We start from the raw sequence: 112200 nt of genomic DNA, 5'->3' as shown, positions 1-112200 counted from the left end.
GAGCAGCAACGCGACCGGCTGCGCGAGGAGATCGCGGAGGTGCTGGCCGCGGCGTACGTCGCGGGCAGCGGTGACTGGCAGGCGGACGACCTGGCGGTGGCGGCTGCCCTCGCCGATACGGTGGACACGACGGTCGTGGTCGCGGACGGCCACGGCCGCGAGGTCGCGCGGCTCGGGGGCGGCGACCACGGCGCGCAGCACACGACCCCGCCGGTCGCACCGCGCGAAACGCACGCGCGCACCAGGCTGCCCGCATCCGAGCCGCACGGCGACCACGACGAACCCGCCGGCAGCGGCGCCACCCGCGAGACGGCATGGGGTGTCGCGGCACCCGTGCCCGCCACTGACGCTCCGGTCGGGACCGCGTCGGAGACGATCCCGATCGTGGTAGACGGCAGGCGGGTGGGTACCGCACTGCTCACCCTTCCTGCCGACGAGCCGGTCGCGGTGGCGGCCGCACGTACCGCGCTGCTCGGGCAGGTGGGGCTCGGCGCGGTCGCGGCAGTTCTGGTCGCCGCGGTCGCGGCGTTCTTCGTCTCGCGGCGCCTGTCCCGGCCGCTGCTCGCGCTCGCCGACGCCACCCGGGCCTTCGCCGACGGTGACCAGAACGCCGGCGCGCGGCTGAGTCCCGCACCGGGAGAGCTCGGCGCGGTCGCCGAGGCGTTTACCGAGATGGCCACGACCGTCCGACGGCAGGACGAGTTGCGGCGCGCGGTGGTCGCCGACGTCGCCCACGAGCTGCGCACCCCCGTCACGATCCTGCGCGGGCAGACGGAGCAACTCCTCGACGGCGTCGCGGCACCCACCGAAGGGCACCTGGTCTCCCTGCACGACGAGGTGCTGCGACTGGAACGACTCACCGACGACCTCGTCACGCTTTCGTCAGCCGACGCGGTCGGCCTCGCGCTGCGGCTCGAGCCGGTGGACCTCGCCGCGCTCACCCGGCAGGCGGTCGAGGCGATACGCACCCGGTTCACCGACGCTGAGCTGTCCGTGGACGTCCGGGCGGACGAGGTGGTCGAGGTGGCAGGCGACGGGACCCGCCTCACGCAGATCATCACCAACCTGCTCACCAACGCGGCGAAGTTCACCCCGCCCGGCGGCCGGGTCACCGCCACGACCGCCCGGTCCGGAACCGACGCGGTGCTCACCGTGACCGACACGGGTCCCGGCATCGCGGAGGACGAGCTGCCGCACGTGTTCGACCGGTTCTGGCGCGGTCGCGCGGCACGCGGCCGCGGTGGCACGGGGATCGGGCTCGCGGTGGTGGCCGCACTCGTCCGGGCCCACCACGGAACTGTCACGGCGGGTAGCGCGGCCGGAGGCGGTGCGTGCTTCACCGTTCGGCTTCCCGGTCCGGAGCGGCACAAGGGGTGATGACCATGTTCACCGTGCTCGTCGTCGAGGACGAACGCAAGATACGCGACCTGCTGCGCGCCTACCTGGAACACGACGGCTTCTCCGTGCTGTCCACCTGGTCCGGCGGCGAGGCGATCACCCTCGCGGCGCGGGCGGCACCTGACCTCGTGGTGCTCGACCTGCGGTTGCCCGACGTGCCAGGCGAGGAGGTCGCTCGCGAGCTCCGCCGCACCTCCGAGGTCCCGATCCTCGTGCTCACCGCGAAGACCGCGACCGAGGACCGCATTCACTGCCTTGAGCTGGGGGCCGACGACTACCTCACCAAGCCCGTCAGCCCGCGTGAGGTCGTCCTGCGCGTGCGGGCCATCCTCCGCCGCCTCCACGGCGGCACGAGCGAGGAACAGCCCCGGTCCTACGGCAGTGGCGAGCTGCTGCTCGACCGGACTCGTCACACGGTCACCGTCCGGGGGCACGCGGTCGAACTGACCAACACCGAGTGGTTGTTGCTCACCAGCCTCGCGAACGTGCCGGGCCGGGTCTACTCCCGTTACGAGCTGATCAACCGCACCCGCGGCTACGACTTCGAAGGCTACGAGCGGGCCATCGACTCCCACGTCCGCAACCTGCGGCACAAGGTCGAGGCCGACCACCGCCACCCGCGGATCATCGAAACGGTCATCGGCGCCGGTTACCGGCTCGGGCTCCACGCCGACCGCAGCATCCCGACGGCGACGGAGCCCAGCCACACCACGAACACAGGGTAGACGACGAAGGTCACCCAGCCGCCCGGCGCGAGTGGGCCGCTGTCCGCGAGCACACCGATCCACGCGACCAGGTGCAGTGCGGCCGTCCCCATCGAGAACCAGCCGACCCAGGCCGGGAACACTCCTGACCGCAACGACAGGACGCCGACCCCGGCAACCATCACCACCACCGGGACGGCAGCGATCGTCGCCAGTGTCAGACCGATGTCGTTCACCACCACGGCCACCATCGGGTCGAGTCCGTCGGCCGCCGCTCGCGCCAACGCGATCTGGGGTGCCTGCACGGCGAGGTTCAGGACGATCCACGCGATTCCCGCGGCGTACACGATTGAGGACACCCGTTCGGTGTGGCCCTCGGCCCGTGCGAGACGACCGCGCAGCCCCACGAAGAACCACAGGAAGATCCCCGCACTGAGCACGAACAACAGGCTCTGCACCAGCAACGCGGACCGGTTCGCGACGTAGAACTCGACCACCTCCGCCGCCGACGGGTCCGGGTCGGGCGTACTGCGCTCGAACACCCCCGCGACGCCGGCGACCGCCAGCGCCACCAGACCGCTCACCGCGCTCAGCCGCTCCCACATCTGTCCACGCATGCGTCAAGGCTCGGCCTCGAAACCGTGCCGGACGAGAGCCCTTCGGTGCGCGCACCGAAGCACAAGGTCAGCCCGACGCGACGACAGCCATCGGACACATACCCCCGGGGGTACTCGACGCCACCTCGAGCCGAAGGTTATGGTGGAGCGGTAGATACCCCCAGGGGTATATGGACAATGAGAGGAATCCCGCAATGCCTATCGACGTCGAGGTCGTGGCGACCTCGTCATTGGGCGATCGCAGTTACCTCGCGCACGACGGGCGGGTGGCCGTGGTGGTCGATCCGCAGCGCGACATCGACCGGGTGCTGCTGCTCGCAGGCCGGCTCGGTGTGCGCGTCACCCACGTCGCGGAAACACACCTGCACAACGACTACGTCTCCGGTGGCCTGGCGCTGGCCAGGGTCACCGGCGCGGCCTACCTCGTCGCGGGCGGCGAGAAGGTCGGGTTCGACCGGGTCCCGGTCGCCGACGGCGACGAGATCGCGGTGTCCGACCGGATGCGCCTGCGCGTCCTCGCCACGGCAGGACACACGTTCAACCACGTGTCCTACGTGCTGGACGGCCAGGAGGGACCGGAAGGCGTGTTCACCGGCGGCTCCCTGCTGTTCGGCTCGACCGGCAGAACCGACCTGCTCGGGCGGGAACACGCACACGACCTCGCCCACCACCAGCACACCTCCGCGCGGAGGCTGGCGGACGTGTTGCCGGACGGCGCGCGGGTGTGGCCGACCCACGGCTTCGGCAGCTTCTGCTCGGCCACCCAGTCCGACGCCACCACGTCGACCATCGGCCGCGAAAAGGCCGCGAACCCCGTGCTGCGCCTGGAGGCCGACGACTTCGTCGAGACCACCCTTGCCGGGCTGGACGCCTACCCCGCGTACTACGCGCACATGGGCGTGCGCAACGCCGACGGCGCCGACCTGGTCGACCTGACACCGGTCCGCACCGCCGACCCGGCCGAGCTGCAGGCCCGGCTCCGGGCGGGTGAGTGGATCGTGGACCTCCGCTCCCGCACGGCGTTCGCGCGCCGCCACCTCACGGGCACGGTCAGCATCGGGCTCGACGGTGCCATGTCGACGTGGGTTGGCTGGCTCGTGCCGTGGGACGCGCCGATCACGTTGCTCGGCGACACCGCGGACCAGGTCGGCGAGGCCCAGCGCGAGCTGGCCAGGATCGGCATCGACCGCCCCGTCGCCGCGGCGACCGGGCAGCCGGACCGGTGGGCGGGCGGCGACGAGGCGCGGCTCGCCGACCTCACCACGGCGACCTTCGCCGACCTCGCCGCCGCAGGAGCGGGCCGCACGCCCGGCGAGCCGCCTCACCCGGACGTCGTCCTCGACGTGCGGCTCACCGGAGAATGGCGCGCGGGCCACCTCGACGGCGCGGTGCACATCCCGCTGCCGGAGCTGCCGGCGCGGATCGGCGACGTGCCGGACGGTGTCGTGTGGGTGCACTGCCAGTCCGGCTACCGCTCCTCGATCGCCGCGAGCCTCCTCCTCGCCGCGGGCAGGCGCGTCGTCTCGATCGACGACGACTTCGACGGCGCTGCGAAGGCGGGACTGGCGGTCGTGCGATGACGAGACCACCCACTGTGGATGTCCCGGCGCTGCGCGAGTCGATCGCCGCCGGGACGGCTCCCCGGCTGATCGACGTCCGGACTCCCGGCGAGTTCGCGGCCGCCCACATCGAGGGCTCCTACAACGTCCCGCTCGACCTGCTGCGCGAGCACCGCGCGGAACTGCGCGGCCATCTCGACGAGGACGTCGTGCTGATCTGCCGGTCCGGCAACCGCGCCGCGCAGGCGGAACAGGCTCTCGCCGCCGCCGGGTTGCCGAACCTGCGGCTGCTCGCGGGCGGCATCACCGCGTGGGAAGCGGCAGGAGCGCCCGTGCGCCGGGCACAGCCGAGGTGGGACCTCGAACGCCAGGTCCGCCTTGCGGCGGGCGGCCTCGTGCTCGCCGCGGTCCTCGCCGGCACCGTGTTCCCACCCGCGACGTGGGTCGCCGCCCTCGTGGGCGGCGGGCTCGTGGTCGCCGCCATCACCGACACGTGCCTGTTGGGCAAGCTGCTCACCGCACTGCCCTACAACCGCGGACCGCGCACCACCGTCGCCGCCGTCGTGGCCGCGCTCGCCGTGGAACGGGGCTGAGCACCGTGCTCGCGGCCACTCTCGCCGCCGCCGCACTCGTCGGGGTCGCTCTCGGCGTGCTCGGCGGCGGCGGGTCCATCCTCACCGTCCCCATCCTCGTCTACCTCGCCGGCCTGGACGCCAAGCAGGCGATCGCGATGTCGCTGTTCGTCGTCGGTGTCACCAGCGCTGTCGGCGCCATCCCGCATGCCAGGGCCGGAAGGGTGAGATGGCGCACCGGGCTCGTCTTCGGCGTCACCGCGATGGTCGGCGCCTATGGTGGCGGCCGGCTCGCCGCGTTCATCCCGGGCGCCTGGCTGCTCGCCGGGTTCGGCGTGATGATGGTGGCCACCGCGGCGGCGATGCTCCGCCGGACCCGCCCCGCACGCGAGCCTCACCTCGACCTGCCAGTCCTCCTCGTCGTCGCAGAGGGCATCGTGGTCGGCGCGGTCACCGGTCTCGTCGGCGCGGGTGGCGGTTTCCTCGTCGTGCCCGCGCTCGTTCTGCTCGGCGGCCTCCCCATGCCGGTCGCGGTCGGCACTTCCCTCGTGGTGATCGCCATGAAGTCGTTCGCCGCCCTCGCGGGCTACCTGTCGACCGTGCGGATCGACTGGGCACTCGCCATCGCCGTTACCGCCGCCGCTGTCGCAGGCGCCGTCCTGGGAGGCCGGCTCACCGGCCGCATCCCCGAACACGTCCTGCGCACGAGTTTCGGGTGGTTCGTCGTCGTGATGGGCACCTTCGTCCTCACCCAACAGGTGCCTGCCGCCTGGTGGCCGCTCGTCGTCGCCGTCGCCGCGGGCGTGCCGACGACCGTCGCCATCCACCGGCGAGCACGGCCCCGAGCTGACCCCAGTGGAACTGTACCCCCGGGGGTATCATCTGGTTAGAGGTGATCGCTGTGGTCCTCCCCGTTGTGCGGTACGCGCTCGCCGTCGTGGCACACCCCGATGACGAGTCGTTCGGACTTGGCGGTGTGCTTGCCCGGCTCGGCCGCGATGGGGCAGAGACCGCGGTGTTGTGCTTCACCCACGGCGAGGCGTCGACCTTGCACGGCGACCGGACCGACGACCTCGGGGAGGTCCGCGCCGGGGAGTTCGCAGCGGCCGCGGCGGTGCTCGGCGTGGACAACAGCCTCCTGCTGTCCTACCCGGACGGGGCGCTCGCTGGTGTCGGCCTCGGGGAACTGGTGGCGCACGTCGAGAATTTCGCGGCCCGGCTGCGTCCCTCACATCTGCTGGTGTTCGACGAGGGCGGCGTGACGGGACATCCCGATCACCGGCGCGCCACTCTCGCCGCCGTCGCGGCGGCTGCCCGGATGGACCTACCGGTGCTGGCGTGGACGCTCCCGGCCGCGGTCGCAGGTGCGCTCAACGAGGAGTTCGGCACCGCCTTCACCGGACGTCCGCCCGAAGAGATCGACTGGGCGGTGCCGGTGGACCGGCGCAGACAGTGGCGGGCGATCACCGCCCATGCGAGCCAGTCCTCCGACAACCCGGTGCTGCACCGGCGGCTCGCCCTGCTCGGCGACACCGACCACCTGGTGCGGCTGTCGCCGCTGCCGGAACGCGTCACGCAGACGTCCATGTTGGACCGTGTCCGGCAGGGCCTCATCGGTGACGGCGAGGTGCTCGACGGACCGTACGGGCCGCGGCGGATCGTCTACGCCGACTACACCGCGTCCGGCCGCTCACTGGACTTCGTCGAGGACGTCATCCGCCGCCGCGTGCTCCCCCGCTACGCCAACACCCACACCGAGAGCTCCGGGACCGGGCTGTGGACCACCCGTCTGCGTGAGCAGGCGCGGCGGCTGATCCGCGACAGCGTCGGCGGCACCGACGAGGACCTGGTGATCTTCACCGGCTCCGGCGCCACCGCGGCGGTGAACAAGCTCGTCGGCATCCTGCAGCTGCGAGACCACGCCGAACCGCTACCCGCTGCCGAGCGCCCGGTGGTGTTCGTGGGCCCGTACGAGCACCACTCCAACGAGTTGCCCTGGCGGGAGTCGATCGCGGACGTCGTGGCCATCGACGAGGACCCGGACGGTCACGTCGACGTCGAGCACCTGCGCCGCGAACTCGTCCGCCACGCGGACCGGCCGTTGCGGATCGGCAGCTTCTCGGCCGCATCCAACGTCACCGGCGTGCTCACCGACGCCGACCGGATCGCGGCGTTGCTGCACGAACACGGCGCGCTGTCCTTCTGGGACTACGCGGCCGCAGCACCCTATGTAGCGATCAGGATGCGACCGAGCGCACCAGGCAGGAACGACCACAAGGACGCGATCTTCCTGTCCCCGCACAAGTTCGTCGGCGGGCCGCAGACCCCTGGCGTACTCGTGGTGCGCCGCGAACTGGTGCGCAACCCGGTGCCCACCGTGCCGGGCGGCGGCACCGTCGCCTACGTCGACCCGCTCGGGCACCGCTACCTCGACGACCCGGTCGCCAGGGAGGAAGGCGGCACACCGGCCATCGTGGAGTCCGTCCGCGCCGGACTCGTGTTCGCCGTCAAGGACGCGGTCGGAACCGACGTGATCAAGGCGAGTGAACAACGCCTGTGGCGCACGGCTGTGTCCCGCTGGTCCCACCACCCGAGCATCCACGTGCTCGGCAACGCGCGGGCCGAACGACTGTCGATCATCTCGTTCCGCGTCCTCGCGGGCGAGAAGTTCCTACATCACAACTTCGTCGTCGCCGTGCTCAACGACCTGTTCGGCATCCAGTCCCGTGGCGGCTGCTCCTGCGCGGGCCCGTACGGCCACCGTCTGCTCGCCATCGACACCGCGCACTCCCACGCCTTCGAAGACGAGATCGAACGCGGTTGCGAAGGCATCAAACCCGGCTGGACACGGATCAACTTCAACTACTTCATCACCGACACCGTCCGCGACTACCTCATCGACGCCGTCGAACTCGTCGCCGAGCACGGCCACCGGCTGCTGCCCGACTACCGGTTCGACCCGCACACCGGGCTCTGGCACCACCACGCCACGGCGCCGGACCCCGCCGGCCTGCCCGATCTGCGACGTGAGATCACCGCCGCGGTCCCCGGTCCGCCCGGTGCGGCGGCTGGCGAGGACGTGCTGGCGACCCAGCTCGCCACGGCCAAGTCGGTGCTCGCCGCGCACCCCGACGACGTGCCGGACGGGCCGACCGGGCTCGACGCGCGGTTCGAGGCGCTCCGCTGGTTCGTCCTCCCGGCGGCGTGCATCGCCACCGAGACGGTCACGCCAGGCTGAGGAACAACTTCTCCAACTGCTCGCGGTCGGCCTTCGCCTGCTCCGAACCGTCGGACACGCACTTCTCGAGGCCGCTCGCGATCAGCTTGAAGCCCGCTCGGTCCAATGCCCGCGACACGGCTGCCAGCTGTGTGATCACGTCCCGGCAGTCCCGGCCGGACTCGATCATCTGGATCAGGCCACCGACCTGGCCTTGCGCCCTGCGCAGGCGCTTCACCACGTCCGACAGGACGTCCTCGCTCAACTCCACCATGCCTCCCTCATTACCCCCCAGGGTATCGCGTCCTGGCGCCAGGTGGCGTGAGCGCTGCCTTTGGCCCCGGCGAAAGGGGACCTTCGACTGCGGATGCGGATGCGCTCCGATGGTGAGCCTGTCTGTGGAGTACACGCGCGACATCACAGGAGGAATCATGAAAGCGCTCGTCTACGGCGGCCCTGGAAAGCGCGACTGGCGGGACGTGGCGACACCGACCCTGATGGATCCGACCGACGCGATCGTCCGGGTGGATGCCGTCACGATCTGCGGGACGGATCTGCACATCCTGAAGGGTGACGTCCCCGAGGTCACGCCGGGCCGGATCCTCGGTCACGAGGCGGTCGGCACGATCGAGGAGGTCGGCGCCGCGGTCACCACGGTCAAGGCGGGCGACCGGGTGCTGGTGTCCTGCATCAGCGCCTGCGGACGCTGCCGGTACTGCCGCGCCGGCGCCTACGGCCAGTGCCTCGGCGGTGGCGGCTGGGTCCTGGGCCACCTCATGGACGGCACCCAGGCCGAGTACGTCCGGGTGCCGTTCGCCGACACCTCCACCTACGTGCTGCCCGAGCAGGTCAGCGACGAATCCGCGGTGCTGCTCGCCGACATCCTGCCCACCTCGTACGAGGTGGGGGTCCGCAACGGCCGGGTGCAGCCCGGGGACACCGTGGTCGTCGTCGGGGCGGGGCCCATCGGGCTGGCCGCGATCACCACCGCCCAGTTCTACAGCCCGAGCCACATCGTCGCCGTCGACCTCGCGCAGTCGCGACTGGACGCGGCCAAGCAGTTCGGCGCGGACGTCGTCGCGAAGACGGGGCACGACGCCGCCGTCGCCGTCCGGGACCTCACCGGCGGGCTCGGCGCCGACGTCGTGATCGAGGCGGTCGGGGTGCCGGAGACGTTCGAACTCTGCACCACCCTGGTCCGGCCGGGCGGCCACGTCGCCAACGTCGGCGTGCACGGCAAGCCCGCCACGCTGCACCTGGAAGAGCTGTGGATCCGCAACGTGACGGTCACGACCGGTCTGGTCGACACGTCCAGCACCCCGATGCTGCTGCGCATGCTCGCGGCGGGGCGCATCGACCCCGGCCGTTTCATCACCCACCGCTTCGCGCTCGACGAGATGCCCGCCGCGTACGACGTGTTCTCCCGGCCGCAGGAGTCCGGCGCGCTGAAGGTGGTCCTCACCCGGTAGCGACGAGCAGACGTTCCCAGGGAGCACGCCATGGGCGCACAGAACGAGTTCATGCGAGCCAGTGACGCCTTCTCCTGGTACCAGGAGGCGGACCCGGCCATGCGGGCGACGATCGTGTCGATCGTGTGGCTGGACCGGTCACCGGACTGGGAACGGCTCGTCGAGCGGGTGGAGGCGGCGACCCGGCTGGTGCCCCGGCTGCGCCAGCGGGTCGCCGAACCCCCGCTGCGGATCGCGGTGCCCAGGTGGGAGACCGACGAGGACTTCGACCTGTCCTGGCACCTGCGCCGGACCAGCGCCGACACCCACGACGCGGTGCTCGAGGCGGCCAGGATCGAGGCCATGACCGGCTTCGACCGGGCCCGTCCTCTGTGGACCTTCACGCTGGTCGACGGTCTCCAGGACGGCGGCGCCGCGCTGATCATGAAGATGCACCACGCGCTCACCGACGGTGTCGGTGCGGTCCGCTTGGCGCCGACGTTGTTCGACACCGTGCCGGAGCCCGAGTTCGTGCCACACCCGGGAGAACCCGGCAGGGCGAACGGCGGCGCGCTCCTGCCGGCGGCCATCCTGCACACGGCCGGGCAGCTGACCGGTCTCGCGCGCGAGGTGGTCACCGCCGCGGGGCCGGCCGTGTGGCGACTACTGCGCGACCCCGTTGGCGGCGTGCGCACGGCATGGGACACCGTGCAGTCGATCGGCAGGACGGTCGCACCGGTGACCGACATCCGTTCCCCCGTCATGCGCGGTCGTGGGCTCGGCCGTCACCTCCACGTGGTCTCCGCCGGTCTGAACGACCTCAAGCACGCCGCCCGGACCACCGGTGTGACCGTCAACGACGCGTTCCTGGCCGCCGTCACCGGCGGCATGCGCCACTACCACCACAAACACGACGCCCCCGTGGACGAGTTGCGGGTGACGATGCCCGTGAGCATCCGCACGGCCACCGATGCCCTGGCCAGCAACAGGATCACGCTCATGCGGTTCCTCGTCCCCGTGGCGGAGGCCGATCCCGCGCGGCGGATGCGCTTGATCGACACCCGCGCGAGATCCGCCCGCACCGCCCGCTCCCTCGGCTTCACCGACGCCATCGCCGCCGGCCTCGACCTGCTGCCCACCGGTTTCGTCGGGGGCATGCTCAAACGCGTCGACTTCCTCGCCAGCGACGTGACCGGCGTGCCGGTGACGACCTACCTCGCCGGCGCGGAGGTGACGGCTCACGCGGCGTTCGGCCCGACCATGGGCTGCGCGGCCAACCTGACGCTCATGTCGTACGCCGGTACCTGCCACATCGGCGTCAACCTCGACACCGCCGCCGTGCCGGACCCGCCCGTCTTCATCGACTGTCTGCGCCGCGGCCTGGCCGAAGTGATCGCTGTAGGAGGTGTCACACCGTGACCAGTCCCCCCGAACCCGGACGTCCGCCGTCGTGGCGTCGCTGGCTGATGGCCGGTGTCGCCGCGGTGGCCGTCAGCGGCGTCGTCACCGCGGTCGTCCTGGTCGCGAACCACGACCAGGAGACAGGAACGCCCGGCGCGTCCCCGACGACGACCACGTCCGCCACCACGCCGCCGCCGAGCCAGAACACACCGTCGTCCACGACGACCTCGACGACGACCTCGACGGTGGCCCCGCCGCCCGGTCCGACCACGTCGAACCCGCCGACCGCGTCGACGAACCTCGCGCGCTTCTTCGCCGCCGCGGACAAGCTCGACCGGCAGCTGCGCACGGCGGCCGCTGCCATCAACGGTTCCGGCCCACCCTGGAAGGCGGTCAGCGAACCCGTGGCGAAAGCGGTGCGTACCGCCGACCTGGCGCCCGTCGCGACCGCGATCCCCGCCGGTCTGCCCCGTGCTCTCCTCCGCTCGGTCGTCCTCGTCTACAGCGACCTGGCGTCGCGGCGGTACGCCATGGCCGACTTCAGTGTCGCCACCACCATCGACCCCGGCACCTACCCCAACAGCGGCGACCTCCTCCGCGCACTCGGCAACGGGCACGCCGCGGCGGCCCGCTTCGCCGGGGATCTCGCCGCGACCCGCGCACTCGCCGGCAGAACACCGGCGGTGACCGCCCCGCCCGCGAGCTCACGGGCGGCCGCGGAGGTACTGCTGTACGCGCGGTACGTCGAAGGCGTCAACGGCGGGTGCGGCAGCCGGGGTGGCGAGGTCATGACCGAGCTCCCGGCCATCGTGTGGGACGGTCGGCCCGGCAACGGCACGATCGGCACCGCACCGTTCACCGCCGCGCTCGGCGCCAACGGCACCTGGCAGGTCCGCCTCAACGCCTGCTGATCCCGGCCGCACTCAGGGACTTCGGTCCTCCTCTCCGCCTACCGAGGTCTCTGTGACCGCGGGCGAAGGCGTTCGACGCTCGAGGTGACAGTCGAGTTCGAGGAGGTGTGAGCCATGACCGGCACACCGGCAGACGTTCGCACGGTCGCACGCAAGCGGCTCGAGGAGCGACGTGGGTTCTTCCCCCACCTGATCATGTATGTCGTCGTGAACGCGGGACTGGTCGTCATCTGGGCGGCGACCGCGCCGGACTCGTTCTTCTGGCCGGCCTTCCCGCTGCTGTTCTGGGGCGCCGGGCTGCTGATGCACGCGTGGAACGCGTTCTTCACCAAGCCGATCACCGAGACCGAAGTGGACAGTGAAGTGGCCCGCCTCGGCCGTCCGGTGACCGGGCACGACGAGGACTCGTGACGAGGAGGCGATGAGGCCATGACAGGGCGGGCCCGCAAATGGCTCGCGTGGGAGATCGGTGCGGCGCTGGCCGTGATCGCGGTCGTGGCGGCGATCGTGGTGGTGGTCGACCGGGGTGACGGGACGATGTCTCCTGCCGCTCCCCCGGCCACCTCACGGTCCACCACCACACCGGCGCCGGCGGCACCGCTGACCGCACCCGCGCTGGCTGTCAAGATCGACAATGTGCCGTCGGCACTGCCGCAGACCGGACTCGGCTCGGCCGACGTGGTGTACGTCGAACCGGTCGAGGGCGGGCTGACGCGGCTCGTGGCCGTGTACACCGGCACGCCGCCCGCGGTGATCGGCCCGGTCCGCAGCGCCCGGCGCACGGACATCGAACTGCTCGGCCAGTACGGCACGCCGGTGCTGGCCTACTCCGGTGCGGCGCCTGAGCTGCTGCCCGCACTGCACGGAGCCCGCCTGGTCAACGCGGCACCCGCACAGGCGGCGGCCGCGTACTACCGGGACTCCGATCGCCTGGCACCGCACAACCTCTACGTGCGACCGGCACGGCTGCCTGACGGGGCGCGGGGTCCCTCGGTCGCTCCGCTGCGCTTCGGCCCCGCGCCCGGCGCCGGCGAACCGACCGTGACCGAGGAGGTGCGGTACCGGGCGGCGAGCTTCGCGTTCACCTGGTCGGCGGCCGACCGGCGGTGGCTCGTGTCGATGAACGGGGCACCGCTGGTGTCCACGGACACCGGCCGCGTCACCGCGGCGGACGTCGTCCTGCAGCAGGTCGAGGTCACCACGAACGAGGGGATCGAGGACGCCCGCGGCACCGTCTCGCCGGTCGCGCGCACCGTCGGCAGCGGACCGGTGGTCGTGCTGCGTGACGGTCTGCGCTTCCCGGGCACCTGGACCAGGACTGCCGTGCGATCGCCCACCACCTTCCACACACCGGACGGCAGGGAGCTGCCGCTCGCGTACGGCCCGGTCTGGGTGCTGCTGATCCCCTCATGAACCTCTCTGAAGGAGCACGTCATGCCCTATGACATCGAGATCACCGAAACCGTGCCCGGCACGGTGCTCGAGCTGCGGCGCGTGGTGCGGCCAGAGCACATCGGCGAGGACATCGGCGCCGGGCTCGCCGAGCTGTACACGCAGGTGACCGCAGCCGGACTGCACCCGGTGGGCCCACCCGCGGTGACGTACCTCGACATGCTGGTCCCGGGCCAGCCGGTGGACATCGACCTCGGCGTCCCGATCGCACCCGGCGCGGGAAAGGCAGAGCCCGGCGGCGGCGCACGTGTCGTGGGCAGGCACTCCCGTCCCGCCGCGCGGACGGTCCACCACGGTGACTACACCGGGCTCGGCGCCGCGTACGAGGCACTCACGGAGTGGATCTTCAGCCACGGCTACCGGACCGTGGGACCGCCAACCGAGACCTACCTCGCCGGGCCGGACACCGTGCCCGACCCGGCCGGGTACCGCACCGAGATCTCGATCCCGGTCATCCAGTCGATCGGGCTGTCGGTCCGGATCCCCCACGACTTCGCCACCGCGGTCACGCGGACCCGCGATGCCCTGCGCGAGCAGGGTTTCGGGGTGCTGACGGAGATCGACCTCAGCGCCACGTTGCACGACCGGACCGGCGCCGAGCTGGAGGACTTCCTCCTGCTCGGGGTCTGCGACCCTCGACTCGCCGAACGCGCGCTGGCCGTCGACCGGCAGGCCGGGCTGCTGCTGCCGTGCACGGTCGCCGTCCGCGCCGACGGCGACGCGACCGTGGTGGAAGCGCTCGACCCCGCCATCCTGGTGCACGCCTCGGGGATCCCCGACCTCGAACCCGTGGCCACCGAGGCCCGCACCCGGCTCGCCTCGGCGCTCCGTGCGGTGGCCTCGGTGCCACAGGGATGAGCAGGGTCAGCGGATCGTGATGTCCCTGCGCTCGAACACCGGCAGCGCGGCCGCGACGAACACCACCGCGGCGGCGGGCATCCACAGGAACGCCCAGGTGAGCCCGCCGCCGAGGGGGCCGGCCGCCAGGGCCTGGTCGAACGGCGAGAAGCCCTGCCAGCCCTTGAGTTCGGTGACCAGCCCGCCCGCCGCGTACAACACGTAGGCGGCCACGGCCGCGGCCGACGCGACCGCGTTCGCCACCACGTGCCTGCCGGTGACCGCGCCGACCGCGAGGGCGAGCCAGCCGAACTCCAAGCCCAGCAACACCATCGCCACCGAGCCCGCGGCCGCCTGGCCCGGCGGAACGTCCAGGTCGAACAGTGGCGAGCACACCGCGACGGCGAGGAACAGCACCACGCCCAGGGCGACCACCCCGGTCGCGAGCGCGGCCGCGCGGTGCAGCACCAGGCTCGTCGGCGAGACCCTGGTCATCAGCAGGACCTCGAGCGTGCCCGCCTCCTCCTCGCCCGCGACCGACCGCGCTCCCCTGCCGATCCCGTACACCAGGAACAGGATCGGCAGCATGAGGCTGTACAGCTCGCCGTTGAGGAAGCCGGTGCCGGTGCCGAACTGGTCCAGCTTGAACAGCTCCTTCATCGGCTCCGGGTAGCCCGCGACGAACTCGGCGAGGTTGCCCATGTCGCGGACGGTGGGCCACAGCGCCGACTCGAGCAGCACCAGCACCACCAGGCCGACGCTCCAGCCGACGAGCGCACGCCGCTGGTCGCGCAGTGTCTTGGTGAAGACGTTCGTGAGCACCGCCCTCACGCCTTTCCGTAGTAGGTCAGGAAGATCTCCTCGAGATCCGGCTCGTGGCTGACCACGCCGGTGATCCGGTACGGCGCGGCGACGGCGAACAGCTCGGCCGTCGACCCCTCGACGACCAGCTGCACGCCCGATCCGTTCGCGTGGACCTCGGTCACACCGGGCACAGCGCGCAGCCGCTCGGCAGGCACCTCGCCCTCGAACGTGAGGTCCAGCCGCCGCAACGCCTTCGCCTTCAGCTCCGCCACCGACGCGACCTCGACGAGCCCGCCTTCGCGCAGGATGCCGACCACGTCGGCGACCGCCTCGACCTCGGAGAGCACGTGCGAGGACAGGAAGACCGTCTTGCCCGCCTGCCGTGCCTCACGCAGCATCCCCAGGAACTCCCTCTGCACCAACGGGTCGAGGCCCTGCGTCGGTTCGTCGAGGACCAGCAGCTCCGGATCGTGCTGGAAGGCCTGCGCGATGCCGACCTTCTGCCGGTTGCCGTGGGACATCGCACCGACGACCTGACCGAGGTCCAGGTCGAGCCGCTTCGCGAGCCGGGCCGTGCTCGACGGGTCCACCCCGCCCCGCAGGTTTCCCATGTACCGCAGGTAGTCCCCGGCGGTGAGGTCCGGGTAGGCGACGAAGTCGCCGGGCAGGTAGCCGATCCGGGACTGGACCGCCTCCCGGTCGCGCACCACGTCGGCGCCGAACACCGTGGCCCGCCCGCTCGTGGGGCGCAGGAGCCCGGCGAGGATCCGGATGGTGGTGGTCTTCCCTGCGCCGTTCGGGCCGAGGTAGCCGAAGAGCACACCGGCGGGCACGTCCAGGTCCAGTCCGGTCAGCGCCGGCCTGCGGCCGTACCGCTTGGTCAGCCGTTCCGTGTGGATGATCATCGTTCCTCCGTCGCCACGGGTCTGCGCGGGCGGGCGGACAGCGCGATGAGGAGCGCGCCACCGACGAGGAAGACGGCGCCGACGGACAGGGTGGTGACCGCGATCGGCGGCAGTGCCGGTGCGGTGGCGCCGACCGCGACGTCCGCGCGCACGTCCGGCCGCGCGTCGGCGTTCATGACCACGAGCGACCAGTCCCCCGGCCGCGGTGTCCAGTCGAGGGTGAGGGTGCCGGTGCCGGTCGCCTGCTCGGTCCAGATGCGCAGGCTCCCCGGCGTGTCCGGTGGTCGCATGCCACGCAGGTGCGCACCGGCCGCCATCGGCCGGTAGCCCCGGTGGTCCCGGTAGTCGTCGAACCTGCGGTGCGGCACTCCGCCGAGGTAGCGGTCGACGTCGGCGGTGCGGGCGATCCCCGCGAACAGCGGTCGGCCGTCCACATCGGACACATCGACGCGGATGTCACCGAGGATGTCCCGCGCCCACGGCCAGTCCTCGTCGGCAGGTGCCAGGTCGCGGGCGTCGAACCGCAGTGCGTAGCCGCCGTCGTCGAACCGCTCCACCGGTGTGGTCACGTAGCCGGCCGAGTCGCGCTGGGACTCCAGCCACAACAGCCCGCCACCGGCTCCCGCGCCGCCGAGCCCGACGAGCAGCAGCAGCGCGCCGACGATCACCCCCGCCGTACGTCCCGCCGATCCCGCGGGCTGCGCGACCTGCTTCTCCTGCTCCGGTTCCTCGGTCGCCGCCGGGTCCGCGCCGCCCAGGTCCAACCGGAAGGGCGGGTACTCGTCGGTCATCAGCGCCGCGTAGGCGGCGACCCGCAGCACCCACCGGTTCATCCCGACGACGAGGTCGAAGATGCCGCGCGGGTAGCGGCCGGTGAACAGCAGCGCCACCCCGGCGAACAGGGTCAGCAGCGCGACAAGCCCGCCGTCGAACCCGAGCCAGCCCTCGCCCCACTGCCACAGCACGTATCCGCCGCCACCGGCGAAGAAGGCGACGACCAGGTAGTGGGGTATCGCGAGCAGCCACCACTTCACCAGCGCCAGCCCACGCGAGAGCCGTTCCGGGTAGGCGACGTCCAGCGTCGCCGGGTAGTCCGGCTCCTGGCCGAGGCTGAACGGTGGGTACCGGTCGGTGGCCAGCGCGCCGTACCCGTAGCACCACACGCGCCACGTCCAGCGCATGACGCCGAGGTTGAAGTCGAACAACGCCCTCGGGTACCGCCCGGTGAACAGGATCGCGACCAGCGCGACGAGGGTGACCACCGGGAACGCCACCCACAAGAAGAACAACACGATCGCGTGCGGCACCAGCAGGAGCCACTTCACCAGCCACAGCCAGCGACTGGGTGCGTCGTCGAGCCTGGCGGCCAACCGCACCGGAGACGTCATGGTGATCACGGCCTTTCCTCGGACGGACCTGCCTCCACCGTCTGCGATGGCACCGCTGGCGCACAGAGTCCGTGGGACGCGCGCGGCGGGCCTTTGGTCACGGCGGGCCGGGAACTTGAGCACTGCCATCGACCGCCAGGAAGGGCGACTGTGACGACACGTGCTCGAGAAGCGAGGAGGCCGCACGATGAACGAGCGGACACCCGACACGCACACGGTGCTCGACGCGATCACACTGGCCAACCGCGCGCCGTCGGTGCACAACACCCAGCCGTGGCGGTGGCTGCTCGGTGACGAGACCATCCACCTGATGGCCGACCGGAGCCGAGGACTGCCCGCGACCGACCCCGATGGGCGGGACCTGCTGGTGTCCTGCGGCGCCGCGCTGCACCACCTGCGCCTGGCGCTGGGAGCGCTCGGCTGGCGCGCGATCGTGCACCGCCTCCCGAACCCCGCCGATCCCGACCACCTGGCGGCGGTCGAACTGGCACCGAAGACACCGTCCACCGAGGACATCACGCTCGTCGGCGCGATCTCACGCAGACGCACCGACCGCCGCCGCTTCTCGTCGTGGCCGGTGCCGGATGGACACCTCGACCTCATGGTCCGCAGGGCGGGAAAAGCGGGCGCACTGCTCGTCCCGGTCACCGGCCGCATCACCCGAAGGCAGCTCATCCGGGCGATCGACCAGGCGGCGGGCGCCCAGGACCACGACCCCGCGTACGCCGAGGAACTCGCCACGTGGACCGGGCGCAGCCGCCTGTCCCGCGACGGCGTGCTCACCACGAGCACCCTGCCGGAGCAGCACACCCACGGCGACACCGCCATGCGCGCGTTCCCCGTCGGCACGCTGCCCGACGCAGAGACCGGCAGAGGCGAGCGCGACGCGGGCGAACTGCTGGTGCTCGCCACCACCGACGACGACCTCGTGTCGGTGCTGCGGGCCGGTGAGGCGGCCAGCGCCGCGCTCCTCACCGCCACCCACCTCGGGCTGGCGACCTGCCCGCTCTCGCAAGCGCTCGAGGTCGAGGACACCAGGAGCCTGATCCGCGCCCAGATCCTCGACGACGTGGCGTTCCCGCACCTGATCCTGCGCGTCGGCTGGGCACCCATCGCGGCGCCGCCGCCACCGGAAAGCCACCGCAGGGCGACGAGCGACACCGTCGAGTACCTGCCCGGCACCCGACACACCCCTTGACCGCGCGTGCCGTCCCGCGCGGGATGCGGCTGCTCCGCGATTACCGGCGCGGCTGGCTACGACCGGACGTCCTCGCCGGTGTCACCGTAGCCGCCTACCTGATCCCGCAGGTGATGGCGTACGCGGACGTCGCGGGCCTGGCGCCCGAGGTCGGACTGTGGACCATCGTCAGCTCCCTGCTGGTCTACACGGTGTTCGGGTCGTCACGGCAGCTGTCGGTGGGACCGGAGTCGACGACCGCACTGATGACTGCGGTGACGATCGCCCCGCTGGCGGCAGGCGACCCTGCCCGGTACGCGGCGCTGGCCGCCGTGCTCGCGCTGCTCGTGGGGGTGCTGTGCCTGCTCGGCGCGGCCGCACGGCTCGGCTTCCTCGCGGACCTCCTGTCGCGGCCCGTCCTCGTCGGCTACATGGCCGGGGTGGCCGTCCTCATGATCGTTGGCCAGCTCGGCAAGGTCACCGGCCTGCCGCTCGACGGTGGCTCCGTCGTCGCCGACCTCCGCGCTTTCGCCGGGCAACTGGACCAGGTCCACCTCCCCACGGTGCTGCTCGCAGCCGGGGTGCTGACCTTCCTGGCCGTGGGTGGGGCACTGGCGCCGAAGCTGCCGGTCCCGCTGATCGCCGTGCTGCTCGCCGCGGTCGTGACCGCGCTGTTCTCCCTGCGGGACAGCGGTGTCCAGGTGATCGGCACGATCCCGGCCGGCGTCCCGGCTCCCGGGCTGCCCGCGGTGTCCGGTGCGGACGTCATGGAGTTGCTGCTGCCCGCCGTCGGGGTCGCGGTGGTCGGTTATTCGGACAACGTCCTCACCGCGCGGTCCTTCGCCATCCGGAACGACTACCGGATCGACGCGAACAGCGAACTGCTCGCGCTCGGCACCGCCAACATCGCGGCCGGAGTACTGCGGGGGTTCCCGGTGAGCAGCAGCGCGAGCCGCACCGCCATCGGCGACAGCCTCGGCAGCCGCTCGCAGGTCCACTCCCTCGTCGCGGCCGGCGTGGTCGTGCTCGTGCTGCTGTTCGGGCGCCCGCTGCTCGCCACGTTCCCCTCGGCGGCACTGGGCGCCCTCGTCATCTACGCCGCCACGCGGCTCGTCGAACTCGCGGAATTCCGCCGCATCGGCGCGTTCCGCCGCAGCGAACTGGCACTCGCCCTGGCCACGACCGCGGGCGTGCTGCTGCTGGATGTGCTGAACGGTGTGCTGTTCGCGATCGGACTGTCCATCCTGGACCTGCTGCGGCGGATCGCGCGCCCGCATGACGGCATCCTCGGTGAGGCGCCCGGCGTGGCCGGGATGCACGACATCGACGACTACCCGATGGCCACCCGCATCCCGGGACTGGTCGTGTACCGCTACGACGCCCCGCTGTGCTTCGCCAACGCCGACGACTTCCGGCGCCGTGCACTGGCCGCCGTCGAGGAGTCCCCCACCCCGGTCGCGTGGTTCCTGCTCAACGCGGAGGCCAACGTGGAGATCGACATCACCGCGGCCGACGCGATCGAGGATCTGCGTGCGGACCTCACGCGGCGCGGCATCGTCTTCGCGATGGCCAGGGTCAAGCAGGACCTCCGCGCCGAACTGTCGGCCGCCGGGCTGGTCGAGCGTATCGGGGAGGACCGGATCTTCCCGACCCTGCCGACCGCGATCGCGGCCTTCCGCGAGCACGTCAGGTGACGATCGCGCGACGTCGGCGATCCAGGGACGTAGGTCTCGGGTCCGGAGGGCCAACGCCTCCGGCGAGCCGCAGGAGAACGGAAGACAGTCACGGTATGGGCAAACATGTCGTGATCCTCGGTGCGGGCACCGGTGGCACGCTCGCGGCCAACCGGCTGCGGCGGGTGCTCGACGCCGACGTGCAGATCTCCGTCGTCGACCAGGACGACGACCACGTCTACCAACCCGGGCTGCTGTTCCTGCCGTTCGGCCTGGCCACTGTGGACGAACTCGTGCGGCCGAGGCCGCGTCAGCTCCGCGGGGCGATCGGATACCACCGCAGCGCCGTCGACCACGTCGACGTCGAACGGCACCGGGTGTTCCTCGACGACGGCACCCTGCTGCGCTACGACGTCCTCGTCGTGGCCACCGGCGCCCGGCTCGTCCCGGAGGAGACCGAGGGGTTGACCGGCCCCGGCTGGCGCCGGTCCGTCCACACCTTCTACGACCTGCCGGGCGCGGTCGCGCTGGCGGACGTGCTGCGCGCCTTCGACGGCGGCGAGCTGGTCGTGAACGTGGCCGACCTGCCGATCAAGTGCCCGGTGGCGCCGCTGGAGTTCTGCTTCCTCGCCGACTGGTACTTCCGGGAGCGCGGCATCCGGGACGACGTGCGGCTGGTGTACGCCACACCACTGGACGCCGCCTTCACCAAACCGGTCGCCGCGCACGCCCTCGCCGGGCTGCTCGAGGAGAAGGGCGTCGAGCTGGTCACCGAGTTCAACCTCGGCGCGGTCGACGCGGACGGCGAAGGTGGCCGACTGGTCTCGTACGACGAACGGGAGATCGAGTTCGACCTGGCCGTCGTCGTCCCGGCACACGGTGGTGCCTCCTATGTGGATCGCTCACCCGGGCTGGGTGACGCGCTCGGGTTCGTGCCCGCCGACCCGCACACCCTCGTCTCGACGGTGAGTCAGGACGTCTTCGTGATCGGCGACGCCGCCGCGGTGCCGACGTCGAAGGCGGGCTCGGTCACCCACTTCGAGGGCGAGGTCCTGACCCGCAACGTGGCGCGGCGCCTCGCAGGCGAACCACCAGACGCGGCGTTCGACGGGCACACCAACTGCTTCATCGAGAGCGGCTTCGGGAAAGCGCTGCTCATCGACTTCAACTACGACACCGAGCCGGTACCGGGCCACTTCCCCGGTCGCGTCGGGCTGCCGCTGCTGAAGCAGTCGCGGCTCAACCACCTGGGCAAGCTCATTTTCGCCTGGCTGTACTGGCACGTTCTGCTGCCCGGCCGGGAGGTTCCCGGTGTCCCCACCGCGATGCCGGTGACCGGCAAGCGGTTCCCCGTCGAGGAGGGGTCATGACGACGAAGGTCTACGCGGGTACCGAGGTAACGGTCGGCGACGACGGTTTCCTCACCCACCCAAGCCAGTGGCGCGAGGACATGGCACCCGAGATCGCCCGTGAGGCTGGCATCGACGAACTGACCGACCGGCACTGGCAGGTCATCAAGTTCATGCGGGACGAGTACGCGACGAAAGGCACCGGCCCGACGGTGCGGGTGCTCGGCAAGAGCTCGGGGGTCACCGTCAAGGAGCTGTACCGGCTGTTCCCGAAGGGCCCGGCCAAGCTCGCCGCGCGCATCGCGGGCATCCCCAAGCCCCGCGGCTGCATCTAGGAGAGGAGTGGACAGATGGCACTGGAGAAGGTCTCGATCATTGTGTCGAAGGGGTCCCTCGACGGGATCTACCCGGCACTGATCATGGCCAACGGCGCCCGAGCCGAGGGCATGGAGGCGAACCTGTTCTTCACGTTCTTCGGCCTCGACGCGATCCACAAGGGACGGCACGAGCACATCAAGCTCGCGACCGTCGGCAACCCCGGCCTGCACCTCGCCACCTGGGCGGGCGGACTGCCCGGCATGTCAGCGGTGATGACCCACTACCTGACGCGCAAGATGGACGCGCTCGACATCCCGACCATCCCGGAGTTCATCGAGATGATCGCCGACACCGGCGCCGGACTGTACGCGTGCAAGGCCTCGGTGGACCTGTTCGGCCTGGACAAGGACGACTTCGTCGACGAGGTCAAGGACATCATCACCGTCGGCGAGTTCTACGAGCTCGCCGACGGCGGCCAGATCATCTTCACCTGACGGTCTTCCTGCGCCCGTAACGCAGGTACGCGATCGGCCCCACGAAGTTCACCGCGATGGCCAGTGCCCACAACGGTTTGCGGCCGTTGACGGCCTCCTGGGGCCGGTGCGCCAGATCGTTCCAGGCGACCGCCGCCAGCCCGACCTCGACGGTGCTCATCGCCACGAAGGCCCACCGTTGCCCGGGTGTGAGGTCACGCCAGTGCTTGCGTGCCATGACTTCCTCCTGAAGTCCACGCGCTCGCGTTCCGCGAGCGCGAAGTAGTCCTGTTCCTCCTGCGCGAAGTGGAGCGTCAGCACGGCGTCGAGGCCGTACAGCGTCGCGCGCAAGTCGTCGACCTGGTCGGACGACAGCCGGCCGGTGAGGTGGCGGCCGAGCCGGGCGGTGAGCCGCTCGATCTCCGCGTGGCCGCGGCTCATGGGCGCGATGCCGTCCCGCCCGCCGACCATCGGCGCCACCGCCGGGTAGAGCTCGTGCTCCTCCGCGCGCTCGTGCGGCAGGATCCGGTCCACGAGCACCCGGTGCGCCGCCCGCACCCGCGCGTCCACCTCGGCGGTGACGCCCACCGACAGCGCGTCGGCGGCGCCGCGCACGACGGCGCGTGCGTCGGCGAGGTCGGCGTGCTCGGCGCGGAACCGGGTGATGAGCCCGCGTGCGATCACCGGCACGTCGGATCGGGCGTTGCCCCGCAGCGCGCGGAGCGCGTTCCCCACCGCGAGCACGTCGATCAGCTCCTGCACCAGAGCGCCGGCCGCGGGCGCGAGGAACCCGAACGCCGCGGCGACCATCGCGACGACCGAGAGGCCCACACCCAGCGCGGCGCTCTGCACGGCGATCCCGTGGGCCCGGCGAGCGGTCTCGACGACGTCAGCGAGGCGGTCGATGCCCTCGTCGGTCAGCACCGCGTCCGCGACCTGCGCGGTCGCCGTCGCCCCCCGGGCGGCGACCGCCACCCCGACGTCCGCCGCCGCCAGCGCGGGGGCGTCGTTGACGCCGTCTCCGACGGCCATGGTCGGAGCCCGGCGCTGTTCGATCCGCACCTGCTCGACCTTGGTCTCCGGCCGGGCGTCCGCCACCACCTCGTCGAGACCGAGCACGCCCGCCACGTCGTCGGCGACCTCACGACGGTCGCCGGTCACCAGCACGAGGCGGTCGACACCCGCGGCGCGCAGCCGTCTGAGCGTGCGCGCCGCCTCCGGGCGCAGTTCGTCCCGGACCAGCATGGCGGCGACCGGTTCCCCGTCGGCACACACCCAGACCACGCCCGCCGCGTCGAGCTGCGCGCGGCGCAGCGCCGAGCGTGCCCACCCGGGCGGGTCGGCCACGACGAGACGGCCGACGGTGACCGCCACGCCGTCGACCACTCCCCGGGCACCGGAACCCGGCACCTCCCGCACCGCGGTGGCGACCGTGACCGGCACCCGCGCACGCCGGGCCGCGGCCACCACCGCGGTCGCGAGGACGTGCGGGGACTCGTTCTCGACGGCGGCGGCCAGCGCGAGCGCCCGGTTCGCGTCCACACCCGGTGCGGTCAGCACCTCGGTGACCGCGGGCGCGCCGACGGTCACGGTGCCGGTCTTGTCGAGTATCGCCGTCCGGACCCTGCCGAGCCGCTCGAGCACCGCGCCGTCCTTGACCACCACACCGCGCCGGGACGTCGCGGACATGCCACCCGCGATCGCGACCGGCACCGCCAGCAGCAGCGGGCACGGGGTCGCCGTCACCAGCACGGCAACGGCGCGCACCGGGTCACCCGCCCACCACCAGGCAACACCCGCGACGGCGAGCGCGACCGGCACCAGGACCACCGCGAACCGGTCGGCGAGCCGCGCGACCGGCGCGACGCCCGCGAGAGCCTGTTCGGCCAGCCGCACCACACCCGCGTAGGCACTCTGGTCGGCTCGCCGTACCGCACGCACGGTCACCGCCGCACCCGCGTTGCACACCCCGCTGCGCACCACGGCGTCCACCGCGCGCGACACCGGAAGCGGCTCACCGGTCAGCGCTGACTCGTCGAACGTGCCCGCCTCGAGCAGCCTGCCGTCGACCGGCACGACCTCACCCGAGCGCACCACCACGACGTCCCCGACCACGACCTCGGCGACCGGCACCTCCACCACCGCGCCGGCACGGCGTACCCGGGCGGTACGAGGGGCGCGCGCGAGCAGCGCGTCGAGGTCGCGGTGGGCGCGACGCTGCGCGTAGCCCTCCAGCGCCTGCCCGGTCCCCAGCATCAACGCGATCAGCGCCCCGGCGAGGTGCTCCCCCACCACGAGGGTGCCGGTCAGGCTGAGAGTGGCCAGCACGTCGGTGCCGAACCGCCGCGCGCGCAGGTCGGTCACCACCATCGACATCGAGTAGGCGAGGCCTGCGAGCGTCGCCGCGAGCCAGAGCGCGGGGAAGGCCATCCCCGCCAGGGTCGCGACCGCCAGAACGCCGACGATCACCACCTGCGTGCGCCACGGCACTCGTGTGTCCACAACAGACCCTCCGGTCAGATCGGGTGATCCCGGCGCACGACGGCGACCGGGCACGGCGCCTGGTGCAGGAGGTACTGGCTCGTCGAGCGGAGGAGGGCGCCGCGATAGCCGATCCGCCTCCCGCTGCCGACGACCGCGAGCTGGGCCGACGCGGCCCGGTCGAGCAGCGCCCGGCCCGGCGTGTCCGCGACCACCTCCTGAACGACCTTCACCTCCGGGTACCGCGCACCGCGGTCGGCGAGCCGCTCGGCGATCGTCTCCGCCACGCGGTCGGGGGTGACGTTCCCCTCGACGGGTGCGATCAGACCGTGCACGGCGACGAGACCTGTACCGCGCAGCGAAGCCTCGCGCAAGGCGAAGTCGATGGCGGCGTCACTGTTCACGGTGCCGTCGACCCCGACGACCACCGGCCCGTCACCGCGTTCGTCGGGCCCGCCCATGACGACCATCGGACAGCCGCCACGAGCAGCGACGGTGACCGCGGTGGTGCCGATCAGCAGTCCCGAGAAGCCCCCACGTCCTCGGCTGCCGAGGACGACGAACGAGGCACCCGCGGACTCGCGCACCAGCAGCTCCGCCGAGGGGAGCTCACCGGTCACCACGCTGACGGGCAGACCGGCGGCGACCTCGTACACCACGTCCCGCGCTTCTCGCACCACCCGCGCCGCGCAAGCGGGCGAAGAGGCGGCGTGCACGAGCCGGAGATCGGCACCGCGTGGTCCGGCGTGCTCGGCCGCCCACCGGACCGCGCGCAAGGCGTCCGCTGTCCCGTCGACTCCGACCACGACCGGCCGCGACATGGTTCACTCCCGATCCGGCTCCGTGCGCACGACGGCGACCGGGCACGGCGCGTGCTGCAGGAGGTGCTGGCTCGTCGAACCGAGCACCAGACCACGAACTCCGCCACGACCCCGGGTGCCGACCACCACGAGCCGCGCGCCCTCGGCATAGCGCAGCAGCGCCTCGGACGGGTGGTCGCGCACGACCTCGCGGGTGACGTGCACGTCGGGGTACTTCTCCTGCCAGCCGGCCAACCGCTCGGCCAGCGTCTCGTACGCGCGCTGCTGCGCGCCGTCGAAGTCCGGGGGCGTGGGGTGGCCGAGCAGTACCGCGTCGGCGAGGGACTCGTGCCAGACGTGCACGGCGACGACGTCGGCGTCCTGTGCCGAGGCCTCGGCGAACGCGAACGCGACGGCGTCCTCCGAGTCGCGCAGGCCGTCGACGCCGACCACGACCGGGCCGTGCGCGGGCACCTCACCCCGGACGACGACCATCGGGCAGTGCGCCCGGCCGGCCAGCGCCACGGCGGTGGAGCCGATCAGCAACCCGGTGAACCCGCCGAATCCCCGGGAGCCGAGCACCAGCAGCGAGGCGTCGAGGGACTCCCTGACCAGCAGGAGCACCGCGGGTACCGGCGCCAGCACGATGCTCGTGCGCACACCGGCCTCGTCGGCCACGTCCCGCGCCTCGGCCAGCCAGCGCCGTCCCTGCTCACGCAACACGTCGAGCACCCCGGGATCGAGCACCCCCGCCACTCCCGCCGACAGCTGGTACGAGCTGACCAGCCGCAACGGCATCCGACGACGACCGGCCTCCATCGCGGCCCAGCGGACCGCGTCCAGTGCCGATGCCGAGCCGTCAACGCCGACCACGATCATGATCGGTCCTTCCCTCGAAGTCACTGGCCTTGTAGACGAAACTAGCGCCGTGCCGGACGGGGGACCGCCGCCGAAGGTCCTGCCCGCACGGGACGTTCGGTCCGCCGGTCTGACCACAATGGACACCGGGTCACACCAGGGGGACGAAAGTCCTCCGCACCGGCGGCCAACGACCGTGTGGCCGATCCACGCTCCGCGGGACGGTTGTGTCGGAGATTCCGGAAGGAGGGGTCGTCATGACCACCACCGAGGTGCGCACCGCCGCACTGTTCGCCGTGACAGACCGGTGTGATCGCTGCGCTGCCAGGGCCACCACGCGGGCGGTTCTGCGATGCGGTGGTGAACTGGTGTTCTGCGACCACCACCTCCGCCGGTACCGCCCCGCGCTCGCCCCGCTGACGGCGCGGTTCGAGCGACACGTCGAGTTGGACGAGGCACTGGCTTTCGCGCCGTCGTTCACAAGGAGGTGACCCCGATGACCGGCACCATCGTCGTCGGCGTTGACGGATCCCCGGCCAGCATCAACGCCCTGCACTGGGCGGTGACCCGCGCGAAGGCCGAGCACCGCACGCTGATCGCGGTCGAGGTGCGGTACCCCGCGCACCTGCTCCCCGGCACGTCGTACGCCCCGGCGCCGTACGGAACGGCGCCGCCGCGACGGAACGCCAGCACCCTGCACGACACCGTCACCGCGGTGCGCGAAGCGGAACCGACCGCCCCCAGGATCACGGAACTGCACCGTAGCGGTGAACCCGGTGTCGAGCTGGCGCGCGCCGCGCACGGCGCCGAGATGCTCGTGCTGGGCTACAACCCGCACGGCAGGACGACCGAGTTCCTGTTCGGCCGCGTCACCAACGAGTGCCTGCGCCACGCGGACGTGCCCGTCGTGCTCGTCCCCGCCAACGGACACCGAATCTGACACACGTGTGTGGGCCATGCCGCGAACGACGGCATGGCCCACACGTCTGTTCTCAGTCGTCCCAGCCGATGGCCGCGGGCATGCCCGCGGCGATGACGACGTCCTTGACGCCACCGACCGTGCGGACGAGCGCACCGACCAGCGAGCGCTCAGCCGTGTCGGCGAACTCTCCCGAGACCGTCACGTGCCCGTCAGCGACCCGGACCGTCCACTGCCTGCGGCTGCCCGCGTACTTGTCGAGCAGTCCCCGCACGTTCGCGGTGATCACGTCGTCGGTGCGGACCATGGTCCGCAGCAGGTCGCGGCGGGCGACGATGCCGACCAGCAACCCCTCCTCGACGACCGGCACCGACCGCAGGTGCTTGGCGAGCATGCGTTCCGCGATCTTCGCGACGTCGGCGTCCGGCGTGGTCACCTCGACCAGCGGGGTCATGACCTCGGTCACCGGAGCGTCCCGCCGGTGCTCGGCGCGAAGCCCGTCGGACTCGCTGAAGATCCCCACGACGCGGTCACCGTCGTCCACCACCGGCACGGCCGCGAAGCCGTGCTCGGTGAGGGCGGTGACCGCGTCCAGCACCGTGGCCGTGGTGTCGACGCTGACCACCGGCCTGCTCATGATGTCCCGTGCACGCATGGCCGTGCCTCCTCGCTACCCGGTCGTTTCCGTCCGCACCACGGCGACCGGGCAGGTGACGTGGTGCAGCAGGTGCTGGCTCGTCGAGCCGAGGACGAGGTCGCGGAAGCCCCCGTGGCCCCGCCGTCCGACGACCAGTAGCCGCGCGGTCTGTGCGCAGCGGCGCAGCGCCCTCGTCGGCCGGTCGTGTACGACGTCGCGTTCGACGCGCACCTGCGGGTACTTCTCCTGCCAGCCCGCGAGCCGCTCCGCGAGCGCGGTTTCGGCGGCCTCACGCTGGAGGGTCCAGTTCAGCCGCGCGTTGTTCGCCGCGAGTGCCTCCTCGAACACGGACTCGGCGTACGCGTGGAGCGCCACCAGCGTCGCGCCAGAGGACGACGCCTCGGCGAACGCGAACGCGAGCGCCGCCTCGCTCGCTTCCGTGCCGTCCACACCGACCACCACCGGGCCGGTGCGGGGCGACCCGTCGGCGCCGTTGCGGACCAGCACGACCGGGCAGTGCGCGTGGCCTGCGAGCGCGAGCGACGTCGATCCCACCAGCATGCCGGTGAACGCGCTGTGGCCCCGGTTGCCGAGCACGAGCACCGACGCGCTCTCCGACTCCCGCACCAGCCCCGCGGTCGGCGGCATCGCGGCGAGTTCGGTGTGCACGTCGAGACCGGGCTCGACCGCGGTCGCCACCTCACGGGCCTCGCTCAACCATTGCCTGCCCTGGTCGCGCAAGGCGTTCAGGATCGACTCCTCCTCTGTCACCCCGGAGGGGAACCCGATCGGGAGCTGGTAGGCGTGCAGGAGGCGCAACGGCAGCCCGTCCAGGCGCGCGCGTTCGGCCGCCCATCGGACCGCGAGCAGCGCGGTGGCCGATCCGTCGACGCCGACGACGACGGGCTTGCTTCGGGGTGCCATGGTTTCTCCTTACAGTGGAAGGGCTACAGCGGTCGGCTGCGTGCGGGCGATCACGACCGGACAGCCGCTGCGCCGGATCAGGTCGCGGCTCACGGAGCCGAACAGGCCGGACGCGAGGCGGCCGCGCCCACGGGAACCGAGGACCAGTACCGCCGCTCGCCGGGACACCGCCACGAGCGCGCGCCGAGGGTCGTCGGGCACGACGTCGACGGACACCACCACGTGCGGGTACAGCTCGCCGTAGGCGATGAGCAGGCGTGACTGTGCGAGGGCGGCGGCCTCGCCAAGGTGCCCGGCCGGGACGCACCGCAGGATCGTCAGCGGCCGCCCGCTCCTGGCCGCCGCAACGTACCCGTAGGCGAGCGCGGCCTGAGCGGTGGCGGACTCGTCGAGTGCGACGACCACCGGGGCGGTCGCGGGCAGTTCCGCCCACTCCCGTCGCGGCACCACGGCCAGCGGGCAGTGCGAGGTCGTCAGCAGGTCACCCGGCACCGACCCGCTGATGGCCTCGGCGAAGGGGGTCGCGTCGTCGGCACCGACGACCAGCAGGTCGGCGTGCTCGGTGGCGGCACGCAGGACCGCGGCCGGCGGGCCGGACACGACGTCCGTGGCCACGGCCAGGTCCGGCCGCTCGGCCAGCACTCCGTCCAGCAGCTCGGCGAGCATCCGCACCGCGGTGACGCGGTGTTCCTCGGCCACCTCGTTCGGGAGGTACCGGTCCGGGGCGGCCGGCATCGGCACCGCCGTCACCAACCGCAGCTCGGCGTGGCGGGCATGTGCTTCCGCCGCCGCCCAGCCGACAACGCCACGCCCGTCCGTCCTGGACACGCCCGCGACGACACGGCGGAACTCGGTGCTCATCGCCGATCCGTCCGCGCCACCGCGACCGGGCATTCGGCGTGGTGCAACAACGTCTGGCTCACCGAGCTGATCCCCATGCCGGCGAACGCGTCGCGCCCGTGCGAGCCGACGACGATCAGCCGCGCTCCCGTGGCGTGTTCGAGCAGCGCGCGGTCGGGCCGGTCCCTCCGCACCACCGCCTGGACCTCGACCCGCGGGAACTTGTCCCGCCACGGGGACAGCCGCTCGGCGAGGCGCTTCTCTTCCCCTGCCTGGACCTGCTCCCAGTCAACGGTCCCGGGCAGCGTCGTCCACGCACCGGCCAGGTGCACGTCCAACCACGTGTGCACGGCCACCAGCGGGACGCCGTGTGCGGCCGCCCACTCGAACGCGAAGGCCAGCGCGGCGTCGCTCAGCTCGGAGCCGTCGACCCCCACCACGACCGATCCGCCATCGCGCGGCACGTTGTCGCGTGTGGACGAATGCATGACCACGACCGGGCAGTGCCCGTGGGCGGACAACGCCACCGCGACCGAACCGACCACCATGGCCCGGAACCCGCCCAGGCCGCGGGATCCGAGCACCACCAGCTGCGCCGTGCGCGACTCGGAGACCATCACCTCCGCCGGCGCACCGGCCCGCAGGTCGGTGATCACCGACAGTCCGGGTGCCGTGCGGCGCGCGACGCTGCTCGCTTCGGTGAGCCAGTGCCGTCCCTGGGCCATGACGGCGTCGTGGAAGTCCCTCGGCGGCGCGACCCGGCGTGGCCGTCGCACGGTCGCCAGGCCGCACACGTGCACGAGGCGAAGCGGCGCACTCCGGTTGGCCGCCTCCCGCGCGGCCCAGCGGACCGCGTGCAGTGCGGACTCCGACCCGTCCACACCGACCACGACCGGGTGGTCACAGTGCGCGGACAGGTGCGCGTCGTCGGTGATCATGGTGCCCTCCTCGGGTGGGTCCGTTTCGGCGTCATGACCGGGCGTCCGTGCGGACGGTGGTGACCGCGCTGACCGGCCTGCGCGGGGTACTGCCGACCGGGTGGCCGTAACCGATGCGCAGCACGGTCTGCGGGTACCCGCGGATGCCGAGCTGGGTTCGCAGTGCCGGCCTGGTGAGCGGGACCTCGACGGGCTGGGACAGGAAGGAGGCGCTCAGCCCGAGCGCGGTGGCCGACAGCAGCACGTGCTGCATCGCGAGCCCGGCTCGCACGTGGTCGCCCGGGGTGTCGCCGTGGGTGGTCAGCACGACCACCAGGGGCTCCTGTTCGAACGGACGCTCCACCGCCGAGCCGGGGTGGAACTGCCTCGGTGTGAGCAGCGACCCGCCCACCGGCCGAGGGCCACCCGCCGAGCGTGGCACGCCGTCCTCGGCGTCCTCTGTGTCCCGGTCCGCCCACGCACGCAGCTCGCGTTGGAAGGCCGGGTCCTCCTGCTGGATGTGGTCGGCACGGCGCAACAGCGTGGCGAAGGTGTCCAGCTTCTTCGGCGTGTCCAGCACGATCAGGTGCGCCCGCTCTTCTTCCGCGGCGCGCAGCAGTGCGTTGCGGTGCTCGGACGGGACCGGTCGTTCGATGAACGGCCTGCGGTTGGTCGCCCGGTGCGGAACCGACCGCATGAGCGTCGTCTGCTTCGGCGCCACCGCGCGGTCCCCCGTCACGCGCAGGACGGCGAGCAGGTCCGGACGGCCCGCGTCGGGCAGTACGTCGAGCACCACGCCACGGCCCGCCGCCTCGATCGCGAGCCGCAGGTTGAACAACGCCGCGCCACACGACATGCGGGCTTCCCGGCCTGCGGGATCCGCCACCGGCAGTACCCGGTCGCGGTCGAGGTGCAACTCCACGTACGGGGGTGCGACCACGAACCGCCATGGCTGGGTGTTGTGCACCGAGGGCGCGCGGGTCGCGGCCCGCAACGCCCGCTCGATCACTGTGCCGACGGGAAGGTTCATGGCTGTCTCCTGACTCACGGCCGTTCCAGGGGCCAGGCCTTCAGCGTGGCCGGGTGGCATGGGCGCGGCAGCGGTCGTCGTTCTCTTTCCACCGGGGCAGTTGGTCCCTGCCTAGCGGTGCCGGTCGAGCCAGTCGGGTCCCACCCGTGCCCATTCGGTTTCCCAGGCCCGGTACCGGTGCCGGTCCAGCACGTGGTGCAGTCCCCAGCAGACGAGCGCGAACAGCCCGGCCACGGCGAGCCAGCCCGATACCGCGACCAGCACCCCGGCCACCACCGCGTCCATTGGGGACACTGGTGGGTCCACCGGTGCGCCGGAGGTGTCGAGCCAGATCCGGACCTCGGTTCCGGACTTCATGCCCGCCTCCGCGTCGACCTGCCCGCTGCGGGTTCGCCCGTCGGGAAGCAGCCACCTGGCCGCCACCTTCGACGTCGTGCCGACGCCCTCGCCCTGGCCCACGGACGTCACCGGTGCGTCCTCGGTGAGGACCGCCACGGTCTGGTGCCGCGTGGCCGCCTGCTCCTCGGCTCGCTCAGCGAGGGCCGAGTGGGTCACCGACCCGACGGTCAGCATGACCGGCACCAGCACGAGCGCCAGCAGGACGAACAGGAGCACGGCGGTGCCCTCGGCCCGGTCGACGCCACGCGCCAACGGGTTCCTGCCGGAACGCACCAGCCGCGCGAGGCGAAGGACAGGGGACGAAGCAGCCCGTTCGGTGATCATGGCGTCCCCCTGCGTCGCATGATGTGCCGCTGGACGACAGCGGCCCGCTCCGCCATGCGCGCGTCGAGTGCCTCGAGTTCGTCCTGCGTCATCACGTGCGCGTCGTCGCCGGGGAACACCAGCGCCTCGCGGTCGGTGTCCAGCCACCGCACTGTGAACGGCGGCGCGCCGTCCGGCGAGCTGACGTCGAGGATCCGCGCGCGACGGGCGGCGTGGTCGGTTCCGGCGATCTCGACGATCAGCCAGTCACCTGCTTTGGCGTGCACAGCTGGTCCTTTCCCCGAAACTCCGGCTCGGCTCCATGCTCTGGTCCCGGCGCGGGCGCTGGGGAGAGACCGAGGTCCCCGTCCGCAAGGCCCAACGTCGCTCCCGGCGAGGAACTTGAGCACTGCCGCGGCGGTGGGGGAGGAAACGACCGTTGGGGGCATGAACGTCCACGCCGTCTCCGCACCGGACCACCAGACCGTGCGCGCCGCGATCGAACTCGCCAACCGCGCGCCGTCGGTGCACAACACCCAGCCGTGGCGCTGGCTGGTGGGCCGCGACTCACTGCACCTGATGGCCGACCGGGAACGCAGGCTGCGGATCACCGACCCGGACGGCAGGGACCTCCTGCTCTCCTGCGGCGCCGCACTGCACCACCTGCGGGTGGCGTTCGCGGCACTGGGCTGGCGAGCGGTCGTGCACCACATGCCCAACGAGCACGACCCCGACCACCTCGCCGCCGTCGAGACGCGGCCACACCTGCCGACCGACGACGACATCGCCCTCCTGCGCGCCATCCCCCGCCGCCGCACGGACCGCCGCCGCTACACCTCGTGGGAGGTACCCGCCGCCCACCTCGACCTGCTCGTGCGCCGCGCGGGCCAGGCGGGCGGGCTGCTGGTCCCGGTCATCGACAGCGCCCTCCGCTGGCAGCTCAGCCGCGCCATCGACGCGGCGGCACGCAAACAGGCCGCCGACCCCGACTACCAGGTCGAGCTGGCCGCGTGGAGCAGGAGCAGCTTCGCCGCCGAGGACGGCGTGCTCACCGCCGCCGGCGCGGCCACCTCGATCCGGCACGACGACACCCTGATGCGGGTGTTCCCCGGTGGCTCACTGCACAACGCGGCCACCGGCCGCGGCGAGCCCGACGGAAGCGAGCTGCTCGTGCTCGCCACCCTCCACGACGATCCGGCGTCGGTGCTGCGAGCGGGTGAGGCGGCGAGCGCCGCTCTCCTGACCGCCACCGACCTGGGACTCGCGACATGCCCGCTGTCCCAGCCGCTCGAAGTCCCCGCGACCCGCGCCGCGATCCGCGACCAGGTCCTCGACGGGGCGGCCCACCCCCACCTGATCCTGCGCGTCGGCTGGGCGCCCACATCGGCGCCGCCACTGCCGCGCAGCCCGGTCCGCCGGACCGAGGACACCATCGACCGCCTGCCAGGCCCCTACAGAAGGTGAGAACATGACCATCCGCATCGGCATCAACGGGTTCGGGCGCATCGGACGGGACCTGCTGCGCTCGGCCACCGACCGGGCCGACAACGGGGAGCTCGGCATCGAGATCGTCGCGATCAACGACGTCACCGACGCCGCAACGCTCGCCAACCTGCTGCGCCACGACTCCACCTACGGGCCATGGCACGTCCCTGTGTACGCGACCGAGAACAGCATCTCGGTCAACGGCGAGAGCATCCGGGTCCTCAGCGAACGCGACCCGGCGGCGCTGCCGTGGCGCGAACTCGGCGTGGATCTCGTGCTCGAGTCGACCGGCAAGTTCCGCACCAGGGAGGCCGCGGCCGCGCACCTGACCGCGGGCGCGCGCAAGGTCATCATCACCGCACCGGGCAAGAAGGTCGACGCGACCATCGTCATGGGCGTCAACGAGGACATCTACGACCCGGCGAACCACGACATCGTGTCGAACGCGTCCTGCACGACGAACTGCCTCGCCCCGATGCTGTGGGTGCTGCACAACGCCTTCGGCGTGGTGAACGGCGTCATGACCACCATCCACAGCTACACCAACGACCAGAACCTCCTCGACGGTCCGCACAAGGACCCGCGCCGGGCCCGTTCCGCCGCCGTGAACATGATCCCGACGAGCACCGGCGCCGCGGTCGCGGTCGGCGAGGTGCTGCCGGAACTCGCGGGGCGCCTCGACGGCGTCGCCGTGCGGGTGCCCGTGGAGAACGGGTCGCTGACCGACCTGACCGTGCGGGTCGCCACCGCGAACGTCACCCCGGACCAGGTGAACCGCGCGTTCGCGGACGCGGCGAACGGGCGCCTCAAGTCGGTGCTGCGCTACACCGAGGAACCGATCGTGTCCCGCGACATCATCGGTGACCCCGCGTCGTGCGTGTTCGACGCCGCGCTCACCAAGGTGGAGGGTGCCGTCGTCAAGGTGTTCGGCTGGTACGACAACGAATGGGGCTACGCCAACCGCACCCTCGACCTCGCACACCTGATGGCACGGACCATGTGACCTGTTCTCGGCAACGGGGATGCCCTGGGCCACGTGGCCCAGGGCATCCCCGTTGCCGAGCGTTTCACCGGCGTCGACGCCTCCGACGTCCGCGGTGCGTGTGCGGCCGGTCGTCCATCTGGCGGACCAGTCTCCGTACGAGCAGGCCAACGGCGTCGCGTGCGTTCCGGGCGGTGGCGGCCGCGTGCACGTGCCTGCCGTTGACGTCAACGTCGGCACGCGCGCCCACCGGACACGGCATGGCCGGGTCAGCGTGCCGGTCCAGCTCGACCCGGATCGCGAGCACCGGTTCGTGCGCGTGCCTGGCCAGTGCTGCCAACTTGGTGGCGACCAGTTCCGCCAGCCCTTCACCGAATTCCCCACGCGTGGTCAGGATCGGTTCCGGCAGTTCGACGACGTCCATCGTGACTCACCTCTTTCCCGTCGGTGCGTCGAGCGCGTTCCGGCCCGCGAGGTAGCCGACGTCACGGCCGAGGTCGACCGCATGGTCGGCGAACCGCTCGTAGTACCGGCCGAGCAACGCGAGATCCACCACCACCTCCCCGTCGAGTCCCGGTGTTCCGGCCAGCAGCCTCCGGTACAGGTCTTCCTGCAGACGGTCGACCTGGTCGTCTTCGTGGTCGAGGCGGGTGGCGGCTCCGGCGTCCCGCGTCGAGACGGCGTGGGCGGCCTCGGCGACCAGCGCCAGTGCGCGCTCCCCCATGGCGTGCACCGCGTCCCACAGCGCTGCGGGCACGGGCGATTCCGGGTCGCGGTCACGGGCGATCTCGGCGATGTGCGCCGCCAGCTTGCCCATGCGTCGCAGGTCCACGCTCATCCGCAGGCAGGCGACGATCGCCCGAAGGTCGCCCGCGACCGGTTGCTGACGGGCCAGAAGGTCCAGCGCGAGTTCGTCCACCGCCGCCTGCCGCGCCTTCAGGTCCTCGTGCTCTTGGAGCACCGACTCCGCGAGGGTGCGATCGGCGGAGAACAGGGCGGTGGTGGCGTTACGCATGGCCTTCTCGACCAGCGCCACCATGTCGTCGAGTCCTGCGGCGAGTTGGTCGAGCCGCTCGTGGAAGAGTTTCCGCATGATCGTCATACCGTCATCGTGCGTGGCCGCGGACGACCGCCGAACCCGTCGAAAGGCCGTCCTGGCAGGGACTTTCGTCCGTGTCGCACCGGAACGCGCCGACCGATCCTTGAAGGTATGACAGGCGAAACCACGTCTGCGTGGCAACGGCACCGGGCTGCTCGCACGGTGGCCGGGCTCGCGCGCGGCGCCGCAGATCTCGCCGAACTTCTCGAGATGCTCGGGCTGACCGCGGCGGACGGGCTCGACCCACCCGCCGAGCCGCCGCCGGAGGTGACGAGGAAACCCGTGCCACGGCTGGATCCGCCGAGCGCGTGCCGCATCAACAACCTCATGCGGGTCAGACCGTCTCGGCGATCCGCAACGCCTCGGTGAGCGCCGCGTCCGGGGTGCCGGAGGTGTCGACGTCACTCGCCTGAGGCCAGGGCTCCTCGTCCGCTGCCATGGCGTGCGCGATCACGGGGTCCGCGTCCGACAGTGACGCGCTGCGGGTCCGCAGCCTGCCGTCGGTGACCGCCGCGGGTGCCGTGCATCTCAGGGGCACGAGCGTGCTCCGCGTCCGTTCCGCCAGTTTCCCGGCGAGGTCCCGTTCCGCCGCGGCCGACCAGGACGCGTCCAGCACCACCGGCTCACCGCGCGACAGCAGCTCCCCTGCCCTGTGCAGCATCTCCGTGTAGGTCCGCTCGGTGTGCTCGGGCGAGTAGATGCCTGACCGGTAGGGCGCCGGCACGTGCTGTCTGGGATCGAGGCCGGCGAGTTCCTTGCGTACGCGGTCACTGGACACCAACACAGCGCCCAGTTCGTCGGCGATGCGCCCGGCTATCGTGGTCTTGCCCGATCCGGGTAAGCCACCGACCAGCACGAGCCGCACCGCGCCCCGACGCAGGTGCCGCAGCACGATGTCCGTGTACGCCAGTGCTTCCGCGGCCGCGCTCGGATCGCCCTGTGCGTGGCGCAGGCATGCCACCTTCACCCGCACGAAAGCCCGGTAGGCGATGTAGTGGGCACGTAAAGACGCCGGTGCGGGATCTCCGCTGTACTCGGCGTACCTGTCGAGCAGCAGCGTGCCGAGATCCGGTCTGCCGAGCCGTTCGAGGTCCATCGCCAGGAAGGCGAGGTCGTCGAGGCCGTCGAGCCTGCGCAGGTGGTCGTCGAACTCCAAGCAGTCCAGCACCCTCGGGCCGTCGTCGAGGAGGAAGATGTCGTCGGCGAGCAGGTCCCCGTGCCCGTCCACGATCCGCCCCCGAGCAAGCCGCGACGCGAACAGCTCAGCGCGTCCGGCGAGGAAGTCCCGTGTCCGGCGGCTGATCTCGGCACGTGCCTCGGCGGGCACCACCTCGGCTCCCACCTCGTCGACCTGCGCGAAGCTCGCCTCCCACCGCGCGGACAGGGCGGCGACGGCGCCTTCCGCGTCCACGTGCGGTCCGCGTTCGGCGGCCGCGTGGAACGCCGCGAGCACGCGCGCCAGCCTGCTGATCTCCCCGGACAGCGGGACACCGGCGTGGACCAGCGTACTGAGTCTGCGGTCCTCCGGCATCCGCCGCATCACCACCAGTGGCTCTCCCGGTCCGCCATCCACATCGGACACGGTGGCGACCCCGAGGTAGACGTCTGGTGCCAGCCTGCTGTTCACTCGACCTCGCGCAAGCAAGCGGCGTGCCTGCGCGCACGCGTGCCGAAGTCCAGAAACCCCAGGCTCACCGACTTCTTGAGCTTGTACACCCGGTCGCCGACCAGGAACACCACCCCGATGTGGGTCTCCCGCACGGCCACGAAGGGACTCTGCTGCGTCACGTCGTCAGCGTCCCGGCGGCCCGGTGCGGCAACCAGGGACCAACGCTGCCCACCGGGAGGACCTTGGACTCCAGACCGTACGGCGGTGGTTGCCGAGACTGAGATCGAACCCAACGAAAGGGAGGTCGACAATGTCCCTCAAGGACCAACCGCAGCAACACAAGAACATTCCGGCACAGCGGGCCACGACCCCGGTGGCCACCGCGCCCGAACCGGGTACCAGGGCAGCGTTCGTCGCCGTCGTGCGGATCGCCACGGGACTCGTGTTCCTGTGGGCCTTCCTCGACAAGCTGTTCGGCTTCGGCTACGCGACTCCCGGCGAGCGGGCCTGGATCAACGGCGGCTCGCCGACCCAGGGCTTCCTCGGCAACATCGACCACGGCCCCTTCGCCGCCATGTTCCGCGGCTGGGCGGGCACCGCGTGGGCGGACTGGCTGTTCATGCTCGGCCTCGCGGGCATCGGCATCGCCGTGGTGCTCGGCGTCGGCCTGCGCATCGCGGCTGTCTCCGGCACCGTGATGATGCTGCTGATGTGGGCGGCGGAGTGGCCGCTGGACCGGTTCACCGACGCCGGTGAGCCCACCATGTCCACCAACCCCATCCTCGACTACCACATCCTCTACGCCCTGGTGCTGATCTGGCTGGCCATCGTGGCGGCAGGCAACACCTGGGGCTTCGGCAAGGCCTGGGCGAACCTCGACATCGTCCGGAAGAACCCGTGGCTGCGCTGACCGCGATACAGAGGCTTCGCCCGGGGTGGACATCCGTCCATCCCGGGCGAAGGCGTGTCGAGGACCGGACAGCCGGCTTCAACGACCAGCTGGTGCGCAACGGCTCTGCCTCGGCAGAATCTGCTGATGGCATGGGAATGGGTGGCCCCGACGGTTACCGGCGCAGCAGCGATGAGTGGCATGTTCTTTACCTGGTTGACTGGTCGGCAAAGTCGGCTTCAGGTGGAACGAATGGCCCGCCGTACAGAAGAAAGTGCCGCGCGCGATCGACTAGCCCAAGAACGTCGGGATGCGTACTTCGCCGCACTACGGTCGGCGGCGGTGACCTTGGAGCGCATGCGGTTTCAGAGGAAGGGCGAACATGCCAAGCTGGCCGAGATCGATCAGACCTGGCCAAGAGGAACGCGGTCAGAGATGGCAATGGACGCGGTAATCGCTGTGGAGACGTACGGCACTCTCCAGGCCCGCCTACTGTTGCGGAAGTGGATGCACGCTGCGGCCGATGATGACGAGCAACGGTTGCGCGCCACTCGCGACGCGATGGTCGACCTTGTCCGACGCGAGTTAGGCGCCCAATTCCCCGCCGACATCGATGGCTCCAGTAAGGAATGAAACCCGGCCTTGCATTTACCCGGAATGGGTCGAGGCGACGCTTGCCCGTGGTCTCGCGGGCAAGCTAGGTGGCACCAGGACGAGGTGCTCCACGTCCTGTCGAAGGAGAAGAGGCAGTGCGCCGCAGACCGGGGAACACGTCACCCAGTGCCATCCAGCCAGCGCCGGATGGAACGCGGAGGATGAGATGCCGCAGCCCGGCGCGTGCCGCGCAGCCGGTTACACCGCACGCCCGAAGGAGGCAGCTCAGGCGCGTAGCCTCCGCAGGAACGGGTCACTGGGTTCACGGGGCGCGATCCGCACACGGGCGTCGAGCACCTGACAGCCGTCGACGCGGACGACCACCGGGTTGAGGTCGAGTTCGGTGACCTCGGGGATGGCGTCGGCGAGTGCGCTGGTCCTGACGAGCACGTCGACCAGGCCGTCGGTGGGGAGTGGGCGGTCGCCGCCGAACAGCATGGCCGACGAGCGCAGGCCGTGCACCATCTCCTCGGCGTCCACGTCGGACAGCGGGGTGAGCCGCGCGGCGCGGTCCGCGATGAGGTCAGTGTCGGTGCCGCCCAGTCCGAACACCACCAACGGCCCGAACGTCTCGTCCGAGTCGACGCCGACGATCAGTTCCCGGCCCGGTTCGGCCATCGGCTGGACCAGGACGCCCAGCATGGCGTCACCGAAGCGGTCGCGGAAACCGGTCCACACCGTCCGCAGGTCCGCCTCGGTCGCCACGTTCAGCGCCACCCCGCCTGCTCTGGCCTTGTGCAGCACCCCGGCCGCGATCACCTTCACCGCCACCGGGCCGCCCAGTTCACGGAGTGCCGCGACCGCCTCGGCGACGTCACCGGCCTGGATCGACGGCACCGCCGGGATGCCGAACAGCGTGAGCAGCCGCATCGTGGTGGCTGGTGCGAGCCATCCACCGTGGGGCTCGGCTCGCAGGAACTCCCGCACCAGTGCTCGTGCCTCGTCCAGCCGGACATCGTCCGGCGTCCCGACGTCGCCGGCTGGTCGCGCCCGCCACCGCGCGTAGGTCGCCATCCGGCTGAGTGCCGCCGCGGCGGCGGCCGGGTCGGCGTAGCTCGCCGTGGCCGGTGCCGGGTCGTGCTCGTCACCGAGCCCGATCACCGACGGCAGCTGCCCGGGCCGGACGACCAGCACGGTCTTGCGGCGCTCCCGCGCGATGGCGGGTGCCGCCGTGACCGGGTCCGCGACGGCCGTCGGCACTCCGACGGCGAGCACCGCGTCGATGCTCCCGTCAGCGAGCAGGACGTCGAGGCAGGCGGCGAACGTCGCGGCGTTCACGGCGGCCGTCGTGTCGATGGGGTTGTCCGTACTCGCCTGTGTCGGCAACAACGCGGCCAGCGCGGCACGCGTGGACTCGGCCAGCCGTGGCACGAGAAGTCCGTTGTGGACGCACGCGTCGGCGGCCAGTACCCCGGCGCCACCCGCGTTGGACAGGATCGCGACCCGGTTGCCGCCGGGCAGCGGTTGCCACGCGAGGGCGGTGAGCACGTCAACGACCTCGCTGACCGTGTCTACCGCGATCACGCCCGCCTGTTCGAACAGGGCGTCCCTGGTGACGGCCGGGGTCGCGGCCGCTGCGGTGTGCGACGCGGCGGCCCGCTGGGCGACGTCGCTCTCGGCCGAACGCACGGCCAGCACCGGTTTGGTCCGCGCCAGCCCGCGCGCGAGACGGCTGAACTTGCGCGGGTTCCCGAAGGATTCGAGGTACAGCACCGCGGCCGCGGTGTTCTGATCGTGCCGCCACCACAGCAGCATGTCGTTACCGCTGATGTCGTACTTGTCACCGGTCGACACCATGGTCGAGACACCGAGTCCGAGCTGCCGCAGCAGTTCCACGACCGCGATGCCGACACCGCCGGACTGGGTCACGATCCCCACGTCGCCCTCCGGGACGGCACCGCTCATGAAGGTGGCGTTCATGCCCGTCGCCGTGTTGGCGACGCCGATGCAGTTCGGTCCGACGAGACGCATGCCGTGCCGTCGGATCGATGCCACGACACGGTCGGCGAGGTCGGTGCCGGACAGCCCCGCGGAGATCACGACCACGGCAGGGATGCCTTCCCGGCCGCACTCCTCGACGGCGTCGGGCACCGTCGGCGCGGGCACGCACACCACGGCCAGGTCCGGTACCTCCGTCAGCTCGGCGATCGACGGTCGGCACGGCACCCCGGCGATCTCGTCGGCATGCGGGTTGACCGCGGTCAGCTTTCCCGAAAACCCGCCGTCGAGCAGGTTCCGCAGCACCGCGTGCCCGACCGAGTCCGGCCGCCTGCCAGCGCCGACCACGACGATCGACGACGGCCGCAGCACGTTCGCGAGACTGGCCACGTCGGCGACCCGGTCTCGTTCGTCCACCGCCGCGGCGAAGACCTCGTTCTCGGTCAGCCAGATCTCGACGTGCCTCTCGGGGCCGAGGCTGGACATCCGGTAGGGCAGGCCGGCGTCGGCGAACACCTTGATCATCCGCTGGTTCTCCGCGAGGACCTCGGCGACGAACCGGGTGATGCCACGCCGCCGGGCCGCGGAACCGAGGTGCTCCAGCAGGAGTGTGCCGAGCCCGCGCGCCTGCACCGCACCGTCCACCACCAGGGCCACCTCGGCGGTCGTGCTGCCCAAGGTCCGCTCGTAGTGGGCGACGCCGACGAGTTTCCCGCCGAGCCAGGCGCCGACCGCCGCGTGCGAGTCGTCGGCGGTACGCGCGATCCGGCGGGTGATGGCGTCGAGGATGCTCTTGCCGCTGCCGAAGAAACGGAGGTAGCGGTCGTGTTCGGACAGTCGTGTGTGGAGCGCGAGCACGTCGGCGGCGTCCGACACGTCGATCGCCCTGATCACGACGATCCGGCCGTCGGCGAGCAACGCCCGCACACCGGTCGTCGCGGTCATCGGGTGGCTCCGGCAAGCCGGGCGCCGTCGTCGAAGACGTAGCCCAGCCGGTCCAGCACCTCCACCACACCCGGCACCGCGCGCGCCCGTTCGGCGACCGCGACGCGCGTGCTGCGCCATTCGACACGGCCGAGCAGCAGCACGACCCCGTCCCGGACGGTCACCCGCACCGGCCGCCCGCCGGGCAGCTCCGCCACGGCGTGCTCGACGTCCACGCGGATCTCGTCGTCGTCGCGGACGTACGTGGTCAGCAGATCCCGCCGGGACAGCACGCCGACCAGCCTGCCGTGCTCGGTGACGAACAGTCGCCGCACACCGGCCCTGGCCAGCAACCGCGTCGCCGCCGGCACCGTCGCGTCCACCGGCACCGTGCGCACCGCCTCGGTCATCAGCTCCCGCGCGGTCACCCCGGCGCCGTCCCGGCCACCGATCAGGTCAGCCTCCGACACCACGCCGACCAGCTGTCCGTCCCGGTCGACGACCGGAACGGCCCCGATCCTCCCGCGTGCCAGGACCGCCGCCACCGTCGCGAACGGGGCGCCAGGGGGTACCGACACCGGGCACCGCGTCATCACGCTCCCGACCATCATCGCCGGCACAGTCATCACGCCTCCCTCATGGTTCTCTGACACCAGCCTCCCCACGCGAGCACACCGCGATCAGAGCCGGAAGCAACGACCGCGCCGACGAAGGTCCCGCGACTGGTCCCGGCGGACGCGGGACCGAAGTCCCTGCTCGCCGGACCGTCCGCCCGCAGCGCACCGAGGCGGCGCCGACGGACGCTGGTCGCAGTGGAGGAGGTAGCGATGAGCCACCAGAAGGTCAGGAACGTGATGAGCACCGACGTCGTCACGGTGCGGGAAGGCACTCCGTTCAAGGACGTCGTCCGCGCGTTGTCCAGCAGGGACGTGAGCGCCGTACCGGTCGTGGACCGCGACGGCCACGTGCTCGGTGTGGTCTCCGAGGCGGACCTGCTGATCAAGCAGGGCACCCAGGAGGTCGAGTTCACGCGGTCGCTGATGAGCTGGTGGAGCGGCAGGCGGAACCTGCGGCGCGCCGTCGCCACGACGGCCGCCACGCTGATGACCACGCCCGCGATCACGGTGTCCGACAACGCCACGGTCGCCGGCGCCGCGCGGCTCATGACCCAGCACAACGTGAAACGCCTCCCGGTCGTCGACGCCGACGGCAAGCTCGTCGGCATCGTCAGCCGCAAGGACGTCCTGGCGGTGTTCCTGCGCAAGGACGAGGACATCCGCGACGACATCGTCACGCACGTCTTCGAACGCGGCCTCGGCATCGCGGTCAACCCCGCCACCGTGACCGTCGATGTCCACGACGGCGAGGCCACCCTCACCGGACAGCTCGAGCTGAAGAGCCAGATCGGCCTGGTCGAGGACATGACGAGGCACATCGACGGCGTGGTCGACGTGGTCGTGTCGATGGAGTACCGCCGCGACGACACGCACGGCCACCTCCCGGACCCGATGACCATCGACATCACGCGCCCATAGCCGTTGCACGCGGGAGCGGAGCCGACCGGCTCCGCTCCCTTTCGTCATGCCCCTGCGTTCGTTCCCATCACCCGAGTCCGGAGCCGGCGTGGACGGTGGCCACCGTCAACTGGCCGCCCGGCACGACGCCGGCACACCCCTGCGTGGCGAACAGGACGAATTCCGCCTTCCGCTCGTGGGGCGGGTACACGCGCAGCCCGCGGACGTCCGTCGGCCTGCACACCGCCGGGTCGAACGCCGTGATGTTGCGGAACCCGACGGGCGCTGTGGCGGTCATGCCTGGCTTCAGGGTGACCGCCGGGCCCTTCGTGCCAGAGCGGACCGCAGGCTCGCCGACCTGGTGGCCGTCGTCACCCGCGACGAACGACACGCCGGGGAAGCCCCGGATGACGCACGGGCGGCCGCCGCTGTTGGTGAACACCAGTGCGCGGTACATCGTCCCCGCGGTGCCCTCCGACGCGCCGAGGGACACGGTCAGGTCGTCGACCGTGCACACGGCGGGTCCCGTGGCCGGGCTGGTGGTGGACGGTGCGGGAGCGGCCGCCGTGGTGGTGGTCGTGGTGGCCGGGGCAGTGGTCGGCCGGAGCGCGGGTGTCGTGGTGGTCGGCTGGGGTGGCTGGCCCGGATCCGCTGTGCCGGGCACGTCCTCCGCACATCCCGCCGCCAGCAGGAGCAGGACCGCACCGATCAGGGTCTTTCGCATCGGGATCACGTCCTCTCGGGGCGCATCGTGATGGCGCCCGCCGGGCATTCGGACACGCAGAGGCCACAGCCCTTGCAGTAGTCGTAGTCAATCTCGTAGTGGTCGCCCACCTTGCGGATCGCGTTGTCCGGGCAGACGCCGTAGCAGTTGTCGCAGTCGAAGCAGTTGCCGCAGGACAGGCAGCGGCGCGCCTCGAACAGTGCCGTCGACGCGTCCAGTCCGCCGACGACCTCGTCGAACGTCGTGGTGCGGCGCGCCGACTCGAGCGTCGGGCGCACGCTGGCCGGCGCGTCGGCGTAGTACCAGGTGTTCAGGCCTTCGTACGTGGCGAGGGGCGCGACCGGCGGCTCCTCGTGGGAGCTTCCGCACAACCAGGCGTCGATGTGCCGGGCCGCCTTCTTGCCGTGGCCGACCGCCACGGTGACCGTGCGGTCGGCGGGGACCATGTCCCCACCCGCGAAGACGCCGGGGTGGCCGGTCATGAAGTCCGTGCCCACCCGCATGACACCGTCCGCCACCTCGACACCCGGCACGCCTGACAGGAGCGCGAGATCCGCGTTCTGTCCGATGGCGAGGACCAGCGAGTCGGCCCCCAGTTCCTCGAACTCGCCCGTCGGCTGGGGTTTGCCGTCGTCGCCGAGGCACATCTTCTCGATGGTGACGCGTCCGGCTTCGACGTGGTGGACGGTCGACAGCCATCGCATGGTGACGCCTTCCTCGAGTGCCTCCTCGACCTCGACGTCGTGGGCGGGCATGCGGTCGCGGGTGCGGCGGTAGACGACGATCGCGTCGGTGGCGCCCAGCCTGCGTGCGGTGCGGGCGGCGTCCATGGCGGTGTTCCCGCCGCCGTAGACGGCGACCCGGCGGCCGAGCGCCGGACGCTCCTCCCCGGCCATGGACCGCAGCAGTGTCGCGGCGTCGAGGATGCGAGCGCCGTCACCGGCCGGTATCTCCACCCGCTTGGCGATGTGCGCGCCGACTGCCAGGAACACCGCGTCGAACTCCCGCAAGGCACCGGGCACGTCGGTGACGGGCGTCGACACTTCCAGCGTCACCCCGAGGTCGACGACACGGGCGATCTCCGCGTCCAGGACGTCGCGGGGCAGCCGGTACGCGGGGATGCCGTAGCGCATCATGCCGCCGGGCGCGGCGCCGGCGTCCCGCACCGTCACGTCGTGGCCGAGCAGGGTGAGGTGGTAGGCGGCCGACAGACCGGACGGTCCGGCGCCGACCACGAGCACCCGCTTGCCGGACCGAGGCGCGCGCACGGTGACCGTCCACCCGCGACGGATGGCCTCGTCGCCGAGGAAGCGTTCCACCGCGTTGATCCCGACGGACTCGTCGAGCGTGCCCCGGTTGCACGCGGTCTCACACGGCCGGTAGCAGACCCGGCCCATGATGGCCGGGAACGGGTTGTCGGCGACCAGTGTGCGCCAGGCGTCCTCGTAGCGGCCTTCCTCTGCCTCGTACAGCCATTGCCGCACGTGCTCTCCGGCCGGGCAGGCGTTGTCGCACGGTGAGGTGAGGTGCACGTACTCGGGGCGCTCGGTGCGCCAGGCGCCGGTCCGGTTGGCGAGGCTCGAGCCGGGTCCCAGTGTGATCGCGAACGGCTTGTCCATCACTGCTCCTCGGTGAGACCGAAACGGCGGATGTTGCGGTCGGCCATGGCTTGGATGCGGGCGACGACGTCGGTGCGCGGTGGCTCGCCGAACAGGTGGGCGTAGCGCTTCTGGGGCCGCAGGTAGTCCTCGACGAGCACCCGCCTGCGGATCCGCGACACGTCGACGATCTCGCCGTGGTCCGCCTCGAACACCGGGAACAGTCCGCTCTCCTTGGCGAGGCGCGCGATCCGGATGGTGTCCCCTGCCGAGGTGCCCCAGCCGAGCGGGCACGGCACGAGCACGTGGAGGTAGCGGGCGCCGCGGAACTCGAACGCCCGCGTCACCTTGTACTCGAGGTCCCGCAGGTCGGCCACCGTCGCGGTGGCGACGTACGGGATCTCGTGCGCCAGCGCGATCATCGGGACGTTCTTGCCGCGGCCGAATTCGTTGCCCGGCTCCGGGCCCACCGCCTGTGTGGTCGCGGTCCGCGCGGCGGGCGGGGTCGCACCGGAGCGCTGCACGCCGGTGTTCATGTACGCCTGGTTGTCGTAGCAGACGTACAGCACGTCGTCGTTCCGCTCGAACATGCCGGACAGGCAGGCGAAGCCGATGTCGACGGTGCCGCCATCTCCTCCCTGCGCGACGACCCGCACGTCGTCGATGCCCCTGGCCTTGAGTGCGGCCGCGACCCCGGTCGCGACGGCGGGTGCGTTGCCGAACAGGGAGTGCAGCCACGGCACCCGCCACGACGTCTCCGGGTAGGGCGTGGAGAACACCTCGAGGCAGCCGGTGGCGTTCACGGCGATCATCCGCCCCTTCGTGGAACGCATCGCCGCGTCGAGGACGTACCGGGCGCCGAGCGCCTCGCCGCAGCCCTGGCAGGCGCGGTGGCCGCAGGTCAGCGAGTTCGCGCGACCGGGGTCGGCCTGCACGGCCCGGTCGATCACGGGCAGCAGCCGGTTCCCGACGGCGAAGCTGCCGGTTTGGTAGAACTTCACGGTCTTCGCTGGCATCGCGGTTCTCAACTTTCGATGAGGGTCGTGTCGAGGTCCAGGAAGGTCAGCGCGTCCAGGTCGGTCCGCGTGAGGAGGTCGTGCAGTGACGCCTCGGTGACCGGCCGCCCGCCGAGCCCGGCGACGACCGTGTGCAGCCGCCGCCCGGGCAGGGCGCCACGCACGTCCGCGGTCACGATGCCGCCCGTGCCGACGGAGAACGCCCGCTCCAGCACGATCACCCGCGCGGGCTCCCCGACGGCGGCACGCACGGCGTCGTACGGGAACGGCCGGAACGTCGTGATGCCGACGACACCGACCCGCACGCCATCCGCCCGCAGTGCGTCCACCGTGTCCTTGACCGTGCCCAGCACAGAACCGAGCGCGATCACCACGGTGTCCGCGTCCTCCACCCGGTACGGGCGGACCAGCCCGCCCGAGGACCGGCCGAACCGACGGGAGAACTCCTCCGCGACGTCCGGAATGACGGCCAGCGCGTCGAGCTGCCGCAGGTGCGCCAGGTACCGGACCTCCGTGAACGCCTCCGGCCCGACCATCGCCCCGATCGACACCGGCTCGGCGGGGTCGAGGACCTGCCTCGGCTCGTAGGGCGGCAGGAACGCGTCCACCTCGCCCTGTGCCGGCACGTCGACGCGCTCGAACGCGTGGGTCAGCACGAAGCCGTCCATGCACACCATGACCGGCACGGACAGCTCCTCGGCGATGCGGAACGCCTGCGGGTGCAGGTCGAGCGCCTCCTGGTTGTTCTCGGCGTAGAGCTGCAGCCAGCCGCTGTCGCGCTGGGACATCGAGTCGCTGTGGTCGTTCCAGATGTTGATCGGCGCGCCGATCGCCCGGTTGGCGACGGTCATCACGATCGGCAGCCCGAGGCCGGACGCGTTGTAGACGGCCTCGACCATGTACAACAGCCCTTGGCTGGCGGTGGCCGTGTACGCACGGGCCCCGGTCGCCGACGCCCCGATCGCGGCGGACATCGCGGCGACCTCCGACTCGACGTTCACGTACTCGCAGGGGTGGAGCACACCGGACTTCACCATCGCGGACAGTGCCTCGACGATGTGCGTCTGCGGCGAGATGGGGTAGGCGCTGATCACCTCAGGCCTGCACAGGGCGACACCCTCGGCGACGGCACGGGAGCCCTCGATCTGCCTAAGCATGGGCTGGTTCCCCCTTCGCGGCGCGGACGATCCCGTACGCCCTCATGGCCGCGGCGACGTTCGCCTCGGCGATCTCGGCGGGGAACCGGTCCCGGATGGCCGCGTACACCGCGGCCGGTGACACCAGTCCGCTCGCGGCGGAGAACGCGCCGAGCAGCGCCGCGTTGGGCACCGGTCGCCCGACCAGTTCGCGTGCGATCTCGGTGGCGGGCAGGGAGAACACGGTGCGGCCGACGACCGCGATGTCCTGTGTGGAGTTGACGAGGACGAAACCGTCCGGCCGCAGTCCGTCGAGCACGGGCACCGCGCCGAACAACGTGGGGTCCTGCACGATCACCGCGTTGGGGCGCGCGATCGGCGCGTGCGTGCGGATGGGCCGGTCGGCGACACGGCAGAACGCCACGACCGGGGCACCGGTGCGTTCGGAACCGAAGCTGGGGAACGCCTGCGCGTGCCGGCCCTCCAGGAACGCGGCCACCGACAGCAACTCGGCGGCGGTGACCACGCCCTGCCCACCACGCCCGTGCACCCGTACCTCGTACACAGGACTCACTCCCCAGGCAGCGGCGGCGACACTGACACCGGCACGCGGGCACGCGCCGTCGCGGGCTCACGCATCCGCAGCAGGGGCACGCCGATGCCGTACAGCACGAAGTCGCCATCCGGCTCGATCTCCACGACCCGGCACGACGCGCGGCGCTCGGCAGGCACCAGGTGTGACAGGCGTTCGGGCAACACCGAGGCCGGCCGCACGGTCGCGTGGCCGTGGAAGCTGATCGTGGCGGGCGGGATCGGTGCGACGAGCGCGAGCACGCCGCCGCGGTGCACCGGCACCGTCACCGCGACCCGGCCGTCCGCAGCCAGGTGCCTGGCCTTCCAGCTGTGCGGCGCCACCACCGCGTACAACCGCCGGTCCTCGACGGCGTACACCACTCCGCTCGACCGCGGCGCGCCGGCCGCGGTGACCTGGCTGATCACCGCGAACGACGCCTTGGTCAGCTCACGCCAGACCTGCTCGGTCGTCGTCGCGGGCCGCTGTGCCTCCCGTGCTGTCGTCACCATCGTGTTCCTCCTCATGGCGCGCTGTCGTACTTGGCGAGCAGCTCGCGCAGCCGCTCGACGAACCGCAGCGAGTCGTCGTGGTCGCGCTGCCACACGTTGCGGCCGAAGATGAGTCCCGTCGCGCCCGCGTCCATCGACTGCCGGGCCTTCTCGAACATCGCCTCGTCGCCCGCTTTCGCGCCGCCGGACACCAGCACCATCGTGCGGTTGGCCGAACGCACCACCGCGTCGATGGCGTCCTGCGTGGTGAAGGCCGCGCCGTACTGCTCGGGGGTGCCGTCCTGCTTCTCCGGGTGCGGGAAGTTCACCTTCACCACGTCGGCACCCAGCTCACTCGCGACCCGTGCCGCGTAGTCCACGGCGTAGAAGGAGTTCTTGCCGCCCTTGGCCTCGACGGCCGACCCGCGCGGGTAGGCCCAGACGATCAGCGGCATGCCGAGACGCTCGGCGTCCGCGCGGACCTGGCGGTACTGCGCGAAGTCCTGCTCCTGGGCCGGGGTGCCGACGTACAGGGTGTAGCCGACGGCGTCCGCGCCGAGGCGGACCGCGTCCGCGACGCTCCCGTGCACCGGGGACAACGCCGCGGAGTCCGGCGGGATGTCGGTCTTCCCGTTCAGCTTCAGCACCAGCGGCAGTTCACCGGCGAAGTCCCAGTAGAACTTCTCCGCGAGGCCGATCTGGAGCACGACGCCGTTGAACCCGCCTTCGAGCGCGAGCCGGATCACGTACTTCGGGTCGCCGGACGCCGGGTTGGCGAAGAAGTCGCGCGGACCGTGTTCGAAACCCTGGTCGTACGGCAGGAACAGTGCCGTGCCGTTGCGCAGGCCGTGCTGGTGCAGGATGCGGTGGAGTCGCGCCTTCTTCCCGGTGTCGAGTCCGAGTCGTGCCAGCGATGGACGTGTGGACATCGCGCACTCCTTTCCCCTTGGTGCCGTACCACCACGTTCGCGCCGTGGCGCGCGGGTACCCAGTACCGTTGGTCAGGCGCCACGAGGACCAAGTGCCCTGGCTGCCACCTGTGCGCCACCGGCACGCTCGGGTTCGTGACGACCGACGTCCAATCCAGCAGCGCAGCCGAGACCGCCGTCCTGGTACGGGTGTACGGCACGGTGCAGGGCGTCGGGTTCCGGCCGTTCGTCTACCGCCTCGCCGTGAACCTCGGGCTGCGCGGCGGGGTGCGCAACGCGGGCGGGCATGTCGCCATCCGGCTCGCGGGCCCGACGGCCGCTGTCGACGAGTTCCTGGCGCGTCTCACCATGGATGCTCCCCGGCAGTCCGAGATCGTCCGGGTCGCGGTCACGACCGACGCCACCGGCGCGGGTGCCGGGTTCAGCATCGACGCCAGCGGCGCCGACCCGGCAGGCTCCCGCGACCTGCCCCCTGACCTGGCGACTTGCGACGCCTGCGTGCACGAGTTGTTCGACCCCGCCGACCGGCGGTACCGCTACCCCTTCCTGAACTGCACGGACTGCGGCCCGCGCGCGACCATCGTCGGCGACCTGCCCTACGACCGCGCGCGGACGGCGATGCTGGCCTTCCCGATGTGCGGCCCCTGCGCGGCGGAGTACCGGGATCCGGCGAACCGCCGGTTCCACGCCGAGCCGACCGCCTGCCCCTCCTGCGGCCCGCGGCTGCGTTTCGGTGCCGCGACCGGAGAAGCCGCACTGCGCGCCGCCGAGGCGGTGATCGCCGGTGGTGGGCTCGTGGCGGTCAAGGGCGTCGGCGGCTACCAACTGGTCTGCGCCGCGGACGCCGAGGCAGCGGTGCGGCGGCTGCGTGCCGCGAAGCACCGGCCCCGCAAGCCGTTCGCGGTCATGGCCCGCGACCTGGCGATGGCCAGGACACTCACGATCGTCGACCTGCCCGCCGCGAACGCCCTCCACTCGACTGCCCAGCCGATCGTGCTGCTGCCGAGGCGTGCGGACACGGCAGTCGCCGACGACGTGGCGCCCGGGCTGGCGGAGCTGGGTGTGTTCCTCCCCTACAGCCCACTGCACCACCTGCTGCTGGCGGATCTCGCCACACCCCTCGTGGTGACGAGCGGCAACCGGACCGGCGAACCGATCGCGATCGACGACGGCCGCGCGGCGGCGACACTGGGCCCGTTCGTCGACGGCATCCTCACCCACGACCGCGCGGTGTGGTCCCGCTACGACGATTCCGTGGTCCGGATCGTCGGCGGCCAGAGGCAGGTGATCCGCCGTGCCCGCGGTTACTCCCCCGCACCGCTGCCGCTGCCGGTGCGGACGCCAGCACCGCTGCTCGCGGTGGGCGCGCAGCTGAAGAACACCGTCACCCTGGGTATCGGCGACCGGGCGGTCGCCGGCCCGCACCTCGGCGACCTGTCCGATGTGGACACCTACACCGCGTTCACCGAGTCGGTCGCGGCGCTGTCGCGCCTGCACGCGGTCGAGCCGCGGATCGCCGCCCACGACCTGCACCCCGGTTACCTGTCCACCCAGCACGCGCGAGAGCGGTGGCCCGCGCGGGACAGGATCGGGGTGCAGCACCACCACGCGCACGTCGCCGCGACCGCCGCGGAGCACGGGGTGACCGGGCCGTTCCTCGGCCTCGCGTACGACGGCCTCGGGCTCGGCGACGACGGCACGCTGTGGGGCGGCGAACTGCTGCTGTGCGACTACACGAGCTACCGCAGGTGCGGCAGGTTCGGCACGGCCCCGCTGCCCGGCGGCGAGGCCGCGGTCCGCAAACCGGTCAGGATGGCGCTCGGCTACCTCTTCGGGGCGGAGGACCACGTTCCTGAGCACCTGGCGCAGGGGCTCACCGCACGCCTCCGCGACCGGGAGGTCGCACTCATCCGCCGGATGATCGAGGCGAACGTCAACTGCCCGAGGGCATCCAGCGCGGGACGGCTCTTCGACGCCGTCGCCGCACTGCTCGGCCTCTGCGACGAGACCACCTACGAGGGTGAGGCCGCGGTGCTGCTGGAGGCGGCGGCGCGGCGTGCCACGACGAGCACGCCGCTGCGGTGGACGCTGCACAGGCGCGCGGGGCTCTGGGTCTACGACGCGGCGCACACGCTCGCCGACGTGATCACCACCGACGCCCCGGCCGAGGCCGTCGCACGGCGTTTCCACCACACCGTCACCGAGGTCTCGTTGGCCATGGTCACCGAGGCCGTGCGGGAGACGGGCGTGCGCACCGTCTGCCTCGGCGGCGGTGTCTTCCAGAACGCGCTCCTCGCCGGCGAACTGGTCGCTGCCCTCACCGCACAGGACCTCGACGTCCACATCGGACAGCGGGTGCCGGTCAACGACGGCGGCATCAGCTACGGGCAGGCGGCCGTGGCGGCCGCCACGATCGGCGAGGGGTGAGCCCTGTGTGCCTTGGTGTTCCGGGACGGATCGTCGCCATCGACGCCGAGGAGCCCTGGCTGGGCACGGTCGACTTCGACGGCGTCCAGCGGCCCGTGTGCCTCGCATACACACCGGAAGCGCGGCTCGGTGACTACGTGATCGTCCACGTCGGCTTCGCGATCAGCCGGGTCGACGAGGACGAGGCGGCACGCACCTTCGCCGTGCTGAAGGCTATGCCCGACGCACTGGCCGGGGAGCTGGGCCCATGAAGTACCTCGACGAGTACCGCGACCCGGCGTTGGCCCGTAGCCTGCTCGCCGAGCTGGCCGCCACCGCGACCCGCCCGTGGGCGATCATGGAGGTCTGCGGTGGGCAGACCCACACCCTCGTCCGGCAGGGCATCGACGAACTGTTGCCCGCCGGGATGCGCATGATCCACGGGCCCGGCTGCCCGGTGTGCGTCACGCCCCTCGCGATGGTCGACAAGGCGGTGGCGATCGCGAGCCGCCCTGGCGTGGTCTTCACCAGCTACGGCGACATGCTCCGGGTGCCTGGCACCACCGGTGACCTGCTCGGGGTGAGGGCGCGGGGTGGTGACGTGCGGCTGGTGTACACCCCGCTCGACGCCGTCAGGCTCGCCGAACGGAACCCGGGCAGGCAGGTCGTGTTCTTCGCCGTCGGCTTCGAGACGACCGCGCCCGCGAACGCCATGGCCGTGCTGCGGGCCGCGGCACTCGGGCTGGACAACTTCACCGTGCTGGTCAGCCACGTGCTGGTGCCGCCGGCGATCACCGCCATCCTCGACGCCGCCGACAACCAGGTGCAGGCGTTCCTGGCGGCCGGGCACGTGTGCGCGGTCATGGGGTGGACCGAGTACGAGCCGCTCGCCGCTCGCTACCACGTCCCGATCGTGGTGACCGGCTTCGAACCGCTCGACCTGATCGAGGGCATCCTCATGACCACGCGGCAACTGGAGGAGGGGCGGGCCGAAGTCGAGAACCAGTACGCCCGCGCGGTCAGCCGCACGGGCAACACCGAGGCGCAGTCGGCCGTGCGGCGGGTGTTCCGGCTCACCGACCGCGACTGGCGCGGCATCGGCACGATCCCCACCAGCGGCCTCACCCTCACCGAGCGGTTCGCGGCGTTCGACGCCGAGACCCGCTTCGCCGTCGCCGATCTGCACGCTCACGAGAACCCGGACTGCGTCGCCGGTGAGGTGCTCCGAGGCACCCGGCTGCCGACCTCGTGCGCCGCCTACGGCACCCGGTGCACCCCGAGGACCCCGCTCGGCGCGCCCATGGTGTCCGCAGAAGGCACCTGCGCCGCCTTCTACCACGCCGGCCGCCTGTCCACAGTGGAGGAACGATGAGCACGGTCGACCCGGTCGTGATGACCTGTCCCGCGCCCCGCGCCGAGACCGAACGGGTGCTGCTCGGCCACGGCTCCGGCGGTCAGCTGATGGCAGAGCTGCTGCGGGACGTGATCACGCCCCAGCTGGGTGGTGGCGGCGTGCTGGAGGACGCCGCGGTCGTCCCCGTCGGCACGGCACAGCTCGTCTTCAGCACCGACAGCTTCGTCGTCACCCCGAGGTTCTTCCCCGGCGGCGACATCGGCTCGCTGGCGGTGCACGGCACGGTCAACGACATCGCGATGCGTGGCGCGGAACCGGTCGCGCTGTCGGTGGCCTACGTCCTCGAGGAAGGGTTGCCCATAGCGGAACTGCGGCGGATCACCGCATCGGTCGCCGCGGCGGCGACCGATGCGGGCGTGCCGGTGGTCACCGGCGACACGAAGGTCGTCGAGCGGGGCGGCGCCGACGGCATCTACCTGACCACGACGGGAATCGGCGTCCGCGTGGCGGGCGTCGACCCGTCGGCGGCCCGGTGCCGGCCCGGTGACCTGGTGCTGCTGTCGGGACCGATCGGTGCGCACGGCATGGCGGTCCTGTCCGCACGTGATGACCTCGGCTTCGACTCCGGCATCGTCTCCGACAGCAGGCCGCTGCACCGCCTCGTGCGGGCGATGTTGGAGGTCGGCGGCGATGCCGTGCACGCGCTGCGCGATCCCACCCGTGGCGGCGTGGCGAGCGCGCTGAACGAACTCGCCGACGCCTCCGCCGTGTCGATCGAACTGGACGAGCAGGCGCTGCCGGTGCCACGCGACGTGGCGGCGGCGTGCGAGCTGCTCGGGTTGGACCCCTTGCACGTCGCCAACGAGGGCTGCCTGGTCGCGATGGTCGCCCCGGCCGCGGCGGACCGGATCCTCACCGCGATGCGCGACAGACCAGATGGCGTCGCGGCCACCGTGATCGGCCGGGTCGGTGACGGCCCGGCGGGACGCGTCACGGTCCGCACGCTCGTGGGGTCCTCGCGAGTTCTGGACATGCTCGTCGGGGAGCAACTTCCCCGCATCTGCTGAGGAGGCCGGCCATGGAACTCGTTGAGCACGACGACCTCGACGTGCTGATCAGGGTGCTCCTCGACCAGGGATACACCGTGGTCGGGCCGACGGTGCGGGACAGCGCGATCGTCCTCGCCGAACTGACCGGCGCCGATCAACTGCCGAGTGGCTGGGGCGTCGCGACCGACGCCGGCAGCTACCGCCTGGTGGCCAGGGACGACAGCGCGGCGTTCGCCCACTCGGCGGGTCCGCAGTCATGGAAGTCCTTTATCCACCCGGCGCACGAACGGATCACGACCAGCGACTGGGACGAGTCCGGCATGGTGTTCCGTGCCGCGGCCGAACCCCGGCCGAGGTACGCGTTTCTCGGCGTGCGGCCGTGCGACCTCGCGGCCATGGGCGTGCTCGACGGCGTCCTTGCCCGCTGCGCGTACCCGGACCCGGGCTACACCGCACGCCGGGACGGGGTGTTCGTGGTCGCGGTCAACTGCACCGAGCCCGCCGCCACGTGCTTCTGCGTGTCCATGGGCGGTGGGCCGCGCGCCCAAGGGGGTTACGACCTCGTCATGACCGAGCGGGTCGACGACACGGGCCACCGGTACGTGGTCGAGGCGGGCAGCGAGGCGGGTCGACGGGTGCTCGACTCGGTACCGCACCGGACCGCGGACGCCGCCGACGTCGAAGCCGCCGACGCGGACCTCACCGCGGCGGCGGAGCGGATGGGCAGAGACGTGGGCAGAGCGATGCCGGAGATCGACCTGCGGCAGCTGCTGGCCGACAACCGCGAGTCCCCGCTGTGGGACGAGGTCGCGAGCCGCTGCCTGTCCTGCGCCAACTGCACGATGGTGTGCCCGACCTGTTTCTGCACCACCACCGAGGACGTCACCGACCTGACCGGAGACCACGCGGAACGCTGGCGCCGCTGGGACTCCTGCTTCAACGCCGACTTCTCCTACCTGCACGGCGGCGCGGTCCGCACCAGCACCGCGAGCCGGTACCGACAGTGGATCAGCCACAAGCTCAGCACCTGGCACGACCAGTTCGGCACGTCGGGGTGTGTCGGGTGCGGCCGGTGCGTCACGTGGTGCCCGGTGGGCATCGACATCACCGAAGAGGCCGCGAAGCTGGCGGGCAGCCATGACTGAGACGCTCACCCGCCCAGCCATCAGGGAGCCGATGCTGCCGACCGCGTACACGGTGGTGGACCGGGCCATCGAGACCGGTGACAGCGCGACGCTCACCCTCGCTCCGGTCGGCAGGCCGCTGCCACGGTTCCTGCCCGGCCAGTTCACGATGATCAACGCACCGGGTGTCGGCGAGATCGCGGTGTCGATCAGCGGCGACCCGCGCTTCGAGCGCATCCTCGTCCAGACCGTGCGGGCGGTCGGCGCGGTCAGCCGCGCGGTCCACGACGCGGCAACCGGCACGGTGCTCGGCGTGCGCGGGCCCTTCGGCACCGACTGGGACCTGCCGAGCGCGGCAGGCGCCGACCTGTTGCTGGTCGCGGGCGGGATCGGGCTCGCACCGCTGCGGCCCGCCCTGCTCGGCGCCCTCGCCGACCGGACCCGGTACCGCCGGATCACGCTCGTGCTCGGGGCCCGCACCCCGGCCGAGTTCCTGTACCGCGACGAGGTCCGCTCCTGGGAGCGGCGCCCCGACCTCACCGTGCTGTCGACCGTGGACCACCCGGTGCCGGGGTGGCATGGGCCGGTGGGGCTCGTGACCGCCCCGCTCGCGGCGGTGGACCTGGACCCCGCGCACACGGTCGCGTTCCTGTGCGGGCCGGAAGTGATGATGCGGTTCAGCGCGGACCTGCTCGTCGACCGCGGTGTGCCACCCGAGCGCGTCCGGTTGTCGTTGGAGCGCAACATGAAGTGCGGCATCGGCTCGTGCGGACACTGCCAGTTCGGTCCACTCCTCGTCTGCCGGGACGGCCCCGTCGTCCACTACGGACAGGTGGCGGACCTGCTCACTGTGCGGGAGCTCTAGATGAACACACCGACACTCGCGGTCTGGAAGCTCACCTCGTGCGACGGCTGCCAGCTCACCCTCCTCAACTGCGAGGACGAGTTGCTGCCGCTCGCCGGTCAGGTGCGGATCAGGCACTTCATCGAGGCGTCCAGCGCCATCGAGCCTGGCCCGTACGACGTGTCGCTCGTCGAGGGCTCGGTCACGACCCCGGAGGAGGCCGAGCGGATCAAGGACATCCGGGCACAGTCGCGGGTGCTGGTCGTGCTCGGCGCGTGCGCCACCGCCGGCGGCATCCAGGCGCTGCGCAACTTCGGTGACGTGGCCGAGTTCAGCTCACTGGTCTATGCCCGGCCGGAACACATCGCGACGCTCGCCACGTCGACCCCGGTGTCCGCCCACGTACCGGTCGACTATGAGCTGCGCGGGTGCCCGATCGACCGCCACCAGCTGCTGGAGGTGCTGTCGGCGTTCCTGGTCGGCCGCAAGCCGGACCTGCCGGACGACAGCGTGTGCACCGAGTGCAAGCGGCGAGGGATCCCGTGCGTGATGGTCAGCGAGGGCACCCCGTGCCTCGGCCCGGTCACGCACGCCGGCTGCGGCGCGCTGTGCCCGGCGTACCGGCGCGGGTGCTTCGGCTGCTTCGGCCCGGTGGGCAGGCCGAACACCGGCTCGCTCACCCGCGTGCTGCGTGCTCGCGGCATGTCCGGGGTGGACCTCCACCGCGTGTTCCGCACCTTCACCGCGACGACGTTCCAGGGAGCGGACGATGACCCACCGCAGCGGTAGCCGCCGCCTCGGCGTCAAGGCGCTTACCCGCGTGGAGGGCGAGGGCGGGCTGCACGTCACCGTCCACGACGGACAGGTGACCGACGTGGCGCTGCACATCTACGAACCACCCCGGTTCTTCGAGGCGTTCCTCCGCGGTCGTGGCTACAGCGAACCCCCGGACATCACCGCCCGCATCTGCGGGATCTGCCCGGTCGCGTACCAGATGAGCGCCTGCCAGGCCATCGAGGACGCGTGCGGAGTGCGGATCGGCGGCCAGCTCGCCGAGCTGCGCAGACTCCTGTACTGCGGCGAGTGGATCGAGAGCCACGCACTCCACATGTACCTGCTGCACGCCCCGGACTTCCTGGGGCTGCCGGACGCCATCGCCCTCGCGCAGCGGGACCGTGCCACCGTCGAACGCGGTCTCGCGCTCAAGAAGGCGGGCAACGCGATCATGGAGCTGGTCGGCGGCAGGGCGATCCACCCGGTCAACGTGAAGGTCGGCGGGTTCTACCGCCTGCCGACGACACAGGAACTGGGGACATTGGCCGAGCCCCTCCGCCGGGCACTCGACGACGCCGTCACCACCGCCCGGTGGGCCGCCACGTTCGACTTCCCGGACGTCATGGTTCCCCACGAGTTCCTGGCGCTTCGGGCTCCAGGCCGGTACCCGATCGACTCCGGCACCCTCGCCTCCAGCGGCGGCCTCGACTTCGCCCCCGCCGACTACCTCGCCCATGTCGAGGAGCACCAGGTCCCGCATTCCACCGCGCTGCACGCGGCACTGGACGGCCGTACGTTCCTGGTCGGCCCGCTCGCCCGCTACACGCTCAACCAGCAGTGGCTATCGCCGCTCGCGCGTGAGGTGGCCGCCGACGTCGGACTCGGCCCGCACTGTCGCAACCCGTTCCGCGGCATCCTCGTCCGTGCCGTGGAGACGATCTACGCCATCGACGAGGCGCTGCGGATCATCGCGGCCTACGATCCACCCGCACAGCCGGCCGTCGACGTCCCGCCCTGGGCGGGCATCGGTCACGGCGTCACCGAGGCACCCCGCGGCCTGCTCTACCACCGCTACCGCATCACCGAGGACGGCACGATCGCCGACGCCACGATCGTCCCGCCGACCGCCCAGAACCAGCCCGCGATCGAGGACGACCTGCGCCGGGTGGTGGCGGAGTCCCTCCACCTCGACGACCACGCACTCGCGCACCTCTGCGAACGTGCCATCCGCAACTACGACCCGTGCATCTCCTGCTCGGCGCACTTCCTCGACCTCACGGTGACCCGCACGTGAACGCGGTCGTCATCGGCGTGGGCAACGAGTACCGCCGCGACGACGGCATCGGTCCGGCCGTCGCCGCACGGGTCGCAGACGTGCGCGGACCCGGCGTCCGGGTGGTGATCACCGACGGCGAACCCGCTCGCCTGCTGGACGCGTGGACCGGCACGGACGTCACGGTGGTCGTCGACGCCGTGGTGGTCCGGGATCCGAGCCCAGGCCGTGTCCACCGCCTCACCGTCGACGCCCTCCCCGAGGGGCAGGCCGTGCCCAGCTCCCACGGCATGGGCATACCGGAGGCCGTGGAACTGGCCAGGGCGCTCAATCGGCTGCCAGGACGGCTCGTGTTCTACACGGTCGAGATCGGCGACACCGGCTACGGCACCGGGCTGTCGGCTCCGGTCGCCGCCGCGGTCGGCCCGGTCACCGCGGCGGTGCTGCGGGAGCTGTCCGTCTCCGAGTGACCCGGCCCGGTCACCCGGGTGGCACGACCGCGACCGGGCACGGTGCGTCGTGCAGCAGGTGTCTGCCCGTCGAACCGAGCACCAGTCCGCGCACCTCGCCCCTGCCCCGCGAACCGACCACCACCAGCCCAGCGCCCTCGGCATACCGCAGCAACGCGTTAGCGGGGTGGTCGCGGACGACCTCGCGGGCCACCCGCACCTCCGGGTACTTCTCCTGCCAGCCGGCGAGCCGCTCGGCCAGGACCTCGTAGGCCTCCTGCTGCGTCGGCTCGAAGTCCGGGACGGCGCCGGAATGCCCGAGCAGCATGGCGTCGACAGCGGACGTGGTCCACGTGTGCACGGCGACCAGCCGCCGGTCGCCTGCCGCGGCCTCGGCGAACGCGAACGCGATGGCGGGCTCGCTCGCCGGGGTACCGTCCACGCCGACCACCACGGGCCCACGTGCCGGCGCATGCTCGTCGCCACGCACCACCACCAGCGGGCAGGGCGGGCGGCCTGCGAGCGCGGCCGTGGTGGAGCCGAGCAGCAGCCCCGCGACCCCGCCCAGCCCGCGCGTGCCGAGCACGAGGAGCCGCGCCCCGGCCGCTTCCCCGGCGAGGGCAGGCACCAGCGGGGCGGGCTGGAGCACGAGCTCGACCGGGACGTTCGCCGCCACCCCGGCAGCGGCGACGCGGGCGCGGCGCAGCAACCGACGTCCCTGTGCACGCACCGCCCTCCGCACAGCACCCTGGTCGAACACGCCGCTGGGCAGGCTGACCGGGGTGAGGTACACGTGGACCAGCCGCAACGGCAGGTCGTGCAGCGCGGCGTACGCCGCGGCCCAGCCGACCGCCCGCAGCGCGGCGTCCGAACCGTCGACGCCGACCACCACCGGCAACCTCATCGCTCGTGCCATGACGCCTCTCTCCCACTGGTCGGCCATGTCGCACCGGACACGGCGGGCGGATACCCGAGCCTGCAGAGCACCTGAGGAAACCCGTTGAGGGACAACGCCTCCACCAGACCGGCCCGCACCTCGGGCACCTGGAGCGGCTGGGTGAGCACCGCGCAGGCGAGCCCGGCACCGATGGCGGCCAACCACATCTCCTCCATCGCCATGCCCGCACGTACGTGGTCGAGCGGGCCGTCGTCCGCGGTCTCGACCAGGAGCAGGCACTCACGTGCGAGCCGGTCGGCGAGGATCGCGCGGTCGGGCACGGCGGTGGACCTCCTGACCAGGCCCGCCCACGGTAGCGCGGCGTCCCGACGGGGCAGCACCGCGACTCCCGCGCCGGCGACCGGGTGCTCGTCGTCCGCGGTCCACGCGTTCAGCTCCCGCTGGTAGGCGCTGTCGAGGCGGAGCACGGCAGCACTGTGGGACAACAGTTTCGCGAGCACCGCGGCGTCGAGCTCGCCGTCCAGCCTGCGGATCTCGACACCGTCCACGCCGTGCGCGGCGAGGTGTCGCACGGTCGCGTCACCCACGGGTGTCTCCAGGAACGGGGCGCGGTGGCTACGGCGGTACGACATGGCGAGGTAGCGGGCGACGTCCTCGTCGACGGGGTCGCCGCGGTCGCGCGCCACAACCCTGGCGACCACATCGGGAGCGGCCGGATCGGGCAGGAGGCGGATCTCGGGGACCCAGCCGAGCACGCGCAGCGCGAGCCGCAGGTTGGTCAGAGCGGCACCACAGGAGATCAGGCGGTCCCGGCCGTGGGGGTCGTGGCGCGGCAGCGCCCGGTCGCGGCGTTCCAGGAGCGACAGGGTGCGGGTGTCGTCAGCACAGACGACCCGCCACGGCAGCGTGTTGTGCACCGAAGGGGCCAGCTCCGCGACCAGCCCCAGGAGCCCGCGCTCGCCGGGTGTCCAGGTCGGTGTGATGCCGTCGGGTGCCGCGCTGTTCATGGTCGCTCCTTCACCTCGGCTGGTTGCGCCATTCCGGTTCGACACGGGTCCACTCCCGCTCCCACGACCGGGCCCTGCTCCGGTCGAGCAGCCGGATCGCGCCGTAGTAGGCGAGGGTCAGCAGACCGCCCGCGACCAACCAGCCGGTCACCGCCACCATGACCCCCGCGGCGACCGCGTCGGAGGGCTCGCCGGGCGAGCCGACCGGCTTTCCCTGCGCGTCCAACCAGATCATGACGCGCGCACCGGTACGGGTGCCTCGCTCGACGGGCACTCGCCCGGTGCCGGTGGAGCCGTCGGGCAGCCGCCACTCGGCGGTGGTGCGTGTGGTCGCGAAGACCGGTTCACCACGCGACACGTACCCGGCGGCCGGCGCGTCCTCGGTGACCACCGCGGTCGTCCGGACCCACTCCCTGGCGTGCCGGTCGGCGGCGTCGACAAGACCGCTGTAGGTGAGCGAGCCGAACGTGAGCATGACCGGCACCAGCACCGTCGCCAGCACGAGCACGACGATCAGGAGCGCGCCCTGTATGCGGTCGGTACCGCGGGCCAACGGGTTCGTGCCCGGCAGCAGCAGCCGCAGCAGGCGCGCGGACCTGTTCATGGCATCTCCCGGTGCTCGGGCGGACGGGGTCACTCCTCCTGTCATGTTCTGGCTGGTGCGGTGCCACCGGCAGGGACGGAGGTCCCCGGTTGGCGGGCCCAACGCGGCCGACGACAGGACCCAACGCCCCTCGTGCGGTGGGCCGGCCAGGAACACGATCGCCTTGTGGACATGTGAAAGGAGCAGCACGATGACCATCGAGCAGGAGACGCGGCGCACAGGGATGCGCCTGCGCGGGCAGGCTCTCGTGGACAAGGTGAAGGAACTGGTGCACGAGGGGAACGTCCGCCGGATCATCATCAAGAACGACACGGGCCACACCGTCATCGAGATCCCCGTGACCGCGGGTGTGGTCGTGGCCGTCGCCGCGCCGATCGTCACCGCGGTCGGCGCGATCGCGGCGCTGGCGGGCGAATGGCACATCGAGATCGAGCACCGCGCGGAACCGGAACCGGTCGCGGACGACGACCCCGACGCCCCTGAGTGAGTCCACTGTGGAACGGCTAGGACCGCTCGATGCGGCGTTCCTCGACCTCGAGGACGGTGACCGGCACGCGTCCCTCGCGATCGCCTCGGTCGCCGTCCTCGGCGGCCCGGCGCCCGGTCAGGACGAGTACGTCGCGGCGGTCGGTCCCCGGTTCGCCGCCATCCGGCGTGCCAGGCAGCGGGTGCTGCGGGTGCCGTTCGACCTCGGTGCCCCGGTGTGGGCGGACGACCCGGACTTCGACGTCGGCTACCACTTCCGCCGCACCGCGGTACCGGCGCCGGGCGACGACGAGGCACTGCACCGGCTCGTGGCCAGGATCATGGCGCAGCGGCTCGACCGCGACCGGCCGCTGTGGGAGTGCTGGGTGATCGAAGGCCTCGCCGGTGACCGGTGGGCGGTGCTGACCAAGCTCCACCACTGCATGGCCGACGGTGTGTCCGGCACGAGGCTCTACCACGCGATCTTCGCCGACACGCCGGCACCGGCCGCCCCCAGTGCCGTGGATCCGGTGCCGGGGACCGTCGGCCTCGCGCTCGACGCGCTGGGCGATCTCACGCGGAAGGTCGTCGGCCAGGTCGGCCTGCTGCTGGGCACCGTCTCCGCACCGCTGCGGGTGATCAGCGGCGTCGGAGAGCTCGCGGCGGCGATCCGCCCCGCGACGCGGTCGTCGTTGTCCGGTCCCATCGGCACCGCACGGCGCTACCACGTCGCCCGTGTGCCCCTGCCCGCCGTCAAACGGATCGCCAAGGCGTACGGCGCGACCGTCAACGACGTGGTGCTGACCGCGATCAGCGCCGGACTGCGGGCGATGCTGGTCAGCCGTGGCGAACAACCGGAGCCACGCATGGTGCGCACCCTCGTGCCGGTGTCGGTCCGGACGTCCGGCGAGCTGGACGAACTCGACAACCGGGTCTCGCTGCTGCTCCCGTTCCTGCCGGTGGACATCGCGGACCCGGTCGAGGCGTTGACGGAGGTGCACCGCAGGCTGGCGCGGGAGAAGACGACCGGCGAGGCCGAAGCCGGGCGAGCCGTCACCGCCATCGCGGGACGCGAACCGTTCGCACCGGTCTCCCTCGCGGTCCGGTTCGCCGCCCGGTTGCCGCAGCGTTCCATCGTCACGGTCACGACCAACGTGCCGGGCCCGCGCGCACCACTGCACGTGCTGGGCCGGAAGGTGCTCGAACTGCTGCCGTACGTGCCGATCGCGGTGCGCATGCGGCTCGGCGTGGCCGCGATGACCTACTGCGACGACACGGTATTCGGCGTGACAGCCGACTACGCCACGATGTCCGACGCAGGGCTGCTCACCGACGCCATCGAGCGCACCGTCGCCAACCTCGCGTCCACAATGGACACGAGAGCTCGACGGTTGAACGAGACTACTGAGGAGGTATCGAGATGCCGTACTGGGACCACGATCACGCCTGGGGCTGGGGTTGGTTCGGCGCCGTGATGACGATCGTGACGATGGTTCTCTTCTTGGGTGGCATCGGCACGATCGCGTACCTCGTGGTGCGCAGGCCCGGCCCCGTCAGTGGCCGCGACGTGGACCGGACCGCCGAGCGGATCCTCGACGAACGGTTCGCCCGCGGCGAGATCGACGAGGACGAGCTGAAGGCACGCCGTGCGGCGCTGCGGCGGGAGACGACGCGATGAACGCGGGCGGGCCGGACGACCGGACGGTACGGGAGGCGTTGCGGCTGGCGAACCAGGCGCCGTCGGTGCACAACACCCAGCCGTGGCGCTGGCTGATCGGCGACCACACCGTGCACCTCATGGCGGACTGGTCCCGGCACGTCCCGGCAACCGACCCCGACGGTCGCGACCTGCTCGTGAGCTGTGGCGCGGCGCTGCAACACCTGCGGGTCGCGCTCGCCGCCGTCGGCTGGCACACGACGGTGCACCGGCTGCCCGGCGGCGACCTCGACACGCTCGCCAAGCTCGAGATGGCACCGAGGGAACCGGCCGAGGAGGTCCTCGCGCTGGCGAGCGCGATCCCGCGCCGCCACACCGACCGGCGGGGGTTCACCTCGTGGCCGGTGCCGAGCGGGCACCTGGACCTCATGACCCGCTACGCCGCCGAGGAGGGCGGCCTGCTCGTGCCGGTGACCGACTCCCGGCAACGGCATGTCATCACGACCGCGATCACCGCGGCCTCGTGGTGGCAGGAGACGGATCCGTCCTACCAGGAGGAACTGGCGAGGTGGAGCGGCCGAGGCCCCGCCTCCGACGACGGTGTGCTCGCCGCGAGCACACCGGCCACCGGACGGGTGCACGGCGACACCCCGATGCGCGCGTTCTCCGGCGGCGGCCTCGTCGACGCGGACACCGGACCCGGTGGTGACGAAGGGCAGCTGCTGGTGCTCGGCACCCAGGACGACGACGTGGTCGCCCGGCTGCGTGCGGGCGAGGCCGCCAGCGCCGCACTGCTGGCCGCGACGAGCCTCGGCCTCGCCACGTGCCCGCTGTCGCAGCCCCTGGAGGTCAGGAACACCCGGGTGCGTATCCGCGACGAGGTGCTGCGCGGGACCGCGTACCCGCAGCTCGTACTGCGGGTCGGCTGGGTCCCGACCTCGGCGGCACCGCTCCCCCGGTCACACCGCCGGCCGCTGCACGACACCTTCCTCTACCTGCCTGGCAGCAAGCCCGACCGCTGACCCGGAACCGCACGGCTCACGGGACGAGCACCGCGGCCCCGTGGATCCGGTCGCGTGCCAGGTCGGCAAGGGCGTCGTCCGCCCGATTCAACGGATACGGCGTGGTCGCGACGGTCAGGTGGTGCCGCTGCGCGAACGACAGGAAGGCTCGTCCGTCCGCACGTGTGTTGGCCGTGACGCTGCGCAGCTGACGTTCGCGGAAGAGGTGGCGCTGGTAGTCGAGCGGCGGCACCTCCGTCAGGTGGATGCCCGCCACGGCGAGCGTTCCGCCTCGATCCAGGGCGGCGAGCGCCGGAGGTACCAGCTCCCCCGCCGGCGCGAACAGGATCGCGGAGTCCAGCGGTTCGGGTGGCGGGGCGGCGGCGGCACCGGCGGACGACGCCCCCAGCTCCATGGCCAGGCGACGAGCAGCGGCGTCGCGGGTCAGCACATGCACGACCGCACCCTGCGCGAGCGCGATCTGCATGGCCAGGTGGGCGCTCGCCCCGAAACCATAAATGCCGAGCCGCCCGCCGGACGGCAAGTCCGCACGGCACAGCGCGCGGTAGCCGATGATGCCCGCGCACAGCAGAGGCGCCAGCTCGATCTCGGAGTAGCCGGCGGGCAGGTGATAGGCGTACTCGGCGGGCACCGTCACATAGTCCGCGTACCCGCCGTCGGCATCCCAGCCCGTGTAGGTCGACGCTGGGCAGAGGTTCTCCCCGCCACGCGTGCAGTAGCGGCAGACGCCGCACGTGCCGCGCAACCACGCGACGCCGACCAGCGTGCCCACCGGGAAGTCGCCGGTGCCGGCGACGACCTCCCCCACGACCTCGTGCCCAGGCACGACGTCCCGCCGGTGCACGGGCAGGTCGCCAGCCACCACGTGGAGATCCGTCCGGCACACACCGCAGGCGTGCACCCGCAGCAGCAGCTCCCCGTCACGAGGTTCGGGCACCGGTTCGTGCGTCAGCCTGAGCGGAGCCGTTCGCCAGGCACGCATCACGGCTTGCGCCTCTCGCCGACGACGGCGACCGGGCAGGTGGCGTGGTGGAGGACGGCGTGGGCCGTGGCTCCGACGGCACCGGGAACCAGTCTGCGCCTCCCGTGGGCTCCGACGACCACGAGCTGGGCGTGCTCCGCCTGTTCGAGGATGCCGTCCACCGGACGGCCACGGACGAGCGAGCCGCGCACCTCGATGCCCGTGAACCGTTCCCGCAGCGCCGCCAGTTCCTCGTCGAACGATCGCCTGCGGGCGGCCGCGATCTCGTCCCAGTCGATGCCCGCGGGCACGCGCCCGGCCGTCAACAGTCCTTCGTAGGTCCACGCGTGCACCACCACGAGGGGCACCTCGCGCGCGGCGGCCGCTGCGGCCGCGAACTCGACCGCCTCGGTGCCCGTCCCCCCGCCGTCCACGCCGACCACGACCGGCCCGTCGGACGGCGGCGGGGCCTCGGGAGTGCGGGCGCGGAGCACGACCACCGGGCAGTGGGCGTGCGTGGCGAGCACGTTGGCGACCGAGCCGAGGAGCAGGCTGCGGAAGCCGCCGAGTCCGCGTGAGCCGACCACGACGAGCGCGGCGTGTTCGGTCTCCTCGACCAGTTCCCGGGCGGGGTGGCCGCTGCCGAGGTCCGTGACGACGTAGACGTCCGGCGCCACAGCCTGTGCGGCCGCCCTGGCCGTCGCGAGCCATTCGCGTCCCTTCGCGGTCAGTTCCTCCGCGTACATGTCCTCCGCGGGCAGCAGCAGCGGCCAATGCCGGATGTGCACCAGCCGCAGCACCGCGTTCCGGCGTGCCGCCTCCCGCGCGGCCCAGCGGGTCGCGTGCACCGCGGACGCCGAGCCGTCGATGCCGACCACGATCTGTTCGCCCATCGTTGTCCCGTCCTCTCAGCGGCTGTCGACGGCGGTGTTCCCGACCGCGGCGCGGCCCGCTTCCAGCCGGGCGACCGGCACGCGGAACGGCGAGCACGACACGTAGTCGAGACCGACCTCGTGGAAGAACCTGATCGACGCGGGGTCGCCGCCGTGCTCGCCGCAGACACCGAGCTCGAGGTCCGGCCGGGCAGCGCGGCCCTCGTGCACGGCGATGTCGATCAGCGTGCCGACGCCCTCGCGGTCGATGGTCTCGAACGGCGACGCCGTGAACACGCCCTCGGCGAGGTACACGGGGAAGAACGAGCCCTCGACGTCGTCCCGGGAGAAGCCCCACACGGTCTGCGTCAGGTCGTTGGTGCCGAACGAGAAGAACCGCGCGGTCGTCGCGATGCGGCCCGCGGTCAGCGCTGCCCTCGGCAGCTCGATCATGGTCCCGATCTCGTGCGGCACGTCCACACCGGACTCGGCGGCAACCGAAGCCAGCACGGCACGCGCTCGCCCGGCCACGATCTCCAGCTCACGGGCGTCGCCGACGAGCGGGATCATGATCTCCGCGCGTGGTGTGCCGCCCGCGCGCACCCTGGCCACGGCGGCTTCGGCGATCGCGCGGACCTGCAGGTCGTACAGCTCCGGGATGACGAGCCCGAGCCGCACGCCGCGGGTGCCGAGCATCGGGTTCTGCTCGTGCAGCCGGTCCACCGCACGCAGCAGGTCCTCCTGCGTGTCGCCCTGTCCCAGTGCCTTGGCGACCGCGACCCGCGCGGTCAGCTGGGTGCGGTCGGGCAGGAACTCGTGCAGTGGCGGGTCGAGCAGCCGGATGGTGACCGGCAGCCCGTCCATCTCCTCGAGGATCCTCGTGAAGTCCGCGCGCTGCAGTGGGAGCAGCGCGGCGAGCGCGTCCTTCCTGGCCGCGTCGTCGGCCGCGAGGATCAGCCGCTCGACGAGCACGCGGCGGTCGCCGAGGAACATGTGCTCGGTGCGGCACAGGCCGATGCCCTTGGCGCCGAGGAGCCGTGCCCGGTGCGCGTCCTCCGCGGTGTCGGCGTTGGCTCGCACCTCGAGACGGCCGCGGCGGTCGGCGTGCCGGACGATCCGGTCCACCGCCCGCAGCAGGTCGTCCCGGTCGGCCGGGCGCCTGCCCTCGAAGTAGTCGACGACCGGTGACGGCACGACGTCCAGCTCCCCGAGGTACACCGCACCGGCGGTGCCGTCGACGGAGATGACGTCGCCTTCCGCGACGATCGTGCCGTCGGCGGTGGTGAACCGGCGCGCCTCGGTGTCGATGGTGAGGGACTCGGCGCCGCACACGCACGTGCGGCCGAGCCCGCGGGCGACGACGGCCGCGTGCGAGGTCTTGCCGCCGCGGCTGGTGAGCACGCCGCGGGCGTGGATCAGCCCGTCGAGGTCGTCGGGGTTGGTCTCGCGGCGCACCAGGATCACCGCTGCGCCCTGCTCGGCCCGCTGCACCGCGGTGGCCGAGTCGAACACGACCTCCCCGACCGCGGCGCCCGGCGACGCCGCGACCCCGGTCGCGATCGGCGCGCGTTCGGTGTCGCCGAAGCGGGGGAACATCAGCTGCGCGAGCTGCGCGCCGGTCACCCGCCGCAGCGCCTCGTCGGCGTCGATCAGGCCTTCCTCGCGCAGCGCGTCGGCGATGCGGAAGGCGGCGGCCGCGGTCCGCTTGCCGACGCGGGTCTGCAGCATCCACAGCTTGCGGCGCTCGATCGTGAACTCGATGTCGCACAGGTCGTGGTAGTGGCCCTCGAGGGTCCGCATGATGTCCATCAGCTGCTGGTACGCCCTGGGCTGCAGGTCGGCGAGCCGGTGCAGGGGCAGCGTGTTGCGGATACCGGCCACCACGTCCTCGCCCTGGGCGTTCGGCAGGTAGTCGCCGTACACGCCGGGCGCACCCGTGGCCGGGTCCCTGGTGAACGCGACACCGGTCCCGGAGTCGTCACCGAGGTTGCCGAACACCATCGCGCACACGTTGACCGCGGTGCCGAGGTCGTCGGGGATGTGCTCGGCACGCCGGTAGGTCCGCGCCCGGTCGGTGTGCCACGAGGAGAACACGGACGCGATCGCGAGGTCCAGTTGCTCGCGCGGGTCCTGGGGGAACTCCCGGCCCGCGTGCTCACGGACGATGTCCTTGAACCGGGCGGTCAACGCACGCAGGTCGCCCGCGTCCAGGCCGAGGTCACCGTCGACGCCCTTGGCCTGTTTGGCGTCCCGCAGCGCGGCGGCGAAGTACCCCGCGTCCACGCCGAGCACGGTCGTGCCGAACATCTGCACGAGCCGCCGGTAGGAGTCCCACGCCAGCCGCTCGTCACCGGACCAGGCGGCGAGACCCGCCACCGAGTCGTCGGTGAGGCCGATGTCGAGGACGGTGTCCATCATGCCGGGCATGGAGAACCGGGCACCGGAACGCACCGCCACCAGCAGCGGCTCGTCGACCTGGCCGAGCTTGCGACCCAGGCTCAGCTCCAGCCGGTGCAGGTGCTCGCTCACCTCGGCGGCCAGGCCATCGGGTGCGGCACCGGTGGCGAGGTAGGCGCGGCAGGCCTCGGTCGTGATCGTGAACCCCGGCGGCACCGGGAGACCCATCACGCTCATCTCCGCGAGATTGGCCCCCTTGCCGCCGAGGAGGTCCGCCATGAACCGGTTGCCTTCGGCGAAGTCGTACACGTACTTGGGCATCGTCATCTCCTGGTTCAGTCCTTCGTGGACTCGACGGACCGCAGCAACGCACCGATCTCAGCGGCGACCTCGGGGTGCTCACCCAGCAGCAGGTGACCACCCTTCTCGATGACGCGCAGCCGCGAGCCGGGGATCGACTGCGCGAGCGCGACAGCGGCCCAGAAGGGCGCCAGCGCGTCGTCACGGGCGTGCACGACGAGGGTGGGCGCGGTGACACGGGCGAACTCGTAGCCGTGGTTGACGTCCGGATTGGACACGAACGCGTCGAACAACACGCCGTCGACGCGTTCGGTGACCGGGAAGACCCCGTCCAGCTCGGCGTCGACACGGCGCCGGTCGGCATCGCTGAGCGGGACGTCCTCGGGCACTCCCATCATGTGCAGCAGCCGCGCGGTGAACCGGCGCCGGAGCAGCCACATCAACCGTTCAGAGCCCCACAGTGCCCGCGCGAGGGCACGCGGCATCGGCGGCTGGTCGTGCTGGCAGCCCGGCCCGTTCGGCGACACCAGCGCGAGAGCGGACACCCGTTCCGGGTGGCGGATCGCGAGCTGCAGAGCGGAGGTCGAGCCCGCGGAGGTGGCGACCACCGCCGTCTTCCCGATGCCCAGCCGGTCGAGCAGCGCCGCGAAGGCGTCGGCCTGGCGGGCCGGGCTCGCCCCGGCGGGCAGCGCCGATCCGAGGTAGCCGAAGCGGGACGGCGCGACGATCCGGAACCCGTCGGGGACGAGCGGGGCCAACTGGCGCAACGCGGCGTCGGCACCGCCGAAGATCCCGTGCACCAGCAGAACCGGTGCGCCCGCACCGATGTCGACGTAGCGCATGACACCGTCGGGTGTCCGCAGTGCGTTCTGCTTCAACGCCGCGATCCGCGCTCCGGCGGTCCGCACCGCCTCGCTGAGGCTCGGCCCGAGCGGCGTCATCGGTGCCGGCTCCACTGTGGTCGCCGGATGGGTCGCCGGGGCCTCGTCGCGGACCCGCTGGTGTGTCGCCCGGTAGACCGCGGCGTTGACCATGCGGGTCACCGTGTCGCCGTGACCCGGCCGACCGGTCCGCTGGGCGAGGTCGGCACGCGACTCCTTGGCCGCGCGAAGCTCTTCTGCGCCGGACATGGCAGTCACCTCTTCGTCGTCGTTCCTGCCTCCATCGCAGCAATCCGGCACCCCATCGCACACCGGTAGGACGGTCCACGTCACCGGGGCCGAAAGTCCCTCGTCACCGCATACGAACGCAGCCGTTTCGCCAAGGCCTTGCGTGGTGTGGAAATGACGATGTTGGCCTCTGCCCGGTCCGGCACCCGTCCGGGAGGCTTGTGACAACGAACACACCTGCGAGCGAGGTGATCCCCATGACCACGACCAACTTCACGGCACGGCACCGGGCGATGCTGCGGGCGATCGCCGACGGCAGAGGGCAGATCGTGGTCGCTCGCGTCCCGAACCTGAGCGTCGACGGGTTGTGGTGCGACTTCTCCGCCACCAACGACCTCGTCGGTAACGGGCTGGTCAGGCCCGCGCTGTCGGCGCCGACTGGTTCGCTCGCCCCGGCGGTGCTGACCGCGACCGGTGTCCGCACGCTCGCGGCCCTGTCTGGTTAGCCGTCGGCGACCAGTCGCAGGAGGTCGGTGCCGGTCACGATACCGACCAGACTGCCACCCTGGAGCACCAGCGCGGCGTCCGTTCCCGCCTCGACCATGCGACGTGCGACGACCCGCACCGGGTCGGTGGCCTGCACGGCGAGCGGCGGTTCCCTGACCATGGCGCCGACCGTCGACCGGCGGCCTCCGGCTCCTGACCACAGGCGCCACAACACATCCGACTCGTGCGCCACCCCGAGGCAGTGCCCCCGGTCGACGACGGGGAGGTGGTGCACCCCGGTCTCGACCATCATGCGCAGGGCCACCTCGAGTGGCGCGGACGGCACGATGCCGAGCACGTCCGGCGTCATGACCTCACGTACCTGGCCACGTTCTGTGGCGGACATGCCAACCTCCTGCGACGACCGCCGGGCGGCGGGAATCATCCGCCGCCCGGTTCCATGGTCACGTGCCGATCTTCACCTCGATCTGCTTCGCCTTGCCCTCCGGCTTCACCGGCACGGTCACCTCGAGGATGCCGTTCACGTAGGTCGCCGCGATCTCGTCGGGGACCGCACCGGCGGGCAGCCGGACCGTCCTGGCGAACTGGCCGTATGTGAACTCACTGTGCCGCTTGTCGTGGGTCTCGACGGTCCGCTCCGCCGTGATGGTCATCTCGTTGCCCTGCAGCGCGATCCGGATGTCCTTGTCCGGGTCCATGCCGGGCAGCTCCGCGCGCAGCACGTACTTCCCGTCCTCGTGGAAGTCCTCGATGCGGAGGGCGTGGTGGTCACCGAACGGCCAACCGCCCTCCAGCATCCGGACGAACTCCGGGAACACGAAGGAACGTGGCATCAGACTCGTCATTCCGTTCTCCTTTCCGCCGGTTTCCACACCTTCAGCGAACTCCGGCGGGCGGAGCGGTCACAGAGCGACAGGTCCTCGCCTCCCGGGACTTCCGTCACTGTCCGAACAGGAGCTACAGCGGGCTCGTGACCGTGTCGTCCAGTTCGTAGCGGACGTTGTTCTCGACGGCGACGACGCCGGGGACGGCCTGGATCAGCTGGCCGGCCACCAGCGCGGTGGTCCGGTGCTCAACGGAACCGTCCACAGTGGCCACGCCGTCGGCGACCTCGACGGTCATGGTGCCCGGGAAGAGCCACATGCCCTTCGTGAACACGTGCTCCTCGATGTCCGCGCGGATGGCGTCGTCGTCGCGCAGGAAGGTGCCGATCACGTCGCGCCGGGAGACGACACCGACGAGCTTGCCGTCACCGTCCACCACGCAGAGCCTGCGGATGTTCTTGTGCGCCATGGTCCTGGCGGCGGCCGTGACGGTCGCGTCGGCTCCGATCGTGACCGGTGGTGTCGTCATGAGGTCACCGGCGACGCGACCGGTCGCCTTCTGCCAGCGCGTCCGGCGTCGGCGACCGAGCCAGGGCCGGGTCGGCGCCCCGCCGTGCTGCTCCTGTTTCACGAGCGTGTCGGCCTCCGACACCACGCCCAGCGGCCTGCCCTTGGTGTCCACGACCGGAAGGCCGCTCACCCGGTGCTCGTTCATCAGCGTGACGAGCTCCTTGAACGTCGTCTCCGGCCGCGCCGTGACGACGTCCTTCGTCATCACGGCGTCGACAGTGGGTTCTCGCATCACGGTCTCCAATCCTCGCTTCGGTACGTCATGGCCGGAACCCGGTCCACACCCCGGGGCTCGCCCCGCCGACGACCACGTCGTCGACCAGGTAGCGGAGGTTGTTGCGGACACCGACCACACCCGGCGTGGCCCGCACCATCCGGACCGCGGCGTCGGCCAGTCCGCGCCGCGAAACCTCTCCCCCGAGGGTGACCAGCCCGGAGCTGACCTCGACATCGACGACATCCGCGGGAATGCCTGCTGCCACGAGCATCGCCGTGATCCGCGCGCCAAGATCGCCGTCCTCGGTCAGGTACGCCCGCAGCAGGTCGCGTCGCGCGACAACGCCGACGAGCTTGCCGTACCGGTCGACGACGAAGACTCTCCGAATGCCGGCCTTCGCGAGCAGCCGGGCAGCGGAGCTCACCGGCTCGTCCGCGTGCACCGCCCGCACCGGGGTGGTCATCACCTCGGCGGCGTTGCCGCCCTGTGCGCGGTACCAGCGTTCACGGGCGGCGCGGTCGTGGCGCGGTTGTCCGTCGCTCCCGCCGTGGAACTCCTGCTTGGCGAGAAGGTCGGCCTCGGACACGACCCCGATCGGCCCGCCCTGCTCGTCGACCACCGGCAACGCACTGATCGACTTCTCCGTCATGGCGGCGACCAGCTCCCGGAACGGCGTCCCGGGCGTGGCCGTCACCACGTCCTCCGTCATCACCGACGCGACCGTCATCTCGTCCACGGGTGGCCTCCTCGTACCGGCGTTCGCCACCAGATAACCCCGCCACGGATCCGGTGGGACAGAGCCACACCGCCCTCGCGGCGAGGACCAAGGACCCGCCGTCCGGCGCCGAACGTCGTCCAGGAAACGGGCACCTCGCCGCTGCCCCCGTCGCCTTCCTCGGCAGACGATGGGGCTGACACGGCCACAAGGAGGAAGCGATGACCGAGGCCAAGCACTGGACGATCGACGTGTACATCGACGAGCACGAGGAGCGGACCCGCGCGAAGGCACGCCTGCACAACCGCGACGAGACCCATCTCATCGGCGTCGGCCTCGCGCGCCTCAACCCGGCGGACGCGAACGTGCCCGAGATCGGTGACGAGCTCGCCGTCGCCAGAGCGCTCGCGGACCTGTCACACAAACTGCTGGACGCGACGGTCGCCGACATCGAGGCGGTCACGCACGAAGCCGCGCACCTGACCCGCTAGATCACCGCGCCGACGGGTTCGCTCGTGTCGCAGCACGTGCACCGACCACGTCAGTGAGGCTCAGCGCCCATCGCCCAGAACAAGCTCCGCCAAGTTCTGTGCTATCTCGGCTATCGACAGCGTGGCACCGACCAGCGCTGCTTTGTCGGCCATAGTCGGGCTGTAACTAGTGAGTTCCTCGATGGTGAGATCAGGATGCCAGACCGGCAGGATGACCTTCCGCCCTTGCATCTCCCGACTGACGAGACCGTTGAGTTCATAGGCCGGCCATCGCTTGGCGAAGAACTCCCTGGAAAAGATCACCGCACCGAACCTGCTACGCGCCAAACCGCGATCGATCGACTCACGAAGACTGTCCCCGACGGTGATCACCATCTCGTCGTACCAGACCCTGACGCCCCGGGCCGTCAACTCCTCGGCCAGTGGCCGGACGAAGTCCTTGTTCTCGGTCGCGTGACTCAGGAAGAGATCAAACTCCCGATCTCCGTCGTCGAGCGGACCGAAGCCCTGTTCCGCAAGATGTGCCGCCGGGCTCATCCCTGATGGGAGGAGCCGACGTGACGTGGTTTGCACATGCTGTTGTGACTGAACCACATTCTGATGTGCCTGGAGGCGCACCTGACGATGAACCCGGATCGTGCGCTGTACCCGTACCGTCGTCCTGACGGTAATACGCCTGCGTTGCATGACCACCTCACGAACTGATGTTCGACCACATTAGCCGCACGAACCGGGATTCCAAGTGCGACATGCCCAGGCGGACAGAACGAATTCTCAATCGCCCACGGCTCGAACACGGTAACCGCGGCAGGGGCCGAAGTCCTTGCCGTCGTGAGCCCTCGGACCGCAGTCAGAACGGCGTCTGCGGAGCAAAGCTTGGAACGGGATTGGTGAAGAGGAGTGGGTGATGAGCCACCAGAAGGTGCGGAACGTGATGACCACCGACGTCGCGACGGTGCTGGAGGGCACCCCGTTCAAGGAGGTCGCCAGGACGATGGCGCACCGGGACGTGAGCGCGGTGCCGGTCGTCGACAAGGCCCGGCACGTGCTGGGCGTGGTGTCCGAGGCCGATCTGCTGATCAAGCAGGGCACACAGGAGATCGAGTGGACACGGTCCCCGCGGAGTTGGTGGCGCCGCAGACGCGACCGGAGGCGCGCCGAGGCGACCAGGGCGGTCTCCCTCATGTCGGCACCGGCTGTCACCGTCACCGAGAACACGACCGTCGCCTGCGCGGCACGCACCCTCACCGAGCACGGGGTGAAGCGCCTCCCGGTGGTCGACGACGACGGCAGGCTCGTGGGCATCGTGAGCCGCAAGGACCTGCTGACCGTCTTCCTGCGGGCGGACGAGGACATCCGCGATGAGATCGTGCGGCGGGTCTTCGAAGGCGGCATCGGCATCCTGGTCTCTCCTGGCACGGTGACCGTCGACGTCCGCGATGGCGAGGTCACCCTGACCGGGCAGGTGGACCTTCGGAGCCAGCTCCCTCTCGTCGAGCAGATGACAAGGCACGTCGACGGTGTCGTGGACGTCGTCGCATCGCTCTCCTACCGCCACGACGACACACGCGTCCCGCATCCGGACCCGATGGCCATCGACATCACGCAGGCGCCGCGCGTCCGTTAAGGGACTTCAGCCCGTGGCCGGATTCCGGCCACGGGCCCTCGCACATCCTCAGTAGGACATGTCATGACCACGTCAAGAGAAACAAAGGTCCCGTGGCTCGCGCTGCTCGCGGGATTCGTCGCTGTCAACGCGTTGGCGGGCAGCGTGCTGATGGCGGTCGGCATCGTCGACCTCGGGAACACCGTCACCGCGCGCCTTCCCTTCGACAGCACGGCTTTCGCCGCGGTTGCCCTGGCCGTGGTGGTCGGCCTGCCGATGGCGGTCGTCACCGTCCTCGCCGCCACCGGCCACGCACGCACCGCCGAGGCCGCCATGATCGCCGGCGCACTGCTCGTCGGCTGGATCGGCGTCCAGCTCACGATGATCCGCACGTTCAGCTTGCTCCAACCCGTCATGCTCATCGCGGGAGCCGCGGTGTTCCTCGCCGGTGCGACCGCAAGGCCTTCTGGACCGCGTCCGCGATGAGCACCGCGGGCACGGCCAGCAACGCCATACCCCACCCCAGCGCGGTCGGCACGTGTCCGCCGAGCAGTTCGGGCAGCGGTGGCACGAGCAGGAACACCGCCAGCATGGCCAGTTCGAACCCGACCGCGTAGGTGAGCAGCCGGTTCCCGGTGACGCCGACCCGGCCGACCCACCGGGACTCGCTGCGGCACGCGTACGCGTTCGCGAGCTGTCCGAGGACCACCGCCGCGAACAACGCGCCGGACGCCGTCGCGAGCGCCGTCGGCGTGCTCCCCCACGTCCACCCGGACACGAGCAAGACGGTGAGGAACGCCAGCATCGACACCGCGGCCTCGGTGGGACCGAGCACCCCGAACGCGCGGCGCAGCAGGCGTCCGTCGATCAGCTTGCCCGTCTTGGCCGGGCCGTTCATCGTTCTCGGGTTCGCCGGTTCACCGCCGAGCGCGAGCGCGGGCAGCAGGTCCGTGCCGATGTCCAGTGCCAGCACCTGCAACACGCTCAGGCCGAGCGGGATGTTGCCGCCCGACAGTGCCCACACCGCGAACGGAGCCAGCTCGGCGACGTTGTCGGTCAGGTGGTAAGTGAGGAACCGCCGGATGTTCGCGAACGTCGCGCGGCCCTGCTCGACAGCGCTGACGATCGTGCCGAAGTGGTCGTCCAGCAGGACCAGATCCGCCGCCTCGCGTGCGACGTCGGTGCCGGAGGCGCCCATGGCCACACCGATGTCGGCCGCACGCAGGGCCGGGCCGTCGTTGACACCGTCGCCGGTCATCGCCACCACGTGCCCGCGGGCCTGCAACGCGCGTGCGATGCGCAGCTTGTCCTCCGGTGCGACGCGCGCGACGACAACGCCGTCGCGGTCCAGCAGTGCGCCCAGCTCGTCCTCGCCCGCCGGGAGGTCCTTGCCCTCGACGACGATGCCATCCGGATCGCACAGCCCCACCGCCACCGCGATCGCCCTGGCGGTCCCGGGGTGGTCGCCGGTCACCATCGCGAGCCTGATGCCCGCGGTGCGGCAGGCGTCGATCGCCTCGGCCACGTCCGACCGCGGCGGGTCCTGCAACCCCACCAGGCCGAGGAACTCCATCCGCTCCTCCACCGCGTCCGCACCGTCCACAGCGACCGCACCGCGCCGTCGCGCGACGGCGACGACGCGTAGACCCTGCCCGCTCATCTCGGTCAGCACGCGTTCGGCGCCTGCCGGCACCTCGGTGCACAGCCCGAGCACGACGTCCGGCGCGCCGGTGAGGTGCAGGCCGTCACCGTCCACGACCGAGGACCGCCTGCGGCGCGGGTCGAACGGGTAACGAGCCACCGCGCCCGGTGCCGCGGGAACACCCGCACGGGTCGCGAAGACGTGCAGCGCCACCTCCATCGGGTCGCCCACCGGCCGCCACCGGCCGTGCTCGGACACCGCGTGGGCGTCCGGGGAACACCGGGCGGCGGTGTCCGCCACGAGGGCGGCGGCCCGTACCGCGTCCGGTGTCCCGCACAGCGTGCCGTCCGGTCCGTAGCCTTCGCCGGTGACCTCGACCGCGCCGTGCGCGGTCCACACGGCCACCACCGACATCTCGTTCCTGGTCAGCGTGCCGGTCTTGTCGGTGCAGATGAACGTGGTCGCCCCCAGCGTCTCCACCGACTCGAGCCGCCGCACCAGCGCGTTGCGTGCCGCCATCCGCTGCCCCGCACGCGCGAGGGAGAGCGTCACGGTCGGCAGGAGCCCTTCGGGAACGAGCGCGACGGTGACGCCGATCGCGAACAGGAACCCTTCGCTGAGCTCGAGTCCCAGCAACAGCGAGACGCCGAAGAACAGCACCCCGACACCCACCGCGATGCCGGCGATGGTCTTCACGACCCGGTTGAGCTGGTTGGCGAGCGGACTGTGCGGCCGTGCCGCGTGCTCGGTGGCCGCGGCGATCTCGGCGAGCCGCGTGCGGCTGCCGGTCGCGGTCGCCACGACCGCACCGTGCCCCTCGACGACGTAGGTGCCCGCGTGCACGTCCCCGCCAGCCGCCGGCCGCACCGGTTTGCTCTCACCGGTGAGCATGCTCTCGTCAACGGAGAGCCGCCCGCCGGGCAGGACGGTCGCGTCCACACAGATCCGGTCCCCTGCCTCAAGGAGGACGACGTCCCCGACCACGAGCTCGGCAGCGTCGACGACCACGGCACGTCCGTCCCGCCGCACCGTCGCCCGCACCGGCAGCAGCTCCCGGAGCCGCTCCGCGGCCCGGTCGGCCCGGTACTCCTGCACGAACGAGAACACACCGTTGAGCACCACGACGACCACGATCGCGACAGCCAGCGCCGGCATGCCCGCGATCACCGCGAGCACCGCCGCGACCCACAGCATCAACGCGAAGAAGTGCACGAGCTGAGCGGCGAGCACGAGCAACGGGTGCTTGCGTTTCGGCCCCGCCAGCCGGTTGGGGCCATCGACCCGGAGCCGGGCAGCCGCCTCCTCGGTGGTGAGCCCGGCACCAGCGCGTGTGGCGTCCACAGTGGTCATCACGTCCCCCTCCATCGCCATCTCACAACCTCACTCGCACGTGGCCCTGCCGACTGACCGCCGTCGGGTCATTCCTTCTCGTGCCTGGCCACCACGACGGGGCACGTGGCGTGGTGCAACAGGGTCTGGCTCACCGAGCCCAGTCCCAGACCGATCACGGCACCACGACCACGCGAGCCGACGACGATGAGCGACGCCTCCGCGCCGTGTCGCAACAGGGCACGCGCCAGCCGTTCACGCTCGACCACTTCGCGCACCTCGACGTCCGGGAACGTCGCGCGCCACGGCCGCATCGCATCGGTGAGCGCCTGCTCCGCCTGCTTCCGCAGGTACTCCCAGTCGATCGTGTCCGGGACGGCGGCCCAGGCACCGGACACGTCCACGTCCCACCAGGTGTGCAAGGCGACCACCGGCACGCCACGGGCGACGGCGGTCTCGAACGCGAACGCCACCGCCGCATCGCTGCGCTCGGACCCGTCCACGCCGACGAGCACCGGCCCGGTCTCGGGCTGGTCGTCGGCCATGCGCACTACGGCGACGGGGCAGTGACCGTGCGCGGCGACGGCGACCGAGACGGACCCGAGCAGCATGGCGCCGAATCCACCGAGGCCACGGGAACCGAGGACGACCAGCCGAGCGGTTTGGGATTCGCGGATGAGCAGGTCCGCGGCGTTGCCGTCACGCATGTCAGTGGTCACGGTCAGTCCGGGCTCGGCCTGACGAGCGACGTCCACGGCCTCGATGAGCCAGTGCCGACCCTGGTCGAGCACCGCGTTCCGGTACTCGGGTGGCGGCGGGACGTGCTTGGGATGGCGGACCGGTGCCAGGTGGCAGACGTGCACCAGACGCAGCGGAACACCACGGCGAGCCGCCTCGTGTGCCGCCCAACGCACGGCGCGTCCTGCGGACTCTGAGCCGTCCACACCGGCCACGACCGCGTGCTCGCTCGTGTCGGAGTTCGTCATGGCCGTCGCTCCTCGCGGTGCTGACATCGGCCCCGACCACTGGGAAGGCCGGGGGAATCCGTATCGAGGATCGCGATACGACGCGGAGGGCGGACAGCGACGAGGTTCCTTGACCAGCCAGGCCTTTCGTCCCTTCAGCCAGTGCCGACAGACCGCTGTGCCACCGCTGGGCCACGCACACAGTGGGACTCGGCAGACACGCACGGACAAAGGAGCATCCGATGCAGAAGATCGCGGACGCGGCGGCCGACTTCCTCGCGTGCAAACGCATCGCCGTCACCGGAGTGTCGAGGAACCCCGCCGGGCACGGCGCCAACGTCGTCCACCAGAGGCTCAAGGAGCGCGGCTACGAGGTCTTCGCGGTCAACCCCAACGCTACCGAGATCGCCGGAGAGCGCTGCTACCCGAGCATCGCCGCGATCCCCGACGGGGTGGACGCGGTCGTCGTCGCCACCAGGGCAGAACTGGCCGAGGCCGCCGTCAAGGAGTGCGTCGCGCTCGGCGTCCGGCAGGTGTGGCTGCACCGTTCCTTCGGCCCCGGCAGTGTCTCCGCGGCCGCCACACAGTACGGCCGCGCCCACGGCATCACCGTCATCGACGGCGGCTGCCCGCTGATGTATCCGCCTGCCTCGGATCCAGGACACCGCGTCATGCGCTGGGTGTGCGGACTGTCGGGAGCCCGCCCGAAGCGGGTCTGAAGCACACCCTTGGACCTGTCGGCCACAGGTCCTAGGTCCCTGCTGAACAAGCCGGTTCGGCTCTGACCTCGCAAGATCGCACGCGCCACCCTGGGATCCGACATCGATCACACCTGTGTTGGGAGAGCCCGGATGGACGCGTTGGATCTCGCACGGTGGCAGTTCGGCATCACGACCGTCTACCACTTCATCTTCGTGCCACTGACCATCGGACTGTCGTTCCTGGTCGCCGGCATGCAGACCGCGTGGGTGCGGACCCGTGACGAGCGGTACCTGCGCATGACGAAGTTCTGGGGCAAGCTGTTCCTGATCAACTTCGCCATGGGCGTGGTCACCGGGATTGTGCAGGAGTTCCAGTTCGGGATGAACTGGAGCGACTACAGCGCCTTCGTCGGGGACATCTTCGGCGCACCGCTCGCCATCGAGGGGTTGCTGGCGTTCTTCCTCGAGTCCACGTTCCTCGGGCTGTGGATCTTCGGGTGGGACCGGCTGCCGAAGAAGCTGCACCTGGCCACGATCTGGCTCGCCGCCGTCGGCACCATGTTGTCCGCGTACTTCATCCTCGCGGCGAACTCGTGGATGCAGCACCCCGTCGGCTACACGATCAACGAGACCACCGGCCGCGCGGAGCTGAACGACTTCGGTGCGGTGCTCACCAACTCCACCGCGATCGGCGCGTTCGCGCACACCATCACCGCGTGCTTCGTCACCGCGGGCATCTTCGTGGTCGCGATCAGCGCATGGCAGCTGAAACGCGGGAAAGCCGGTGACGTGTTCCGGCCCTCGATGCGGATGGCACTCGTCACCGTGCTCGTCGCGAGCGTTGGTGTGATCGCCTCCGGCGACCTGCAGGCCCGGCTCATGACCGAGCAGCAGCCGATGAAGATGGCCGCCGCCGAAGCGCTGTGGGAGACCTCGGGGCCAGCCTCGTTCTCGTTGTTCACCATCGGCACGCTCGACGGGTCCGAGGAGGTGTGGAGTCTGCGGGTGCCGAACGTGCTGTCGCTCATGGCGACCGGGGACTGGAACGGTGTGGTCGAGGGCATCAACGACATCCAGGCACAGCAGGAACGACTGCACGGCCCCGCCGACTACCGGCCCAACATCCCGGTCACCTACTGGACGTTCCGTCTCATGATCGGGTTCGGCGCGCTGATGGCGCTGCTGTCGGTGATCGGGCTGTGGGCGTTCCGTGGCGCCAGGACACCGCGCTCGCGCTGGTTCTACCGGGCCGCCATCGCGGCGATCGCGTTGCCGACGCTCGCCAACAGCGCGGGCTGGATCTTCACCGAGATGGGCCGCCAGCCATGGGCGGTGTTCGGGATCATGACGACCCAGGAGGGTGTCTCCCCCACCGTCTCCTCGGGCACGGTGCTGACCTCGCTGATCGTGTTCACGGTCCTCTACGGCGTGCTCGCGGCCGTCGACGGCCTGCTGATGTACCGCTACGCCAAGGCGGGACCGCCCGATCCCCAACCCCACGTATCCAAGGCGGACACCGAGGACCAGAGCCTCGTGTTCGCGTACTGAGCAGGAGAACTCCATGGCTCTCACCGACATCTGGTTCCTGCTCATCGCCGTGCTGTGGACCGGCTACTTCGTGCTGGAAGGATTTGACTTCGGCGTCGGCATGCTGCTGCGCGTGCTGTCTCGCGACAACACCGACCGGCGCGTGCTGATCAACACGATCGGCCCGGTCTGGGACGGCAACGAAGTGTGGCTGCTCGTCGCGGGCGGCGCCACGTTCGCCGCGTTCCCCCTCTGGTACGCGAACCTCTTCTCCGGGTTCTACCTGGCGCTGCTCGTGATCCTGGTGGCGCTGATCGTCCGCGGTGTCGCGTTCGAATTCCGTGGGAAGTTCGACAGCGACCGGTGGCGCCGGGGCTGGGACGTCGCGATCATCGTGGGTTCCGCGGTGCCCGCCCTGCTGTGGGGCGTGGCGTTCGGCAACATCGTCCGCGGTGTGCCCCTGGACGCCGACCACCACTTCACCGGCGACTTCTTCACCCTCCTCAACCCGTACGCCCTGCTCGGCGGCCTGACCACGCTGACGGTGTTCGCCTTCCACGGCGCGGTGTTCGTCGCGCTGAAGACCGAGGGCGAGGTGCGTGCCCGCGCCAAGGCGCTCACCGTCCCGCTCGGTGGTGCCGCGGTCGTCGTCGGCGCCGCCTTCCTGCTGCGCACGCAGGTCGCCTACGGCGCCGACTGGACCTGGGTGTCCGTCGTGGTGGCGGCGGGTGCGCTGGTCACCGCGGTGCTCATGGCGCGGGTGCGCCGGGAGGGCTGGGCGTTCGCGGGCACCGCGCTCACGATCGTCGCGACCACGGTGACGTTGTTCGGCTCGCTCTACCCGGACGTGCTGCCCGCGAGCAACGACGCGGCCAACAGCCTGACGACCACGAACGCGTCGTCCACGCCATACACGCTGGAGATCATGACCTGGGTGGCGGTGTTCTTCACCCCGGTCGTGCTGGCGTACCAGGCATGGACGTACTGGGTGTTCCGCAAGCGAGTCAGCCGAGCACACATCCCGGCCTCACAGGGCCTCATGGCCGAGCAACGACAGGTGTCGTGATCTACTCACCGCGGCCCTGCGAAGTGCAGACCGGTGGCCACCAGACCGATCACGAGCGCCACGAGAACGGCGATCACACCGAACCCAGCCGTCAGGACCGTGATCACGACGGCGACGGCCATCGGCACTCCCCACGCGCCCAACACCCAGCTGTGGTCCACGCGCGGATGGGCTGAATCTCTGTGCGGGCTGTTCGTCATGACGTCCTCCCGAAACCGGAGCGCTTGGTCGGTATTGAGGATGGATTCACAACGGAGATCATCGACACCACCCAACGTCCTCGCCGGTGCGCCGATGGTCCCATCCACCTCGCCTTCCTTCTGTCTCGGCGAACCGACCCACGACCCCGGCCCATGTGAGCCGGGGTCGTGGGTTGGTTGATGTCATCCCTTCTCGGTCCTGGCCACCACGACGGGGCATCCGGCGTGGTGCAGCACGGCCTGGCTCACCGAACCCAGCCCCAGGCCGGTGAACGCGCCACGGCCGCGTGAGCCGACGACGATCAGCGACGCCCCGGCACCGTGCCGCAGCAGTGCGCGTTCGGGCCGTTCGCGTTCGACGACCTCGCGGACCTCGACGTCTGGGAACTTGGCCCGCCACGGCGCCATCGACTCGGTGAGCGCCTGTTCGGCCTGCTTCTGCAGGTAGTCCCAGTCGATCGTGGCCGGAAACACCGCCCACGCGCCGGACACGTCCACGTCGAACCAGGTGTGCAACGCGACCAGCGGCACTCCGCGAGCGGCCGCGGCCTCGAACGCGAACGCGACGGCGGCCTGGCTCAGCTCGGACCCGTCCACACCGACAAGCACCGGGCCGGTCTCGGGTGCGGTCCCGCCGTCGGGAACGGAACGCACCACCACGACCGGGCAGTGGCCGTGCGCGGTGAGCGCGACGGACACGGAGCCGAGCAGCATGGCGGCGAACCCGCCGAGGCCTCGGGAACCCAGCACCACGAGCCGCGCGGTGCGGGACTCGCGGACGAGCACCTCGGAGGTGACGCCCTCACGCAGGTCGGTGCTGACGACCAGACCGGGCTCCGCGTGCCGTGCCGCCTCCTCGGCCTCGATCAGCCAGTGCCGCCCCTGGCCGAGAAGCGCGTCCCGGTACTCCGGCGGCGGCGCGACCTGCCTGGGATGACGGACCGGCACCAGATAACACACGTGCACGAGCCGCAGCGGAGCACCGCGCCGAACCGCCTCGTGGGCTGCCCAGCGCACGGCACGCAGTGCGGACTCCGATCCGTCCACGCCAGCCACCACCGCGGCCTCGCCCGTGTCGGTGTTCGTCATGGTCATCTCTCCTCGTGGTGGGGTTGGGGGAAGCCCAGCCGAAGCAAGATCTGGGGGAATCCGTTGAGGTGCAACGCCTCGATCAGTCCCGCGCGGGACTCACGGACCTGGAACGGCTGGGTGAGCACGGCCCCGGCCAGGCCCTCGGCGACGGCAGCGAGCCACGCCGATTCGACGGCCATCCCGGTACGCACGTGGTCGACGGGGCCGTCGTCGGGTGTCTCGACGAGCACCAGACGTTCGGCACGCAGCCGCTCGGCAAGGGTCGGCAGGTCCGGGACGGCGGTGGTCGCACGGACCAGCCCGGCCCACGGCAGAGTCGCCGTCCTGCGGGTCGCGGCCGAAACCCCGTCGCCGGGCAACGGGTCACGCACCGACGACGTCCAGGCGTTCAGCTCGCGCTGGTAGGCACGGTCGTGCCGCAGCACCTGAGCGCTGTGCCCAAGCACGTTCGCAAGGGCTTCGGCATCCACATCGGACACGATGCGCAGCTCGACACCGTCGGTCTGGTTCGCGGCGAGAATCCGCGCTGTGAGGTCCCTGCTCGGCCGGGTGTGCCAAAACGGACCGCGGTGGCTGCGCCTGCGCGCCATCGCATCGTGCGTGGCAAGGTCGATGTCGGACGGTTCTGCTCTTCCGGTCGCGGTGAGCCGGCCGACGAGACCGGGCTGGGTCGCGTCCGGGAACAGATCCGTCGTCGTCGTGTAGCCGAGCACGCGGGCGGCCACGCGCACGTGTTCGAGCGCGGCACCGCAGGAGATCAACCGATCCCGCCCGAGCGGGTCGTGCCGTGGCAACGCACGGTCGAGCAGCTCGTAGATCTCGGCGACCCGCCGTTCACCGCCGAGTTCGAGCGTCCACGGCCGGGTGTTGTGCACCGACGGCGCGGTGGCCGCGGCAACGGCAAGCATGTTCTTCTCGCCTGTGGTCCACCCGGTCACGCCCGAACCTCCTCAATAGCTGGCTCTGTCCGCGGCATGGCTGCCGGTGACATGTCGAGGATCGCGACGCAACCGGGGCCGCGGCCAGCGGCGAGTTTCCTTCACAGGCAGGGACTTTCGTCCCGTTCGGCCTGTCGTGGTGCCGGTTCGCGGTGCGCCGGATGGATCAGGGACCAACGTTTCGCCATCCGGGACCTTCGACTCCGGATGAACGCCTGCCACCGCTCGACACTCAGGTCGGAACCGCCGGTGGAGGAGGCAACGATGACCATCAAGAACCGTCCGCACGAGAGGGTCGCGGCGCGGCGCGCCGGTGCAGTGGCGGCCGAGACGGTCGAAGCACGTGCGGCGGGCCGGTTCGCCGCCGTGGTGCGGATCGTCACCGGGCTGGTGTTTGCGTGGGCGTTCCTGGACAAGACGTTCGGTTGGGGCTACGCCACCGCGGGTGACAATGCCTGGATCAACGGTGGCTCACCCACGCAGGGTTTCCTCGGCCACATCGATCACGGCCCGTTCGCGGCCATGTTCCGCGGCTGGGCGGGCGCCGCCTGGGTGGACTGGTTGTTCATGCTCGGCCTGGCCGGCATCGCCGTCGCGCTGCTGCTGGGCATCGGGCTGCGTGTCGCCGCCGCAGCCGGCACGCTCATGATGTTGCTGATGTGGGCGGCGGAGTGGCCGCTCGACCGGTTCACCGACGCCGGTGCGCCGACCATGTCGACGAATCCGATCGTCGACTACCACGTCGTCTACGCGCTCGTGATGATCTTGTTGGCGATCACCGCCGCCGGAGCGACGTGGGGCCTTGGCAGGGCCTGGGCGAAGCTCGACGTCGTGGCGAGAAACCCCTGGCTGCGTTGACGATCACATCGGGGTGCCGACCACCACGGACGGTGGCCGGCACCCGCGCGCACGGCTGGACGAACACCACGCGGCCAGTGGCCACTACGGTGGACATGGTCGGAACGAGGAGCGAGGAGGCAGCGGTGGTCAGGGTCATGCTGGTCGACGACCACGAGATCGTGCGGCGGGGTATCGCGGACCTCATCGGCACCACCGACGACCTGGAGGTGGTCGGTGAGGCGTCCGGAGTCGCCGAAGCGCTGGCCCGCGTCCCGCAGGTCAGGCCGGACGTCGCGGTCCTGGACGTGCGGATGCCCGACGGCAACGGCATCGAGTTGTGCCGTGACCTCAAGTCCCAGCTGCCGGAGCTGAACTGCCTGATGCTCACGTCCTACGCCGACGACGACGCCCTGTTCGACGCGATCATGGCCGGCGCGTCGGGCTTCGTGCTCAAGCAGGTCCTTGGCCTCGACCTGCTGGACGCCATCCGCACGGTCGGCGCGGGCGGGTCACTGCTCGACCCCAGGACCACTGCCGCGCTGATGAACCGCATCCGCCGCGAACGTGAGGAACAGGACCCGCTCAACGCGCTCACCGAACAGGAACGGGCGGTGTTCGACCTCATCGGTGAGGGGCTGACCAACCGGCAGATCGGTGAGAAGCTGTTCCTCGCGGAGAAGACGATCAAGAACTACGTCTCGCACGTGCTCAACAAGCTCGGCATGCAGCGACGTACCCAGGCCGCGGTGCTCGCGACGGAACTCCGCAAGAAGAAACGCTCCGAGTAGTCGCAGGTCAGGAGCGCGGTAACGGCACCCGCCACACCAACCGCGTACCACCACCGGGGTTGCCGGCCACCGTGATACCTCCACCACACTCCCTGGCCCGCCGCTCCAGGTTGAGCAGTCCGCTGCGGGCGACGTCCGGCGGCATGCCCACCCCGTTGTCGTCGACGGCGACGACCAGGTCCTCCCCCGCCTCCACGGTCACGACGATGTCGGACGCGTGCGCGTGGCGAACCGCGTTGCTGACCCCCTCGTGCAGCACGGCGAGCGCGTGCTCGGCCACCGGCGGTGGGACGAGTGTGTCGACGGCCCCGGAGATCCGCACCGCAGGTGACATGTCGGTGTTCGCGCTCGCCTCGGCGACCAGGTCCAGCATCGTGCGGCGGAGACTGGTCGGGCTCTGCTCTCCCGCCGTGTGCAGGTCGAAGATCGAGGTCCGGATCTCGCGCATCGTCTCGTCGAGTTCGCCCACCACGCGGGTGACCCGGCTACGGGCCTCGGTGTCGCTGATGCGGCCGACGATGGCCTGCAAGGTCATGCCCGCCGCGAAGAGCCGCTGGATGACGTGGTCGTGCAGGTCGCCTGCGATCCGGTCACGGTCGGCGAGCAAGTCCAGCATCCGCTGCTGACGCTGCTTGTCGGCCAGTTCGAGCGCGAGCGCGGCCTGCGCCGCGAACGAGGCGAGCATCGGCAGCTGCTCACCACTGAACTGCCGCCCGCCCTTGTTGCGCAGCGCGAGCAGGAGGCCGGTGACCCCGCCCGGAGACACGAACGGCACCGCGTCGGCGGGGCCGAACTCGCCGAACATGTCGGTGTCGGCGCCGACAACCTCCGCGAAGTCCGCGTAGACCGTGGGCACCCGGTCGTCGATGACCGTGGCGATCGCCGGGTTCGTGGCCGGTATGCGCCTGGCGACGATCTCCTCGCCCCGAGCACCGGCACCCGCGGCGACGGTGAGGTGGTCGCCGGTTTCGTCGGCGAGCAGGATCAGCGCGCTGTCCGACCCGGACAGCTCCCGGGTGCGTCCGGTGATCAGGCGCAGCGCCTCCTCGGCCGTGCCGCCGCCCAGCAACAGGCCGTTCACCTCGCCGGAAGCCTGCTGCCACCGCTCGCGGAGCCGTGCCTGCTCGAACAAGCGTGCGTTCTCCACGGCGACACCGGCAGCGGCGGCGAGCGCCTCGAGCACCACGACGTCGTCGTCGTTGAACTCGGCCTCGCCCTTCTTCTCGGTCAGGTACAGGTTGCCGAACACCTCGTCCCGCACCCGGACCGGGGTGCCGAGGAAGCTGCGCATCGGCGGGTGGTTCGGCGGGAAACCGACCGACGAGGGGTGCTCAGCGAGATCGGGGAGCCGGATGGCGACCGGGTGCTCGATCAGGTGCCCGAGCAGGCCCTTGCCCTCCGGCAGGTGACCCATCTCCGCCCGGGTCTCCGGGTCGATGCCGACGTAGACGAACTCCGAGAGGCCCTCGTCACCGAGCACGCCCAGCGCGCCGTATCGGGCGTCCACGAGCTCGACCGCGGTCTCGATGATCCGCTGCAGCGTGCCCGCCAGCTCGAGACCTGCGCCGACGGCGACGACGGCGTCCAGGAGCCCCTGGAGGCGGTCACGGGTCTTGCCGATCTCGGTCAGCCGGTCCTGCAGTTCGCTCAGCAGCTCGTCGAGCCGCAACCCGGCGAGCGTCACACCGACCGATGAGCGCCGCCTGTCGTCCGCCATCTCGGCCCCGTTCTCACGCCGCTTCATCCACGGACTGGACCTCAACGCACTCAGCGTAGCCATCCTGGCAACCGGGCTCAGCGCTGGTCGGTGTGGTGTGTGACCCCTACGACCGCCACCGGGCACGGTGCGTGGTGCAGCAGTGCTTGACTGGTTGACCCGAGCAGGAGCCCGCGGAATCCGCCGCGGCCGCGGGTTCCGACGACGACCAGGGCGGCCTCGTCTGCGTGGCGCAGGAGTGCACGGCTCGCCCGCTCCCGGCTGACGTACCTGGTGACCTGCACGTCCGGGTACTTCTCCCGCCATCCGGCGAGCCGTTCGCCGAGCACCTCCTCCGCCTGCTGTGCGAGCGGGCTGAAGTCCAGTGCGGCCGCTCCGCCCGCGAACGCGGTCTCCACCAGCAGGTCGGTCCAGGTGTGCACGGCGACCAGGTCCGTGTCGCGCGCGGCCGCCTCGGCGAACGCGAACTCGATGGCCGCCTCGCTCGCGGGTGTGCCGTCGACCCCGACCACCACCGGTCCTGGCCGCTCGGCGCCGCGGACGACCGCCACCGGGCACTCCGCCCGCGCGGACACCTCGACGGCCGTGGAACCGACCAGCAGGCCGGTGAAACCGCCCAGGCCTCGGGTGCCGAGCACCACCAGTGCGGCAGCGGAGGACTCCCGCACCAGGGTCGGCACGACACCCGCCGTGACCTCGACGGTCTCCACCTCCAGACCCGGCGCGGCCGCCTCCGCCGTAGCCCGCGCCTGCGCGAGCCACCCGCTGCCCTGCTCTGCCAGTGCCTCGCGCAGCACCCGCGAGTCGACGAACCCCGGCGGATAGCCGACAGGGATCGCACAGACGTGCACGAGGCGCAGCGACGTACCACGCCGCAACGCAGCGGTGGCCGCCCAGCGGGTCGCCTGCAGGGCGGACTCGGAGCCGTCGATCCCGGCGACGACCGGCGCTGGCGCGCTCATCGCTCGTCCTCGTCCCGCGCGGCGAAGGCGGTCGCCCGGACCACGCCGGGGACCGACTCAGCGAGCACCGTCGCGACGTGCCGGTCGGTCGAGTCGTCGAACTCGTCGCCGATGTCGACCATGCCGTCGTGCACCTCGACGCGCCAGCGCCGGTCACCGCCGTAGATCTCCAGCCGGTGCCTGACGTCGTCGGCGATGGTGCGGTCGTCGCGGGCGATGACCCGGACGATGTCGCGGCGGGTGACGATGCCGACGAGCCGCGACCCGTCGACGATCGGCATGCTGCGCTGGTGGGCATCGAGGAGCGCCTTGGTGAGGACCGCGACGTCGGTCCCGGGGCTCATCGCGGTGACCGCCGTCGTCATCACCTCGCCGACGGTGGTCGTCGTGGTGGTGGGGAGCTGTTCGAGCGGGTGGCAGTACGCCCTGGGGTCGCGGGGGACCCGGTCCCGCATCAGGTCGGCCTCGGTGACGATGCCGACGAGCCGGTCGTCATCGGACACCACGGGCAGTGCGGTGAAGCCGTTGGTCGCGAGGAGCGCCGCGGCCTCCTTGACCGGCGTTCCCGGCCGCACCGAGACCACCGGTGCCGTCATGATGTCACGCGCGCGCATGACTGTTCCTCTCCTTCGTCGAGTACTTAGTGGACGGTGGGACGCCGTCGCCACAGCAGCTTGTCCGCTTCGACGACGACGAACGCGACGGCAGCCGCGGCCAGCGCCCACAACCAGGCGAGCGGGCCGGTCGGCGCGGTGCCGAACAGGGTGTTCATGACCGGCACGTACGTGATGGCCAGCTGGAGCACGACGGTGATGCCGATCCCGAGCCACAGCACCCGGTTGCGGCCGGGACGGGCGCCGAACAGCGTCCGGTCGAGCGCACGGCAGCTGAACAGGTAGGCGATCTCCACGCAGACGAACACGTTCACGGCCGTGGTCCTGGCCTGTTCGACCGTCCCGCCTGCGGCGATCTCCCAGTGGAACGCGAGGAACGCGGCGACCACGAGGACCACGCTCACGAGCATGATCTGCCGCACGAGCGTGCGGGTGAGCAGCGGCCGGTCCGGTGGTCGCGGTGGCCGCGACATGATGCCGGCCGCCTTGGGTTCGAACGCCATGGTCAGGCCGAGGAAGACCGCGGTGGTCATGTTGATCCACAGGATCTGGACGGGCACGATCGGCAGCGTCGCGCCGAGCAGCACCGCGGCGAGGATCACCATGCCCTCGCCGACGTTCGTCGGCAGGGTCCACGCGATGAACCGGCGCAGGTTGTCGAAGACACCGCGCCCCTCCTCCACCGCGGCCTCGATCGTGGCGAAGTCGTCGTCCAGCAGCACCATGTCGGCCGCGCCTCGTGCCGCGTCCGTGCCGCCGGCGCCCATCGCGATCCCGATGTCGGCGCGGCGCAGCGCTGGGGCGTCGTTCACGCCGTCACCGGTCATCGCCACCACGTGCCCGTGTGCCTGCAGCACCCGCACCAGGTCGAGCTTCTGTTCCGGCGACACCCTGGCGAACACGTCGGCGTCGGCGATCTCGTCGAGCCGGTCAAGACCCGCGAGGTCCGCACCGGTCACCACGGTCGCGTCCGCGGTGGAGTCGACCAGGCCGGTCGCCTCGGCGATCGCCCGCGCGGTGTCCGCGTGGTCACCGGTGATCATCTTGACCGTGATTCCCGCGGCGCGGCACGCGGCGACCGCGCGCACCGCCTGCTCGCGGGGCGGGTCGTGCATCGCCTGCAGACCCAGGAAGGTCGCACGTGGACTGTCCACCTGTGACACGACGGCACCGGCCGGGCCGAACCTGGCGAACGCCAGCACGCGCAGCCCGCGCGCGGCCAGCTCGGCCTGCCGGGCGAGAACGGCCTCGGCGTCGACGTCCACGCAGCGCGCGAGGATCTCCTCGACCGCGCCCTTCAGGTAGCCGACGTGGCCGCCGTCCGGTGTCCGGTGCGTGGTGGCCATGAGCCGCCGGATCGGGTCGAACGGCAGCACGTCGGTCCTCGGGAACCGCTCGTGCAGGTCGCCGGGGTCGATCCCGGTCGCTACGGCCGCGGTGACGAGCGCGGTCTCGGTCGGGTCGCCGTCCGCCGTCCAGCCGTCGTCGCCGCGCCGGAGCGTGGCGTCGTTGCACAACACCCCGGCGACCAGGCATTCCTCGCGGCTCGCCGAGGGCAACACCGTCGTGACGGTCATCCGGTTCTGCGTGAGCGTGCCGGTCTTGTCGGTGCAGATCACCGTGGTCCCGCCGAGGGTCTCCACGGCGGGCAGGTGCCGCACCACGGCCTTGCGCCGAGCCATCCGCACCACACCGATCGCCAGCACGATCGACACCGCGGCGGGCAGTCCCTCCGGTATCGCGCCGACAGCCAGGGCCACCACCGCGGTGAAAGCGTCGGCCACCGGCGTGCCACGCAGGAGCGCGACCACGAACGTCACCACGGCCACCCCGACGATCACGACGCTCAACCGGCGTGCGAACACCGCGAGCTTGCGGGTCAACGGCGTCGCGACGGGCGCGGTCCCCGCGACCAGGCGCTGGATCGCACCCAGCTCGGTGCCGGTACCCGTCGCGACCACCACCGCCCGCGCGGACCCCCGGCTCACCACCGTCCCCGCGTGTGCCATGTTCACCCGATCAGCGACCCCGGTCCCCGCGGGCATGACGTCGACCGCCTTGACGACCGGCACCGACTCCCCGGTCAGCACGGACTCGTCCACCTCGAAGGTCCGCACCTCGATCAACCGCAGATCCGCGGGCACCCGGCCCCCCGCGGTGAGCACCACGACGTCGCCGGGCACCAACGCACTGGCAGGTACCCGACTCGTCACGCCATCGCGCACGACGACCGTCTCGGCGGGCACCATCCGTGCCAGGGCCTCGAGCGCCTGCCGCGCCCGGGACTCCTGCACGAACCCGATGACCGCGTTGAGCACCACGACACCCGCGATCACCCCGGCCTCGACGAGATCACCGAACGCCAGCGTGATGACCCCGGCCGCGAGCAGCACGTAGATCAAAGGGTTGTGGAACTGGGCGGCCAGCATGCGCAGCACACCCGCGCCACGCTGGACGGGCACGACGTTCGGCCCGTAACGACGGACCCGCCGCTCGACCTCCTGCGCGGTCAGACCGGTGTCCGAGGCCACGTCGAGCCGAGCCAGGACATCAGCGGCGGGCAGGCAGTACGGGGTCGTCAGCGCCTGGGTGTCGGTACCGAGCATGCCTCCAGCCTCCCGGCGCACACAGTCACCCGACAGGGACGGAAGTCCCCCCAACCAGGGCCCACCGGCCACTGTGCCGTCGCCCGACCACGCGCACAGTGACCTCGACAACACACGCACGGAAACCGGAGGAGCAACCATGCGCAAGATCGCGGACGCGGCGGCGGAGTTCCTCGCCTGCAAACGTATCGCCGTCACCGGCGTGTCGAGAAACCCGTCCGGGCACGGCGCCAACGTCGTCCACAAGAGACTGAAGGACCGCGGCTACGACGTGTTCGCGGTCAACCCCAACGCCACCGAGATCGACGGCGACCCGTGCTATCCCGACATCAGCTCCATCCCCGACGGCGTGGACGCGGTCGTCGTCGCCACCCGAGCCGAACTGGCCGAGCACGCCGTCAAGGAATGTGCCGCCCTCGGCATCCAGCACGTGTGGCTGCACCGGTCCTTCGGCCCTGGCAGCGTGTCGACGGCCGCCACCGAATACGGCCGCGCACACGACATCACCGTCATCGACGGCGGTTGCCCGCTGATGTACCCACCCGCCTCCGACCCGGCGCACCGCGTCATGCGCTGGGTGGGCGGCGTCTCGGGTGCACGACCGAAGCGGGTATAGGCGTCACCGCGTCATGGTTCACGGGACACGTCGCGTCGCCCTGCGATGACCCGTTGAGAGTTGGCGGCGCGGCCCGCCTTGGTGATGGCGCGGCAGTCGTTGTCATGTGGCACGCACCGGACGCGGCGATCACGATCGGCGCGGTCAGCTTGGCGCCGTCCTCGATCGGACGTTGAACGGCCCATCACGACGGCGGGCCCGACGCGTCGCAGTGTCCGGCGCGGATGTCGACGTCCCGCCGGTCAGCCGACGGCGGCCGAGGCCGTACCTCATGCACCGAAGGCCACGGGGCATGAGGTGACGGTCCTCGCCGTTAGAAGCCGGGCGCGGCGGCGAACAGTACCCCGGGCACCGTCTCCACGCGGAGAAGGTTCTGGAGCGGAGGCAGAGAAACCGATCCGTACGCGCCGTCCATGAAGTTCAGCACAGGTCCGGGTACCCATCTAACAGGCCAGCGATCCAGCTCGCGAAGACTCGTCAGGTCGAGGTTAGTCTCGGATGGCGGCCAGATGCGGACGGCGGCGCCGGAGGAAGCCTCGGGTGGGTATTCGATCGGCCAACCGGGGTGATAGACCAGGGTCGCCGCGCAGAACTTCAAGCCAGCCTGTCTGGCCATGAACGTGGCTCGTCGCCCGTCGGCGATGACCGTCGGCAGGCATATCTCAACTGGTTTGCTCTCCTCCCGACAACCGGCCGTCGACTGGCGGGAGAACCAGACCGAGAGGCCACTTGGAGGGGGCTCACCGGTCACCATCCACGAGTACAGATCGTCCGGCACTTCCGCGAGGTCCCACCGGTTGGGGTTGACGCCGACGGCGGTCTCCTTCGTGTCGGGGTGACTGAGTAGCAACATCGTCTTGAGCCACCACAGACCGAACAGTTCGGCTTCCTCTGAGCCGAGTACAACCCCGCCGTCTGCGTCAAGCATCTTCTGGATGACGAGCCGTGGGTGCTGTTCGAAGCGCCGGTTTAGTTCGCGATTGCACTCTTCGCAGCACGGCATCCGGACCTTGGTGATCGAGGTGTACTGGCGCACCCTCCCATCCCGTTTGAGGACGGGTTGGCCGTTGATCTCGACGCGGCACGGGCCATCACTGTCAGTGAACATCTCCAGCACCCAGTAGGGCCAGACGTGCTCGCCTTTCGGCGAGGAGGGTCGCTGGCAGCCGAAGACACAGATGGTGTTCGCAAACATCTTGGGCACGGCTGCCAAGTCTGCCGGACCGTGGCTCTAACGCCGAACTAGTTACGGCTAGAGCCACCAAAGAGGTGGCGATGGATAACAGCAGCACTGCGGGTGCTGCAAGGTGACCGGAAGAGCCGGATCAACGACCAGGAGCTGCGGTCCCGCCCGGTGGCGAGATCCTCCCGCTGGAGGAGATCTCGCCGATGCCCGCCAGGTGTGGGAGCGGCTCGCGCCGAGCCTGCAGACACGAGTCCGCCCGCGCTGGATACCGCGACAGCTCCCAGCGGAGACCAGTGGCGCAACCTCGAGTAGTCAGCGCGTCGACCACCTTCGAGGCGGTGAACGCCATGACACTGGCCGCCGCGATCTGTGGTGAGGCAAACACGGCTGACAGTCCTGCCCCGGCCGCGCGCTCCGCGGGCGCCGAGCGTGTCGTGGACGAGGTCGCGCGCGGTCAGGGTCGTCCCGCGAATACCGTGCCGGCCGGGACAACCAATCCAGCGATAACGATCGGCGGCCAGTGCACCGAGGCGATGTTGGGGGCGACGACGAAAGCAGGTACCGATCATCGCCGCCGCGGCACACACCGCGTACCCCGGGCGCACCGTCCAGCCCTCGCCGACGCGGCTGTGCCGACGTGAGCTGCGGCGTTGATGTGTTGATGGTGATCATGCCGCACGCTCACGGTGTCCGTGTTCCGTGACGGTGACCGGCTCGCCTGAACGGCACGACCATGGCGAGCAACCATCAGGGTCACCGTCTTCCTCAACGCCGGTTGCCGAGTCGGTGGTGATCAACCGTAGGTGTTTCTTGGTACTCGGCTTCGCGGGCGTGTCGAGGTCGACCTGGTCCAGCGGTTGGCAGGAGCGGTGCAGGAAGTATTGCCCGCGCAACTGCTGTCCCTGCGTGGTGGCGTGTGGGTAGCCGTGGCGGATGGCGCGGTCGAACTCGACCGCCTCTGCCCACCCCTGGGGGTCGTTGTCGCGCACCCAACGCCATCCGGCGTTGCCGTGGAACGGGCAACCGACACAGGCGGATTTCACGGTCTCCCCGAAGCCGCGTTCCTCGAGGTACTCGAGGCAGCGGGCGCGGTCGAAGCCGAGGTCGAGCAGTGGGAAGACGTTGCGCAGGAACCGCACGCCGGAGTCGCGGGCTCGGCCGATCTCGTCGGTGCTGATGCCGATGGCTTGCTCGGCGTAGACCCCGCGGGGCACCCGGCGCGGATGCGGGTAGCCCAGCAGCTCGCGCGCTGCTTTCTTGAGCGGAATGATCTTGTACTCGCCTGTGCACTGACGCCGAGCCAACCCTCGCGTCCCGTCCGGGTTGAGGGTGTGCAGGGGCATGGAGACGAAGCGGTGTTTCGGGTCGAGCGCGTCGGCGCGGATGTTCCCGGCCGACACGGTACGCACCGGGATCCCGGCCTTCTCGGCGTGCACGCGTAGCCGTTCGAGGTTGGCGTAGACGGCTCGTGGTTCCCAGCCGGTGTCGGCGAACAGGGCCGCGTCGAAGCGAGGGATGGTGCCTTCGCAGGCCAGGAGCAGCACCGTGGTGCTTTGCACTCCGGCGCCCAGGGACAGCAGCCGCAACGCGGGCCCCAGGTTGGGCACCGCCGCGTGTCGTGTGGTCATGCCGCCTTCACCTCCCGTCCCGGCTGGTGGGGGTGGAGAAGCGCGGCGAGGTCGTCCAGCAGCAGCGACACCGCGTGGGCGGCTTGCTGGGGAACCACCCCGTTGCCCAGCGCCCGCAGCTGGGCGGTGCGGGGCAGCGGGAGCTCGGTGACCCACCCGTGCGGGAGGCCCATGAGGTGCTCGACGAACGCGGGCGCGAGTACCGGGCGGCCGTGGTTACCGGGCTGGGTCGGGTGCGGCGTCGGGCGGCCGAGCACGGCCTCCCAGCGGCGGATCGCCGCCTCGTAGACACCCCAGTTCACCGACCCCGGCTGCGACGGCGGGGGCCGGTCGTCCGACGCGACAACCGTCTCGTGGCCGGGGTCGGGAACTGCTACGAGGTGCCGTCGACCCTGGTGTGCTCGGTGTGGATGTTCGTCGGCATGGTGAGCAGGCTGATGACCGCCGAGGGCAGCATCAGGTCGCCCTTGGAGCCGCGTTGCGCCGGGCAGCCCTTTGTCCCGTCCGTGGCGCGCGGTGTCGGGAGCAGGGGTGGTGGCAGGGTCTGCGGGTCCACCAGTGGGAGCACTTGTTGTGACAGCGGCGGCCGGAACCCCGGCCCGGCCTTGCGGCCCGCTGTGCCGGTGTCCGAGGCCTTCGGAGTTGGCAGCAGTCGCGCGGTGTCGGGCAGTGACGGCCCGCCGAGGTGGGTTCGGTGAGTGCTGTTGTTCGCATCCGACGCCGTGGGGGTCGGCAGCAACGCCGGAGGCGTGGCGACAAGGGCATGCACGGCGTCGTGCAAGCTGACCTGGTGTCCTTGCGCCCGGCGCCGTTGCGGGTCGGCTGGACCGCGGTGGTCGCCGTGCCTGCGGTGTCGGCAGCATCCGCCCCGGTGGTGCGGTGCCAGGCGAGCAGGAACACGCGTTCGCGCCGGTGGGCCGCGCCGATGTCCGCGGCGCGGACGCTACGCCAGAGCGCGTCATACCCTGCTTCGGCCAGGTCGCCGAGTACACGGTGGAGCCCTCCGCCTTTCCACCGAAGCGCGGCGACGTTCTCCACGACGACGAGCGCGGGTCGTAGTACGCGAACGCCAGCCACGATGTCGGTCCACAAGCCACTGCGGATGCCTTTCTCGATACCCGCACGCCGCCCGGCGGCGGAGATGTCCTGACAAGGGAAACCGGCGACGACAACATCGACCGGCGCGACCGCGGTCCAGTCGATGGCGCGCAGGTCGCCGAGGTTGGGAACGCCGGGCATCCGCGCAGCGAGAATCTGTTTGATGTGCGGGTCGGGGTCGGCGACCCACGCGATCCGGCCGCCGCCGAACGCGGCCAGCACCCCGAGATCGAGACCGCCGTAGCCCGTGCACAACGAGCCCACGACAGGACCCGGCTCGGGAACCGATCGGGCCGGTCGTCCCGGCAGGGGTGCCGGTCGTGGTGCCGGATCAGGGATGACCACGCGCGATCGCGCCGCCCGCGCGCGCCGTGAGCGATTGGCAGGGCGAGTCATGCCGCCCGCCTCCCCGCCCTCACACCACCATGCGGATGCACCGGTGGCTGCGCGCCAGCGTCGGCCGGACCACGCAGTCGTGGACGGCTGGTCGCGCTCGCTGCTGCCGCGGTGGCGGTCTTGCGCAGGGCGGTGCGGAAGACGAGCACGTCTTCGTGGGCGATCAGGTGCAGCGGCAGCCCGGCCTCACGTTGTTTGCGGATGAAGTCGCGCTGGAAGAACGACCCTCGAGCGACGAGATCGGTCTCGGCGGCGCGGGCGAGCAGCGCGACGTTGCGCTCCACCGGGATCAGTCCCGCGGTGCGACCGCAGGCCAGGATCTGGGAGGGCAGGTCGATCAGCTCGGCGTGCTCGCGCCACGGGCGGATCGTGATGGCGATGTGCCCACCCGGTCGCAGGAAGGTGCGCAGCGCGGCGAGGATCCGGGTGAACCCGGCCAGCAGGCGGTGGTGACCGATGTTGGCGAGGTTGCCTCGGTCGAGGGTGTTGCCGTAGAGGTGGTGGTACTTCTGCACCCCCGCGCCAGGTGCCACCGCCACCTGCCCGTGCGTGGACGGGCCGTAGGGCGGGGAGGTCACCACCAGCGCCGCCTGCCCGACGTACTCACTCGGCAGCAGCGTGACCAGCTGTCGGGCGTCGCCGTGGAACACCCGCGCCTCGTGGTCGAAACCCTGCTCCCGCGCAAGCTTCAGATTTGCTTTCGCAACCCCAACCCAGTGGGGTTCGTACTCCACCCCGACAGCACGGCGACCGAGCCGGACGGCCTCGACGAGGGTGGTGCCGATGCCGCACATCGGGTCGAGCACCAGCTCGCCCGGCCTCGTGTAGTGGGCGACGGCGTGCCGGACGACCTCGGGCAGCATCTTGGCCGGATGCGCTGTCGACTCCGGAACGTAGGTGTTCTTGCGCTGGGCGGCCGGTGACGCCTGCGCGGTGGTCCACACCGACACCGCGGCCGAGCCGGACCGGCCGTCGCGCGGGTCGCCGCCCGGCGAGTTGTCCACAGGAGTGGGCGGGGTGTCCAGTGCGGACATGAGCGCGCGGGGAATGCGCTGGGTCGGTTCGTCCCCGGCGGCGCTGGCCGTGTCGGTCGAGGCGTGCGCATCGGGGTCGATCGAGGGATGGCGGACGGGCTGGGTGGTGCGGTCGTGCGTCACGGGCACGCCGTCCTGGGGGTGCGATCCGTGGTGGGCAGAGTCAGCTGAGCGCGGGCCATTCATCGGATGTCTCCCTCCGGCCAGGGCACGTCCGACGGCGATTGGTGGCCGTGCGGCTGAACGAAGACGAGAACGTCGGAGTGGATGCGCCGATGGGGCTCGGGCAGCCCGCGCACCAGTGCGCGGTGCCGGGCGCGAGCGTGCGGATCACCGGGGTCGGCACCGTCCAGGCCGTCGTCCGCGTTGTGGTTGGAGTGCGCGTCGGCGAGGTGAAACCGGCCGTCGCGGACGGGTGCGTGGACGGCGACGATGTGCTGGAGGTAGAGCAGGTCGGCGTTCTGCCCGGCGGCCACCATGGGCCCTGTCGGGTCGGTCAGCTCACCCGTGGTCCAGTCACAGTGCGTGAGCACGACGAGGATGCCGCCGACCCGCAGCAGGCGGGCCGCGAACAAGGCCACCAGGTCCGCGCCGCGGTCGCCGCAGTACCCCGGGTGCAGCGTGGTGACGACGAGGTCCGCGCCCCCGACGGGTGCGGTTGTGCGATGTGGCGTATCGGCCTCGACGGCGGCAGCCGGCGTGATCGGGACCGTCGCGGGAGTCCGACTCGTGCCGTCGACGAGGTCGCTCCAGAAGGGGCGCGAGGCCGGGCCGGTCGTGGCCGACTCATTCGGCGCGCGCTCCACCCGAACGCCGCGGCCGAGGCGTTCGACCGTGCCCACGGCGTCCGCCAACTCGAGGTCCGGCCCGGCGTCGGGCGGGTGATCGATGACACCGCCGGGACCCACCGGAGCCATCCTCGGCTGGACCTTGTCCCCGATCGGCCAGGGCAGCAACACGACCTGCGCGCCGGGCTGGCTGAACGACGAGACGACCTTCTCCACGAGCGTCGCCGGCCATGCGGCGTCGGGGTCGATCGGGTGTGCTCCAGCGGTCCACACGGAGGCCGGAGTAGGCGCCGAGCCGGACCCGCGCGAGCGCGAACTGCTGGTTCCGGAAGCGGGCTTGCCGGGGCTGACACGAGTGGTGGTCGGGGCGGTCGGCCAGGGTCGGCGCTCTACCTGCCGCCGCCCGCCAGGGCGGGGCAAGGTGGGGCGGGTGGTGTCGTCTTGCCGTCGGCGCGAGCGACGGCCGGGGTCGTCGGGTCGGGTCACGGGTGTCCCCTTCGCAGAGGCTGATGCGCTTGTCGATGCGAAGCGCTGATGACACCCCTGAACTCCGAAATACAGGCCCGCTGGGGACACGAGGTCAGCAACATTTTTGGACGAGTTTGAGCCGTCGAAACGCACCAAGGGTTGCGCGCGAGTTTCGTGCCCGACAGGCGAACCCTGGTCGCCGGGGGGACGACGGCCGCAGTTTTTAACGCGAGCCCGCCGCGGTTACCGCCAGCACGGTTTGCCTTCGTCGCCGACCGGACGCAGCTATGACCAAGCTGGTACCGAACTAGTACCGCGCCTACGTATGTCCAAGTGAAGGAGCATTTGCACGTCTCGGTAGTGGATCTTCAATCGTGAGACTGGCAATCGCCAAATCCGCCCCGATGGATCATTTCCAAGCTCTCCATGCGGCCCAGAAGACCGCCGGTACCTCCGCCGTACTAGGTCGGTACCAGTTTGGTCAGCGGTTGGTACTACCCCGCATGGCGTCCTGGGCGAGTCGTTGATTTCGACTCGCTTTCGGGAGCCATTCCATGAGTTCGCATGACGCCATTCCGCGTTCGGGTTTCGAGCGCGATGACAAGCCGTTGGACGCCGCCCGCTCAGCGTTCGCGTGGCTGGTCACCGGTCCGCATCCGGTGAGCATCGACGGTCGGTTGTTCCCCGGCCTGCCGGGCCGGAGGATGCCGCTGAACGAGGTGCGCGACCGACTGCTGCGGCGCCGCTGCCCGCAGACCTTGCGTGACGCGGTGTGGGCGCACCTGGTCCTGCGCGCCCGCACCGAAGGCGGCACCTGGACCGTGGGCGCGGTCGGTGTCGCACTGCCCGCGCTGACCTCCATCGCCGCCACGCTCTCGACCAAGTTCGCCGGCGACCCGAGCGACATCCACGCCGCCGTGCTCGCCGGGTTCATCGCCGAGCTCGCCACGATCGACCTGTGCCGACCGCGCATCATGCTCAGGTTGCGGTGGGCCGCCTACCGCGCCGGCCACGCCTGCGTCCGCGAGGCACTGGACGCGCCGGTGCCAACAGGGACCGGGTACGGACGATCTCGCTCGACGATGCCGCCGCCCCCGTGGGGCCACCCGGACTTCGTTCTCGCCCGCGCGGTCGCCGAGCACGCGATCACCGCCGCCGAGGCCGAACTCATCGGCTCCACCCGGCTGGAAAGTGTGTCCCTGGCCGACGCCGCGGTCGAGCGCGACCTGTCCTACCAAGCGGCGAAGAAGGCGCGCCAACGTGCCGAGCGCCGCCTCGTCGCCTACCTGCTCGACGGCACCACCGGTGCCCCACACAACGGTCAACACGAGGGTGACGTAGCAACCCAGGCGGCCGACACGGTGATCATCACCGCCGCCGCCGAACACTCGGCCGTACTTGCCCCGCCGTCACGCAACGTCACTGATCTGGGGCCTGACGCGGCGAGGGAAGCCGGCGATCGTGTGTCCCCGCAGGGCCGATTTTCCGGAGTTCAGGGGTGCGGGAAGAGGAGACCAGCCACTCCCGCGCACACCACCTCCTCGCCCCTACAGCCCCAGCCGTCGACGCAGGGGCAGTCGGGCCCGACTCCGGGAGTGTCGCGATGCGCCTGACCCGTACCCCTGTCCGTCCTCACGACCGCCAGCCCACCAACAACCGCCCCACGCGAGGTCGGCGGCAGACCACCTCGCTCGCCCATCCGAGGACGTTCTCCAGCTTCGGCGCGCACAGCCGCCAGACCGCGACCCCTCCGATCTCTGAAGCGGTACGCGGACGCACCATCCACCGAACGCTCGTGCTCGCCGAACTGGTCCTCCTAGGACTGTTCACCTCCGGGACGACCGCGCACGCGGACACCGTGGTACTCGCCATCGCGGGCAGCGTCGACGAGGTCCTGACCAACATCCGCAACTGGCTGATGGGCATCCTCGCCAGCCTGGCGACGGTGTTCTTCACCATCGGCGGCGTCCGCCGCGTGTTCGGCGGTGGTGACCCCGGCGAGCAGGAGAAGGCCAAGGAAGCGTTCAAGGCGGCCGGGATCGGCTATGGCCTGGCGGCTCTCGCTCCGTTGGTCGTCGCCGTGCTCAAGGGCATCGTGGGGGCATGAGTGATGCGCCCGCCGAGCAGGCCGGTCAGGTCTGCCCCACGCCGCACCTCGGCCGACACCGCCGCCGGCTCGCTGCACGGCACCACGCCCACCGCGCAAAGCGGATCGGTGTCGCGGTCGGCTCGAGGGGCCCGCCGGGAGATGCTCGCGCCTCCGGTCGCGTGCCCCACGCGGACTCGCCGGATCGGGCGACTTCTTCGCTGCACGCGGAGCCGGGTGCTGGTGGTGAGCCTGGTCGTCCTGGTCGGGAGCGCCCTTGTCTCGGTAGCGTTCGGTCCGCACTCGGACTCGGGCACGCGGGTGGCCCCGGCTGCCGCGGCGCAGCCCGTGCCGCCGTCCGATCAGCCACCGATCCCGGTCCCGACGGTCGATCCGTGTGGTCCGGACTCACCGCCGCTACCGGTCTGCACTCAGCCGCCACCCACAGCACCGACCACGACCCCGCCGATGCCGACGGCGACGGGGCTGCCGCTGCCGACCGAGGTCCCGTCGCTGCCGCCGTGCGACCCGGCACTGCCGTTGCAGCCGTGCGCTCCCACCGGCGCCCCGTCAACCCCGTCAACCCCGTCGACGCCGTGTTCCGGTGAGGGCTGTATCCCCCAACCCGGCACCACCACGGCACCGCCGACGAACCCTGGCGATGGTCAGCCCGGGCAGGGCGAGGAGCCTGAGGACGAATGCGGGATCACCGACATCGGTGCCTGCGTCACCGAGGCCATCAACGGCTTCTTCCGAGGCATCGTCACCGAGGCGCTCAACCCGCTGCTGGACCTGTTGTCCAAGACCCTTTTGACCACACCGACGCCGGACTCGCTGCCGCGTATCGGGGAACTGTGGGACAACTCCTGGCAGATCCTGCTGGTCTCCTACAGCCTGCTCGTGCTCATCGCCGGGGTCATCGCGATGGGCTACCAGACCGTCCAAACCCGACACTCCATCAAGGAACTCGCCCCTCGCCTGGTCGTCGGGTTCCTCGCAGGCGCCCTGAGCTTGTGGGTGGCGACCAAGGGCATCCAGATCGCCAACGCGCTCGTCGCGGCGATCATGGGCGGCGGGGTCGACGCGAACTCCGCCGGGGAAACCCTGCGCACCCTCGTGCTCGGGTCGCTGGGCGGCGGGATCTGGATCGTCTTCATCGGCATCGTCCTCGCCGGGATGCTCGTCGCGCTGCTCATCACCTACGTGGTACGGGTCGCGCTGACCATCATCCTCATCGCCGGGGCACCACTGGCGCTGATGTTCCACGCCCTGCCCCAGACCGAGGGCATCGCCTACTGGTGGTGGAAAGCCTACGGCGGCTGCCTCGCGATCCAGCTCGGGCAGAGCCTGACGCTGATCACCGCGATGAAAGTGTTCCTCGCCCCCGGCGGGTTCACCCTCTTCGGCCCGACCATGTCCGGGCTGGTCAACCTGCTCGTCGCGCTCGCGCTGATGTACATCCTGTTCAAGATCCCGTTCTGGGTGCTGTCCTCGATCCGCGGCGGCGGCCGACGGTCCCTGATCGGGTCCCTGGCCAGAGGCTTCCTCACCTACAAAGCCTTCGGTCTGCTCACCGGCCGCGGCGGGCGCAACAGCCCCAACCCTCGCCCATCAGGTGGCCCGAGCGGCAAGGCCGGCGCACGCACCAGTGGCAACTCGTCGTCCGGCCCATACGTCAACCCGCGCACCACCCCGGACGGTCAGTACGTCCTGCCACTGCCCGGCGTGCGCCGGACCCGCGCGGCAGGTAAGCCCACGCCCAAGCCAGGCGCGACCGCGACACCCTCCCGTCCGCAGGGCCGCCAGCTGGCGGCGCCGTTAGGTGAGAACTGGCCGGAGAACAAGCCGGTGCTGGGCCGCGACGGGCAGTACCGACTCCCCCTCGACGCCCAGCGCACGACGCCACCACCCGCCTCACATCACGCGAAGGGCACCGCCGGTCGTCCCACCCACGCGCGTCGCGGCAAGCAGCTCGAGTTGCCGTTCGACCCCTACCGGGGCAACCGCCCGAACCGGTCCGGGCAGTACCCGCTGCCCGTGGACGGCGTGCGTCGGGTGCCGCGTCCGGCAAGCCCGCCGACCCCACCGGGCCCCCGGCCGAGTGGACGTCGGGCGGTCCAGCCGGAGCTGCCCTTCGACCCCTACAAAGGCAACCGGGCGACCCGCAGCGGCCAATACCCCCTCCCACTGGACGGCGTGCGGCGGGCTCCCGGACCGAAACCAGCAGCCACTTCCCCAGCGGCGGCACCCGAGACACCGCCTCCGTCCGCGCCGCGCGCGGGACGTCAGTTGCGGTTGCCACTGGACCTGCCCAAACCCGCGACGCCACCAACGACGCCGGTCTTCAGCTCACCACCGTCACCACCGCCGCCACCGCCGCGGCCAAGTCCGAAGCCAGGAGGTACGTCCTCATGACCGCTCCCGTCCGTATCCCGGCCGATGTCGACATGCACGACCGTGTCCTCGGGTCGCTGACCGCACGCCAACTGGCCATCCTCGCCGCCGCCGGAGCGGTGCTCTACCTGATCTGGGCGGCCACCCGCGCCTTCATTCCGATACCTGTGTTCTTGGCTTTCGCCGTCCCGGTCGCCGCGGTCTCGGCGATGCTCGCGCTGGGCAAGCGCGACGGCGTGCCGATGGACAAGCTGCTCGTGGCCGCAATCCGCCAGCGCCTGGCTCCGCGGTACCGCGTCGCCGCTCCCGAGGGCGTGCGGCCCGCTCCCGCCTGGCTCACCCCAGGCACCGAGCAGGTCGGGGGCGGGCGCACGGGCAGTAGGGGCCGCACAGCCCAGCGCGAGCAGGTCTCGCCGTCGGCGCTGCGGCTGCACGCCGAGGCGGTCACCGAGACCGGCGTGGTCGACCTCGGCAGCGACGGCCTCGCGGTCGTTGCCGTCGCCAGCACGGTCAACTTCGCGTTGCGCACACCGCACGAACAGGAGGCGCTCGTCGCCTCGTTCGGCCGCTACCTGCACTCACTGACCGCCCCGGTGCAGGTGCTCGTGCGCACCGAACGGCTCGACCTGTCCGGCCAGATCGCCGAGCTGCGCGAGCGCGCGGGCGGGCTGCCGCACCCCGCACTGGAAGCCGCCGCGCTCGAGCATGCCGACTACCTGGTCCAGCTCGGGCAGCAGTCCGACCTGCTGCGCCGCCAGGTCCTGCTCGTCCTGCGCGAACCGCTCGGCCTCGCCGCCCCGACCGACGGGCTGGGCGGGCCCGGACCACGGGCGGCGCTGTCCACACTGCTCGGCTCGATGGCCGGCAAGCGCCGCGATCAGCCAGCGCAGATCGACTCCGGAGTTCGGCGGGCGGCGGAGTCGCGCCTGGTACGCCGTCTCGGCGAGGCGATCGAGCTGCTGTCCCCAGCCGGGATCGTGGTCACTCCGCTCGACGCGGGACAGGCCACCGCGGTGCTGGCCTCGGCGTGCAACCCCGACAGCCTGCTGCCACCTTCCGCGGGCCTGGCGGGTGCGGATGAGGTCATTACCACCACCTCCGGCTCGGACCTCGCCGAGGACGACATCGCGAACAACGTCGACGACGGTTCCTATTCCGCACCCACCGCCCCGGCACCCGGCCGAACGCCCACCGGGTGGGACGAGGACAACGACGACTATCCCGGCGACTACGCCGACGACTGGGACGACGAGGAGAGGAGGCGGTTCTGATGGCCACGCGCACACGCAAGACTCACGGCCAACACAGCCCGGCCGCGGCGACAGCGTCGTCGGCAGCCGCCGCGTTCACCCCCGACGCCCTGTCGGTGGCCGCGCGGCACCTGGAGGTGGGTGGCGAGTGGGTCGCCAGCTTCGCTGTGGTCGGGTTCCCCCGTGAGGTGCATCCCGGCTGGCTCGCGCCGCTGCTGACCTACCCCGGCCGCCTGGACGTGTCGGTGCACATCGAGCCGATCGACCCGGCCACCGCCGCCTCGCGGCTGCGCAAGCAACTCGCGAAACTGGAGGCCGGGCGACGGCACACCGCCGAGCACGGGCGCCTGTTCGATCCGCAGGTCGAGGCCGCCACCGAGGACGCCTACGACCTGTCCTCGAGGGTCGCCCGCGGCGAGGGAAAGCTGTTCCGGGTCGGCCTGTACTTGACCATCCACGCCGCCTCGGAGAAGGCACTGGCTGACGAGGTGGCCGCGCTGCGGTCCCTCTGCGCGAGTTTGTTGCTGGAAGCCAAGCACACCACCTACCGGTCGCTGCAGGGCTGGGTGTCGACACTGCCGATGGGCCTCGATTTGATCGGCATGAGGCGCACGTTCGACACGTCGGCGTTGGCAGCGGCGTTCCCGTTCACCAGCCCCGACCTCCCGGCCCCGGACCCGACGAGTGTGGCCGCGCCGTCCGGGGTGCTCTACGGCTACAACGTCGGCTCCCAGGGCCTGGTGCACTGGGACCGGTTCGGCGACGGGATGCACAACCACAACTCCGTGATCCTCGGCCGCTCCGGCGCGGGCAAGTCCTACCTGGTCAAGCTCGAGCTCCTGCGGTCGCTGTACCGGGGCATCGAGATCGCGGTCGTCGACCCGGAGGACGAGTACGCCCGCTTGGCAGCCGCGGTTGGCGGCACCTACGTCCACCTAGGCGCGCGAGGCGTGCGCCTCAACCCGTTCGATCTGCCGATCCACACTCGTGCCGGCGGTCGCCGCACCGCGCCGAAGGACGCGCTGGTGCGCCGGTCGTTGTTCCTGCACACCGTCATCGCCGTCCTCGTCGGCGGTGAACTGGAGGCGGTGGAGCGGGCGGCGCTGGACCGGGCGATCGCCGCGACCTACCAGAGCGTCGGGATCACCGCCGACGCTCGCACCTGGACCCGGCCGTCGCCGACGCTGCGGGTCCTGCGGGACCAGCTCGCGGGCGCCGGGCAGGCAGGCGACCGGGCCGCGGGCGAACTGGCGACGAGGCTGCACCCGTTCGTCGAGGGCGCGTTCAAGCAGCTGTTCGACGGGCCCAGCAGCGTCAACCCCGAAGGCCACCTCGTCGTGTTCAGCCTCCGCGACCTACCCGACGAACTGAAGGGCATCGGCACCCTGCTCACCCTGGACGCGGTGTGGCGGCGAGTGTCCAACCCGGCCATCCGCCGCCCGCGCCTGGTCGTGGTGGACGAGGCGTGGCTGCTGATGAAGGAAAAGTCCGGCGCCGAGTTCTTGTTTCGGATGGCCAAGGCGTCTCGCAAGCACTGGGCCGGGTTGACGGTGGCGACCCAGGACACCGCCGACGTGCTCGGCAGCGACCTGGGCAAGGCGGTCGTGGCCAACGCCGCGACCCAGATCCTGCTGCGGCAGGCGTCGCAGGCCATCGACGAGATCACCCAAACCTTCGACCTCTCCGCCGGGGAACGCGCGTTCCTGCTCTCCGCCGACCGTGGTCAGGGCTTGCTGTCGGCCGGAACGCAGCGGGTGGCGTTTCAGAGCATCGCCTCGCCGACCGAGCACTACCTGGTCACGAGCAATCCGGCCGAACTAGCCGCTTACGCCGACACCGCCGAACCGGTCGACGAGGCCGACGCCGCGTTCGTCGACCTGGGCTTCGACGGAGACGAGTTCGGCTCTGACTCCGGCCACGACGACCAGACCCACCTCGACGCCGCCTGAGCGCGCGCACCACCACCTCGCACGCACCTCTCCCGTGAAGGGATCTTTCATGCTGCCCCGAACACTGACCTGGATACCTCCTGCCCTCGACCAGCCACCGGAAACAGCTCTCCTCGCCAGCACGCTCACGCACTCGACGGCCCCTGTCGCCGCCGGGTGGGTGGAGGACTACCTTCGCGACCCCGGCGGCGCCCTGGTGGCGGTGCTCGCCTGGCTGCGGAATCTCGCGCTGGACTGGGACCCGATCGCCGCGCCGGTCCTCGCGGTGGTCGTCACCGGGATCGTGGTCGGCCGACGGTGGTGGGCACGGCGCTGCCACGAGCGGCTGCTGACCGGTCCGTATGGCGCCCGGCAGGTCACCGTGCTCGCCCCACCCACGGTGGATCCCGCGGGCGGAGCCGCGTTGTGGTCCAACCTGGTCGGGTTGCTGCGCCCCGGGTGGCGACGGTGGTTCACCGGCCAGCCGCATGTGACGTGTGAGTACGTGTTCTCCGAGGCCGGGGTCGCCATCCGGTTGTGGGTGCCCGGGGTCATCCCGCCCGGCCTGGTCGAACGCGCCGTGGAGGCGGCTTGGCCCGGCGCGCACACCCGTGTCGGGCCCGCCGAGCCGCCCCTACCCACGCCTGGCGAGGGGCAGCGGCGGCTGGTGGTCGGTGGCGAGCTGCGACTGGCGCGCCCGGAGGCGTTGCCCATCCGTAGCGACTTCCGCAACGAGTTCGCTGCCGACCCCATCCGCGCGTTGATCGGCGCGCCTGTCGGGCTTGGGCGACAGGAGTACGCCTGCGTGCAGGTGCTGGCCCGCCCGGTCACCGGTCGCCGCGTCCAACGTGCGCGCCGCGCCGCCCGACGCGTCCACACGGGAAGCTCGGCGCGCCTGGTCGGTCGTCTGCTCGACGCGCTCACCCCCACCACCGGCAGCCGCTCCCGGCGCACGGCCGTGGCGCGGACGAGGACAGGGGCATTGCACAGCGACCCACAGACCAGCCTGGAACACGCGGCGCAGAACCGCGCCATCGTCGGCAAACAGCGCGGCAGCCAGTACGAGACCGTCGTCCGCTACGCCGTGGCCACCCTGCTACCCGCCGACAGCAGCGAGGACGAGATCCGCCAAGCCCGGGACACCGCACGCGGCCGGGCCCACGCGCTGGCCGCGAGCTTCGCCTCCTACACCGAACACAACCACTACCGGCGTCACCGCCTGCGCCACCCCGGCCGGGTCATCGACTCCCGCCGCCTCGGGCACGGCGACCTGCTGTCGGTGGCCGAGCTGGCGGCGATCGCGCACCTGCCCACCGACGAGGCCATCCCCGGCATCCAACGCGCCGGAGCCCGCGCCATCGCGCCCCCACCAGGCATCGCCACCCCCGGCCCGGAAGCCAAACCAATCGGGGTCACCGACACCGGCCACCCACGACCCGTCGCCCTACGAGTCCCGGACGCCCGCCACCACCTGCACGTCATCGGCGCGACCGGCTCCGGCAAGAGCACACTGCTCGCCAACATGATCCTGGCCGACGCCGAGGCAGGCCGCGGAATCGTGCTGATCGACCCCAAAGGCGACCTGGTCACCGACGTCCTCTCCCGGCTGCCGCGCTCAGCCGCCGACCGCGTGGTGATCTTCGATGCTGATAGCAGCTCCCGGCCCCCGTGCCTCAACCCCTTGGACGGCGGCGAGACCGACCTCACCGTGGACAACCTCGTGTCCGTGTTCCGGCGGGTCTACTCGGCGTTCTGGGGACCGCGCACCGACGACGTCATGCGCGCAGCCTGCCTCAGCCTGCGCGCACAAGAAGGCGTCGCCACCCTCGCCGACCTGCCCAAGCTGCTGGCCGACGAGGCGTTCCGCAGCCGCGTCACCGCCGGCATCACCGACCCGGTGCTGCGGGGGTTCTGGGCCTGGTACGCCGAACTCACCGACTCATCCCGCTCCCAGGTCATCAGCCCGCTGATGAACAAACTCCGCGCGTTCCTGCTGCGCCCGTTCGTCCGCGACGCCATCGCAGGCGGCCACTCCACCGTTGACATGAGCCAGGTTCTCGACGGCGGCATCTGCCTCGTGCGCATCCCCAAGGGCTCACTGGGCGAGGAGACCACCCGGCTGGTCGGATCGCTGGTGGTCGCCCGCACCTGGCAGGCCACCACCGGACGCGCCCGCATCCCGCAACGCCAACGCCGGGACGCGAACCTGGCGATCGACGAATGCCACAACTTCCTCAACCTGCCCTACCCCATCGAGGACATGCTCGCCGAAGCCCGCGGATTCCGGGTCGCGATGACCCTGGCCCACCAGCACCTCGGCCAACTCCCCCGCGAGCTACGCGAAGGCATGTCCACCAACGCCCGCAGCAAGATCATCTTCAACGCCTCGCCGGAGGACGCACGCGAACTGTCCCGCCACACCGCACCACGGCTGTCCGACCACGACCTCGCTCACCTCGGCGCCTACCACGCCGCCGTCCGCCTCGTCTTGAACGGCGAGGAATCCCAGCCGTTCACCATGCGCACCCAGCCCCTCCCACCCGCCGTCCCCGGACGAGCCCGGGAGATCCGCGCCGTCGCCCGCCGCACCGCCCGGACTCGCGCGATCGAGGCGGCCACCGGCGGCCCCGCAACCACCGGCACCCGGCCCCCTCGCGGCTCCTCGGGTCCGTCGCGACCCACGAACCGGAACGAGCCCGTCGCGCGCACGCGAAGCGCCGACCCCCGCCGCAACGGCTGACCACCTCCCTCTTCCGCCCTTCCACCTGTCCATCACGCCCAGCGCACTGCGCGCCGGGGCGGCTTCGCCCTGCCCATCCGGAGGTGCCCACCATGATCACCAACCCCACCCGCCAGCGCGCTCTGCGCGGCCACAAGCCCACCCAACCCACTCCCCGTGTCGCGAACACCGCCGAGCACCAGGCCGTGCTGGCGTGGCGGCTGACGCCGCGAGACAAGTGGATCGCCCGGATGCTGTGGGAGCACAAGGTTCTCACCGCCCACCAGATCACCGCCTTGGCCTTCCCGTCGTTTCGGTCCGGGCGGATGCGGCTCCGCGAGCTTTACCTGTGGGGTGTCGTCGACCGCTTCCAGCCCTTCGTCACCGTCGGCACTGCGCCGATGCACTACGTCCTGGCGCCCGCCGGCGCGGCCGTACTCGCCGCCGAGGACGGCCGCGACATCAAGGAACTCGGTTACCGGCACGACCGGGTCTTCGGCGTCGCCCACAGCCTGCGCCTGGCCCACACCATCGGCGTCAACGAGTGGTTCACCGCTCTGGTCGACCGCGCCCGCCACCCCCGCCCCGGCGAACGGGTCGAGCTGACGGCGTGGTGGTCAGAAAACCGCTGCGCCCGCCACTTCGGCGACCTGATCAAACCCGACGGCTACGGCCGCTGGCGACACCACGACGAACACGGCGAACGGCAAGTCGAATGGTTCCTCGAGTACGACTTCGGCACCGAACCACTCGGCAAGCTCGCCGGGAAACTGGCTGGCTATGCCGGCCTCGCGCAAGCCACCGGTATCACCACTCCGCTGCTGGTGTGGCTGCCGACCTCGCGACGCGAGGCCACCGCACGCCGGCAGCTGGCACGGGCCTGGCGCGAGCTCGACGACCGGCGCTCGGTGCCGATCGCCACCGCGGCGGCCGAGCTGCTCAACCCTGAGACCGTCCGCCCGAGCCCGGCGGACGAGGTCTGGCTCCCGCTGACCGCAGCCGCCGGAGCGTCCCGGCGAGCGCTGTCGGGGCTGCCGGCCGCCTGGCCGCACGTGCCGCCGCCGGTCACGCCCACGGAGGACGGCCAGGCGGGTGCGGACTCGCCGCGGCCGATGTTGCAACCGCCCTCCCCGATGCCGCCCACCGCGACCAGCTCACGGGCGCCACGCGGGGCGAGCCGGCAGGGGAGGTGGTGAGAACGTGCTCGCCAAAATCACCATCGGGGCCGCGGCGCTGCTGCTGCTCATCCCGATCATGATCGGCCACAGCTTGAGCTCGATGGCGGACGCGCTGTTCGGCAGCTCGTCGAACACCACCGCCGACTGCACGAAACCCATCGCCGACATCCCGCCCGAGTACTGCCTGCTCTACATCAGCGCGGCCACGGCGCCGCCGGACTGCCCCGGCCTGGACTGGACTGTGCTCGCTGCGATCGGCAAGGTCGAGTCCGACCACGGCCGCTCCACGCTGCCCGGCGTCCACGAGGGCGAGAACTACGCCGGGGCCGGTGGGCCGATGCAGTTCCTCGCCGCGACCTTCGAGAGTGTCATCGCCGCACACCAGATCCGGCCCGGCGGCGCGAGCCCGCCCTCGAGGTACAACCCCCACGACGCCATCCACGCCGCCGCGTTCCTGCTCTGCGACAACGGCGTCCGGCGAGGTGACCTGCGAGCGGCGGTCTTCTCCTACAACCACGCCGACTGGTACGTCGACATGGTCCTCAAGCAGGCCCGCAAGTACGCCGAGGCCGCCGAATGCAACGTCATCCAAACCCCCAACGCGGTCACCTTGGCCGCGATCAACTATGCCTGCGGTCAAAGGGGTTTACCGTATATGTGGGGCGGCGACGGTCCTCAGAACGGCGACGCGGGGTTCGACTGCTCCGGGCTGACCAAGGCCGCCTACGCCGCCGCCGGAGTGACCCTGCCGCGCACAGCCCAGACCCAGTTCGTCGCGGGCCCTCGTGTCCTGGCCGGGCAGCCGCTGTTGCCGGGTGACCTCGTCTTCTACGGCACACCCGGCAACATCCACCACGTCGGTCTTTACATCGGCGGCGGACTGATGATCAACGCTCCCGACTTCGGGCAACCCGTGCAGATCGACAACTACCGGTACAACGGCGACGACTACGCCGGAGCGACCCGCCCAGCGGCCTCTATCGCTGTAGGTTCTCATGTTTGATTTCATTTTCTCACTGATTTTTCGTCGGTCTTTCGTATGTGAAAGATCGATGAGAAGTCGGACGGTCGAGTCGCCC

General features: G+C 71.3%; 110 protein-coding genes and 1 pseudogene (1 of these 111 only partly in view). 55 read left to right on the top strand and 56 right to left on the bottom strand.

Going from position 1 to position 112200, the window contains the following annotated elements; all coding sequences use genetic code 11:
- Both ACIBVP_RS41280 and ACIBVP_RS41275 read left to right on the top strand, forming a co-directional pair.
- Positions 1-1377, top strand: partial view of an ATP-binding protein gene (locus ACIBVP_RS41280; RefSeq protein WP_396112033.1) — the 3' portion only. 135 nt of this gene lie to the left of the window's left edge; 1377 of the gene's 1512 nt are visible here — the last part of the coding sequence; the start codon falls outside the window, past its left edge; the stop codon is at positions 1375-1377.
- Positions 1377-2123, top strand: a complete 747-nt coding sequence (locus tag ACIBVP_RS41275; RefSeq protein WP_396112032.1) for a response regulator transcription factor — start codon at positions 1377-1379, stop codon at positions 2121-2123. The genes ACIBVP_RS41280 and ACIBVP_RS41275 overlap by 1 nt, the downstream gene beginning before the upstream one ends.
- Here the strand turns inward: ACIBVP_RS41275 and ACIBVP_RS41270 are convergent.
- Positions 2048-2719: a hypothetical protein gene (locus tag ACIBVP_RS41270; RefSeq protein WP_396112031.1), complete on the bottom strand. Its 672-nt coding sequence runs from the start codon at positions 2717-2719 to the stop codon at positions 2048-2050. The genes ACIBVP_RS41275 and ACIBVP_RS41270 overlap by 76 nt on opposite strands.
- 194 nt (positions 2720-2913) lie before the next feature.
- Here ACIBVP_RS41270 and ACIBVP_RS41265 point away from each other — a divergent pair, with 194 nt between their 5' ends.
- From ACIBVP_RS41265 to ACIBVP_RS41250, 4 genes are read left to right on the top strand one after another with little or no spacing between them, the layout of a single operon-like run.
- Positions 2914-4299, top strand: coding sequence for a rhodanese-like domain-containing protein (locus ACIBVP_RS41265; protein WP_396112030.1), 1386 nt, complete (start codon positions 2914-2916; stop codon positions 4297-4299).
- Positions 4296-4871: a rhodanese-like domain-containing protein gene (locus tag ACIBVP_RS41260; protein ID WP_396112029.1), complete on the top strand. Its 576-nt coding sequence runs from the start codon at positions 4296-4298 to the stop codon at positions 4869-4871. Before ACIBVP_RS41265 ends, ACIBVP_RS41260 begins: the two co-directional genes overlap by 4 nt.
- 5 nt (positions 4872-4876) lie before the next feature.
- Positions 4877-5740 carry a sulfite exporter TauE/SafE family protein gene (locus ACIBVP_RS41255; RefSeq protein WP_396112028.1) on the top strand — a complete coding sequence of 288 codons (864 nt, stop codon included), beginning with the start codon at positions 4877-4879 and terminating at the stop codon, positions 5738-5740.
- Between the two features lie 11 nt (positions 5741-5751).
- The gene (locus ACIBVP_RS41250) at positions 5752-8088 is read left to right on the top strand and encodes an aminotransferase class V-fold PLP-dependent enzyme (protein WP_396112027.1); all 2337 of its coding nucleotides are present in this window, start codon (positions 5752-5754) and stop codon (positions 8086-8088) included.
- Here ACIBVP_RS41250 and ACIBVP_RS41245 read toward each other — a convergent pair.
- Positions 8075-8341 (bottom strand): metal-sensitive transcriptional regulator, encoded by a 267-nt coding sequence (locus ACIBVP_RS41245; RefSeq protein WP_396112025.1) that lies wholly within the window; start codon positions 8339-8341, stop codon positions 8075-8077. The genes ACIBVP_RS41250 and ACIBVP_RS41245 overlap by 14 nt on opposite strands.
- 157 nt (positions 8342-8498) lie before the next feature.
- On the opposite strand from ACIBVP_RS41245, the gene ACIBVP_RS41240 reads away from it, so the two are divergent.
- The 6 genes from ACIBVP_RS41240 (at position 8499) to ACIBVP_RS41215 (ending at position 14137) form a co-directional block, all read left to right on the top strand.
- Positions 8499-9536 carry a zinc-dependent alcohol dehydrogenase family protein gene (locus tag ACIBVP_RS41240; protein WP_396112024.1) on the top strand — a complete coding sequence of 346 codons (1038 nt, stop codon included), beginning with the start codon at positions 8499-8501 and terminating at the stop codon, positions 9534-9536.
- A 30-nt stretch (positions 9537-9566) separates the two neighbouring features.
- Entirely contained in the window at positions 9567-10934 is a 1368-nt protein-coding gene (locus tag ACIBVP_RS41235; RefSeq protein ID WP_396112023.1) for a wax ester/triacylglycerol synthase domain-containing protein, read from the top strand.
- On the top strand, positions 10931-11827 hold the full coding sequence (locus tag ACIBVP_RS41230; protein ID WP_396112021.1) for a hypothetical protein: 897 nt from the start codon (positions 10931-10933) through the stop codon (positions 11825-11827). Before ACIBVP_RS41235 ends, ACIBVP_RS41230 begins: the two co-directional genes overlap by 4 nt.
- 114 nt (positions 11828-11941) lie before the next feature.
- The gene (locus tag ACIBVP_RS41225) at positions 11942-12238 is read left to right on the top strand and encodes a 2TM domain-containing protein (protein ID WP_396112020.1); all 297 of its coding nucleotides are present in this window, start codon (positions 11942-11944) and stop codon (positions 12236-12238) included.
- An 18-nt stretch (positions 12239-12256) separates the two neighbouring features.
- A complete protein-coding gene (locus ACIBVP_RS41220; protein ID WP_396112019.1) occupies positions 12257-13240 on the top strand; it encodes a DUF3048 domain-containing protein in 984 nt (327 codons plus the stop codon).
- 21 nt (positions 13241-13261) lie between these two features.
- Entirely contained in the window at positions 13262-14137 is an 876-nt protein-coding gene (locus ACIBVP_RS41215; protein WP_396112018.1) for a DUF302 domain-containing protein, read from the top strand.
- A gap of 6 nt (positions 14138-14143) precedes the next feature.
- Here ACIBVP_RS41215 and ACIBVP_RS41210 read toward each other — a convergent pair whose 3' ends face one another.
- Genes ACIBVP_RS41210 through ACIBVP_RS41200 form a run of 3 tightly spaced genes read right to left on the bottom strand, consistent with a single transcriptional unit; the run spans position 14144 to position 17213 of the window.
- Positions 14144-14947 carry an ABC transporter permease subunit gene (locus ACIBVP_RS41210; protein WP_396112017.1) on the bottom strand — a complete coding sequence of 268 codons (804 nt, stop codon included), beginning with the start codon at positions 14945-14947 and terminating at the stop codon, positions 14144-14146.
- Positions 14944-15825 (bottom strand): ATP-binding cassette domain-containing protein, encoded by an 882-nt coding sequence (locus ACIBVP_RS41205; protein ID WP_396112016.1) that lies wholly within the window; start codon positions 15823-15825, stop codon positions 14944-14946. Before ACIBVP_RS41205 ends, ACIBVP_RS41210 begins: the two co-directional genes overlap by 4 nt.
- Complete coding sequence (locus ACIBVP_RS41200; RefSeq protein WP_396112047.1) at positions 15822-17213, bottom strand: DUF4389 domain-containing protein; 1392 nt, start codon at positions 17211-17213, stop codon at positions 15822-15824. Before ACIBVP_RS41200 ends, ACIBVP_RS41205 begins: the two co-directional genes overlap by 4 nt.
- 187 nt (positions 17214-17400) lie before the next feature.
- On the opposite strand from ACIBVP_RS41200, the gene ACIBVP_RS41195 reads away from it, so the two are divergent.
- From ACIBVP_RS41195 to ACIBVP_RS41175, 5 genes are all read left to right on the top strand, one after another.
- Entirely contained in the window at positions 17401-18411 is a 1011-nt protein-coding gene (locus ACIBVP_RS41195) for an Acg family FMN-binding oxidoreductase (protein ID WP_396112015.1), read from the top strand.
- Positions 18408-20084 carry a sulfate permease gene (sulP, locus tag ACIBVP_RS41190; protein ID WP_396112014.1) on the top strand — a complete coding sequence of 559 codons (1677 nt, stop codon included), beginning with the start codon at positions 18408-18410 and terminating at the stop codon, positions 20082-20084. The genes ACIBVP_RS41195 and sulP overlap by 4 nt, the downstream gene beginning before the upstream one ends.
- Before the next feature lie 95 nt (positions 20085-20179).
- The gene (locus tag ACIBVP_RS41185; RefSeq protein WP_396112013.1) at positions 20180-21433 is read left to right on the top strand and encodes an NAD(P)/FAD-dependent oxidoreductase; all 1254 of its coding nucleotides are present in this window, start codon (positions 20180-20182) and stop codon (positions 21431-21433) included.
- A complete protein-coding gene (locus ACIBVP_RS41180) occupies positions 21430-21747 on the top strand; it encodes a TusE/DsrC/DsvC family sulfur relay protein (RefSeq protein WP_396112012.1) in 318 nt (105 codons plus the stop codon). The genes ACIBVP_RS41185 and ACIBVP_RS41180 overlap by 4 nt, the downstream gene beginning before the upstream one ends.
- A 15-nt stretch (positions 21748-21762) precedes the next feature.
- Positions 21763-22224 (top strand): DsrE/DsrF/DrsH-like family protein, encoded by a 462-nt coding sequence (locus ACIBVP_RS41175; RefSeq protein ID WP_396112011.1) that lies wholly within the window; start codon positions 21763-21765, stop codon positions 22222-22224.
- On the opposite strand, the gene ACIBVP_RS41170 is transcribed toward ACIBVP_RS41175, so the two are convergent.
- Genes ACIBVP_RS41170 through ACIBVP_RS41155 form a run of 4 tightly spaced genes read right to left on the bottom strand, consistent with a single transcriptional unit; the run spans position 22217 to position 26363 of the window.
- Positions 22217-22390 carry a PLDc N-terminal domain-containing protein gene (locus ACIBVP_RS41170; RefSeq protein WP_396112010.1) on the bottom strand — a complete coding sequence of 58 codons (174 nt, stop codon included), beginning with the start codon at positions 22388-22390 and terminating at the stop codon, positions 22217-22219. The genes ACIBVP_RS41175 and ACIBVP_RS41170 overlap by 8 nt on opposite strands.
- A complete protein-coding gene (locus ACIBVP_RS41165) occupies positions 22381-24705 on the bottom strand; it encodes a heavy metal translocating P-type ATPase (protein WP_396112009.1) in 2325 nt (774 codons plus the stop codon). Before ACIBVP_RS41165 ends, ACIBVP_RS41170 begins: the two co-directional genes overlap by 10 nt.
- A gap of 14 nt (positions 24706-24719) precedes the next feature.
- Complete coding sequence (locus ACIBVP_RS41160) at positions 24720-25505, bottom strand: universal stress protein (protein WP_396112007.1); 786 nt, start codon at positions 25503-25505, stop codon at positions 24720-24722.
- 3 nt (positions 25506-25508) lie between these two features.
- Positions 25509-26363 (bottom strand): universal stress protein, encoded by an 855-nt coding sequence (locus ACIBVP_RS41155; RefSeq protein WP_396112006.1) that lies wholly within the window; start codon positions 26361-26363, stop codon positions 25509-25511.
- A 236-nt stretch (positions 26364-26599) separates the two neighbouring features.
- Between ACIBVP_RS41155 and ACIBVP_RS41150 the strand changes: the two genes are divergently transcribed.
- Complete coding sequence (locus tag ACIBVP_RS41150; RefSeq protein WP_396112005.1) at positions 26600-26833, top strand: hypothetical protein; 234 nt, start codon at positions 26600-26602, stop codon at positions 26831-26833.
- 5 nt (positions 26834-26838) lie between these two features.
- Positions 26839-27282: a universal stress protein gene (locus ACIBVP_RS41145; RefSeq protein WP_396112004.1), complete on the top strand. Its 444-nt coding sequence runs from the start codon at positions 26839-26841 to the stop codon at positions 27280-27282.
- A gap of 52 nt (positions 27283-27334) precedes the next feature.
- Here ACIBVP_RS41145 and ACIBVP_RS41140 read toward each other — a convergent pair whose 3' ends face one another.
- From ACIBVP_RS41140 to ACIBVP_RS41110, 7 genes are all read right to left on the bottom strand, one after another.
- Positions 27335-27916 (bottom strand): CBS domain-containing protein, encoded by a 582-nt coding sequence (locus tag ACIBVP_RS41140; RefSeq protein ID WP_396112003.1) that lies wholly within the window; start codon positions 27914-27916, stop codon positions 27335-27337.
- Positions 27917-27931: 15 nt separating this feature from the next.
- Positions 27932-28822, bottom strand: a complete 891-nt coding sequence (locus tag ACIBVP_RS41135; protein WP_396112002.1) for a universal stress protein — start codon at positions 28820-28822, stop codon at positions 27932-27934.
- 9 nt (positions 28823-28831) lie between these two features.
- Positions 28832-29683: a universal stress protein gene (locus ACIBVP_RS41130; RefSeq protein ID WP_396112001.1), complete on the bottom strand. Its 852-nt coding sequence runs from the start codon at positions 29681-29683 to the stop codon at positions 28832-28834.
- On the bottom strand, positions 29680-30600 hold the full coding sequence (locus ACIBVP_RS41125; protein WP_396112000.1) for a universal stress protein: 921 nt from the start codon (positions 30598-30600) through the stop codon (positions 29680-29682). Before ACIBVP_RS41125 ends, ACIBVP_RS41130 begins: the two co-directional genes overlap by 4 nt.
- Positions 30601-30631: 31 nt before the next feature.
- Entirely contained in the window at positions 30632-31609 is a 978-nt protein-coding gene (locus ACIBVP_RS41120) for an Acg family FMN-binding oxidoreductase (protein ID WP_396111999.1), read from the bottom strand.
- A gap of 111 nt (positions 31610-31720) precedes the next feature.
- On the bottom strand, positions 31721-32332 hold the full coding sequence (locus tag ACIBVP_RS41115; protein WP_396111998.1) for a hypothetical protein: 612 nt from the start codon (positions 32330-32332) through the stop codon (positions 31721-31723).
- Entirely contained in the window at positions 32329-32598 is a 270-nt protein-coding gene (locus tag ACIBVP_RS41110) for a DUF1918 domain-containing protein (protein WP_396111996.1), read from the bottom strand. The genes ACIBVP_RS41115 and ACIBVP_RS41110 overlap by 4 nt, the downstream gene beginning before the upstream one ends.
- 160 nt (positions 32599-32758) lie before the next feature.
- Between ACIBVP_RS41110 and ACIBVP_RS41105 the strand changes: the two genes are divergently transcribed.
- Both ACIBVP_RS41105 and gap read left to right on the top strand, forming a co-directional pair.
- Positions 32759-33775, top strand: coding sequence for an Acg family FMN-binding oxidoreductase (locus ACIBVP_RS41105; protein ID WP_396111995.1), 1017 nt, complete (start codon positions 32759-32761; stop codon positions 33773-33775).
- Positions 33776-33779: 4 nt separating this feature from the next.
- Complete coding sequence (gap, locus tag ACIBVP_RS41100) at positions 33780-34799, top strand: type I glyceraldehyde-3-phosphate dehydrogenase (protein WP_396111994.1); 1020 nt, start codon at positions 33780-33782, stop codon at positions 34797-34799.
- A 64-nt stretch (positions 34800-34863) separates the two neighbouring features.
- Here the strand turns inward: gap and ACIBVP_RS41095 are convergent, their stop codons facing one another.
- From ACIBVP_RS41095 to ACIBVP_RS41080, 4 genes are all read right to left on the bottom strand, one after another.
- Positions 34864-35202, bottom strand: a complete 339-nt coding sequence (locus ACIBVP_RS41095) for an HPF/RaiA family ribosome-associated protein (protein ID WP_396111993.1) — start codon at positions 35200-35202, stop codon at positions 34864-34866.
- Between the two features lie 6 nt (positions 35203-35208).
- Positions 35209-35880: a phosphate signaling complex protein PhoU gene (gene phoU, locus ACIBVP_RS41090; protein ID WP_396111992.1), complete on the bottom strand. Its 672-nt coding sequence runs from the start codon at positions 35878-35880 to the stop codon at positions 35209-35211.
- A gap of 331 nt (positions 35881-36211) precedes the next feature.
- Positions 36212-37504 (bottom strand): AAA family ATPase, encoded by a 1293-nt coding sequence (locus ACIBVP_RS41085; protein ID WP_396111991.1) that lies wholly within the window; start codon positions 37502-37504, stop codon positions 36212-36214.
- Entirely contained in the window at positions 37501-37665 is a 165-nt protein-coding gene (locus ACIBVP_RS41080) for a hypothetical protein (RefSeq protein ID WP_396111990.1), read from the bottom strand. Before ACIBVP_RS41080 ends, ACIBVP_RS41085 begins: the two co-directional genes overlap by 4 nt.
- A 131-nt stretch (positions 37666-37796) precedes the next feature.
- Here ACIBVP_RS41080 and ACIBVP_RS41075 point away from each other — a divergent pair, with 131 nt between their 5' ends.
- Together ACIBVP_RS41075 and ACIBVP_RS41070 are read left to right on the top strand one after the other, a co-directional pair.
- Positions 37797-38396 carry a hypothetical protein gene (locus ACIBVP_RS41075; RefSeq protein ID WP_396111989.1) on the top strand — a complete coding sequence of 200 codons (600 nt, stop codon included), beginning with the start codon at positions 37797-37799 and terminating at the stop codon, positions 38394-38396.
- 126 nt (positions 38397-38522) lie between these two features.
- Positions 38523-39008 (top strand): hypothetical protein, encoded by a 486-nt coding sequence (locus ACIBVP_RS41070; protein WP_396111987.1) that lies wholly within the window; start codon positions 38523-38525, stop codon positions 39006-39008.
- A gap of 246 nt (positions 39009-39254) precedes the next feature.
- On the opposite strand, the gene ACIBVP_RS41065 is transcribed toward ACIBVP_RS41070, so the two are convergent.
- The gene (locus ACIBVP_RS41065) at positions 39255-41912 is read right to left on the bottom strand and encodes a GNAT family N-acetyltransferase (RefSeq protein ID WP_396111986.1); all 2658 of its coding nucleotides are present in this window, start codon (positions 41910-41912) and stop codon (positions 39255-39257) included.
- Complete coding sequence (locus tag ACIBVP_RS41060) at positions 41909-42517, bottom strand: CBS domain-containing protein (RefSeq protein ID WP_396111984.1); 609 nt, start codon at positions 42515-42517, stop codon at positions 41909-41911. The genes ACIBVP_RS41065 and ACIBVP_RS41060 overlap by 4 nt, the downstream gene beginning before the upstream one ends.
- Positions 42518-42718: 201 nt before the next feature.
- On the opposite strand from ACIBVP_RS41060, the gene ACIBVP_RS41055 reads away from it, so the two are divergent.
- Positions 42719-43426, top strand: a complete 708-nt coding sequence (locus ACIBVP_RS41055) for a CBS domain-containing protein (RefSeq protein ID WP_396111983.1) — start codon at positions 42719-42721, stop codon at positions 43424-43426.
- A 67-nt stretch (positions 43427-43493) separates the two neighbouring features.
- Here ACIBVP_RS41055 and ACIBVP_RS41050 read toward each other — a convergent pair whose 3' ends face one another.
- From ACIBVP_RS41050 to ACIBVP_RS41020, 7 genes are read right to left on the bottom strand one after another with little or no spacing between them, the layout of a single operon-like run.
- Positions 43494-44129 (bottom strand): DUF4232 domain-containing protein, encoded by a 636-nt coding sequence (locus tag ACIBVP_RS41050; protein WP_396111981.1) that lies wholly within the window; start codon positions 44127-44129, stop codon positions 43494-43496.
- Positions 44130-44134: 5 nt separating this feature from the next.
- Positions 44135-45748, bottom strand: a complete 1614-nt coding sequence (locus tag ACIBVP_RS41045; RefSeq protein ID WP_396111980.1) for an NAD(P)-binding protein — start codon at positions 45746-45748, stop codon at positions 44135-44137.
- Positions 45748-46743: a thiamine pyrophosphate-dependent enzyme gene (locus ACIBVP_RS41040; RefSeq protein ID WP_396111979.1), complete on the bottom strand. Its 996-nt coding sequence runs from the start codon at positions 46741-46743 to the stop codon at positions 45748-45750. Before ACIBVP_RS41040 ends, ACIBVP_RS41045 begins: the two co-directional genes overlap by 1 nt.
- An 8-nt stretch (positions 46744-46751) precedes the next feature.
- The gene (locus tag ACIBVP_RS41035) at positions 46752-47900 is read right to left on the bottom strand and encodes a transketolase C-terminal domain-containing protein (protein WP_396111978.1); all 1149 of its coding nucleotides are present in this window, start codon (positions 47898-47900) and stop codon (positions 46752-46754) included.
- A complete protein-coding gene (locus ACIBVP_RS41030) occupies positions 47893-48444 on the bottom strand; it encodes a 2-oxoacid:acceptor oxidoreductase family protein (protein WP_396111976.1) in 552 nt (183 codons plus the stop codon). Before ACIBVP_RS41030 ends, ACIBVP_RS41035 begins: the two co-directional genes overlap by 8 nt.
- 5 nt (positions 48445-48449) lie before the next feature.
- Complete coding sequence (locus tag ACIBVP_RS41025; protein WP_396111975.1) at positions 48450-48962, bottom strand: pyridoxamine 5'-phosphate oxidase family protein; 513 nt, start codon at positions 48960-48962, stop codon at positions 48450-48452.
- 11 nt (positions 48963-48973) lie between these two features.
- On the bottom strand, positions 48974-49870 hold the full coding sequence (locus tag ACIBVP_RS41020; RefSeq protein WP_396111974.1) for a class I fructose-bisphosphate aldolase: 897 nt from the start codon (positions 49868-49870) through the stop codon (positions 48974-48976).
- A 135-nt stretch (positions 49871-50005) separates the two neighbouring features.
- On the opposite strand from ACIBVP_RS41020, the gene hypF reads away from it, so the two are divergent.
- Genes hypF through ACIBVP_RS40975 form a run of 9 tightly spaced genes read left to right on the top strand, consistent with a single transcriptional unit; the run spans position 50006 to position 59164 of the window.
- Positions 50006-52297 carry a carbamoyltransferase HypF gene (hypF, locus tag ACIBVP_RS41015; RefSeq protein WP_396111973.1) on the top strand — a complete coding sequence of 764 codons (2292 nt, stop codon included), beginning with the start codon at positions 50006-50008 and terminating at the stop codon, positions 52295-52297.
- 5 nt (positions 52298-52302) lie between these two features.
- Positions 52303-52548 carry a HypC/HybG/HupF family hydrogenase formation chaperone gene (locus ACIBVP_RS41010; protein WP_396111972.1) on the top strand — a complete coding sequence of 82 codons (246 nt, stop codon included), beginning with the start codon at positions 52303-52305 and terminating at the stop codon, positions 52546-52548.
- Positions 52545-53648: a hydrogenase formation protein HypD gene (gene hypD, locus ACIBVP_RS41005; RefSeq protein ID WP_396111971.1), complete on the top strand. Its 1104-nt coding sequence runs from the start codon at positions 52545-52547 to the stop codon at positions 53646-53648. The genes ACIBVP_RS41010 and hypD overlap by 4 nt, the downstream gene beginning before the upstream one ends.
- The gene (hypE, locus tag ACIBVP_RS41000) at positions 53645-54697 is read left to right on the top strand and encodes a hydrogenase expression/formation protein HypE (protein ID WP_396111970.1); all 1053 of its coding nucleotides are present in this window, start codon (positions 53645-53647) and stop codon (positions 54695-54697) included. The genes hypD and hypE overlap by 4 nt, the downstream gene beginning before the upstream one ends.
- A gap of 11 nt (positions 54698-54708) precedes the next feature.
- Positions 54709-55824, top strand: coding sequence for a 4Fe-4S dicluster domain-containing protein (locus tag ACIBVP_RS40995; RefSeq protein WP_396111969.1), 1116 nt, complete (start codon positions 54709-54711; stop codon positions 55822-55824).
- Entirely contained in the window at positions 55817-56668 is an 852-nt protein-coding gene (locus ACIBVP_RS40990; protein WP_396111968.1) for an FAD/NAD(P)-binding protein, read from the top strand. The genes ACIBVP_RS40995 and ACIBVP_RS40990 overlap by 8 nt, the downstream gene beginning before the upstream one ends.
- Entirely contained in the window at positions 56669-57436 is a 768-nt protein-coding gene (locus ACIBVP_RS40985; RefSeq protein WP_396111967.1) for an oxidoreductase, read from the top strand.
- Complete coding sequence (locus ACIBVP_RS40980; RefSeq protein ID WP_396111966.1) at positions 57417-58715, top strand: Ni/Fe hydrogenase subunit alpha; 1299 nt, start codon at positions 57417-57419, stop codon at positions 58713-58715. Before ACIBVP_RS40985 ends, ACIBVP_RS40980 begins: the two co-directional genes overlap by 20 nt.
- Entirely contained in the window at positions 58712-59164 is a 453-nt protein-coding gene (locus tag ACIBVP_RS40975) for a hydrogenase maturation protease (protein WP_396111965.1), read from the top strand. The genes ACIBVP_RS40980 and ACIBVP_RS40975 overlap by 4 nt, the downstream gene beginning before the upstream one ends.
- Positions 59165-59174: 10 nt before the next feature.
- On the opposite strand, the gene ACIBVP_RS40970 is transcribed toward ACIBVP_RS40975, so the two are convergent.
- Genes ACIBVP_RS40970 through ACIBVP_RS40960 form a run of 3 tightly spaced genes read right to left on the bottom strand, consistent with a single transcriptional unit; the run spans position 59175 to position 61652 of the window.
- Entirely contained in the window at positions 59175-60059 is an 885-nt protein-coding gene (locus ACIBVP_RS40970) for a universal stress protein (protein ID WP_396111964.1), read from the bottom strand.
- Positions 60044-61048, bottom strand: coding sequence for an Acg family FMN-binding oxidoreductase (locus ACIBVP_RS40965; protein ID WP_396111963.1), 1005 nt, complete (start codon positions 61046-61048; stop codon positions 60044-60046). Before ACIBVP_RS40965 ends, ACIBVP_RS40970 begins: the two co-directional genes overlap by 16 nt.
- Before the next feature lie 10 nt (positions 61049-61058).
- Positions 61059-61652, bottom strand: coding sequence for a hypothetical protein (locus ACIBVP_RS40960; RefSeq protein ID WP_396111962.1), 594 nt, complete (start codon positions 61650-61652; stop codon positions 61059-61061).
- Between the two features lie 190 nt (positions 61653-61842).
- On the opposite strand from ACIBVP_RS40960, the gene ACIBVP_RS40955 reads away from it, so the two are divergent.
- From ACIBVP_RS40955 to ACIBVP_RS40940, 4 genes are read left to right on the top strand one after another with little or no spacing between them, the layout of a single operon-like run.
- Positions 61843-62139 (top strand): DUF4342 domain-containing protein, encoded by a 297-nt coding sequence (locus ACIBVP_RS40955; protein ID WP_396111961.1) that lies wholly within the window; start codon positions 61843-61845, stop codon positions 62137-62139.
- 7 nt (positions 62140-62146) lie between these two features.
- Complete coding sequence (locus tag ACIBVP_RS40950) at positions 62147-63592, top strand: wax ester/triacylglycerol synthase family O-acyltransferase (protein ID WP_396111959.1); 1446 nt, start codon at positions 62147-62149, stop codon at positions 63590-63592.
- A gap of 14 nt (positions 63593-63606) precedes the next feature.
- Positions 63607-63795: an SHOCT domain-containing protein gene (locus ACIBVP_RS40945; RefSeq protein WP_396111958.1), complete on the top strand. Its 189-nt coding sequence runs from the start codon at positions 63607-63609 to the stop codon at positions 63793-63795.
- Positions 63792-64796 carry an Acg family FMN-binding oxidoreductase gene (locus ACIBVP_RS40940; RefSeq protein ID WP_396111956.1) on the top strand — a complete coding sequence of 335 codons (1005 nt, stop codon included), beginning with the start codon at positions 63792-63794 and terminating at the stop codon, positions 64794-64796. The genes ACIBVP_RS40945 and ACIBVP_RS40940 overlap by 4 nt, the downstream gene beginning before the upstream one ends.
- A 16-nt stretch (positions 64797-64812) precedes the next feature.
- On the opposite strand, the gene ACIBVP_RS40935 is transcribed toward ACIBVP_RS40940, so the two are convergent.
- Genes ACIBVP_RS40935 through ACIBVP_RS40920 form a run of 4 tightly spaced genes read right to left on the bottom strand, consistent with a single transcriptional unit; the run spans position 64813 to position 70456 of the window.
- Positions 64813-65778 (bottom strand): zinc-binding alcohol dehydrogenase family protein, encoded by a 966-nt coding sequence (locus ACIBVP_RS40935; RefSeq protein ID WP_396111955.1) that lies wholly within the window; start codon positions 65776-65778, stop codon positions 64813-64815.
- Positions 65778-66650 (bottom strand): universal stress protein, encoded by an 873-nt coding sequence (locus tag ACIBVP_RS40930; RefSeq protein WP_396111954.1) that lies wholly within the window; start codon positions 66648-66650, stop codon positions 65778-65780. Before ACIBVP_RS40930 ends, ACIBVP_RS40935 begins: the two co-directional genes overlap by 1 nt.
- Before the next feature lie 15 nt (positions 66651-66665).
- Positions 66666-69347, bottom strand: coding sequence for a pyruvate, phosphate dikinase (gene ppdK / locus ACIBVP_RS40925; RefSeq protein ID WP_396111952.1), 2682 nt, complete (start codon positions 69345-69347; stop codon positions 66666-66668).
- A gap of 14 nt (positions 69348-69361) precedes the next feature.
- Entirely contained in the window at positions 69362-70456 is a 1095-nt protein-coding gene (locus ACIBVP_RS40920) for an alpha/beta fold hydrolase (protein ID WP_396111951.1), read from the bottom strand.
- A 236-nt stretch (positions 70457-70692) separates the two neighbouring features.
- Here ACIBVP_RS40920 and ACIBVP_RS40915 point away from each other — a divergent pair, with 236 nt between their 5' ends.
- Positions 70693-70941 (top strand): hypothetical protein, encoded by a 249-nt coding sequence (locus ACIBVP_RS40915; RefSeq protein WP_396111950.1) that lies wholly within the window; start codon positions 70693-70695, stop codon positions 70939-70941.
- On the opposite strand, the gene ACIBVP_RS40910 is transcribed toward ACIBVP_RS40915, so the two are convergent.
- The 4 genes from ACIBVP_RS40910 to ACIBVP_RS40895 form a co-directional block, all read right to left on the bottom strand.
- Positions 70938-71327, bottom strand: a complete 390-nt coding sequence (locus ACIBVP_RS40910) for an HPP family protein (RefSeq protein ID WP_396111949.1) — start codon at positions 71325-71327, stop codon at positions 70938-70940. The genes ACIBVP_RS40915 and ACIBVP_RS40910 overlap by 4 nt on opposite strands.
- 58 nt (positions 71328-71385) lie before the next feature.
- Entirely contained in the window at positions 71386-71787 is a 402-nt protein-coding gene (locus ACIBVP_RS40905; protein WP_396111948.1) for an Hsp20/alpha crystallin family protein, read from the bottom strand.
- Between the two features lie 112 nt (positions 71788-71899).
- Positions 71900-72568 (bottom strand): CBS domain-containing protein, encoded by a 669-nt coding sequence (locus tag ACIBVP_RS40900; protein WP_396111946.1) that lies wholly within the window; start codon positions 72566-72568, stop codon positions 71900-71902.
- Positions 72569-72596: 28 nt separating this feature from the next.
- Positions 72597-73280 carry a CBS domain-containing protein gene (locus ACIBVP_RS40895; protein ID WP_396112045.1) on the bottom strand — a complete coding sequence of 228 codons (684 nt, stop codon included), beginning with the start codon at positions 73278-73280 and terminating at the stop codon, positions 72597-72599.
- Between the two features lie 209 nt (positions 73281-73489).
- Between ACIBVP_RS40895 and ACIBVP_RS40890 the strand changes: the two genes are divergently transcribed.
- Positions 73490-73759, top strand: a complete 270-nt coding sequence (locus tag ACIBVP_RS40890; RefSeq protein ID WP_396111945.1) for a DUF1876 domain-containing protein — start codon at positions 73490-73492, stop codon at positions 73757-73759.
- Positions 73760-73819: 60 nt separating this feature from the next.
- Here ACIBVP_RS40890 and ACIBVP_RS40885 read toward each other — a convergent pair whose 3' ends face one another.
- Positions 73820-74296 carry a toll/interleukin-1 receptor domain-containing protein gene (locus ACIBVP_RS40885; protein ID WP_396111943.1) on the bottom strand — a complete coding sequence of 159 codons (477 nt, stop codon included), beginning with the start codon at positions 74294-74296 and terminating at the stop codon, positions 73820-73822.
- A gap of 370 nt (positions 74297-74666) precedes the next feature.
- Here ACIBVP_RS40885 and ACIBVP_RS40880 point away from each other — a divergent pair, with 370 nt between their 5' ends.
- Together ACIBVP_RS40880 and ACIBVP_RS40875 are read left to right on the top strand one after the other, a co-directional pair.
- On the top strand, positions 74667-75386 hold the full coding sequence (locus ACIBVP_RS40880; protein ID WP_396111942.1) for a CBS domain-containing protein: 720 nt from the start codon (positions 74667-74669) through the stop codon (positions 75384-75386).
- Positions 75387-75449: 63 nt separating this feature from the next.
- A complete protein-coding gene (locus ACIBVP_RS40875) occupies positions 75450-75851 on the top strand; it encodes a hypothetical protein (RefSeq protein WP_396111941.1) in 402 nt (133 codons plus the stop codon).
- Here ACIBVP_RS40875 and ACIBVP_RS40870 read toward each other — a convergent pair.
- Together ACIBVP_RS40870 and ACIBVP_RS40865 are read right to left on the bottom strand one after the other, a co-directional pair.
- Positions 75784-78378 (bottom strand): cation-translocating P-type ATPase, encoded by a 2595-nt coding sequence (locus ACIBVP_RS40870; protein ID WP_396111940.1) that lies wholly within the window; start codon positions 78376-78378, stop codon positions 75784-75786. The genes ACIBVP_RS40875 and ACIBVP_RS40870 overlap by 68 nt on opposite strands.
- 47 nt (positions 78379-78425) lie before the next feature.
- Positions 78426-79322, bottom strand: a complete 897-nt coding sequence (locus ACIBVP_RS40865; RefSeq protein WP_396111939.1) for a universal stress protein — start codon at positions 79320-79322, stop codon at positions 78426-78428.
- 221 nt (positions 79323-79543) lie between these two features.
- On the opposite strand from ACIBVP_RS40865, the gene ACIBVP_RS40860 reads away from it, so the two are divergent.
- From ACIBVP_RS40860 to cydB, 3 genes are all read left to right on the top strand, one after another.
- Positions 79544-80020, top strand: coding sequence for a CoA-binding protein (locus ACIBVP_RS40860; protein WP_396111938.1), 477 nt, complete (start codon positions 79544-79546; stop codon positions 80018-80020).
- 132 nt (positions 80021-80152) lie between these two features.
- Complete coding sequence (locus tag ACIBVP_RS40855) at positions 80153-81550, top strand: cytochrome ubiquinol oxidase subunit I (RefSeq protein ID WP_396111937.1); 1398 nt, start codon at positions 80153-80155, stop codon at positions 81548-81550.
- A gap of 13 nt (positions 81551-81563) precedes the next feature.
- Positions 81564-82595 carry a cytochrome d ubiquinol oxidase subunit II gene (gene cydB / locus ACIBVP_RS40850; protein ID WP_396111936.1) on the top strand — a complete coding sequence of 344 codons (1032 nt, stop codon included), beginning with the start codon at positions 81564-81566 and terminating at the stop codon, positions 82593-82595.
- A gap of 383 nt (positions 82596-82978) precedes the next feature.
- Here the strand turns inward: cydB and ACIBVP_RS40845 are convergent, their stop codons facing one another.
- A complete protein-coding gene (locus tag ACIBVP_RS40845; protein ID WP_396111935.1) occupies positions 82979-83884 on the bottom strand; it encodes a universal stress protein in 906 nt (301 codons plus the stop codon).
- A 2-nt stretch (positions 83885-83886) separates the two neighbouring features.
- Positions 83887-84825 (bottom strand): Acg family FMN-binding oxidoreductase, encoded by a 939-nt coding sequence (locus ACIBVP_RS40840; protein ID WP_396111934.1) that lies wholly within the window; start codon positions 84823-84825, stop codon positions 83887-83889.
- A 264-nt stretch (positions 84826-85089) separates the two neighbouring features.
- On the opposite strand from ACIBVP_RS40840, the gene ACIBVP_RS40835 reads away from it, so the two are divergent.
- Both ACIBVP_RS40835 and ACIBVP_RS40830 read left to right on the top strand, forming a co-directional pair.
- Positions 85090-85683, top strand: coding sequence for a hypothetical protein (locus ACIBVP_RS40835; protein WP_396111933.1), 594 nt, complete (start codon positions 85090-85092; stop codon positions 85681-85683).
- Positions 85684-85820: 137 nt separating this feature from the next.
- Positions 85821-86453, top strand: a complete 633-nt coding sequence (locus tag ACIBVP_RS40830) for a response regulator (protein ID WP_396112044.1) — start codon at positions 85821-85823, stop codon at positions 86451-86453.
- A gap of 7 nt (positions 86454-86460) precedes the next feature.
- Here the strand turns inward: ACIBVP_RS40830 and ACIBVP_RS40825 are convergent, their stop codons facing one another.
- From ACIBVP_RS40825 to ACIBVP_RS40810, 4 genes are read right to left on the bottom strand one after another with little or no spacing between them, the layout of a single operon-like run.
- Complete coding sequence (locus tag ACIBVP_RS40825; RefSeq protein WP_396111932.1) at positions 86461-88197, bottom strand: GAF domain-containing sensor histidine kinase; 1737 nt, start codon at positions 88195-88197, stop codon at positions 86461-86463.
- Positions 88198-88247: 50 nt separating this feature from the next.
- Positions 88248-89132, bottom strand: coding sequence for a universal stress protein (locus tag ACIBVP_RS40820; protein WP_396111931.1), 885 nt, complete (start codon positions 89130-89132; stop codon positions 88248-88250).
- Positions 89129-89746, bottom strand: a complete 618-nt coding sequence (locus ACIBVP_RS40815) for an HPP family protein (protein WP_396111930.1) — start codon at positions 89744-89746, stop codon at positions 89129-89131. Before ACIBVP_RS40815 ends, ACIBVP_RS40820 begins: the two co-directional genes overlap by 4 nt.
- 26 nt (positions 89747-89772) lie before the next feature.
- Positions 89773-92352 carry a cation-translocating P-type ATPase gene (locus ACIBVP_RS40810; protein ID WP_396111929.1) on the bottom strand — a complete coding sequence of 860 codons (2580 nt, stop codon included), beginning with the start codon at positions 92350-92352 and terminating at the stop codon, positions 89773-89775.
- A gap of 139 nt (positions 92353-92491) precedes the next feature.
- Between ACIBVP_RS40810 and ACIBVP_RS40805 the strand changes: the two genes are divergently transcribed.
- A complete protein-coding gene (locus ACIBVP_RS40805; protein ID WP_396111928.1) occupies positions 92492-92968 on the top strand; it encodes a CoA-binding protein in 477 nt (158 codons plus the stop codon).
- Positions 92969-93281: 313 nt separating this feature from the next.
- On the opposite strand, the gene ACIBVP_RS40800 is transcribed toward ACIBVP_RS40805, so the two are convergent.
- From ACIBVP_RS40800 to ACIBVP_RS40770, 7 genes and pseudogenes are all read right to left on the bottom strand, one after another.
- Positions 93282-94172 (bottom strand): hypothetical protein, encoded by an 891-nt coding sequence (locus ACIBVP_RS40800; protein ID WP_396111927.1) that lies wholly within the window; start codon positions 94170-94172, stop codon positions 93282-93284.
- A 650-nt stretch (positions 94173-94822) separates the two neighbouring features.
- Positions 94823-95782, bottom strand: a complete 960-nt coding sequence (locus ACIBVP_RS40795; RefSeq protein WP_396111926.1) for a hypothetical protein — start codon at positions 95780-95782, stop codon at positions 94823-94825.
- Positions 95779-96084: a hypothetical protein gene (locus tag ACIBVP_RS40790; protein WP_396111925.1), complete on the bottom strand. Its 306-nt coding sequence runs from the start codon at positions 96082-96084 to the stop codon at positions 95779-95781. The genes ACIBVP_RS40795 and ACIBVP_RS40790 overlap by 4 nt, the downstream gene beginning before the upstream one ends.
- Positions 96085-96155: 71 nt before the next feature.
- The gene (locus ACIBVP_RS40785; protein ID WP_396112048.1) at positions 96156-96563 is read right to left on the bottom strand and encodes a hypothetical protein; all 408 of its coding nucleotides are present in this window, start codon (positions 96561-96563) and stop codon (positions 96156-96158) included.
- A 146-nt stretch (positions 96564-96709) separates the two neighbouring features.
- Positions 96710-97276, bottom strand: a pseudogene (locus ACIBVP_RS40780) (DNA cytosine methyltransferase); the annotation flags it as partial.
- Positions 97273-98496 (bottom strand): TRM11 family SAM-dependent methyltransferase, encoded by a 1224-nt coding sequence (locus tag ACIBVP_RS40775; protein WP_396111924.1) that lies wholly within the window; start codon positions 98494-98496, stop codon positions 97273-97275. The pseudogene ACIBVP_RS40780 and the gene ACIBVP_RS40775, both read right to left, overlap by 4 nt.
- Positions 98493-99371 (bottom strand): hypothetical protein, encoded by an 879-nt coding sequence (locus ACIBVP_RS40770; RefSeq protein WP_396111923.1) that lies wholly within the window; start codon positions 99369-99371, stop codon positions 98493-98495. Before ACIBVP_RS40770 ends, ACIBVP_RS40775 begins: the two co-directional genes overlap by 4 nt.
- A 749-nt stretch (positions 99372-100120) precedes the next feature.
- On the opposite strand from ACIBVP_RS40770, the gene ACIBVP_RS40765 reads away from it, so the two are divergent.
- From ACIBVP_RS40765 to ACIBVP_RS40730, 8 genes are all read left to right on the top strand, one after another.
- Positions 100121-101179, top strand: a complete 1059-nt coding sequence (locus ACIBVP_RS40765; RefSeq protein ID WP_396111921.1) for a hypothetical protein — start codon at positions 100121-100123, stop codon at positions 101177-101179.
- Positions 101180-101361: 182 nt separating this feature from the next.
- Positions 101362-101673 (top strand): pilin, encoded by a 312-nt coding sequence (locus ACIBVP_RS40760; protein WP_396111920.1) that lies wholly within the window; start codon positions 101362-101364, stop codon positions 101671-101673.
- A 447-nt stretch (positions 101674-102120) separates the two neighbouring features.
- A complete protein-coding gene (locus ACIBVP_RS40755; RefSeq protein ID WP_396111919.1) occupies positions 102121-104067 on the top strand; it encodes a hypothetical protein in 1947 nt (648 codons plus the stop codon).
- A complete protein-coding gene (locus ACIBVP_RS40750) occupies positions 104064-105317 on the top strand; it encodes a PrgI family protein (RefSeq protein WP_396111918.1) in 1254 nt (417 codons plus the stop codon). The genes ACIBVP_RS40755 and ACIBVP_RS40750 overlap by 4 nt, the downstream gene beginning before the upstream one ends.
- Positions 105317-107245, top strand: coding sequence for a VirB4 family type IV secretion system protein (locus tag ACIBVP_RS40745; protein ID WP_396111917.1), 1929 nt, complete (start codon positions 105317-105319; stop codon positions 107243-107245). The genes ACIBVP_RS40750 and ACIBVP_RS40745 overlap by 1 nt, the downstream gene beginning before the upstream one ends.
- Positions 107246-107294: 49 nt before the next feature.
- Entirely contained in the window at positions 107295-109964 is a 2670-nt protein-coding gene (locus ACIBVP_RS40740) for a helicase HerA domain-containing protein (protein WP_396111916.1), read from the top strand.
- Positions 109965-110056: 92 nt separating this feature from the next.
- Positions 110057-111139: a replication-relaxation family protein gene (locus ACIBVP_RS40735; protein ID WP_396111915.1), complete on the top strand. Its 1083-nt coding sequence runs from the start codon at positions 110057-110059 to the stop codon at positions 111137-111139.
- A 4-nt stretch (positions 111140-111143) separates the two neighbouring features.
- Positions 111144-112124: an NlpC/P60 family protein gene (locus tag ACIBVP_RS40730; protein WP_396111914.1), complete on the top strand. Its 981-nt coding sequence runs from the start codon at positions 111144-111146 to the stop codon at positions 112122-112124.
- Positions 112125-112200: the final 76 nt, after the last annotated feature.

This window comes from Actinophytocola sp. NPDC049390 (genome assembly GCF_044466355.1).
Classification (GTDB): domain Bacteria; phylum Actinomycetota; class Actinomycetes; order Mycobacteriales; family Pseudonocardiaceae; genus Actinophytocola.
Note: the sequence above shows the minus strand (reverse complement) of the source record. Positions and strands in the feature narration are given on the sequence as shown.

Coding starts and splice junctions, on each gene's coding strand:
- ACIBVP_RS41275 (WP_396112032.1), top strand. CDS start 1,377: ATGACCATGTTCACCGTGCTCGTCGTCGAGGACGAACGCAAGATACGC.
- ACIBVP_RS41270 (WP_396112031.1), bottom strand. CDS start 2,719: ATGCGTGGACAGATGTGGGAGCGGCTGAGCGCGGTGAGCGGTCTGGTG.
- ACIBVP_RS41265 (WP_396112030.1), top strand. CDS start 2,914: ATGCCTATCGACGTCGAGGTCGTGGCGACCTCGTCATTGGGCGATCGC.
- ACIBVP_RS41260 (WP_396112029.1), top strand. CDS start 4,296: ATGACGAGACCACCCACTGTGGATGTCCCGGCGCTGCGCGAGTCGATC.
- ACIBVP_RS41245 (WP_396112025.1), bottom strand. CDS start 8,341: ATGGTGGAGTTGAGCGAGGACGTCCTGTCGGACGTGGTGAAGCGCCTG.
- ACIBVP_RS41240 (WP_396112024.1), top strand. CDS start 8,499: ATGAAAGCGCTCGTCTACGGCGGCCCTGGAAAGCGCGACTGGCGGGAC.
- ACIBVP_RS41235 (WP_396112023.1), top strand. CDS start 9,567: ATGGGCGCACAGAACGAGTTCATGCGAGCCAGTGACGCCTTCTCCTGG.
- ACIBVP_RS41225 (WP_396112020.1), top strand. CDS start 11,942: ATGACCGGCACACCGGCAGACGTTCGCACGGTCGCACGCAAGCGGCTC.
- ACIBVP_RS41220 (WP_396112019.1), top strand. CDS start 12,257: ATGACAGGGCGGGCCCGCAAATGGCTCGCGTGGGAGATCGGTGCGGCG.
- ACIBVP_RS41215 (WP_396112018.1), top strand. CDS start 13,262: ATGCCCTATGACATCGAGATCACCGAAACCGTGCCCGGCACGGTGCTC.
- ACIBVP_RS41205 (WP_396112016.1), bottom strand. CDS start 15,825: ATGATCATCCACACGGAACGGCTGACCAAGCGGTACGGCCGCAGGCCG.
- ACIBVP_RS41200 (WP_396112047.1), bottom strand. CDS start 17,213: ATGACGTCTCCGGTGCGGTTGGCCGCCAGGCTCGACGACGCACCCAGT.
- ACIBVP_RS41195 (WP_396112015.1), top strand. CDS start 17,401: ATGAACGAGCGGACACCCGACACGCACACGGTGCTCGACGCGATCACA.
- ACIBVP_RS41185 (WP_396112013.1), top strand. CDS start 20,180: ATGGGCAAACATGTCGTGATCCTCGGTGCGGGCACCGGTGGCACGCTC.
- ACIBVP_RS41180 (WP_396112012.1), top strand. CDS start 21,430: ATGACGACGAAGGTCTACGCGGGTACCGAGGTAACGGTCGGCGACGAC.
- ACIBVP_RS41175 (WP_396112011.1), top strand. CDS start 21,763: ATGGCACTGGAGAAGGTCTCGATCATTGTGTCGAAGGGGTCCCTCGAC.
- ACIBVP_RS41160 (WP_396112007.1), bottom strand. CDS start 25,505: ATGTCGCGGCCGGTCGTGGTCGGAGTCGACGGGACAGCGGACGCCTTG.
- ACIBVP_RS41155 (WP_396112006.1), bottom strand. CDS start 26,363: ATGATCGTGGTCGGCGTTGACGGCTCGGCATCGGCACTGGACGCGGTC.
- ACIBVP_RS41150 (WP_396112005.1), top strand. CDS start 26,600: ATGACCACCACCGAGGTGCGCACCGCCGCACTGTTCGCCGTGACAGAC.
- ACIBVP_RS41145 (WP_396112004.1), top strand. CDS start 26,839: ATGACCGGCACCATCGTCGTCGGCGTTGACGGATCCCCGGCCAGCATC.
- ACIBVP_RS41140 (WP_396112003.1), bottom strand. CDS start 27,916: ATGCGTGCACGGGACATCATGAGCAGGCCGGTGGTCAGCGTCGACACC.
- ACIBVP_RS41135 (WP_396112002.1), bottom strand. CDS start 28,822: ATGGCACCCCGAAGCAAGCCCGTCGTCGTCGGCGTCGACGGATCGGCC.
- ACIBVP_RS41130 (WP_396112001.1), bottom strand. CDS start 29,683: ATGAGCACCGAGTTCCGCCGTGTCGTCGCGGGCGTGTCCAGGACGGAC.
- ACIBVP_RS41125 (WP_396112000.1), bottom strand. CDS start 30,600: ATGATCACCGACGACGCGCACCTGTCCGCGCACTGTGACCACCCGGTC.
- ACIBVP_RS41120 (WP_396111999.1), bottom strand. CDS start 31,609: ATGAACCTTCCCGTCGGCACAGTGATCGAGCGGGCGTTGCGGGCCGCG.
- ACIBVP_RS41115 (WP_396111998.1), bottom strand. CDS start 32,332: ATGATCACCGAACGGGCTGCTTCGTCCCCTGTCCTTCGCCTCGCGCGG.
- ACIBVP_RS41105 (WP_396111995.1), top strand. CDS start 32,759: ATGAACGTCCACGCCGTCTCCGCACCGGACCACCAGACCGTGCGCGCC.
- gap (WP_396111994.1), top strand. CDS start 33,780: ATGACCATCCGCATCGGCATCAACGGGTTCGGGCGCATCGGACGGGAC.
- ACIBVP_RS41095 (WP_396111993.1), bottom strand. CDS start 35,202: ATGGACGTCGTCGAACTGCCGGAACCGATCCTGACCACGCGTGGGGAA.
- phoU (WP_396111992.1), bottom strand. CDS start 35,880: ATGACGATCATGCGGAAACTCTTCCACGAGCGGCTCGACCAACTCGCC.
- ACIBVP_RS41075 (WP_396111989.1), top strand. CDS start 37,797: ATGTCCCTCAAGGACCAACCGCAGCAACACAAGAACATTCCGGCACAG.
- ACIBVP_RS41070 (WP_396111987.1), top strand. CDS start 38,523: ATGGCATGGGAATGGGTGGCCCCGACGGTTACCGGCGCAGCAGCGATG.
- ACIBVP_RS41065 (WP_396111986.1), bottom strand. CDS start 41,912: ATGACCGCGACGACCGGTGTGCGGGCGTTGCTCGCCGACGGCCGGATC.
- ACIBVP_RS41060 (WP_396111984.1), bottom strand. CDS start 42,517: ATGACTGTGCCGGCGATGATGGTCGGGAGCGTGATGACGCGGTGCCCG.
- ACIBVP_RS41055 (WP_396111983.1), top strand. CDS start 42,719: ATGAGCCACCAGAAGGTCAGGAACGTGATGAGCACCGACGTCGTCACG.
- ACIBVP_RS41050 (WP_396111981.1), bottom strand. CDS start 44,129: ATGCGAAAGACCCTGATCGGTGCGGTCCTGCTCCTGCTGGCGGCGGGA.
- ACIBVP_RS41045 (WP_396111980.1), bottom strand. CDS start 45,748: ATGGACAAGCCGTTCGCGATCACACTGGGACCCGGCTCGAGCCTCGCC.
- ACIBVP_RS41040 (WP_396111979.1), bottom strand. CDS start 46,743: ATGCCAGCGAAGACCGTGAAGTTCTACCAAACCGGCAGCTTCGCCGTC.
- ACIBVP_RS41035 (WP_396111978.1), bottom strand. CDS start 47,900: ATGCTTAGGCAGATCGAGGGCTCCCGTGCCGTCGCCGAGGGTGTCGCC.
- ACIBVP_RS41025 (WP_396111975.1), bottom strand. CDS start 48,962: ATGGTGACGACAGCACGGGAGGCACAGCGGCCCGCGACGACGACCGAG.
- ACIBVP_RS41020 (WP_396111974.1), bottom strand. CDS start 49,870: ATGTCCACACGTCCATCGCTGGCACGACTCGGACTCGACACCGGGAAG.
- hypD (WP_396111971.1), top strand. CDS start 52,545: ATGAAGTACCTCGACGAGTACCGCGACCCGGCGTTGGCCCGTAGCCTG.
- hypE (WP_396111970.1), top strand. CDS start 53,645: ATGAGCACGGTCGACCCGGTCGTGATGACCTGTCCCGCGCCCCGCGCC.
- ACIBVP_RS40995 (WP_396111969.1), top strand. CDS start 54,709: ATGGAACTCGTTGAGCACGACGACCTCGACGTGCTGATCAGGGTGCTC.
- ACIBVP_RS40990 (WP_396111968.1), top strand. CDS start 55,817: ATGACTGAGACGCTCACCCGCCCAGCCATCAGGGAGCCGATGCTGCCG.
- ACIBVP_RS40985 (WP_396111967.1), top strand. CDS start 56,669: ATGAACACACCGACACTCGCGGTCTGGAAGCTCACCTCGTGCGACGGC.
- ACIBVP_RS40980 (WP_396111966.1), top strand. CDS start 57,417: ATGACCCACCGCAGCGGTAGCCGCCGCCTCGGCGTCAAGGCGCTTACC.
- ACIBVP_RS40970 (WP_396111964.1), bottom strand. CDS start 60,059: ATGGCACGAGCGATGAGGTTGCCGGTGGTGGTCGGCGTCGACGGTTCG.
- ACIBVP_RS40965 (WP_396111963.1), bottom strand. CDS start 61,048: ATGAACAGCGCGGCACCCGACGGCATCACACCGACCTGGACACCCGGC.
- ACIBVP_RS40960 (WP_396111962.1), bottom strand. CDS start 61,652: ATGAACAGGTCCGCGCGCCTGCTGCGGCTGCTGCTGCCGGGCACGAAC.
- ACIBVP_RS40955 (WP_396111961.1), top strand. CDS start 61,843: ATGACCATCGAGCAGGAGACGCGGCGCACAGGGATGCGCCTGCGCGGG.
- ACIBVP_RS40945 (WP_396111958.1), top strand. CDS start 63,607: ATGGTTCTCTTCTTGGGTGGCATCGGCACGATCGCGTACCTCGTGGTG.
- ACIBVP_RS40940 (WP_396111956.1), top strand. CDS start 63,792: ATGAACGCGGGCGGGCCGGACGACCGGACGGTACGGGAGGCGTTGCGG.
- ACIBVP_RS40935 (WP_396111955.1), bottom strand. CDS start 65,778: ATGCGTGCCTGGCGAACGGCTCCGCTCAGGCTGACGCACGAACCGGTG.
- ACIBVP_RS40930 (WP_396111954.1), bottom strand. CDS start 66,650: ATGGGCGAACAGATCGTGGTCGGCATCGACGGCTCGGCGTCCGCGGTG.
- ppdK (WP_396111952.1), bottom strand. CDS start 69,347: ATGCCCAAGTACGTGTACGACTTCGCCGAAGGCAACCGGTTCATGGCG.
- ACIBVP_RS40920 (WP_396111951.1), bottom strand. CDS start 70,456: ATGTCCGGCGCAGAAGAGCTTCGCGCGGCCAAGGAGTCGCGTGCCGAC.
- ACIBVP_RS40915 (WP_396111950.1), top strand. CDS start 70,693: ATGACCACGACCAACTTCACGGCACGGCACCGGGCGATGCTGCGGGCG.
- ACIBVP_RS40910 (WP_396111949.1), bottom strand. CDS start 71,327: ATGTCCGCCACAGAACGTGGCCAGGTACGTGAGGTCATGACGCCGGAC.
- ACIBVP_RS40905 (WP_396111948.1), bottom strand. CDS start 71,787: ATGACGAGTCTGATGCCACGTTCCTTCGTGTTCCCGGAGTTCGTCCGG.
- ACIBVP_RS40900 (WP_396111946.1), bottom strand. CDS start 72,568: ATGCGAGAACCCACTGTCGACGCCGTGATGACGAAGGACGTCGTCACG.
- ACIBVP_RS40895 (WP_396112045.1), bottom strand. CDS start 73,280: ATGACGGTCGCGTCGGTGATGACGGAGGACGTGGTGACGGCCACGCCC.
- ACIBVP_RS40890 (WP_396111945.1), top strand. CDS start 73,490: ATGACCGAGGCCAAGCACTGGACGATCGACGTGTACATCGACGAGCAC.
- ACIBVP_RS40885 (WP_396111943.1), bottom strand. CDS start 74,296: ATGAGCCCGGCGGCACATCTTGCGGAACAGGGCTTCGGTCCGCTCGAC.
- ACIBVP_RS40880 (WP_396111942.1), top strand. CDS start 74,667: ATGAGCCACCAGAAGGTGCGGAACGTGATGACCACCGACGTCGCGACG.
- ACIBVP_RS40875 (WP_396111941.1), top strand. CDS start 75,450: ATGACCACGTCAAGAGAAACAAAGGTCCCGTGGCTCGCGCTGCTCGCG.
- ACIBVP_RS40870 (WP_396111940.1), bottom strand. CDS start 78,378: ATGGCGATGGAGGGGGACGTGATGACCACTGTGGACGCCACACGCGCT.
- ACIBVP_RS40865 (WP_396111939.1), bottom strand. CDS start 79,322: ATGACGAACTCCGACACGAGCGAGCACGCGGTCGTGGCCGGTGTGGAC.
- ACIBVP_RS40860 (WP_396111938.1), top strand. CDS start 79,544: ATGCAGAAGATCGCGGACGCGGCGGCCGACTTCCTCGCGTGCAAACGC.
- ACIBVP_RS40855 (WP_396111937.1), top strand. CDS start 80,153: ATGGACGCGTTGGATCTCGCACGGTGGCAGTTCGGCATCACGACCGTC.
- cydB (WP_396111936.1), top strand. CDS start 81,564: ATGGCTCTCACCGACATCTGGTTCCTGCTCATCGCCGTGCTGTGGACC.
- ACIBVP_RS40845 (WP_396111935.1), bottom strand. CDS start 83,884: ATGACGAACACCGACACGGGCGAGGCCGCGGTGGTGGCTGGCGTGGAC.
- ACIBVP_RS40835 (WP_396111933.1), top strand. CDS start 85,090: ATGACCATCAAGAACCGTCCGCACGAGAGGGTCGCGGCGCGGCGCGCC.
- ACIBVP_RS40830 (WP_396112044.1), top strand. CDS start 85,821: ATGCTGGTCGACGACCACGAGATCGTGCGGCGGGGTATCGCGGACCTC.
- ACIBVP_RS40825 (WP_396111932.1), bottom strand. CDS start 88,197: ATGAAGCGGCGTGAGAACGGGGCCGAGATGGCGGACGACAGGCGGCGC.
- ACIBVP_RS40820 (WP_396111931.1), bottom strand. CDS start 89,132: ATGAGCGCGCCAGCGCCGGTCGTCGCCGGGATCGACGGCTCCGAGTCC.
- ACIBVP_RS40815 (WP_396111930.1), bottom strand. CDS start 89,746: ATGCGCGCGCGTGACATCATGACGGCACCGGTGGTCTCGGTGCGGCCG.
- ACIBVP_RS40810 (WP_396111929.1), bottom strand. CDS start 92,352: ATGCTCGGTACCGACACCCAGGCGCTGACGACCCCGTACTGCCTGCCC.
- ACIBVP_RS40805 (WP_396111928.1), top strand. CDS start 92,492: ATGCGCAAGATCGCGGACGCGGCGGCGGAGTTCCTCGCCTGCAAACGT.
- ACIBVP_RS40795 (WP_396111926.1), bottom strand. CDS start 95,782: ATGACCACACGACACGCGGCGGTGCCCAACCTGGGGCCCGCGTTGCGG.
- ACIBVP_RS40775 (WP_396111924.1), bottom strand. CDS start 98,496: ATGAATGGCCCGCGCTCAGCTGACTCTGCCCACCACGGATCGCACCCC.
- ACIBVP_RS40765 (WP_396111921.1), top strand. CDS start 100,121: ATGAGTTCGCATGACGCCATTCCGCGTTCGGGTTTCGAGCGCGATGAC.
- ACIBVP_RS40755 (WP_396111919.1), top strand. CDS start 102,121: ATGCCGACGGCGACGGGGCTGCCGCTGCCGACCGAGGTCCCGTCGCTG.
- ACIBVP_RS40750 (WP_396111918.1), top strand. CDS start 104,064: ATGACCGCTCCCGTCCGTATCCCGGCCGATGTCGACATGCACGACCGT.
- ACIBVP_RS40745 (WP_396111917.1), top strand. CDS start 105,317: ATGGCCACGCGCACACGCAAGACTCACGGCCAACACAGCCCGGCCGCG.
- ACIBVP_RS40740 (WP_396111916.1), top strand. CDS start 107,295: ATGCTGCCCCGAACACTGACCTGGATACCTCCTGCCCTCGACCAGCCA.
- ACIBVP_RS40735 (WP_396111915.1), top strand. CDS start 110,057: ATGATCACCAACCCCACCCGCCAGCGCGCTCTGCGCGGCCACAAGCCC.